The organism is Morganella morganii H1r (genome assembly GCF_000633515.1).
In the GTDB taxonomy this organism is placed as follows: Bacteria; Pseudomonadota; Gammaproteobacteria; order Enterobacterales; family Enterobacteriaceae; genus Morganella; species Morganella morganii_B.
The window spans coordinates 230,687-313,612 of record NZ_AYMP01000014.1; the positions used below are offsets into that span (position 1 = coordinate 230,687).

At 49.1% G+C, this 82,926-nt stretch carries 85 protein-coding genes, 11 tRNA genes and 4 pseudogenes (1 of these 100 running past the window's edge); 59 read left to right on the forward strand and 41 right to left on the reverse strand.

Features of this window, described 5'->3' with window-relative positions:
• Positions 1 to 213: the start of a purine-nucleoside phosphorylase gene (gene deoD / locus U868_RS0108150; RefSeq protein WP_025152875.1), read on the reverse strand. Its footprint begins 495 nt before the window's first position; the window shows 213 of its 708 coding nt (coding positions 1–213); it begins with the start codon at positions 211 to 213; its stop codon lies beyond the left edge, outside the window.
• A 130-nt stretch (positions 214 to 343) separates the two neighbouring features.
• On the opposite strand from deoD, the gene U868_RS0108155 reads away from it, so the two are divergent.
• Positions 344 to 1,612 (forward strand): NupC/NupG family nucleoside CNT transporter, encoded by a 1,269-nt coding sequence (locus tag U868_RS0108155; protein ID WP_025152876.1) that lies wholly within the window; start codon positions 344 to 346, stop codon positions 1,610 to 1,612.
• A gap of 169 nt (positions 1,613 to 1,781) precedes the next feature.
• Here U868_RS0108155 and U868_RS0108160 read toward each other — a convergent pair whose 3' ends face one another.
• From U868_RS0108160 to U868_RS0108175, 3 genes are all read right to left on the reverse strand, one after another.
• Positions 1,782 to 2,789, reverse strand: coding sequence for a hypothetical protein (locus U868_RS0108160; protein ID WP_025152877.1), 1,008 nt, complete (start codon positions 2,787 to 2,789; stop codon positions 1,782 to 1,784).
• A gap of 463 nt (positions 2,790 to 3,252) precedes the next feature.
• Entirely contained in the window at positions 3,253 to 4,521 is a 1,269-nt protein-coding gene (locus U868_RS0108170; RefSeq protein ID WP_025152879.1) for an aromatic amino acid transporter, read from the reverse strand.
• A gap of 134 nt (positions 4,522 to 4,655) precedes the next feature.
• Entirely contained in the window at positions 4,656 to 6,026 is a 1,371-nt protein-coding gene (locus U868_RS0108175) for a tyrosine phenol-lyase (RefSeq protein ID WP_025152880.1), read from the reverse strand.
• 1,294 nt (positions 6,027 to 7,320) lie between these two features.
• On the opposite strand from U868_RS0108175, the gene U868_RS0108190 reads away from it, so the two are divergent.
• Positions 7,321 to 7,396 (forward strand) — tRNA-Thr (locus U868_RS0108190).
• On the opposite strand, the pseudogene U868_RS24475 reads toward U868_RS0108190, so the two are convergent.
• A pseudogene (locus U868_RS24475) lies at positions 7,392 to 7,508 on the reverse strand (tyrosine-type recombinase/integrase); the annotation flags it as partial. The gene U868_RS0108190 and the pseudogene U868_RS24475 overlap by 5 nt on opposite strands.
• Before the next feature lie 501 nt (positions 7,509 to 8,009).
• Here U868_RS24475 and U868_RS24480 point away from each other — a divergent pair.
• Positions 8,010 to 8,168 (forward strand): annotated as a pseudogene (locus tag U868_RS24480) (CatA-like O-acetyltransferase); the annotation flags it as partial.
• 457 nt (positions 8,169 to 8,625) lie between these two features.
• On the opposite strand, the gene U868_RS0108200 reads toward U868_RS24480, so the two are convergent.
• On the reverse strand, positions 8,626 to 9,198 hold the full coding sequence (locus U868_RS0108200) for a helix-turn-helix domain-containing protein (protein WP_025152882.1): 573 nt from the start codon (positions 9,196 to 9,198) through the stop codon (positions 8,626 to 8,628).
• A 93-nt stretch (positions 9,199 to 9,291) separates the two neighbouring features.
• Here U868_RS0108200 and U868_RS0108205 point away from each other — a divergent pair, with 93 nt between their 5' ends.
• The 3 genes from U868_RS0108205 (at position 9,292) to U868_RS0108215 (ending at position 12,284) form a co-directional block, all read left to right on the forward strand.
• Positions 9,292 to 10,467: a benzoate/H(+) symporter BenE family transporter gene (locus U868_RS0108205; RefSeq protein WP_025152883.1), complete on the forward strand. Its 1,176-nt coding sequence runs from the start codon at positions 9,292 to 9,294 to the stop codon at positions 10,465 to 10,467.
• 107 nt (positions 10,468 to 10,574) lie between these two features.
• Complete coding sequence (locus tag U868_RS0108210; protein ID WP_025152884.1) at positions 10,575 to 11,345, forward strand: GNAT family N-acetyltransferase; 771 nt, start codon at positions 10,575 to 10,577, stop codon at positions 11,343 to 11,345.
• A 3-nt stretch (positions 11,346 to 11,348) separates the two neighbouring features.
• Positions 11,349 to 12,284, forward strand: a complete 936-nt coding sequence (locus tag U868_RS0108215; RefSeq protein ID WP_025152885.1) for an alpha/beta fold hydrolase — start codon at positions 11,349 to 11,351, stop codon at positions 12,282 to 12,284.
• 74 nt (positions 12,285 to 12,358) lie between these two features.
• Here U868_RS0108215 and uspF read toward each other — a convergent pair whose 3' ends face one another.
• The 7 genes from uspF to cysZ form a co-directional block, all read right to left on the reverse strand.
• Entirely contained in the window at positions 12,359 to 12,793 is a 435-nt protein-coding gene (uspF, locus tag U868_RS0108220; RefSeq protein ID WP_004240247.1) for a universal stress protein UspF, read from the reverse strand.
• A 132-nt stretch (positions 12,794 to 12,925) separates the two neighbouring features.
• Positions 12,926 to 13,273 (reverse strand): DUF3024 domain-containing protein, encoded by a 348-nt coding sequence (locus U868_RS0108225; RefSeq protein WP_025152886.1) that lies wholly within the window; start codon positions 13,271 to 13,273, stop codon positions 12,926 to 12,928.
• 285 nt (positions 13,274 to 13,558) lie between these two features.
• Positions 13,559 to 14,068 carry a PTS glucose transporter subunit IIA gene (gene crr, locus U868_RS0108230; protein WP_004240252.1) on the reverse strand — a complete coding sequence of 170 codons (510 nt, stop codon included), beginning with the start codon at positions 14,066 to 14,068 and terminating at the stop codon, positions 13,559 to 13,561.
• A 49-nt stretch (positions 14,069 to 14,117) separates the two neighbouring features.
• Positions 14,118 to 15,842: a phosphoenolpyruvate-protein phosphotransferase PtsI gene (gene ptsI / locus U868_RS0108235; protein WP_025152887.1), complete on the reverse strand. Its 1,725-nt coding sequence runs from the start codon at positions 15,840 to 15,842 to the stop codon at positions 14,118 to 14,120.
• 122 nt (positions 15,843 to 15,964) lie between these two features.
• Positions 15,965 to 16,222 (reverse strand): phosphocarrier protein Hpr, encoded by a 258-nt coding sequence (ptsH, locus tag U868_RS0108240; protein WP_004240254.1) that lies wholly within the window; start codon positions 16,220 to 16,222, stop codon positions 15,965 to 15,967.
• Positions 16,223 to 16,498: 276 nt separating this feature from the next.
• Complete coding sequence (gene cysK / locus U868_RS0108245; RefSeq protein WP_004240255.1) at positions 16,499 to 17,455, reverse strand: cysteine synthase A; 957 nt, start codon at positions 17,453 to 17,455, stop codon at positions 16,499 to 16,501.
• A 189-nt stretch (positions 17,456 to 17,644) separates the two neighbouring features.
• Complete coding sequence (gene cysZ / locus U868_RS0108255; protein WP_025152888.1) at positions 17,645 to 18,397, reverse strand: sulfate transporter CysZ; 753 nt, start codon at positions 18,395 to 18,397, stop codon at positions 17,645 to 17,647.
• 234 nt (positions 18,398 to 18,631) lie between these two features.
• Between cysZ and zipA the strand changes: the two genes are divergently transcribed.
• The 3 genes from zipA to U868_RS0108270 all read left to right on the forward strand — a co-directional run bounded on the left by zipA (position 18,632) and on the right by U868_RS0108270 (position 21,999).
• Positions 18,632 to 19,624 (forward strand): cell division protein ZipA, encoded by a 993-nt coding sequence (gene zipA / locus U868_RS0108260; protein WP_025152889.1) that lies wholly within the window; start codon positions 18,632 to 18,634, stop codon positions 19,622 to 19,624.
• Positions 19,625 to 19,696: 72 nt separating this feature from the next.
• A complete protein-coding gene (ligA, locus tag U868_RS0108265) occupies positions 19,697 to 21,718 on the forward strand; it encodes an NAD-dependent DNA ligase LigA (protein WP_025152890.1) in 2,022 nt (673 codons plus the stop codon).
• 59 nt (positions 21,719 to 21,777) lie between these two features.
• Positions 21,778 to 21,999 (forward strand): DUF3820 family protein, encoded by a 222-nt coding sequence (locus tag U868_RS0108270; protein WP_025152891.1) that lies wholly within the window; start codon positions 21,778 to 21,780, stop codon positions 21,997 to 21,999.
• Here U868_RS0108270 and U868_RS0108275 read toward each other — a convergent pair.
• Positions 21,993 to 22,415, reverse strand: a complete 423-nt coding sequence (locus U868_RS0108275) for a MarR family winged helix-turn-helix transcriptional regulator (protein WP_015422864.1) — start codon at positions 22,413 to 22,415, stop codon at positions 21,993 to 21,995. The genes U868_RS0108270 and U868_RS0108275 overlap by 7 nt on opposite strands.
• 123 nt (positions 22,416 to 22,538) lie before the next feature.
• On the opposite strand from U868_RS0108275, the gene U868_RS0108280 reads away from it, so the two are divergent.
• Positions 22,539 to 23,291 (forward strand): SDR family NAD(P)-dependent oxidoreductase, encoded by a 753-nt coding sequence (locus U868_RS0108280; protein WP_025152892.1) that lies wholly within the window; start codon positions 22,539 to 22,541, stop codon positions 23,289 to 23,291.
• A gap of 48 nt (positions 23,292 to 23,339) precedes the next feature.
• Here the strand turns inward: U868_RS0108280 and U868_RS0108285 are convergent.
• The 3 genes from U868_RS0108285 to gltX form a co-directional block, all read right to left on the reverse strand.
• Positions 23,340 to 23,415, reverse strand: a tRNA-Ala gene (locus tag U868_RS0108285).
• Positions 23,416 to 23,456: 41 nt separating this feature from the next.
• A tRNA-Ala gene (locus U868_RS0108290) sits at positions 23,457 to 23,532 on the reverse strand.
• 158 nt (positions 23,533 to 23,690) lie between these two features.
• Complete coding sequence (gene gltX, locus U868_RS0108295; protein ID WP_025152893.1) at positions 23,691 to 25,106, reverse strand: glutamate--tRNA ligase; 1,416 nt, start codon at positions 25,104 to 25,106, stop codon at positions 23,691 to 23,693.
• A gap of 146 nt (positions 25,107 to 25,252) precedes the next feature.
• Between gltX and U868_RS25460 the strand changes: the two genes are divergently transcribed.
• The 7 genes from U868_RS25460 (at position 25,253) to U868_RS0108330 (ending at position 27,299) form a co-directional block, all read left to right on the forward strand.
• The gene (locus U868_RS25460; RefSeq protein WP_162817218.1) at positions 25,253 to 25,402 is read left to right on the forward strand and encodes a hypothetical protein; all 150 of its coding nucleotides are present in this window, start codon (positions 25,253 to 25,255) and stop codon (positions 25,400 to 25,402) included.
• A gap of 40 nt (positions 25,403 to 25,442) precedes the next feature.
• Positions 25,443 to 25,518 (forward strand) — tRNA-Val (locus U868_RS0108305).
• Positions 25,519 to 25,573: 55 nt separating this feature from the next.
• Positions 25,574 to 25,649, forward strand: a tRNA-Val gene (locus U868_RS0108310).
• Between the two features lie 37 nt (positions 25,650 to 25,686).
• Positions 25,687 to 25,762 (forward strand) — tRNA-Val (locus tag U868_RS0108315).
• Positions 25,763 to 25,794: 32 nt separating this feature from the next.
• Positions 25,795 to 25,870 (forward strand) — tRNA-Lys (locus U868_RS0108320).
• Between the two features lie 24 nt (positions 25,871 to 25,894).
• Positions 25,895 to 25,970, forward strand: a tRNA-Lys gene (locus tag U868_RS0108325).
• 225 nt (positions 25,971 to 26,195) lie between these two features.
• On the forward strand, positions 26,196 to 27,299 hold the full coding sequence (locus tag U868_RS0108330) for a hypothetical protein (protein ID WP_025152894.1): 1,104 nt from the start codon (positions 26,196 to 26,198) through the stop codon (positions 27,297 to 27,299).
• A gap of 36 nt (positions 27,300 to 27,335) precedes the next feature.
• Here the strand turns inward: U868_RS0108330 and U868_RS0108335 are convergent, their stop codons facing one another.
• Entirely contained in the window at positions 27,336 to 27,800 is a 465-nt protein-coding gene (locus tag U868_RS0108335) for an HIT family protein (RefSeq protein ID WP_025152895.1), read from the reverse strand.
• Between the two features lie 161 nt (positions 27,801 to 27,961).
• Here U868_RS0108335 and sra point away from each other — a divergent pair, with 161 nt between their 5' ends.
• Positions 27,962 to 28,189 carry a stationary-phase-induced ribosome-associated protein gene (sra, locus tag U868_RS0108340; RefSeq protein ID WP_025152896.1) on the forward strand — a complete coding sequence of 76 codons (228 nt, stop codon included), beginning with the start codon at positions 27,962 to 27,964 and terminating at the stop codon, positions 28,187 to 28,189.
• Positions 28,190 to 28,341: 152 nt separating this feature from the next.
• Entirely contained in the window at positions 28,342 to 28,860 is a 519-nt protein-coding gene (locus tag U868_RS0108345) for a YgjV family protein (protein WP_025152897.1), read from the forward strand.
• Here the strand turns inward: U868_RS0108345 and U868_RS0108350 are convergent.
• Both U868_RS0108350 and U868_RS0108355 read right to left on the reverse strand, forming a co-directional pair.
• Positions 28,853 to 29,107: a hypothetical protein gene (locus U868_RS0108350; protein WP_029990887.1), complete on the reverse strand. Its 255-nt coding sequence runs from the start codon at positions 29,105 to 29,107 to the stop codon at positions 28,853 to 28,855. The two genes, U868_RS0108345 and U868_RS0108350, sit on opposite strands and share 8 nt — an antisense overlap.
• A gap of 65 nt (positions 29,108 to 29,172) precedes the next feature.
• Positions 29,173 to 29,754 carry a DJ-1/PfpI family protein gene (locus U868_RS0108355; RefSeq protein ID WP_025152899.1) on the reverse strand — a complete coding sequence of 194 codons (582 nt, stop codon included), beginning with the start codon at positions 29,752 to 29,754 and terminating at the stop codon, positions 29,173 to 29,175.
• A 240-nt stretch (positions 29,755 to 29,994) separates the two neighbouring features.
• On the opposite strand from U868_RS0108355, the gene U868_RS0108360 reads away from it, so the two are divergent.
• From U868_RS0108360 to efeB, 5 genes are all read left to right on the forward strand, one after another.
• Positions 29,995 to 30,549, forward strand: a complete 555-nt coding sequence (locus tag U868_RS0108360) for an iron transporter (RefSeq protein ID WP_025152900.1) — start codon at positions 29,995 to 29,997, stop codon at positions 30,547 to 30,549.
• Between the two features lie 100 nt (positions 30,550 to 30,649).
• Complete coding sequence (locus tag U868_RS0108365; RefSeq protein ID WP_080694337.1) at positions 30,650 to 30,970, forward strand: cupredoxin domain-containing protein; 321 nt, start codon at positions 30,650 to 30,652, stop codon at positions 30,968 to 30,970.
• A gap of 23 nt (positions 30,971 to 30,993) precedes the next feature.
• A complete protein-coding gene (locus tag U868_RS0108370) occupies positions 30,994 to 31,833 on the forward strand; it encodes an FTR1 family iron permease (protein WP_025152902.1) in 840 nt (279 codons plus the stop codon).
• Positions 31,823 to 32,722, forward strand: coding sequence for an EfeM/EfeO family lipoprotein (locus U868_RS0108375; RefSeq protein ID WP_025152903.1), 900 nt, complete (start codon positions 31,823 to 31,825; stop codon positions 32,720 to 32,722). The genes U868_RS0108370 and U868_RS0108375 overlap by 11 nt, the downstream gene beginning before the upstream one ends.
• Complete coding sequence (efeB, locus tag U868_RS0108380) at positions 32,719 to 34,008, forward strand: iron uptake transporter deferrochelatase/peroxidase subunit (protein WP_025152904.1); 1,290 nt, start codon at positions 32,719 to 32,721, stop codon at positions 34,006 to 34,008. The genes U868_RS0108375 and efeB overlap by 4 nt, the downstream gene beginning before the upstream one ends.
• A 37-nt stretch (positions 34,009 to 34,045) precedes the next feature.
• Here efeB and fabG read toward each other — a convergent pair whose 3' ends face one another.
• Positions 34,046 to 34,801 carry a 3-oxoacyl-ACP reductase FabG gene (fabG, locus tag U868_RS0108385; RefSeq protein WP_025152905.1) on the reverse strand — a complete coding sequence of 252 codons (756 nt, stop codon included), beginning with the start codon at positions 34,799 to 34,801 and terminating at the stop codon, positions 34,046 to 34,048.
• A 1,331-nt stretch (positions 34,802 to 36,132) separates the two neighbouring features.
• Here fabG and tdcB point away from each other — a divergent pair.
• From tdcB to U868_RS0108435, 9 genes are all read left to right on the forward strand, one after another.
• On the forward strand, positions 36,133 to 37,119 hold the full coding sequence (tdcB, locus tag U868_RS0108395) for a bifunctional threonine ammonia-lyase/L-serine ammonia-lyase TdcB (RefSeq protein ID WP_004240287.1): 987 nt from the start codon (positions 36,133 to 36,135) through the stop codon (positions 37,117 to 37,119).
• A gap of 32 nt (positions 37,120 to 37,151) precedes the next feature.
• Positions 37,152 to 38,480, forward strand: a complete 1,329-nt coding sequence (gene tdcC, locus U868_RS0108400; RefSeq protein ID WP_025152906.1) for a threonine/serine transporter TdcC — start codon at positions 37,152 to 37,154, stop codon at positions 38,478 to 38,480.
• Positions 38,481 to 38,627: 147 nt separating this feature from the next.
• On the forward strand, positions 38,628 to 39,248 hold the full coding sequence (locus tag U868_RS0108405) for a nitroreductase family protein (RefSeq protein ID WP_025152907.1): 621 nt from the start codon (positions 38,628 to 38,630) through the stop codon (positions 39,246 to 39,248).
• A 216-nt stretch (positions 39,249 to 39,464) separates the two neighbouring features.
• The gene (locus U868_RS0108410) at positions 39,465 to 40,154 is read left to right on the forward strand and encodes a response regulator (protein WP_025152908.1); all 690 of its coding nucleotides are present in this window, start codon (positions 39,465 to 39,467) and stop codon (positions 40,152 to 40,154) included.
• Between the two features lie 37 nt (positions 40,155 to 40,191).
• On the forward strand, positions 40,192 to 42,039 hold the full coding sequence (uvrC, locus tag U868_RS0108415) for an excinuclease ABC subunit UvrC (protein ID WP_036411600.1): 1,848 nt from the start codon (positions 40,192 to 40,194) through the stop codon (positions 42,037 to 42,039).
• 209 nt (positions 42,040 to 42,248) lie between these two features.
• Positions 42,249 to 42,797, forward strand: coding sequence for a CDP-diacylglycerol--glycerol-3-phosphate 3-phosphatidyltransferase (gene pgsA, locus U868_RS0108420; RefSeq protein ID WP_025152910.1), 549 nt, complete (start codon positions 42,249 to 42,251; stop codon positions 42,795 to 42,797).
• 142 nt (positions 42,798 to 42,939) lie between these two features.
• Positions 42,940 to 43,015 (forward strand) — tRNA-Gly (locus U868_RS0108425).
• 1 nt (position 43,016) lies between these two features.
• Positions 43,017 to 43,090, forward strand: a tRNA-Cys gene (locus tag U868_RS0108430).
• A 6-nt stretch (positions 43,091 to 43,096) separates the two neighbouring features.
• Positions 43,097 to 43,183: transfer RNA gene (locus tag U868_RS0108435), tRNA-Leu, on the forward strand.
• Positions 43,184 to 43,317: 134 nt separating this feature from the next.
• Here the strand turns inward: U868_RS0108435 and U868_RS26260 are convergent.
• A pseudogene (locus U868_RS26260) lies at positions 43,318 to 43,431 on the reverse strand (integrase); the annotation flags it as partial.
• A gap of 155 nt (positions 43,432 to 43,586) precedes the next feature.
• Positions 43,587 to 43,994, reverse strand: coding sequence for a hydroxyisourate hydrolase (gene uraH, locus U868_RS0108445; RefSeq protein ID WP_025152911.1), 408 nt, complete (start codon positions 43,992 to 43,994; stop codon positions 43,587 to 43,589).
• A 290-nt stretch (positions 43,995 to 44,284) separates the two neighbouring features.
• Between uraH and U868_RS26335 the strand changes: the two are divergent.
• Both U868_RS26335 and U868_RS0108450 read left to right on the forward strand, forming a co-directional pair.
• Positions 44,285 to 44,402: pseudogene (locus tag U868_RS26335) on the forward strand (terminase small subunit); the annotation flags it as partial.
• 180 nt (positions 44,403 to 44,582) lie between these two features.
• Positions 44,583 to 45,269, forward strand: coding sequence for an outer membrane protein (locus U868_RS0108450; protein WP_025152912.1), 687 nt, complete (start codon positions 44,583 to 44,585; stop codon positions 45,267 to 45,269).
• Positions 45,270 to 45,771: 502 nt separating this feature from the next.
• Here the strand turns inward: U868_RS0108450 and U868_RS0108455 are convergent.
• Entirely contained in the window at positions 45,772 to 46,296 is a 525-nt protein-coding gene (locus U868_RS0108455; protein ID WP_025152913.1) for a hypothetical protein, read from the reverse strand.
• A gap of 263 nt (positions 46,297 to 46,559) precedes the next feature.
• Between U868_RS0108455 and U868_RS23535 the strand changes: the two genes are divergently transcribed.
• The 7 genes from U868_RS23535 (at position 46,560) to cas6f (ending at position 51,236) form a co-directional block, all read left to right on the forward strand.
• Positions 46,560 to 46,985, forward strand: coding sequence for a hypothetical protein (locus U868_RS23535; protein WP_025152914.1), 426 nt, complete (start codon positions 46,560 to 46,562; stop codon positions 46,983 to 46,985).
• 189 nt (positions 46,986 to 47,174) lie between these two features.
• Entirely contained in the window at positions 47,175 to 47,342 is a 168-nt protein-coding gene (locus tag U868_RS25465; protein WP_162817219.1) for a hypothetical protein, read from the forward strand.
• Positions 47,343 to 47,489: 147 nt separating this feature from the next.
• Positions 47,490 to 47,858 (forward strand): CopM family metallochaperone, encoded by a 369-nt coding sequence (gene copM, locus U868_RS0108470; RefSeq protein ID WP_036411603.1) that lies wholly within the window; start codon positions 47,490 to 47,492, stop codon positions 47,856 to 47,858.
• A gap of 302 nt (positions 47,859 to 48,160) precedes the next feature.
• Positions 48,161 to 48,832 carry a type I-F CRISPR-associated protein Csy1 gene (locus U868_RS0108475; protein WP_240182691.1) on the forward strand — a complete coding sequence of 224 codons (672 nt, stop codon included), beginning with the start codon at positions 48,161 to 48,163 and terminating at the stop codon, positions 48,830 to 48,832.
• Positions 48,822 to 49,643, forward strand: coding sequence for a type I-F CRISPR-associated protein Csy2 (locus U868_RS0108480; protein WP_051583032.1), 822 nt, complete (start codon positions 48,822 to 48,824; stop codon positions 49,641 to 49,643). Before U868_RS0108475 ends, U868_RS0108480 begins: the two co-directional genes overlap by 11 nt.
• A 14-nt stretch (positions 49,644 to 49,657) precedes the next feature.
• On the forward strand, positions 49,658 to 50,674 hold the full coding sequence (csy3, locus tag U868_RS0108485) for a type I-F CRISPR-associated protein Csy3 (protein ID WP_025152918.1): 1,017 nt from the start codon (positions 49,658 to 49,660) through the stop codon (positions 50,672 to 50,674).
• Between the two features lie 4 nt (positions 50,675 to 50,678).
• Positions 50,679 to 51,236, forward strand: a complete 558-nt coding sequence (cas6f, locus tag U868_RS0108490; protein WP_025152919.1) for a type I-F CRISPR-associated endoribonuclease Cas6/Csy4 — start codon at positions 50,679 to 50,681, stop codon at positions 51,234 to 51,236.
• A gap of 100 nt (positions 51,237 to 51,336) precedes the next feature.
• Here the strand turns inward: cas6f and U868_RS25915 are convergent, their stop codons facing one another.
• Complete coding sequence (locus U868_RS25915; RefSeq protein ID WP_240182692.1) at positions 51,337 to 52,824, reverse strand: hypothetical protein; 1,488 nt, start codon at positions 52,822 to 52,824, stop codon at positions 51,337 to 51,339.
• Between the two features lie 440 nt (positions 52,825 to 53,264).
• Here U868_RS25915 and U868_RS0108500 point away from each other — a divergent pair, with 440 nt between their 5' ends.
• The 9 genes from U868_RS0108500 to U868_RS0108540 are packed head-to-tail and all read left to right on the forward strand — an operon-like array spanning position 53,265 to position 63,165.
• Positions 53,265 to 53,984, forward strand: coding sequence for a hypothetical protein (locus U868_RS0108500; protein ID WP_025152920.1), 720 nt, complete (start codon positions 53,265 to 53,267; stop codon positions 53,982 to 53,984).
• Positions 53,962 to 55,515, forward strand: a complete 1,554-nt coding sequence (locus U868_RS0108505; protein ID WP_240182693.1) for a GH3 family domain-containing protein — start codon at positions 53,962 to 53,964, stop codon at positions 55,513 to 55,515. The genes U868_RS0108500 and U868_RS0108505 overlap by 23 nt, the downstream gene beginning before the upstream one ends.
• Positions 55,515 to 56,909, forward strand: a complete 1,395-nt coding sequence (locus U868_RS0108510) for a B12-binding domain-containing radical SAM protein (RefSeq protein WP_029990903.1) — start codon at positions 55,515 to 55,517, stop codon at positions 56,907 to 56,909. The genes U868_RS0108505 and U868_RS0108510 overlap by 1 nt, the downstream gene beginning before the upstream one ends.
• Positions 56,909 to 58,255: a B12-binding domain-containing radical SAM protein gene (locus U868_RS0108515; protein ID WP_025152923.1), complete on the forward strand. Its 1,347-nt coding sequence runs from the start codon at positions 56,909 to 56,911 to the stop codon at positions 58,253 to 58,255. Before U868_RS0108510 ends, U868_RS0108515 begins: the two co-directional genes overlap by 1 nt.
• Positions 58,252 to 59,280 carry a hypothetical protein gene (locus U868_RS0108520; RefSeq protein WP_025152924.1) on the forward strand — a complete coding sequence of 343 codons (1,029 nt, stop codon included), beginning with the start codon at positions 58,252 to 58,254 and terminating at the stop codon, positions 59,278 to 59,280. The genes U868_RS0108515 and U868_RS0108520 overlap by 4 nt, the downstream gene beginning before the upstream one ends.
• The gene (locus U868_RS0108525; RefSeq protein WP_025152925.1) at positions 59,277 to 60,587 is read left to right on the forward strand and encodes a B12-binding domain-containing radical SAM protein; all 1,311 of its coding nucleotides are present in this window, start codon (positions 59,277 to 59,279) and stop codon (positions 60,585 to 60,587) included. Before U868_RS0108520 ends, U868_RS0108525 begins: the two co-directional genes overlap by 4 nt.
• Entirely contained in the window at positions 60,584 to 61,927 is a 1,344-nt protein-coding gene (locus U868_RS0108530; protein WP_025152926.1) for a B12-binding domain-containing radical SAM protein, read from the forward strand. Before U868_RS0108525 ends, U868_RS0108530 begins: the two co-directional genes overlap by 4 nt.
• A 9-nt stretch (positions 61,928 to 61,936) precedes the next feature.
• Positions 61,937 to 62,545 (forward strand): phosphatase PAP2 family protein, encoded by a 609-nt coding sequence (locus U868_RS0108535; RefSeq protein ID WP_025152927.1) that lies wholly within the window; start codon positions 61,937 to 61,939, stop codon positions 62,543 to 62,545.
• Between the two features lie 2 nt (positions 62,546 to 62,547).
• Positions 62,548 to 63,165, forward strand: a complete 618-nt coding sequence (locus U868_RS0108540) for a YybH family protein (protein ID WP_025152928.1) — start codon at positions 62,548 to 62,550, stop codon at positions 63,163 to 63,165.
• Positions 63,166 to 63,343: 178 nt separating this feature from the next.
• Here U868_RS0108540 and U868_RS0108545 read toward each other — a convergent pair whose 3' ends face one another.
• From U868_RS0108545 to ydeE, 6 genes are all read right to left on the reverse strand, one after another.
• The gene (locus tag U868_RS0108545) at positions 63,344 to 64,264 is read right to left on the reverse strand and encodes a fatty acid desaturase family protein (protein ID WP_025152929.1); all 921 of its coding nucleotides are present in this window, start codon (positions 64,262 to 64,264) and stop codon (positions 63,344 to 63,346) included.
• Positions 64,264 to 65,610 (reverse strand): B12-binding domain-containing radical SAM protein, encoded by a 1,347-nt coding sequence (locus U868_RS0108550; RefSeq protein WP_240182694.1) that lies wholly within the window; start codon positions 65,608 to 65,610, stop codon positions 64,264 to 64,266. Before U868_RS0108550 ends, U868_RS0108545 begins: the two co-directional genes overlap by 1 nt.
• Before the next feature lie 82 nt (positions 65,611 to 65,692).
• Positions 65,693 to 66,730 (reverse strand): methyltransferase, encoded by a 1,038-nt coding sequence (locus U868_RS0108555; RefSeq protein ID WP_025152931.1) that lies wholly within the window; start codon positions 66,728 to 66,730, stop codon positions 65,693 to 65,695.
• 320 nt (positions 66,731 to 67,050) lie between these two features.
• Complete coding sequence (locus tag U868_RS0108565; RefSeq protein WP_025152932.1) at positions 67,051 to 68,058, reverse strand: methyltransferase; 1,008 nt, start codon at positions 68,056 to 68,058, stop codon at positions 67,051 to 67,053.
• A gap of 287 nt (positions 68,059 to 68,345) precedes the next feature.
• Positions 68,346 to 69,371: a methyltransferase gene (locus tag U868_RS0108575; protein ID WP_025152933.1), complete on the reverse strand. Its 1,026-nt coding sequence runs from the start codon at positions 69,369 to 69,371 to the stop codon at positions 68,346 to 68,348.
• Between the two features lie 112 nt (positions 69,372 to 69,483).
• Positions 69,484 to 70,662: an efflux MFS transporter YdeE gene (gene ydeE / locus U868_RS0108580; RefSeq protein WP_025152934.1), complete on the reverse strand. Its 1,179-nt coding sequence runs from the start codon at positions 70,660 to 70,662 to the stop codon at positions 69,484 to 69,486.
• Positions 70,663 to 71,091: 429 nt separating this feature from the next.
• On the opposite strand from ydeE, the gene U868_RS0108585 reads away from it, so the two are divergent.
• Positions 71,092 to 71,748 (forward strand): MoaD/ThiS family protein, encoded by a 657-nt coding sequence (locus U868_RS0108585; RefSeq protein ID WP_025152935.1) that lies wholly within the window; start codon positions 71,092 to 71,094, stop codon positions 71,746 to 71,748.
• A gap of 57 nt (positions 71,749 to 71,805) precedes the next feature.
• On the opposite strand, the gene rcnR is transcribed toward U868_RS0108585, so the two are convergent.
• Complete coding sequence (rcnR, locus tag U868_RS0108590) at positions 71,806 to 72,078, reverse strand: Ni(II)/Co(II)-binding transcriptional repressor RcnR (RefSeq protein WP_004238006.1); 273 nt, start codon at positions 72,076 to 72,078, stop codon at positions 71,806 to 71,808.
• Between the two features lie 141 nt (positions 72,079 to 72,219).
• On the opposite strand from rcnR, the gene U868_RS0108595 reads away from it, so the two are divergent.
• From U868_RS0108595 to U868_RS0108605, 3 genes are all read left to right on the forward strand, one after another.
• Positions 72,220 to 73,083, forward strand: coding sequence for a nickel/cobalt efflux transporter (locus U868_RS0108595; RefSeq protein WP_025152936.1), 864 nt, complete (start codon positions 72,220 to 72,222; stop codon positions 73,081 to 73,083).
• A 253-nt stretch (positions 73,084 to 73,336) separates the two neighbouring features.
• Positions 73,337 to 73,549, forward strand: a complete 213-nt coding sequence (gene cspE / locus U868_RS0108600) for a transcription antiterminator/RNA stability regulator CspE (protein WP_004240684.1) — start codon at positions 73,337 to 73,339, stop codon at positions 73,547 to 73,549.
• A gap of 129 nt (positions 73,550 to 73,678) precedes the next feature.
• A complete protein-coding gene (locus U868_RS0108605) occupies positions 73,679 to 74,413 on the forward strand; it encodes a class I SAM-dependent methyltransferase (RefSeq protein WP_025152937.1) in 735 nt (244 codons plus the stop codon).
• Between the two features lie 28 nt (positions 74,414 to 74,441).
• On the opposite strand, the gene U868_RS0108610 is transcribed toward U868_RS0108605, so the two are convergent.
• Both U868_RS0108610 and U868_RS0108615 read right to left on the reverse strand, forming a co-directional pair.
• A complete protein-coding gene (locus U868_RS0108610) occupies positions 74,442 to 74,993 on the reverse strand; it encodes a DedA family protein (protein WP_025152938.1) in 552 nt (183 codons plus the stop codon).
• Between the two features lie 12 nt (positions 74,994 to 75,005).
• A complete protein-coding gene (locus U868_RS0108615) occupies positions 75,006 to 75,683 on the reverse strand; it encodes a DUF1345 domain-containing protein (protein WP_025152939.1) in 678 nt (225 codons plus the stop codon).
• A gap of 125 nt (positions 75,684 to 75,808) precedes the next feature.
• Between U868_RS0108615 and U868_RS0108620 the strand changes: the two genes are divergently transcribed.
• Together U868_RS0108620 and U868_RS0108625 are read left to right on the forward strand one after the other, a co-directional pair.
• The gene (locus U868_RS0108620; RefSeq protein WP_029990909.1) at positions 75,809 to 76,561 is read left to right on the forward strand and encodes a TSUP family transporter; all 753 of its coding nucleotides are present in this window, start codon (positions 75,809 to 75,811) and stop codon (positions 76,559 to 76,561) included.
• A 13-nt stretch (positions 76,562 to 76,574) separates the two neighbouring features.
• A complete protein-coding gene (locus tag U868_RS0108625) occupies positions 76,575 to 77,006 on the forward strand; it encodes a hypothetical protein (RefSeq protein ID WP_025152941.1) in 432 nt (143 codons plus the stop codon).
• Here U868_RS0108625 and U868_RS0108630 read toward each other — a convergent pair.
• On the reverse strand, positions 76,981 to 77,346 hold the full coding sequence (locus tag U868_RS0108630; RefSeq protein ID WP_162817220.1) for a hypothetical protein: 366 nt from the start codon (positions 77,344 to 77,346) through the stop codon (positions 76,981 to 76,983). The genes U868_RS0108625 and U868_RS0108630 overlap by 26 nt on opposite strands.
• A 192-nt stretch (positions 77,347 to 77,538) precedes the next feature.
• Between U868_RS0108630 and U868_RS0108635 the strand changes: the two genes are divergently transcribed.
• Together U868_RS0108635 and U868_RS0108640 are read left to right on the forward strand one after the other, a co-directional pair.
• Complete coding sequence (locus U868_RS0108635; RefSeq protein ID WP_025152943.1) at positions 77,539 to 78,009, forward strand: cold-shock protein; 471 nt, start codon at positions 77,539 to 77,541, stop codon at positions 78,007 to 78,009.
• Positions 78,010 to 78,158: 149 nt separating this feature from the next.
• Complete coding sequence (locus U868_RS0108640; RefSeq protein WP_025152944.1) at positions 78,159 to 78,572, forward strand: SLATT domain-containing protein; 414 nt, start codon at positions 78,159 to 78,161, stop codon at positions 78,570 to 78,572.
• A gap of 236 nt (positions 78,573 to 78,808) precedes the next feature.
• On the opposite strand, the gene U868_RS24490 is transcribed toward U868_RS0108640, so the two are convergent.
• From U868_RS24490 to U868_RS0108665, 6 genes are all read right to left on the reverse strand, one after another.
• A complete protein-coding gene (locus U868_RS24490; protein ID WP_080694335.1) occupies positions 78,809 to 79,846 on the reverse strand; it encodes a DUF4917 family protein in 1,038 nt (345 codons plus the stop codon).
• Between the two features lie 338 nt (positions 79,847 to 80,184).
• Complete coding sequence (locus U868_RS0108650; RefSeq protein WP_025152946.1) at positions 80,185 to 81,357, reverse strand: phage integrase SAM-like domain-containing protein; 1,173 nt, start codon at positions 81,355 to 81,357, stop codon at positions 80,185 to 80,187.
• Position 81,358: 1 nt separating this feature from the next.
• Positions 81,359 to 81,568, reverse strand: a complete 210-nt coding sequence (locus U868_RS25920) for a hypothetical protein (RefSeq protein WP_225310064.1) — start codon at positions 81,566 to 81,568, stop codon at positions 81,359 to 81,361.
• Positions 81,569 to 81,604: 36 nt separating this feature from the next.
• Complete coding sequence (locus tag U868_RS0108655) at positions 81,605 to 82,153, reverse strand: 3'-5' exonuclease (RefSeq protein WP_029990911.1); 549 nt, start codon at positions 82,151 to 82,153, stop codon at positions 81,605 to 81,607.
• 13 nt (positions 82,154 to 82,166) lie between these two features.
• The gene (locus U868_RS0108660) at positions 82,167 to 82,367 is read right to left on the reverse strand and encodes a hypothetical protein (RefSeq protein WP_025152948.1); all 201 of its coding nucleotides are present in this window, start codon (positions 82,365 to 82,367) and stop codon (positions 82,167 to 82,169) included.
• Positions 82,364 to 82,801: a class I SAM-dependent methyltransferase gene (locus U868_RS0108665; protein ID WP_240182699.1), complete on the reverse strand. Its 438-nt coding sequence runs from the start codon at positions 82,799 to 82,801 to the stop codon at positions 82,364 to 82,366. The genes U868_RS0108660 and U868_RS0108665 overlap by 4 nt, the downstream gene beginning before the upstream one ends.
• Positions 82,802 to 82,926: the final 125 nt, after the last annotated feature.

Genomic DNA, 82,926 nt, shown 5'->3' on the forward strand with positions numbered 1-82,926 from the left:
CATTGAGATTGAGGGGATACCCATGCCGTGGGCCATCACTGAAATTCGTTTGCCTTTGTATTCTCCGGTATAACCCAGCATATTGCGGACACTGTTTACTTCCCGTGCCTGCGATAAATAATGTTCAGCAATAAACTTGGCGCGCAGGGGATCTCCGGGCATAATGATGGTTTCTGCGAAATCGTTTGCGCTTGCCTGAATTGCAACTGCCATAAAAGCACTCTCCTCTCAATCAAACCGTGTGAAGGGTCGGTATTTGTTGGTCAGCATGTTAACACGGTTTGGTTTTTATGCCGCCGCTGCCGGCGGATTTTCACTCAGGGTTTTTACCGGATTACACAATATGAATACAGCAATCGGCATTCTCGGGATCGTGGTACTGCTGGGAATCGGTTATTTACTGTCTGAAAACCGCCGCGCGATTAATCTGCGCACGGTGGTACTGGCTTTTACTATTGAACTGGCGCTGGGCGGATTAATTCTCTATTCCCCGGCCGGGCAGCATGTTTTATTTGTGATGGCGGAAGCGGTCACCACGGTGATCAACTTCAATAATGCCGGAACATCCTTTATTTTCGGCGGTCTGGTCTCTGACAAAATGTTTGCGATTTTCGGCAGCGGCGGGTTTGTTATCGCGTTACGGGTATTGCCGATTATTGTCTTTTTCTCTGCGTTGTCAGCGGTACTTTATTATCTGGGGATTATGCAGATCCTCGTGCGCTGGGTCGGCGGGACGTTACAGCGTCTGCTGAAAACCAGCCGTGCGGAATCGATGAACTCAGCGGCCAATATTTTTCTTGGTGTGACAGAAGCCCCTTTGCTGGTTAAACCGTATCTCGGCAGCATGACCCGTTCAGAGCTGTTTGCCGTGTTGTGCGGCGGGCTGGCATCTATCGCCGGTACTATGCTGGTGAGCTATGCTTCGCTGGGAGTGAAAATGGAATACCTGCTGGCGGCCTCCTTTATGGCGGCACCCGGCGGGTTACTGTTTGCCAAACTGATGATCCCGGAAACACAGCAGACGGCTGATGAATCCAACGCCAAACCGGTGCAGGAAAACCGCCCGGCGAATATTATTGATGCGGCGGCGGAAGGGGCAATTAACGGCCTGAATATGGCCCTGGCGGTCGGTGCGATGCTGCTGGCGTTTGTCAGCCTGGTGGCACTGTTAAACGGATTGCTCGGCGGTGTCGGCGGCTGGCTCGGCCTGCCGGATCTGAGCATGGAACTGATCCTCGGCTATCTGCTGTCCCCGCTGGCGTGGCTGATGGGCATTCCGTGGAATGAAGCGCTGACATCCGGTGCGATTATCGGACAGAAAATTGTTATCAACGAATTTTTTGCCTATGCCAACCTGGCGGAATACCTGAAAGGCAATGAAGTCGTGGCGGCGACCGGCCTGCCGATGACAGAGCGGACACAAATCATCCTCTCGTTTGCTCTGTGCGGGTTTGCCAACTTCGGTACCGTGGCGATTGCTATCGGTGGTATCGGCAGTCTGATCCCGGACCGGCGCAAAGAGATTGCCACTCTCGGGATGAAAGCACTGGTCGCCGGGGTGTTATCTAACCTGATGGCGGCTACAATTGCGGGGCTGTTTATCGGCGGCTGAGTAATAAAACCGGGGAGGATCTTCCCGGTTCACTGATAGCGGGAAAAACGAAAAGTCGCGGTGAATACGGTCCCTGTACGCTCAGGCTCGCCATCCATGGCTCGCATGCTTTTCGTTCTTTTACCCGCTATCGCGAACCTCACATATCAGACGATTAACGGGATCAGGATTACTTATAATCCCCCTGCAGATAACGGTAAAAAGAGGGGTTTACCCACACTTTTTCGCTCGTTACCTGCATCCCGCTTTTCGCTTTACGGATATTTTCCGCCTGTTTTTCCGCATTCTCCGGCAGTGCCATCAAATCAGCCTGATAATGACCGCCGGTCACACGGGTTTCGGTCACCACATCATAACCATCCACCGGGACATAACTGCGGTAAAACGGCTGCCACCAGGCGGCGCGGATCAATCCTTTCTGATCAGCGGTATTTTTCCTGGCGTACTGGTCAATCAGGCTCTGAAAGCGGTTGCGTTCCTCAATTGACGGAAATTCCAGGTCGAGATTATATTCACTGGCGATCGCCACTTTTTTGCCGCTTTTCAGCGTGGTAACCGGATAATCCGCTTCACCCCATTCATCCAGATAGAGAAATGCGGATGATTTCGGCGTCAGCTGCACTTTCGGATCAAACCCTTCGCGGCGCAGCAGGTAAATCAGCTGAGCGGCGTGATCGATATCATTATGGCCGTAGCGGATCATCCGTGTTTTATCAAAGCCGGATTCTTCGCGGGTATCCACCAGGTTATAGCCGCTGGTATAGCCTTTATCAATAAAGTTATTCAGGGTTTTCAGCATCTTCGTGTCATTCGGGAACACAGCGGTTTTCCGGGCGGTATGCAGACGCGGCACAATATTTTTATCCGACACATTGCCGAGATAGAGGGTGTGATCCTGCTGCTGTGCATCAACAAAAGCCTGAAGCTTATTACTCTCTGCTGCCGGGGTTTTCAGATCATCTGTTGTCAGCGCGCCGATGGTGATCATCAGCGCGTCGAACCGGTTTCCCTCCGGTTGCTGTGTCAGTGCGGAAATCTGTGCCGGGCTGTAGGTCTCCGCCAGTTCGGTCAGAGAAAGCTTTTCGGCGGCCTGTTGTGAGGTCAGCGCCAGTGCGGGGTGTAAACCACTGAAAAAAAACGCAGACAACAACGTGCCGATAAATAACGATTTTTGCATGATCTATCCTGTAAATGCAGCGAACAAACGATTGCATCACCATAGCACAGAGTTGCATTCGGCGTGATAAAGTGTCGTGATTTTTTTACACCGGACAGTGATGAAAAAATAAGTGCAGAACCTTGCACAGCGGAGCGGGATAAGTAAGATACGCGGTACGTGATAGTCATCACGGTTTTGGAGAGATTATGAAAGCGCTTTACCGTAAGTTTATCAAAAAAATCGATCAGTTTTCCGCTCTTATTCCGATGCGTTTTTTCTGATCCGGCGTTCCCGTCTCTCTCTGCGCGTCATATGAACGGCGCACTGCATCTGAATAAGCAACCGCAGTACCTGCCGGCGGGTAAACAGCGGATGTTGCCAGTGTAACAGGGTGAAATACATGATTTGCCTCCCGGCAGATCAGAGAGAACCGCTGCACAAGCGGCCGGGCATATCTGCCTCCGGCCGCCTGTAACACCTTTTATTTAAATGTCGGCAGCCAGCCGAACACATCCAGAATGACCGTCAGATACACCATCGCACCGCAGATTATTACCAGATTCAGTACCGCGTTGTTACACGGTGAACGGTAAATGGTATCGCCGTCGCTGTAGCGTTTACGGGAGGCTTTTACCAGGAACGGCGGTAAAATCACACTCCAGATGGTAAAGGCCAGACCGGCATAACCGATGGCATAAACGAATCCGTTCGGGAAGAAGAAACACACCACCGCCGGTGGCAGATACGTCACTACCGCTGTTTTGAAACGGCCGGCGCTGTCATTTTTAAAGTTCAGCAGGTCGGCAATATAGTCAAACAGGCCGAGTGTCGCTGCCAGCAGGGAACTGGCCACCGCAAAGTTACCGAAGAATGTCAGGATGACATCCATGGTTTTCCCTGCCATCACCCCGCCGATTGCCTCAACAAACACATCAATGTTCCCGCCTTTGGCAATAATCGGGGAGAAGTTGGCGCGGCTGATGTTGCCCATCGTGACACCCAGCCAGAAGATATACAGCAGTACCGCAAATATTGTCCCGATAATGATTGAACGGGTAATAAAACGGAATTTTGGTTTGCCGTACAATTTCACCAGGCTCGGCACATTACCGTGGAAGCCGAACGAAATAATACAGAACGGCAGTGTCATCAGAACATAAGGCAGATATTTTGTTCCGGGAATTGCCACTGATGCGGAATCCAGCAGATTGGCAATTTCCACGTGTGCAACCAGTCCGGAGAAGGTGGCAAAGAACGCGATAAACTTACCGAAAATTAAAATGGTGGTAATACGTCCGACCCATAATGAGCTGTACCAGACAATCGCGGCCACCAGACAGGCGACAATCACGACTGCGGCTTTTATCGGCAGCGCGACACCGGTATATTTTAATATCGTCTGAGCCAGCACTGCGGATGACCCGGAGATATAGGCATATGTCAGAATATAGAGGACAAACCCGAAGGCGATACCCACGACAATATTCCACTTTTTGCCCAGTAACTCAGTGGTAAAGGTATTAAAACTGGCGCCCGGTTCAAAATGCAGGTTAACTTCAACTAACATCAGACCGGTCAGTAACATCATAATTGCAACTAAAATCAAAATAACAGCGGCACCGGAAAACCAGACACCGGCCATCGCAATCGGTAACGAAAACATACCGCCGCCGACGACAGTTGCTATAACAAGCATGGTTCCGCTGGTCAGTCCGGGTGATTTATTTGTATCGGCACTATGAATACTCATAATAAACGTTTCCTATTAATGATAAATATCACCAACAGCATTCATATTTATCGATTTTATTTGTTCTTTATTGTTATAGGGATACAGAGACAAAAAGGCCTCATTAAAATAATGAGGCCGCTGTCATCAGATAATTACACGTAATCAAAGCGTGCAGTGAAGAAACGTAACTGCTTCGGCTCGTATACGAACTTCAGCCCTTTAATGTCTTCTTTGTGTTTGAACAGCTTGATAATACCGTCAGCAACCAGATCCATGTGTGCATAGGTGTATACACGACGAGGAATAGTCAGACGAACGGTTTCCAGTTTCGGACGGTGATGGTCACCGGTTTCTTTGTTACGGCCTGCGGAGATAATACCGCGCTCCATCGAACGTACACCGGTTTCCATGTAGATGCTGGCTGCCAGGCTCTGTGCCGGGAATTCGTCCTGAGTCAGATGCGGGCAGAAACGGCGTGCATCGAGGAATACTGCGTGGCCGCCGACCGGCTCAACAATCGGTACACCGGCTGCTTTCAGTTTTTCGCCCAGGTAACGAACCTGCTTGACGCGGTGCTCGATATATTCGAACTGCATCGCTTCGCGTAAACCGATAGCCATCGCTTCCATATCACGACCGGCCAGACCGCCGTAAGAAGGCATCCCCTCATAAACCACAACCAGTTCACGTGCGGCAGAGAACATGTCGTCATCGTTCATACACAGGAAACCACCGATGTTCACCAGACAGTCTTTCTTACCACTCATGGTACAACCGTCAGCGTAGCTGAACATTTCGTGAACGATGTCTTTAATGGAGACATCCGCGAAGCCTTCTTCCTGCTCTTTGATGAAGTAGGCGTTTTCCACGCAGCGGGTCGCATCGTAGAACACTTTGATGCCGTGCTTATCACATAACTGGCGGACTTCACGCATATTTGCCATCGAGACCGGCTGACCACCGGCCAGGTTTACGGTTACCGCCAGACAGATATAAGCGATATTTTCCGCGCCTTTCTCAGCAATCAGTTTTTCCAGTTTTTTAATGTCGATGTTGCCTTTGAATTTCACATCCAGGCCCGCATCGTGAGCTTCATCGCGGACGATATCGATGAATGTCGCACCATTTTTTTCCTGGTGATAACGGGTGGTGGTGAAATACATGTTACCTGCAACATACTGACCCGGTTTGATCGCTAATGAAGAGAGTAAGTTCTCTGCACCGCGGCCCTGGTGAGTAGGAACGATGTGTTTAAAGCCGAATAATTCCTGAACAGTTCTTTCCAGATGGAAGAAGTTTTCGCTGCCCGCATATGCTTCGTCACCCATCATCATGCCGGCCCATTGCTTATCGGACATGGCGTTGGTGCCGCTATCGGTCAGTAAATCGACATAAACGTCTTTGGAATTCAACAAGAAAGTGTTGTACCCGGCCTCTTTCATTCTTTTGATACGCTCTTCGCGAGGGATCATGGATACGGTTTCAACACTTTTAATACGATACGGTTCTGCTGGATACATCATGGTAAAATCTCCAATTATTTATAATAATAACTCGATAATTTACACAGGCATTTATCTGTTTATAAATGTCATGCCTTGTGAATGATATAGCATTTGTAAATCCGGTAGTGTTCTTGTCTTAATTCAAATTCGGTTTTTTTATTTCTGTTTTTTCTTTCTCTGCCATCCTTATCGTTTGGCGTGAAATCATCATGCGTGAAAAAAAATGAAAAGGGAATGGGGGGTATTGAAATAAACAGGATCTGTATTAATCACAGGTGTAAACTGGGTGATCTGCATCACTTAAACACTAATAATTTAGTGTATTCAATTATTTATATTTGTTAACGCCTTGTTGTGTATTTATGTGGAATATACATTTAATTCATCGTTAAAACCCGGGGTTAATATGAATAATTCAATACTGTCGGGCAGTTATGCCGCAATGAAAAGTCGCATCATCAGACGGTTTTTTATATAGGTTAAGAAAGCGTAAATAAGAATATAACGTACAAATTTAAATCTATCTTTACAGGAAGAATAAAAAAACGGATGAGAAACACTGCTGCGTTTTAATCAAATCTATGCATCATATACACCTCCCTGGCTGTTTAAATTAAAATAATTTATAAGTTACCATTGTTACAATTACATTTGTTTTTATTGATCATACGGAAAAACATTATGATTTATTGAATCCTTCAACTGAAGACTGGGATAAAAATAAAAATGTGACACAGTCAGAATAAATTTGATGATAAAGATCACATTGATAATGTTACGTTTCATGAATGAAAAGTAAGCGGCAGCAGGGAATAACAAAAATATTTAATTAAAGCAGTGAATTGTTATGCATTCCTATATGTGGTTGTTTGGTGATCATGTTCACGGTTTCGCATTTACAGTCATGTTAGTAAAGCAAAATGCCGTACTTAAATCTTTACACTGACAGCAGGAAAACAGTAACAGGATGTGTGTGATGTACATATCTTGCGGGTATCTTTCTTTGAAATTTAAACCTAAAAAATAAATTAAATTTAAACTTATAAACTGCAATTTTGATAAATATCAGTTTTTATATAGACAAATATAATGATATTCAAATTATTTTCCTGCTGAAGTATTTGTATAGTTTACAAAGGAAGACATGATTTCATGCAGAATAGATAACAGCCCGCTGAAAACATAAAATACCGGATTTGTGCTTCAGATCACGCAAGACAGGGATGAGTACAGAAGAAAAAACAGGCAAACCGGCAGCGATTTCCGGTTTTCAGCTTGAAAACCGTGCCTGGCAGGAGTGTAATAAGGCTGTGCCGGATTAGCTCAGTTGGCAGAGCAGTTCATTCGTAATGAAAAGGTCACCAGTTCGAATCCGGTATCCGGCACCATTTCTATCGACTCCCACCCACCCATTCCCTGTAACTCTGAAAGAAGCACGCCTGACCGGATCAGCCGGCTCGCCCGGGTGTGTCGCAGGTCGCGGAAACAGAAGTCGTCAATTTAATGCAGTTGAGGTCAGGTCACTGATATGAGCCTCCTTTACGGAGGTTTTATTTTTTACTGGTACTTTTATTCAGGATTGATATCGTTTGTTGCCGGAAAACAGCCGGATAGAATGATAAGTTAAATATGGCGGGATAACGTCACATTAAATCAGCGGATACAGGACAAAACATTTTCCGGCGGATTAAATGAAGCGGCATATCAGACGCTGCTGAAAACATTGCAGCACAATCTTGAAGCGGAATATGGTAAATCTTTAATACCGGAAAGCAAAAAAGCAGACGAAGAACATTTCATTTATAAACCGGAAGAAAACGAAATCAGTTTGTTTGTCATGATGCGTGATGCCCGTTTTTATATTTCGCCGGATTACCGTTATTTTCCCAAAGAACATCAGATTTCCCTGAAGAATAATATGCAAAAAATAAAAGAGACCTGCATTAAGCAGCGGGAAGGGCAAAATATTACGGAGTACAGCCCTCGGCATTGTCCTGCCGTTATTTTTCCCCGGTTTTTACGATGGCGAAATTTGAGCAGGAAGGTGACTGCGTATTATTACCTGTTTCTGTATAGGTTCACCATGCGGGCTGTGATGGTTTTCATGCAGCCCGGTTTATTAATACACTTCAGATGATGTGTGATAACATACTGAAATAAGTTAGTTAATCCTGTAATAAGCCACTGTGTCAGGCAGGAATGGTGGTTTTTTTTATATTTTTGCTGTGATCCGTAATCTCGTTTCAGAATGGTTCAGGATCACTGTACGATACTACCCCTGTAGTTTGGTAATACCCTTAATAAGAAAGATGCAGTTAAACCATGTAGCGATAATAATAAATTATGCAGTAGTAACAACACCAGAAGAAACATCATGACAGCATAGAAATATGCCTGACGATGTTTAATTAAACAATAAATAAACCGCCATACATAACAGAAGATAGTATTCTGAATGGCACACTTTTATGTTCAGCATAAACGTACATCCTTGTTATTCCGGGACGGTATATTATAAGTTTAGCTGAGCAGGTATTTATTTTGGTTGTATTATTTTTAATAAAAATCAGACTATCTGTTAAGTCAAAGCGGGGTATATTTTTATACCCTGCTTTTTTTATTTTTCCGCCGGATGCGGATAATGGATCAGGTTATGCAGTGTCACAATGGTCTTGCCGGGATTAGCGTAAGCGTGCGGAATATCGGCATGGAAGCGCAGGGATTCTCCGGCGGAAACTGTGTGCCATTCGTTCCACAGCTGCAGTTGTAATGCCCCTTCCAGCACAATGACATGTTCGATAACCCCGGGTTCATGCGGGCCGGATTCACTGAGTGCCCCCGGCAGCAGGTCAATCTTCAGTAAATCTGTTTTCAGTTCATCATCAAACGGGATCAGCGGTGTGACACGCATCCCTGAGCGGGTCTGTTCAAAGACCGGCAGCGTCGCAAATGAATGAAGCCCGGCCTGCAGCTGTGGCTGTGCACCTTCCAGAAAAACAGAGAAAGCCACATTGAAGCCGGTGGCTATTTTCCACAGTGTGGACACTGTCGGGCTGGACTGCCCGCGTTCAATCTGGCCGAGCATGGCTTTGCTGACGCCGGTCAGTTGTGCTGCCTGGCTGAGACTCAGCCCGCGTTCCGCACGCAGTTGTTTAAAGGTCTCTGCAACAGCGGGTGTGATATCGTGCATAAATTGTCATTATTCCGGGTAAATGTCATTGTCCGTTATAGCATCCGGTGATAGAGTCCGGTCGTCTGCTATAACATCCGATGGTGTGTTCCTATGAGTAAGTTAACATTTTTTCGTGCCTTTTCTCCAGCAATGATGATGACAGGATTGGTCGCGGTGCTGGTCGGTTATGCCAGTTCAGTGGCGATTATTCTGCAGGTGCTGGATGTGGCGGGGCTTGATGCCGCACAAACCGGCGGCTGGCTGATGATGCTGGGGATCGGGATGGGGGTGACAACGATCGGTTTGTCGCTCTGGTATAAAATGCCGGTGCTGACCGCGTGGTCGACGCCGGGGATCGCGCTTTTGGTGACCAGTTTGTCGGGTGTGACCATCAATGAAGCCGTCGGTGTGTTTATTTTTGCCTCCGGGCTGATGTTTCTGTGCGGTGTGACCGGTATTTTTGCGCGGCTGATGAATTATATTCCCCGCGCGCTGGCTTCGGCCATGCTGGCAGGCATTCTGCTGCGGTTCGGGCTGGCGGCGTTCGGTGCGCTGAATACCAGTTTCATGCTGTGTGCCGCGATGATAGCCGCGTATGTGGTGATGCGGCGGATTTTCCCGCTGTACGCCATTATTGCTGCGCTGATCACCGGTATCACAGTGACCGGGCTGTGCGGTGACCTGCATTTTGTCAGGGCCGGTAATGTGTTTGCGCTGCCGGAATTTGTGATGCCGTCATTTACCCTGACGTCCCTGATCAGTGTCGGTATTCCGTTTTTTATCGTGTCGCTGGCCTCGCAGAATGCACCGGGGATAGCGATTTTACAGGCTAACGGTTATCCGCCGCACACCTCTGTGCTGCTGAGCTGCTCGTCGCTGGCGGCTATTCTGCTGGCACCGTGGGGCGGGTTCAGTATCTGCATTGCGGCGATCACCGCCGCGATCTGCATGGCACCGGATGTACATCCGGACCCGGCACGGCGTTATACCGCTGCTGTCTGGGCGGGGATATTTTATCTGCTGGCGGGGATTTTCGGCGGTGCGGTTTTTATGTTGTTCAATGCCTTTCCGGCGGTTCTGATACAGATCCTGGCAGGGCTTGCTTTGCTGACAACGCTGATGAACAGCCTGCATCAGTCACTGGCCGATGAAAAAGGGCGGGATGCGGCGATTATCTGTTTTCTGCTGACGGCATCCGGTATTACGCTGCTGGGTGTCAGTTCGGCTTTCTGGGGATTACTGGCGGGTATTGTGGTGCATCAGATTATGGCAATACGCCGGGGCTGAGTGTCAGGCTCCGGAATACCTTAACATTCTGATAAGGTATATAACGGCTTATATTATAGAGTGGAGATAATAAATCCCGCCGATGCTTATACCATTCCGGAGACACCATGAGTTTACAGAATTACCTCGCAACAGAGCGCCATTTCTGGCGCAGTATCGCGCAGGATGTCATTACTGTCAGTGACCGCGCAGAGTGCTATCTGACACCGCTGCCGGTACCGATCTTTAACTATATTTATCTGCAGGCCGGTGCGGATAACGATGAATTTTCACAGGCACAGCAGCTTTTCACCGCCCGCCATAAGCCACATTGTCTGGTGGCGGAGAAATCTGTCGCAGAAGCACTGCACCCGCAGATTGTGGCGGCGGGTTATGAGGCTGACGGTGAGACCCGTGCTATGCATCTGTGTGTTGAGCAATGGCAGCCGTCTTCTGTTCTTTCTGCCGGATGTGAGATCCGTGAGGTAAATGATCAGCTTTCGCTGTGGGCGGAGCCGCTGGACGCCGCTTTTCCGGCGGGAGAGGATGGTGAAGAAGCGCCGGATTTCAGTATCGTCAGTGACTATATCAGCTATCATCAGCGGGCAATGGCAAACGGTACTGAAATGCACCATGCTGTTCTGTTGTGTCAGGGGAAACCGGTCAGCTGCATCACGCTGTCACTGCCGGAATTCGGCGCACGGATTGATGACCTCGGAACTGTTCCTGCATATCAGGGCAACGGCTACGCCACACTGCTGCTGGATTATGTACTGACACTGTGCCGGAAACGCGGAATCCGCGATTGTTATCTGGAAGCATCCCCTGAAGGGCTGAGCCTGTATCAGAAGCTCGGTTTCCGCACACTGTTTAGTTATCTGTTTTATGTGAAGGGATAAAGAATGCGTAAGGCTGCCGTCTGTGCACTTCTGGGTTGTCAGCTGATGGCTCCTGCAATGGCATCAGAAACACAAAATACCGGGAAAGAGACTGTCCGGACAGAAAACCTTGTCCGCCAGGATGGCAGTGCTGTTCATTACTACCTGTTGCACCGGCAGACGCAACCTGCCCGTAAATTGCTGGTACTAATTCAGGGTTCAGACTGTAACAGTGCCAAAAACAACCGCTTTATGGCGGATACTTTCGGCGGCGCGTTCCCGGATCATGACATTCTGCTGGTGGAGAAATACGGCATTACCGATGCACTGCCTTTTAATGACCGTGATGGCGGGCGGGCAGACTGCCCGGCAGAAACCATGCTCAATGATTCTCTGTCGGTGCGGGTCAGTGACTATGCTGCGGTGCTCGATCACCTGAAAGGGGAGTATGACACCGTGCTGCTGCTGGGCGGCAGCGAAGGGGCGATTGTTGCGGAGCATACTGCGCTGGCATCACCGGTGGTTGACGTGGTGGTTGCTGTTAATGGTGGCGGGCGCTTTTTCCTGGATGATGTCACGGACAGCTTCCGTAATAGTCCTCAGCCTCTTGAGGAGTCACAGTTAGCCGGTTTTCTGGCATTTACCGATGCGGTAAAACGTAATGAAGTGGCAGACGATATGCTGGTCAGCCAGCACGGACCGCGCTGGTGGCGCGAATTTCTGGCGGCGGATGCGCAGCAGGTACTGAACGGGCAGACAAAACCGGTGCTGGTTATTCAGACACTGAATGATACCAATGTCAGTGTCACATCGTTTAAGCAGATGCAGCAAGCGGTGGCGAACCCGGTGGTGACATTCAGAACCTTTGATAATCTGGATCACTATTTTAAAGATACAGACGGAAACCGGCATACCGAACACATTCTGTCAGCTATTCGTGACTGGTATGCCCGGCTGTGATCCTTTGCGGATTGCAGGAAAATAAAAAAACAAACGCCCGGCAGTGCGGGCGTTCAGTCAGGCACTGCCGCGTATCAGCGGACAACCAGAACCGAGGTATGGGCGTAACGCACAACTGCTGCAGCGTTGGAGCCGAGCAGATAGGTGGACATATCCGGGCGGCGTGAGCTGATAACAATCAGGTCGCTTTCCAGCGTATCGGCCAGTTTCAGGATCTGATCTTTCGGTGAGCCGGAAACCACGTGCAGTTCAAACTGCTCTGCAGGCAGATTAAAATCACTGACCATCTTCGCCAGTTGTTCTTTGGCGCTGTCCAGGATCTCATCTTTTTCCGGCAGGGTTGCGGCATAGGCAATACCGAAAGAGGCAAAGTGAGAGAATGACGGGATCACCGCGATAAAGTGAATTTTGGCATTTTCAAATTTGGCTAATGTCTGAATCGTCGGGATCACCTCGCGGGTCAGCCCGGTTTCGGAAATATCGATTGGAACTATAATCGTTTTATACATACACACCTCGCAATCTGAAAGCCGGCAAATAAGTTATCAGTCATAGTAACCTGCGTAATAAGCACTATACGTGAAAACGATCAAAATTCACAAATAAACCCCTTAACGGGGCTTAATTGTGTGATGTGGTGACTAACTGAAAATAAAACGATCGGATTTATCATCCAGAATCTGTTTCAGCAGTGCACTGAGTGTACCGGCCGGGGTGTCGGGATCCGGCTGCCATTTGTTGTTATCCACATAAAAAAGCTGCCAGTTATCATCAGCTTCTGACCAGGTCAGTCTGGCGATATGTTTTTCAATGGTTTGCGGGGTGCCGCACGGGCAGACGAGTTGTTTCTGATAAATCAGTATGTTGTTATTGTCCGTGCGGTACTGAACATCAAACTCATCGGGGATATGACCATTCGGATACAGGCGCTCAGTGAACAGGCGCATGTTCTGCTTTATTTGCTGTGTCTGAACTGAATTAAATTCCATAGCATTACCATTTTGTGACGAACGAAAATGAAAACTTCCCGTTTATCCCGCCTGTGGTTCCGGCGGCTCCGGCCGTATCAGGCAGCACGTTATCTGCGTAAATTGCGGACTGTCACGGGAGATCATGTTAGCGCATTTCACTGAGGTGAGAAATACTTTTCCGGTGATTTCCGGACAACGGGGAAGGGGTAATACAATAAAATTAATCAATCAAAGGAAAACGGGCGAAAAAAAACGGTTTCCGCAGAAACCGTTTTTCAGTGTACAGACTGTGGTGTAACGCTGTTATTTTTTGATTTTGATGACAACCGTTTCGCCGACAGTGACCGGGCCGGTCATTTTAGTCATCTCTTTGATTTCATCCATATTAGAGATAACCACCGGGGTCAGGGTGGATTTGGCTTTCTCTTCGAGAAGCGCCAGATCGAATTCAAGAACCAGGTCGCCTTTTTGTACGCGCTGGCCTTCTTCCGCAATACGTTTGAAGCCTTCACCTTTCAGTTCGACAGTGTCGATCCCGAAGTGAACAAACAGTTCAATCCCGCTGTCCGATTCAATGGAAAACGCGTGATTAGTTTCAAAAATTTTACCGATTGTACCGTCAACAGGGGCAACGATTTTATTCCCTGCCGGTTTGATGGCAATACCATCGCCGACAATTTTCTCTGCGAAAACAACGTCAGGCACATCTTCGATATTCACAATCTCACCAGACAGCGGTGCCACGATGTCAATCGTGCCGCTGTCTTTTTTATCATCCGAAACCAGCGACTTCAGTTTGTCAAACAGACCCATGAATACTCTCCTAAATGTTGATACGGGACCGGGCGTGAATTTGGCTTTCTCAGCACAGGGTTTTTTCTTTGGTGAAGGTTTCCACCAGTGCCATCAGTTCTGTTGCTGTCGGCTGAGCGAGTGCCTGTTCAGCCAGTGCTTTCGCATCTTCATAATGCGTATTGCGGATCAGTTTTTTGATACGCGGGATAGCAATAGAACTCATACTAAATTCATCTAAACCCATGCCCAGCAACAATAACGTTGCACGTTCATCACCCGCCAGCTCACCACACATTCCGGTCCATTTCCCTTCCGCGTGGGAAGCGTCAATGACTTGTTTGATAAGGTTCAGCACCGCAGGAGACATCGGGTTGTAGAGATGGGAAATCAGCTCATTTCCGCGATCCACAGCCAGAGTATACTGCGTCAGGTCGTTGGTTCCAATACTGAAAAAATCGACTTCTTTTGCAATGTGACGTGCATTAATTGCTGCCGCCGGGGTTTCCACCATGATACCAACTTCAATAGTTTCATCAAAAGGTTTCTGTTCATCCCGCAGCTGCTGTTTCATTTCGTCCACTATCTTATTGAGTTCGCGGACTTCTTCGACGGAAATCACCATCGGGAACATGATGCGCAGCTTTCCGAAAACCGAGGCGCGTAAAATTGCGCGCAGCTGGGTATCGAGAATTTCACGGCGATCCAGACAGATACGGATGGCACGCCAGCCGAGGAACGGGTTTTCCTCTTTCGGCAGATTCATATACGGCAGGTCTTTATCACCGCCGATGTCCATGGTGCGGACAATAATGGCTTCATCCGGCATCGCCTGAGCGACTTCTTTGTAAGCGCGGAATTGTTCTTCTTCCGTCGGCAGCGAGTCGCGATCCATAAACAGGAATTCGGTGCGGTATAAACCGACACCTTCCGCACCGTTGCGTTCCGCACCCGGCATATCGCGCACGGTACCGATATTGGCACAGACTTCCACCTGATGACCGTCGAGGGTAATCGCAGGCAGGTCTTTAAGTTTTGCCAGTTCGGCTTTTTCCGCCAGATAGTCATCGCGCACTTCTTTCATGCGCTCAATCTCTTCTTCTGACGGATTGAGATAAATGGTGTTGTTGACCGCATCCAGGATCAGGTAATCATCACTGCTGATATTTTCAGTGGCATTCCCGGTACCGACCACGGCAGGGATTTCCAGCGAACGGGCCATGATGGAGGTGTGGGAGGTCCGGCCGCCGATATCGGTGATAAAACCCAGTACTTTTTTCAGGTTAAGCTGTGCGGTTTCGGACGGTGTCAGGTCTTTGGAGACCAGAATCACTTCATCAGCGATAGCGCTGAGGTCGATAATCGGCATGCCGAGGATATTTTTCAGCAGACGGTTACCGATATCGCGGACATCTGCCGCGCGTTCTTTCAGATACTCATCATCAAGACCTTCCAGGGCGGTGGCCTGTTCTTCAATCACCTGGTTGACCGCGTAATCGGCGGTTTTTTTGCTTTTGATGATGTCAGTGATTTCGTTTTCAAGCTCCTCGTCTTCGAGCAGCATGATATGACCTTCAAAAATTTCGGCTTTTTCGGCACCGAGATTTTTTTCCGCAGTCTCTTTGATGGCATTCAGCTGTGCGGACGCTTTGGCGCGGCCTTCAGTGAAACGCCGGATTTCAGCATCAATCTGCTCAGCAGAAATCGACTTCTGGCTGATAATGATAGGTTCTTCTTTGAGTAACAACGCTTTACCAAAAGCGATACCCGGTGAAACAGAGATTCCTGAAACCATAATAATACCTTTGAGTTTACTGGGGGACGTACAGCAGCGGGCTGCGTGAGCGTACCCGGAAACAGACTATCCCCGGCATGAAACGGCGACCGGGGATCCTGACAGGTGAGGGCGGAAGGAGATTACTCCAGTTCACCCATCAGTTTGACGAGGTGCTCTACCGCTTTCTGCTCATCTTCACCTTCTGCGGCGATAGTCACCACGGTGCCCTGTGTCAGACCCAGAGTCTGTAACTTGAACAGGCTTTTGGCGCTGGCGCTTTTGCCGCCGGAAGTCAGGGTGATGTCAGAAGCGAAGGTTTTGGCTTCTTTGACAAACTGAGCCGCAGGACGGGTGTGCAGGCCGTTAGGAGCAGTAATGGTGACTTCTTGCTGATACATAGCGTTACCTCATGTTTGAAATTTTTTATCGGCGGTTAATATTAAGACATATAACAGTAATCATAGCCGGAGCAAGTAAAATAGCACAACCCGAAGATTCGACATACGTATTTGGTGTCATTATTTTGAGCTGTGAAATAATTACATTTTTAATACTAAACAACCGCACAAAAATCACCCCGCAGAGTGTCAAACTTTGATCCGTTGCACAAAAAAAGCACCCTTTGCGGGTGCTTTCGAGGTCAGGCAGGGCGGGGACTGAATCCGTTCAGTTGATCAGTTTTCGCTGATATCGGCGAACAGTGCCGTACTCAGGTAACGTTCACCGGAAGACGGCAGGATCACCACGATATTTTTACCCTTGAATTTATCTTCTTTCGCGAGACGTTCCGCAGCAATGACCGCTGCACCGGATGAAATACCGGCCAGAATACCTTCGCGCTCCATCAGTTTCCGGGCGGTGGCGAAAGCATCTTCGTTGCTGACCAGCTCGACGCGGTCAATCAGGCTCAGATCCAGGTTGCCGGGGATAAAACCGGCGCCGATACCCTGAATTTTGTGCGGGCCGGGTTTGATCTCTTCCCCGGCCAGCGCCTGGGTGATCACCGGGGAGCCTTCCGGCTCGACAGCCACGATAGTGACGTCTTTTTTCCCTTTGATATTTTTCAGGTAACGGGCGATACCGGTAATGGTACCGCCGGTGCCGACACCGGCAACCACGACATCCACATTGCCGTCAGTGTCTTCCCAGATTTCCGGGCCGGTGGTTTTTTCGTGGATCGCCGGGTTGGCAGGGTTGCTGAATTGTTGTAATACAATATAACGGGACGGATCAGACGCGCTGATTTCATCAGCTTTTTCAATCGCGCCTTTCATGCCTTTAGCACCCTCGGTCAGTACCAGGTTGGCACCCAGGGCTTTGAGCAGTTTACGGCGTTCGATACTCATGGTATCCGGCATGGTCAGGGTGAGTTTGTAACCACGGGCGGCAGCAACATACGCCAGTGCAATCCCGGTGTTACCGCTGGTCGGTTCCACCAGTTCCACACCCGGTTTCAGGATGCCGCGCTTTTCCGCATCCCAGATCATATTGGCACCGATACGGCATTTGACGCTGAAACTCGGGTTGCGGGATTCCACTTTTGCCAGGATATTGCCGTGACCAAAATGTTTGAGGCGCACCAGCGGTGTGTGACCAATGGTTAGCGAGTTATCTTCATATATCTTACTCATCGGTTTTCCTTATAGGGTTATTCATAATCGGACTAAATATAAAACCACATTACCCGCTGACCGGCGGAAAGGAAATACATAATCGGCATATCCTTATAACCGGACAGACGATCCATAGCGAAAAGGTATAAGGCGCAGGAAAACAGCAGGGCGGAGTGATAACCGCCCTGCACGGAAGGGAGCGGCGGATCAGTCGCGGACAAACTGTGCGCGGTAGCGATCCACCCACAGCGCGGTGGCACCGCAGACTGCCGCAGGCATAATGAACAGGTTCACAAACGGGATCATGGTCAGCACACTGACCAGCGAACCGAACTGGAGATTGGTCATATTATCGCGGCGCAGGGTGTTTTTCATTTCCGGAAAACTGACCTTGTGATTATCAAACGGGAAATCCCCGTACTGCACAGACATCATCCAGGCACCGAAAATAAACCAGAGCACCGGCGCGAGTGTCTGCCCGATCCCCGGAATAAAAAACAGGATCAGCAGAATAACGGCACGCGGGATGTAATAGAGCAGCTTAACCATCTCCCGTTTCAGAATACGCGGGATATCTTTTATCAGATCTGCCCAGCCCTGATCCGGCGCGGGACGCCCGGTGAGTTCCGCTTCCAGTTTTTCTGACAGCCAGCCGTTAAACGGTGAGGCAATAATATTGGCGAGCGTGCTGAAAAAATAGGTGAAGATCAGCAGCACGGAGATAACCGCCACCGGCCAGATAAAATAATCCAGCCATTGCAGCCAGCCCGGTACTTTGTCCATCAGCCAGGCTATCCACCCGCTGAACTGACTGAACAACCACCAGAGCGCACCGCCCATCACCACGATATTGGCCAGCAGCGGCAGAATCACGAAGGCCCGGAGACCCGGACGCATCATCAGCCGCCATCCTTGTGCAACATATGAAAAACCGCTGAGCGGCCTGACAGGATTTGTCATACTTCCTATTCACTCCTATGATTGTAAAACGTTATACTATCAGACTGAACTATTGAATTGTTCGGTCACAAATGAAATGTCAGGATGAAAAATCAGTCAAAAAGAGCAATTCAATGATCTTTATTGCAAGAAATACGTGCAGGGACTTGAACTTAACATCATTGACAAATACTCTTGTAATCAAACGATAGTATTTTGCCATGGTGGCCTTTAATTTAAACAACAGAGATAGCACTGATGCAAGATTTGCGTCTGATATTAATCGTTGTGGGTGCGGTAGCAATCATCGCATTGTTACTCCACGGACTGTGGACGAGCCGTAAAGAGCGTTCTTCCCTGTTTCGCGCGCGCCCCATGAAGCGTCGAAAATACGAGTCACAGGACGAAGCTGCTGATGACATGTCAGAGGCGCACGGCGGTCGTCATTCTGCTGCATTACCGGACGATCCGGCTCCGCAGATCTCTCCGTATTCAGAAGCGCAGAATGAGCAGGATCCGTTATTATCTGCCGGCAGAATGTATCCGGCACCGGAGCAGGAAGAACCGCCTGTGATACCGAAAGCGCAGAGCCCGCGCCGTCAGCCGGTAAAAGCCCCGGAAGCCGAGCCGCAAATCGGATTATTTGATGCCCTTGAGCAGGAAGCCCCGGCACCACAGGCAGGGGTAACCCCGGCGCCGGAAGTGATGACAACTGCTGCCGTGATAACGGCGGCTGAAACAGATACGCCTCATGAGGAACAACCGGCAGCTGAACCGGAGCCGGTTGCGGTGCAGGAAGATGCGCCGCACAGCAGTACAGAAAACAATGAACTGGTTCTGGCACTGTTTGTGTCTGCCCATCCGGGGCAGGTGATCGCGGGTGATATTCTGCGCACTGCTGTTGAACAGGCCGGGTTCCGCTTCGGGGCGATGAACATTTATCACCGCCATGTCGATCCGGCAGGCAGTGGTCCGGTATTATTCAGTCTGGCCAATATGGTGAATCCGGGCACGTTTGTGCCGGAGCAGATGGAAGAGATCGAAACCCCGGGCGTGGCCATGTTTATGATGGTGCCGTCTTACGGTGACGCCGGTCAGAATTTCAAACTGATGTTACAGGCCGCTCAGCGTATTGCCTCTGATGTCGGCGGCGTGGTACTGGATGAGGAGCGCAAAATGCTGACACCGCAGAAAATTGAGGTGTACAAGGCGCGTATCCGCAAAGTTCTTGTTGCCAAGCAGAACTGAGACCCGCAAATCGCACAAAAACCCCCGCAATGACGGGGGTTTTTTTCAGGTATAAACAGATTGCAGATCACTATGATGCCAAAAAATAACGAAAACGACATTGAACAGCTGCGCGCCACGCTGCGCCACCATGAATACTGTTATCACGTGCTGGATAACCCTGAGGTGCCGGATGCGGAATATGACCGCCTGATGCAGCGTCTGAAAGCGCTGGAAGCGGAGCATCCGGAACTTATCACACCTGACTCCCCGACACAGCGGGTCGGGGCATCACCACTGAGTGCGTTTGAACAGGTACGGCATGAAATTCCGATGCTATCACTGGATAACGTGTTTGATGAGGAAAGCTATCTCGCCTTTGACAAACGTGTGCGTGACCGCCTGAAAGACACGCAGGATCTGACATTCTGCTGTGAGCTGAAGCTCGATGGCCTGGCGGTCAGCCTGCTGTATGAAAACGGCAGTCTGGTGCAGGCGGCGACCCGGGGGGACGGCACCACCGGCGAGAATATTACCGCCAATGTGCGGACAATCCGTGCTATTCCGCTGAAACTGCGCGGGGAAAATATTCCGCAGCGTATTGAGATCCGCGGCGAAGTCTTTATGCCGCAGAAAGGCTTCGAGGCCATGAATGAGGAAGCGCGCCGTACCGGAGGCAAAGTGTTTGCCAACCCGCGCAATGCTGCGGCAGGCTCACTGCGCCAGCTGGATCCGTCGGTGACAGCCAAACGTCCGCTGACCTTCTTCTGTTACGGCGTGGGCGTGCTGGAAGGCGGCATACTGCCGGGCAGTCACTATGATCGCCTGCAACAATTTAAAGCCTGGGGCCTGCCGGTCAGTGACCGTGTGATGCGCTGCACCGGCAGTCAGGCAGTGCTGGATTTCTATCATAATGTGGAAGAGAGCCGCCCTGTGCTTGGTTTTGATATTGATGGTGTGGTAATCAAAGTGGATTCTATTGCACAGCAGGAGGCACTGGGGTTCGTATCCCGCGCCCCGCGCTGGGCAACGGCCTTTAAATTCCCGGCCCAGGAACAAATGACGGTTGTCCGTGATGTGGAATTTCAGGTCGGCCGTACCGGTGCGATTACCCCGGTTGCCCGTCTGGAGCCGGTGCTGGTGGCCGGTGTGACGGTCAGTAATGCCACACTGCATAATGCGGATGAAATCAGCCGCCTTGGCCTGAAAATCGGCGATACGGTGGTTATCCGCCGCGCCGGGGACGTGATCCCGCAGGTGGTGGGGGTCGTTGAGTCTGAGCGTCCGGCGGACGCACGGGATATTGAGTTTCCGCTCAGTTGCCCGGTGTGCGGGTCAGATATCGAGCGGGTGGAAGGTGAGGCTGTTGCCCGGTGTACCGGTGGTCTGATTTGCGGCGCGCAGCGTAAAGAAGCACTCAAACACTTTGTCTCCCGCCGCGCCATGGACGTGGACGGACTGGGGGACAAAATTATCGACCAGCTGGTGGATGCGGAATATGTGAAAACGCCGGCCGATCTGTGGCGGTTGACCCCCGGTAAGCTGACCGGGCTGGATCGCATGGGGCCAAAATCGGCACAGAAACTGACCGATGCACTGGCCGCATCAAAACAGACCACTTTTGCCCGTTTTCTGTACGCCCTGGGGATCCGTGAAGTCGGTGAAGCCACCGCTGCCAACCTGGCAGAGCATTTCGGCACCCTGGAGGCTTTGCAGCAGGCAGATACAGAGGCACTGAAAGCGGTTCCTGATGTGGGGGAGGTTGTGGCGAAACATGTGGTCAATTTCTTCCGCGAGCAGCACAACCGGGAGGTTATCACTGATCTGACCGGGGATGCCGGTATCAGCTGGCCGGACGTGGTGGCGGTGGATGCATCGGTACTGGATAATCCGTTTGCCGGTAAAGTGGTTGTGCTGACCGGATCACTGCAGATCCTGACCCGTGATGAGGCGAAAGATCGTCTGATGGCACTGGGGGCGAAAGTCACCGGCAGTGTTTCGAAGAAAACCGATCTGGTGGTTGCCGGGGAAGCCGCAGGTTCCAAGCTTGTCAAAGCGGAAGAGCTGGGCATTAAAGTGATCAATGAAGATGAATTTATTGCGCTGCTGAACTGACAGACCGGCTGAAAAACGGTCTTCTGCAGAAGACCGTTTCAGTCACATCAGGAGAGATGATGGAGAAAGAAGATTTAGTGGCTGTCGCCAACACGGCTATGCCATTTGGCAAATACAAAGGTTGCCGTTTAATTGACCTTCCCGAGGAATACCTGCTCTGGTTTGCCCGTAAAGACAGTTTCCCGGAAGGGCGCCTGGGTCAGCTGATGCAGATCACCCTTGCGATTAAAACCGAAGGCTTAAGTGGCCTGATAAAACCGCTTAAACGTCCTGCTCACTGATCCCGGGTCAGTGCATCGATGACTTTCCGGCTCAGTATACGAAACTGGCGCTGTTCATCGTCATCAAGACTTGCAAATACTTTTTCTGCATTGCGGGTGCGTCCTGTTGCCGCGCGGGACAGAAACTCTTCACCTTCGGGGGTCAGCTGAGTTACCAGTTCCCGTTTATCGGTCTCCGACTGATACTGGGAAACAAACTGGTGCTTTTTCAGCGCCCGTAATGATTTTGAGACATTCTGGCGCGAAATCCCGAGTTTCTGGCTTAAATCCGACGGGGTTAAATCCCCCTGAAGGCGCAACATTTCCATTACGTCATATTGTGCCCATGTCACCTTTTCAGGTGAGCAGATGGTCCGTTGCGCTACCAATGTACACTGTAACAATGACAGTGTATTTTCCAGTTCCTTGAATGACATAACACCTCCCTTTTATCCTCACCCTTAGTTTAGCTGAAAGGCAAAATCAGGAAAAGGATGTTGATTAACAAAAGTTAATCAATTAAGCTTTTGGTTAACTAAAGTTAATTAAAAGGTGATATGATGACTGACTTTCATCAGAAGATTATTCTGGTTACCGGTGCTTCAACCGGAGTTGGTGAAGGAATTGCCCGTGAATTACTGAAAAGAGGAGCTAAAGTTGCGATTACCGGGCGAAATCCGGAACATCTGCAAAAGGCAATAAATGAGTGGGATCCTACGGGGGATAGCGTGCTGGCAATTGAAGCAGATGTACGTAAATTGATCGATTGCAGGCGGATGGTGAGTACGGTGTCAGATAAATTTGGTGCTTTGCACGGGCTGGTGAACAATGCCGGGATCACCGGGCCGCACGGCGTGAAGATTGCGGATTACGATGCGGAGGCCTGGCAGGATGTGATGGATACGGATGTGACCGGCACATTCCTCGGGATGAAATTCGGCATTCCGGCCATTATCAAAAGTGGCGGCGGAGCGGTAGTGAATTTATCAGCCTGTAACGGGGTAACCGGTATTGCGGGAATTGCGCCTTATACCGCTGCCAAGCACGCGGTACTCGGACTGACACGGGCGGCGGCACTGGAATATGCAGAGCAGGGGGTGAGGATTAACGCGGTCGGTCCGGGCTATGTGGCAACACCGGATATTCTGGCGTTACCGCAGGATGTGCAGACCATGATGGCGGAGAGTCACCCGATGAAACGGATGGCAACACGGGAAGAGGTGGCAAAAATGGTGGCGTTTCTGTTATCGGATGACAGTCGTTTTTGTACCGGCGGGTTTTATCCGGTGGATGGCGGGTATACCGCGCAGTGACAGGAAAGCAGAAACGAAAAACCCCGGTCAGAGACCGGGGTTTGAATTTGGTGGAGCTAAGGGGGATCGAACCCCTGACCTCTTGCATGCCATGCAAGCGCTCTCCCAGCTGAGCTATAGCCCCGGAAAACCGGATGTCACGGTATTTATCAGTCACCAACGATTTGGTGGAGCTAAGGGGTATCGAACCCCTGACCTCTTGCATGCCATGCAAGCGCTCTCCCAGCTGAGCTATAGCCCCGATAAAATCGACCGGACGCGCAGCATAATAGGCAAGGTTCCCTGAGCTGTCAACGGGTTAATATGAAATTCGTGTGCGACCGGTGAAAAAGCCGTCAATTCAGTAAAATGACAAAAAATACCCGGCACAAGGCCGGGTATTGAGATTGCAGATAGTGTTTACTGCGCTTCGCGCTCAGCAATAAAGGCCAGCGCCATATCGATACGCGCCAGAGAGCGGGACTGACCAATCGCATGTACGGTCACATCCAGGCCCGGAGACTGACCGGCACCGGTCACGGCAACACGTAACGGCATACCGACTTTACCCATCCCGATGTCGAGTTCATCAGCCGTTGCCTGAATGGCTTCGTGTACGGCTTCCGGTGTCCAGGTGGTCAGGGCGGCCAGTTTGGCTTTAACCACTTCCAGCGGCTGACGGGCAACCGGACGCAGATGTTTTTTCGCGGCATCGGCATCGAAGCTGTCAAAATCTTCATAGAAGTAACGGCAGGTTTCCGCCATTTCTTTCAGTGTTTTGCAGCGCTCGCCCAGCAGGCGGACCAGATCTGCCAGTTCCGGCCCGTTGCGGGTATCGATCCCGGCATTTTCAATATGCCACTGCAGGTAAACGGCCACTTCTTCCGCCGGCATACTGTTAATATAGTGGTGGTTGAGCCACTGTAATTTTTCAGTATTGAATGCACTGGCAGATTTGCTGACGGCTTCCAGGGTGAACAGCTCCGTCATTTCTTCAATGCTGAAGATTTCCTGATCGCCGTGAGACCAGCCCAGACGCACCAGGTAGTTCAGCAGCGCCTGAGGCAGATAGCCGTCATCACGGTACTGCATTACACCTACCGCACCATGGCGTTTGGATAATTTTTTGCCGTCATCGCCGTTGATCATGGAGACGTGGGCGTATTCCGGCACCGGTGCGCCGAGCGCTTTCAGAATGTTGATCTGGCGCGGTGTGTTGTTGATATGATCTTCACCACGGATAACGTGGGTAATTTCCATATCCCAGTCATCGACAACCACACAGAAGTTATAGGTCGGTGAACCATCAGTACGGCGGATGATTAAGTCATCCAGTTCCTGGTTGCTGAATTCAATCGGCCCGCGGATTTTGTCATCAAAAACAACCGAGCCTTCCTGCGGGTTACGGAAACGCACCACATGCGGTTCGTCCGCAGTATGGTTATGGGCATGATCGCGGCAGCAGCCGTCATAACGCGGCTTCTCATTATTTGCCATCTGTTTTTCACGCAGGGCTTCCAGGCGTTCTTTGGAACAGTAGCAGCGGTAAGCGGTACCGTTTTCAATCATGGTGTCTATCACCTGATTGTAGCGGTCAAAGCGTTTGGTCTGGTAATACGGGCCTTCATCCCAGCTGAGATTTAACCAGTTCATCCCGTCCATAATGGCGTCGATAGCTTCCTGAGTTGAGCGTTCAAGATCGGTATCTTCTATACGCAGGACAAATTCACCGTGGTTGTGACGGCTGTACAGCCAGGAGTACAGAGCGGTACGTGCGCCGCCCACATGCAGGTAGCCGGTAGGGCTGGGTGCGAAACGGGTTTTTACTTTACTCATTGGAATGCCTTTCATAACGTCTGCGCCAGACGTAGTGGATGAAGAAATACGATGCGGGATATTTTAGCACTGAGACATAATTCCTCAATGAAAAGGGGAAAAGAAGGCCGAAAAAGTCATTTTTCCCGCGTTAAAAGGAAAAACACATGACAAAACAGGACGTTTTTGCAGCAATGAATCTGACGGCGATCACGATTTATCCGATTTCTGCTTACATACTGCGCGCGGATGGCGATAATCAGAACAGGGTGACTAAAATTACAACGAACGATCATTTTCTTTCGAAAAAGCGTTGACTCAAACGCGCAGATCCCTATAATGCACCTCCATCACGATGGGCGATTAGCTCAGTTGGTAGAGCATCTCCCTTACAAGGAGGGGGTCACTGGTTCGAGCCCGGTATCGCCCACCATTCTTTTTAAGAATGAACGTTGTGATAGTGAAGTAAAGCAGTAAATGTTATGAATGGGCGATTAGCTCAGTTGGTAGAGCATCTCCCTTACAAGGAGGGGGTCACTGGTTCGAGCCCGGTATCGCCCACCATTCATAATAATGATGTAAGTTGCAGTCATCCTGAAGTGGGCGATTAGCTCAGTTGGTAGAGCATCTCCCTTACAAGGAGGGGGTCACTGGTTCGAGCCCGGTATCGCCCACCACTTCACATGATTCTCCCGCATCACTCAGGTATGGGTCGTTAGCTCAGTTGGTAGAGCAGTTGACTTTTAATCAATTGGTCACAGGTTCGAATCCTGTACGACCCACCATTCCTGAAATTCAATCCCGAAGATGGGTCGTTAGCTCAGTTGGTAGAGCAGTTGACTTTTAATCAATTGGTCACAGGTTCGAATCCTGTACGACCCACCATCTTTCTTATCTCCCCTGTAGTTTATCTTCCTGTTTCCCGGTACATTCAATCTGATTTCTGTGATCGGCTTCATGCTGTTCCATTAAAGTTTTTAACCGGTCTGCCGTTATTCCCCTGTATCAGTCACGATTTTTTGTGATCTCTCTTTTTAAAACAAACACTGACGTCGTTTCGGAGTCCGGAGCGGCATATCTGTATTTCTTTCAGCATGGAGTTCTGTTCCGATGTCGTGGCCTGTTCCTGAATTTCCGGTTAAACGTGATGCACCGGGCGCCAAAATTACGCTGTGGCTGGGGTTGCTGTTCGTCGTTCTGGCCCTTATCTTTTTTCTCGATTTCTGTATTTTAAAACTCCCGCTGACGGAAGTGCTGATTTTTATCTATCTGCCGTACATTCTTATCTGGATGTGTCTGTTCACTTACGCTATGCACCGCCATGAGCAGACGCGGATCGCCTGTCAGAGCTGGAATGCCTCCATTACTTTCAAACGCAATGAGTGGATCAACTGGTGCCAGCGCAAACTGATGGTGACCGGGGTTTCATTGCTGATGCCGAAAAGTGTCAGACAGGTTTATACCTCAGAGCGGAAACAACGGACAGAAGAAGATAAACAGCTGCTTGCCGGTTATGACCATTCTGTCGAAGCGGTTTTTACCGCACTGGCAAAAGATTTGGATCAGCAGCATGAAGGTTATCAGTCAAAACTGAAAACCGTGTACGTCATCACCCCGAATCCGCTGCAAGATACGGAAATTGAACGTAATGTAACGAAAATCTGGGGCTGCGTGACGGAATTTATTCAGACACCGGAAGATATCGGTCATCTGTTTGATGAGGAAGACAACAGCGCCATGTGGCTGCTGGTCGGGCTGAATATCTGGCAGGCGGGGCAAATTCCTGCATATCATGAAATGGCAAGTGCTGTTCTGCTGACATCCTGCTACTACTTTGAGCGCAATACCTTTCCGTTTAACGGCAGCCTGTCACGCTTTATGCCGATCAATGAAATGCAGTTATCTGCCGATCTGCTGATGCTGGAAAAAATGAACCTGCTGGATAAAGAGGAAGAAAAATCCTTCTGGCTGATGCGGGAAAATGAACTGGCGCAGGATGTGATTTATCAGTACTGCAATAAAGCGCAGCGCCGTACTTTCCTGAAAAATAATATTTATATTGCGGATAATCAGGTCAGCGCCGACAGAGAAGCGGTTTTTGTGATGGCAATGATGCTGATAAAAGCGATGGAGACCCTCAGTCCGCAGTGTCTGCTGATGATGGACAGCGACGGCCTCGGGTATGCTACTGTGGTCGGGTGCGAAGTCCGCTGACACAACATTCCGGTGGTGAGATACCACCGGAATCATTTACTTTTCCTGACCTGTGCGGATAGCCGCAGCCAGTTCAGCCAGTTTTTTATCCTCTGCCCGCTCACAGTCGTGGGATGACAAAAATCCCGGATACTGCGTGTAAAACGCGGGTTGTTTATGCTCTATCGGCCGCCATTCTGTCATATCCGCAGTGCCGTGCATCGGGCTGAGTTTACTGTGGATATGATCCACGCCGTAACCCTCGAAAAACATGCCGCAGCGTGCGACATCCGGAAATGCCTTTTCCAGCACTTTTGCGGCCTTTTTGGTCGCCAGCACCAGACCGGTCAGAACATCATCTTCCAGATCAAACGCATAGCTCGGATAATGCGCTTTCGGGATCACCACCGTAAAGCCGTCGGTATTGGGAAAAATCGACAAAAATGCCAGATAATGCTCATCTTCCCAGATCTTATGACAGGGGGCTTTCCCCGCCGCGATATCACAAAAAATACACGCCATTTATCAGACTCTCCCGGTCAGTGAACAGGTCATACCCAACATACAGGATAGGGCACCGAAATGCTATTATGCGGGCGGTAAATCAGCTACTTAGAGGAAACTTTATTATTTTCAGTAAGTTGCTATAATGGATGAACGTTCACAACAATGAGGAGTTTATTATGCGAACTAACAGAGCGGCGAGACGTTTGTTAGGAATGCCCTATACATTCAGTAAAGGGAAATCAAAAATTAACATCTTTATTGCAGCCACCGCAGATGAAAACGCGGATAACATCCCGCCGGCGCTGAAGTCAAAAAGCAAAATCTGTGTGATTCAGGACGACAATAAAAAAACCCGGACCTATCACAAAATCGAGACACATTATCCGGGCTATATGGCATGCTGATACCACTGCACATGTGATGACGGCATGATGCAATAAGAAAAGGGGCTGCGGCCTCTTTTTTAATGTGCAATAACTCGCAACCTGAACAAATTCTGTTTATGCTGACAGCACAACAATTAAAACCATTCAGCATGTGATGACGGCAGGGGATGATGGACTATTTGTATTATGCGGGGCAGGGGCTCGGTATTGTTGCGTTTATTATCGGGACAACGGTTTTTGTCCCGCGCAATGAGCGGAAGCTCAAAATCCGGTTATCAATTTACACCGCCATTATGGCATCCCACTTTTTTCTGCTTGGTGCATATCCCGCCGGGATCAGTGCCACGCTCAACAGCATCCGGACGTATGTATCCATCAGTCACCGCCAGCGTTGGGTGCTGTGGTTATTTGTCTCGCTGACGCTGATTCTGGCTGTCCCGAATATCCGTACCTGGCAGGAAGTGCTGCCGGTAACGGGCACCCTGATGAGCACGTTTGCATTTTTTCTGCTGACGGGATTGCGTATGCGGTATGTAATCTGGTGTTCAACGGCGTGCTGGGTGGTGTATAACGCCTGGCTGGGAACGGTCGGCGGCACACTGATTGAATCGACGTTTCTGGTGATCAACGGCTGGGCAATTTTCCGTTTCCGGCGTCTGATAAAACAGGGAATTAATCCGTTCAGTTAAGCGGTTCCGGCTGCTCATCCGGGGGAAGGGTGTTTTCCGGATTACCGGGGCTGTTGTCATCACCGGAGCCGGTTTCGCGCATTACCTCGTTACACATAAAGTAGAGGTTCGGACGGCGTTTGGCGATATATTTCAGGCGGTGTTCGCACTCATGTTTGGTATAGATATCTTCCGTGACCGGCAGTGCCTCACAGGCATCGTCGCCGCAGGTACTCACCAGTAGCACAAATCCGATAGTTTCTAACATAAACATCCGCCGGTTTTATTTCAGAGGCGCCATTATGTCGTAAATGGTTGCCTGTCGTCCAGTTTTTATACGGCGAAGGGATCATCACCGGCATCATTATGCCACCGGTATTCAATGTGTTGTGCGATCTCTTGTGCTGCGGCTTCACCATGGCGATCAGCAATAAATGCAAGCGCCATATCTGTGCCTGCCGATACACCGGAAGAGGTATAAAAACGGTCGTCCGTACACCAGCGTGCTTTTTTCACCCAATTTACCTGTGCAGGCAGAGAGGTTACCCACTGCCAGGCGCGTTTATTGGATGTCGCCCGTCTGCCGTCAAGTACGCCGGTCGCCGCCAGCAGGGCCGAACCGGTACAGACAGAAAGGCACCATTGTGCGTGTTGTGCCGCGGTACGCAACGCTGCGAGCATACCTTCATTACTGACCAGCCGCCGTGTGCCCTGACCTCCCGGCACCAGCATCAGTGCGGTTTTCTCCGGCTCAAATACAGTTGTTATTATCTGTGCTCCCTGTGAACTGGTGATCACACCACCGCTGAGGGAACAGTAATTCAGTGTGTAATGCGGGGAACGGCCGAAAATCTCAGCGGGGCCGAACACATCCAGGGTTTCAAAATCATCGAACAATATAATATCGGCTTGCATCAGTGTGATCTCATTTGCGAAAGGCTGTTTAAGATGTAACGCATCAGCGGAAATTATACAACAACGGATATTTTCTGCCGGACATTGCTTTTGCAGATGTATTTCGTGGCTGAATCCGGGTTGAAATGTAACCGTTTCATTGAAAAATGTGGCGGTAAGCGATAACTTTTACTTGAATGAAGTAAATGGTAATGATTATTATTGTCAGTACCATTTGCGTAAAGACAATGAGGAATCAGCATGCGTATCGGGATGAGTGTGGCAGCAGCATTACTGGGTGTGGTATCAACCTCGGCCCTGGCACTGGAGTATCCGCTCGGACAGCCTGTTATCAAAAACGGTATGGAGATTCAGGGGGTGTATCTGCAGCCGATCACCATGGCAGTGGAAGGCAAACATGAAATGCATCACCTGGCGGCAGACAAATCAGATATCCATCTGGAAGCGGATATCCATGCCGTTGAGGAAAACCCGAACGGTTTCGCGGAAGGGGACTGGATTCCGTATCTGAAAGTGGATTACAAAGTCACCAAACTGGATGATCCGAAGAAAGCTCAGTCCGGCACCTTTATGGCGATGGTTGCCAGCGATGGCCCGCACTACGGTGAAAACCTGAAGCTGGATGGCTACGGCAAATACCGTGTCGAATACCGTATCTCTCCGCCGAGCATGAATGACAGCGTGGCTTTCGGTCGTCATATTGATAAAGAAACCGGTGTTGCCCCGTGGTTTGAGCCGTTTGATGTCTCCTGGGACTTCGAGTATGCCGGTACCGGCCGCAAAGGCAGTTACTGAGTTTATTATTTAAGGAAAACAGCAGGCCGGGTGACACCGTCCTGCTGTCCGGACACCGGACGTCACTATCCCGCAGAGGTCACTCATGAAATCCTTTGTTATGGCACTGTGTTTATCGGTGCTTTCACTGATATCACTACCTGCCGGTGCGGCAGAAAAATTCACTGTCGAACTGGAAATGAATAACGGCGAACTGACACCGCCGGTACTGAAGGTACCCGCGAAAACGCCGATCCGCATTAAAATCTCCAATACCGGTACCGAACCGGTCGAATTTGAAAGCACCCAGCTGCGCAAAGAGAAAGTGCTGGCGCCGGGAGCCTCTTCCGTGGTGGTGATTGCACCGCTCAAACCCGGAAAATATACCTTTTTTGATGATTTTCATCTGTCGCATCCGGCCGGTGAAATCATCGCGGAATAAGTGTCAGTTCACAGGAATTAATTATGGGACAGGTTCTTTTTGTCGTCTGGCGGGAAAGCTTTGAAGCTCTGCTGGTGGTCGGCATCATTTATGCGTGGATAAAACAGCACCCGGATGCAGCCGCAGGACGCCGCTATCTCTGGGGAGGGGTGGCACTGGGTGTCGCGCTGTCACTGTTTCTCGCTCTGCTTATCTATGGTGTATTTAATGTGCTGGATGACAGCGGTCAGACGTACTTTATGATCGGTATGTCGCTGTTCGCATCGGTATTGATCGTGCAAATGGTGTACTGGATGCAGCAGCACAGTGCATCACTCAAATCCGGCATTGAGCAGGAGATGAATGACAGCGCCCGGCAGCACTCCTGGTGGGGGGCACTGTTTATTGTCGCGATTGCGATAGCCCGTGAAGGCAGTGAAATTGTGGTGTTCCTCTCCGGTATTGTGATGGGGCTGAATGCGGACACCATGTGGTCATTTACCGGTGAGGTTGTGGCTGGTATCGCCGTGGCAGCACTGACTCTGTGGCTGTTTATGTTCACGTACCGGAAAATTGCCTGGAAATGGTTTTTCCGCATCACCGGTATTGTGCTGTTGTTCCTGGCCTGTTCGCTGCTGCTTAAGGGAACGGAAGAAATCGTCAACCTGCTGACCGAGCATGATATTGAACTGAATGACTTCCTTATCTACCCGCTGTGGGATACCACAAACTGGCTGGATGACACCGGTACCACCGGCAGCTTCCTGGCCAGCCTGTTCGGCTATCGCGCCCAGCCTATCGGCCTGAGTGTCATTACTTTCGTAGTGTACTGGCTGGTGATTATCGCGTTATTCTGCCGCAGAGGAAAAAAACATGCGGATTAACCGGACAGCCTTACTGGTACTGACATCACTGCTGCTCAGCGCTCCCGGGTATGCGGAAAAATACCGTGCCGGTAATCCGGATACCGGCAGTGATGTGGTGATCGCCAAAGGGGATATTCCGTCACCGGAAATATTTCGTCCGGTTGTGGCGGATTACATGACGATGATGGGGAAACAGACGGCAGCGGCTGAATATCAGCTGTTGCTGTTACAAAAAGCACTGGCTGCCGGGGATATGGCAGCCGCACGGCAGGCTTATATTCAGGCACATTATGATTATGAAGTTATCCGTGCAGCAGTGGTGGTTTTCGGTCATGCCGACAGAGTGATTAACCCTCACGCAGGGTATTTTCTCAGCCGTGAGCAGGATCCGAAATTTACCGGGTTTCACCGCATCGAATATGCGCTCTTTGCACAAAATGATCCCGCAGCCGCTCAGGCGGTCGCCGCCGATTTGCTGCGCAATATTAATGACCTGAAACAACGGATCGCCGTGGAAACCCTCCCTGCGGCAAAACTGGTGCAGTCTGCGGATGACAGTATTGAGCTGATTCTCAGCACGAAACTGGGCGGTGATGAAAACCGTTACAGCCGTTCAGATCTGTCAGATATCGCTGCCAATATTGAGGGCGCACGGCGCATTGTCAGCGGGCTGGCGCCGTTATTATCCGCAAAAACCAATGAGACACTCAGAAAACAGTTTACCGGGCCGGATGCGGTTATGGCCCGTTACCGGGATACCCGGGGGCAGTATGCAGAATATGAAAAACTGACAGCGGAAGACAAACAACAACTGTATGCCGATCTGACTCTGCTGGCGGAATCACTGGCACAACTGCGTGCAGAACTGAAAATAGATGTGTATTACAAATACCGGAATGAACCATGAAAGATGGCAAAGTGAAACTGACTGAGACAGAAGAGTCTGTCAGCCTCAGCAAACGAAATACCCTGAAATGGCTGGGGGCAGGGAGTGTCCTGTTATCCGGCGGGTTACCGGCCTTTTCTGCCGTTGCGGCACCGGCGGCGTGTGATAACAGCGCGCGGCTGCGGGAAATTCCCTTCCTGGGTAAACATCAGGCCGGGGTTATCACGCCGGAGCAGAAAGAAGCCATTTTTCTGTCACTGAACCTGACGGTGAAAACACTGGACGAGGTTGAGGATGTTTTCCGGCAGCTGACCGGCTGTATTGCGGAACTGACCCGCAACCGGCAGGCAGCGGCACCGGGCGATGACAGAATGCCGCCTGCGGAATCCGGTATCCTTGGTACGGCACTGACGGCGGATGCACTGACAGTGACGGTCTCTCTCGGCCATTCCCTGTTTGATGAGCGCTTTGGTTTATCTCCCCTGAAGCCGCAAAAATTTACTGCTATGACGGCGTTCCCGAATGACCGGCTTGATCCGGCCTGGTGCGGCGGGGATATCCTGCTGCAGTTTTGTGCCAACAGCCGTGAAACGGTGATTTATGCATTGCGTGAAGTATTGCGCCACCTCTCAGGCCGGGTGGCGCCATTGTGGAAAATTGACGGTTTTCTGCCCGCACGGGATATTGAATGCCGCACAACACCGGTTAACCTGTTTGGTTTTAAAGACGGTACCGGCAATGCCGATGCCGGTGATGATGCCCTGATGAACGATCTTATCTGGATCACCGGCCGGGAGCCCGCCTGGGCGGAGAATGGCAGTTATCAGGCAGTACGTCTTATCCGTTTTGAACTGGAATTCTGGGACCGGACACCGCTGGAAGATCAGGAAAATGATTTTGGCCGTCACAAAGGCAGCGGTGCGCCGATGGGGAAAGTGCATGAGCACGACGACCCGGACTTTAAGCAGGATCCGCACGGTGACCGGGTTTTATTTGATTCCCACATGCGCCGCGCAGAACCCCGCTCCACAGAGAGGCACGTTGCCAAACTGCGCCGCCGCAGTTACAGCTACTCGCTGGGGCTCACTCCGTCAGGACAGCTGGATATGGGGCTGGTATTTATCTCCTTCCAGAAAGACCTGAAAAAAGGCTTTATTGATACACAGAAACGGCTGAACGGCGAACCGCTTGAGCGTTACATCAAACCATTTGGCGGCGGATATTATCTGGTATTGCCGGGCATTACCTCAGAGAAAAGCTATCTGGGCGAGACACTGATTGCTGCCGCGAGGGAGCAGGGCAGATAAGAGGATACCGGGTGGTATCCTCACCTGTGCTGTTTTATCAGAGCAGCGCTTCCGGGGATTCCGGTAAAATCTGGCCGCCGTCAATAATGATAGTCTGTCCGGTGATGTATTTAGCTTCATCAGAGGCAAGGAACGCCGCAGCATAACCGATATCTTCAGGCTCACCGAGCGTGTGTGCCGGAATAGTGGCGCGCATCTGGTCCAGATACGTTTCGCCCTGTGCTTTCAGTCCTTCAGTCAGGATATTGCCCGGCTGGACTGCGTTAATCGTGATCCCGAGGCGGGCATATTCCAGCGCGGCACTGCGCATAAAGCCGAGCTGCGCGGCTTTGCTTGCGCCGTAATGGCTCCAGCCCGGAAATCCGGTGACCGGGCCGGTAATGGAAGAGGTGATCACAATCCGGCCATATTTTTGTTCTTCCATCACAGCCAGCGCGGCCTGAACCAGGAAAAACATTCCCTTCACATTCACCTTCTGCATGGTATCCCAGTCCTGCTCCGTCATGGATTTGATGGCGCATTGCGGAAAAATACCGGTATTTGAGCAGAGGATATCCAGACGACCATACTTTTCTCTGACCTTACTGACGACAGCACGGCACTGAGACTGAGAGGTCACATCCAGTACCATAAAGTCTGTTCCCAGCTCTGCAGCGGTCGCGCTGCCGGTTTTTTCATCAATATCGGCGATAATAATGGTGGCACCGCCCTTTTTCAGCGCAGTAACGATGCCGCGCCCGATCCCTTTGGCGCCGCCGGAAACTACCGCAATTTTACCTGTCAAGTCGAACATATGCATTCTCCTGTTTACCGGGGTTAACACTTAAGTCGTAAATCATTACACCATGACTGTCCCGGAATACAATGGTAAAGCCGCCATGATTGATGAAGTATGAGGACAGTCACACCGGTTAGTTTGAGTCACATGCGCAGTGTGTTGTAACAGATAATTGTACTGATACCGCAGAAAACCATTCTTATGACTGAATCGGTTTTAGAAAAATAACATTTTCTTCGGTTTTAATGCGGACCGGCACAGGGTTTGTCATCGGACTGGTTATTATTACAGTAAACGAAACTGACTGATTTTGATGTTATTTAAAGAATTAATCACTAATACGATACCTGTAGTTGGCTTATGTTGATATTAGAGGCTATACCCACAGTCAAAAACCGGCTATTTCCGTCCCGGGTAAAATAAAAGAAAGAAAAACAGGTTATAAAAAAACAGGCAGGTATCATTTTTTGATTATTAAAAAATGCATTTAATAAATTTATATTTTCTGCGGTTTAATTTTGGTTTAAAGATGACGGATAAATAAAGTTTTCACAAATTAGATATATATTTAATTAATCGCCTGGTTAAAAAAAATACAGATTCCGGCCAAAAAAACAGCCATTTAGCTGTTTCCTAAAGTGAACACTTTTTCGGGCTGTCAGGCAAAAAAACGTTACGATTTATGTCATGCAAATGTAACACCCCGGCTATAAATGGGAATCATTAACATATAAATAAATGATTTGGTGATTTTTTATCCTGATCTGGTCCGGGTAAGTATTCGGCGATAATGCATACAGACTAACCGGACATGTTACGATCTGCCGTAAATCAGGCGTGTACCGGATGATATTTAGTCAAATTCATAATAAACAAATAGATATGATTTTTTTGGTGATTTGTATCACATCACATTTTCAGGATTGTTAAAAAAATCAGGATATTTTGCTGTGAGATGGGGCCTTAGTAAGATTAATTTTTGTCAAAATACATGTGCTTTTTTACGTGTCCGGATCATTCATATGTCTTTTTATGCAGTTATTTTTTTACAAAAACACAACACAAACAACAAAAAACGGAAAACAGATCGCCATGTGCAACGTGGGAGTAAATTAATTGCGTTTATTTAACAAATCAATAACATTAAGTCATTTTCATTTAACTTGAAATGAAATATAAAACATTAAAAAAGACAGAAAAGCGAAAGAAGTTTGGATTGGATCACACGTTGAGAAAGTTTTTCGGGAATATTTTAAAAATATGATTTGAAATACAGTTGTTTTTAAATTTGTCGGTATAGTTAGACTCAATTTTAATATATATAAAAAGATAGGACGAGGTTTGTCATGATTACATACGATCTTCCGGTAACCATTAAAGATATCATTGATGCACAAAAAACCATCAGAGGACATGTCTACAAAACGGGTATGCCGAAGTCCAACTATTTAAGTGAAAAGTGCAACGGTACAATCCACTTAAAATTTGAAAACATGCAGCGCACAGGTTCATTCAAACTCCGTGGGGCATTTAACAAGTTAAGTTCGCTGACACCAGAGGAAAGAGCACAGGGCATCGTTGCCTGCTCAGCCGGTAACCATGCTCAGGGCGTTTCTTTATCCTGCGCTATGTTAGGTATCAACGGCAAAGTTGTTATGCCTACCGGGGCACCAAAATCCAAAATTGCAGCAACCTCCGATTACTCAGCGGAAGTTGTTCTGCACGGTAATAACTTCAATGACACCATTGCTAAAGCAAGAGAAATCATTGAGCAGGAAGGCCGTATCTTTATCCCGCCATACGATGATGAAAAAGTGATCGCAGGCCAGGGGACTATTGGTCTGGAAATCCTTGAAGATCTGTACGATGTCGATAACGTTATCGTTCCAATCGGCGGCGGCGGTCTGATTGCCGGTGTTGCGGTGGCTCTGAAATCCATCAACCCGACTATTAATGTGATCGGTGTCCAATCTGAAAACGTTCATGGTATGGAAGCATCATATCGTGCTGGTAAAATCACGACCCATCGTGATGCCGGTACTGTGGCAGATGGTTGTGATGTTTCGACGCCGGGCAGTATCACGTATGACATCGTGAAAGAGCTGGTGACAGACATCATTCTGGTAACAGAAGAAGAAATCCGCGAAAGCATGATTGCGTTAATTCAGCGCAACAAAGTAGTGACCGAAGGTGCCGGTGCACTGGCGTCTGCTGCGATTCTGAGCGGAAAACTGAAAAAATATATTGAACATAAGAAGACAGTCAGCATCATTTCCGGCGGGAACATTGACCTGACTCGTATCTCTGAAATTATTGGTACCCACGAAAAATAATATTTGCATAGTCTTTTAAAAGGAAAAGCAACATGAGTACTGACAAAACCCAGATTCCGGCTGAGTATAAAAGCTGGCGTAAATCGGACACGACCTGGACACTCGGTCTGTTCGGTACTGCTATAGGTGCAGGGGTACTATTCTTCCCGATTCGTGCCGGTTACGGTGGTTTGATCCCGATTCTGATCATGCTGGTTCTGGCATATCCGATTGCGTTCTTATGTCACCGTGCATTAGCCCGTTTATGTCTGTCAGGCAGCAATCCGTCAGGCGATATCACAGAAACTGTTGAAGAACACTTTGGTAAAGGCGGTGGTGTTGTCATCACGTTCCTGTACTTCTTCGCAATCTGTCCGCTGCTGTGGATCTACGGCGTAACTATTACCAATACCTTTATGGCATTCTGGGAACAGCAGCTGGGTCTGATGCCGCTGAACCGTGGTGTGGTTGCTCTGGTTCTGCTGTTAGCCATGGCTATCATTATTTACTTCGGTAAAGACCTGATGGTCCGCGTCATGAGCTACCTGGTGTTCCCGTTCATTGCCAGCCTGGTGCTGTTATCTCTGGCTCTGATCCCTTACTGGAACTCATCGGTATTTGACACTGTGAATGCAGACAGCTTCCAGCTGTTCGGACACAGCGGTATCCTGGTAACCGTATGGCTGGGTATTTCCATCATGGTGTTCTCTTTCAACTTCTCACCAATCGTCTCTTCTTTCGTGGTATCAAAACGTGAAGAGTATGAAGCGGCGTGCGGTAAAGATTTCACCGAGCAGAAAGTGAACAAAATCATCTCCCGTGCCGGTTTACTGATGGTGGGTGTGGTTATGTTCTTCGCATTCAGCTGCCTGTTCGCGCTGTCTCCGGCTAACATGGCTGAAGCGAAAGAGATGAACATCCCTGTTCTGACTTACCTGGCTTACCACTTCAACAACGTGGGCGGTGCTAACGGTACTCTGGCCTCTATCCTGGTCTGGGCTGCACCAATCATCGCACTGGTTGCCATCTTCAAATCTTTCTTCGGTCACTATCTGGGGACTCTGGAAGGTATGAACGGCCTGTTACTGAAATTTGCTTTCGGTGGCGACAAAAACAAAGTCAGCATTGGTAAACTGAACCTGATCTCCATGGTCTTCATCATGGGTTCCACCTGGGTTATCGCGTATCTCGATCCGAACATCCTGGATCTGATCGAAGCAATGGGTGCACCAATCATCGCATCTCTGCTGTGCTTACTGCCAATGTATGCGGTTAACCGTGTACCGGCTCTGAGCAAATACAAAGGTCAGGCATCTAACTACTTCGTTACCATCATCGGTCTGCTGACCATCGGTAACATCGTATTCAAACTGATCGTGTAATTTTACTGACAGTTAATGACTGAAAACCTGCACTCACCGGAGTGCAGGTTTTTTTTTGCGACGTCATCTTCTCCCCGCATCCGGGATAAAATTCATGCTATGGTAAAGACATCATCCGTATAATAAATGGAATAAACAGGAGCTTGTATGAATGTTATTGATGCTGTACGCCAGCGCAGAGCAACCAAGAAGTTTGATCCTGATTTTGTGATCCCGCTGAATGAAAAAAAAGCCTTGTTGTCACTGGCGATGGAAAATGCCCCGAGTGCCTTTAATCTTCAGCACTGGCGTCCGCTGCTGGTGGAAGATCCGGCACAACGCCGCAACATCCGCAAAGTGGGCTGGGATCAGCCGCAGATGACGGATGCTTCCATGCTGGTGATTTTATGTGGCGATATCGCGGCCTGGAGTTCCCGCACCCGTGAAATCTGGCATGATGCGGATCCGCTGGTGCGGGATTTTATGGTCAGTGCGGTTGATAACTACTATCGCGGTAAACCGGAAACCCAGCGTGATGAAATTATGCGCAGTGCCGGTATTTTTGCCCAGACCCTGATGCTGCTGGCAAAAGAGCAGGGATATGACAGCTGTCCGATGGACGGATTTGATTTTAATGCGGTGGCTGAAGTCATTGACCTGCCGGAAAACTATGAAATCTGCCTGATGGTGGCGATTGGTAAATCCGCAGGTGAGCCTTATCCGCGTACCGGTAAACTGCCTTTTGACCAGCTGGTCAGCATTGATCGTTTTCACCCTGACATGCCGTAACATTATCTGTCTGTCTCCGGCTGCTGTCTCCCGGCAGCCATCTTCTTCTATCCCTTCTGTTTCTGTTGAATCATCACTGAAATCAATTTTTAATAACGAAATATATTTATAATATTCAGTCTCTTATCTAAAAAACATCATCTTTATTAAATAACGGTTTAACTGGTGCTTGTATAATTTCGGTAAATTTATTGAAAATTCAGAAAGGAGTTCTGTGTGATTTCAGTATTAGTGGCAAATACGAATGAATTTTACCGTGCAGGGATTGGTGCCATTATCACGGCAACACAAGGTATGAAAATAGCAGGAGAGGTCAGGGACAGTGCCACTGCGGTGCGCTGGTGCCGTGATAATCATGCTGATGTGGCGCTGATTGATATCGGCTTTCCGGTGATGAGTGGCCTGGATGCCGCAAAAAAAATTACCCGCTATACCTCAGAAACCAAAGTGGTCATCCTGACAGATGAACACAGCCTGATTTCACCGTATAAAGTGATGAACAGTGGTGCAGCGGGATATTTGTATCAGAACAGTGACAGTGAGGATTTACTGCACGCCATCCGGATTATCAGCCGGGGCCAGCGTTATGTGGCACCGGATATCGCCCAGCAGACCATTCTTGACACCCGCCTGCATGCACATGACAGCAACCCGCTGGATAAACTGAGCCACCAGGAGCGTCAGGTGATGGTCATGATAGCGCAGGGCATTAAAGTCACACAAATTGCTGACAAAATGTGTCTCAGCAGCAAGACGGTGAACAGTTATCGATATAGAATATTTAATAAGCTGAATATTGATGGTGATATTAAACTCACCCATCTGGCACTGCGCTACGGGCTGATCCATATTGACAGCGTGGTGCCATTCGTACCTGCGGAGGGCAGCAGGCGCGATACACGATGACTGAATTAACGCCGAAAACAGAGAGTTTGTATTCCGTATGGAAAAACCGGTTGTGACTGAATTTGATGCGAAAGCATTCTTAAAAACTGTAACCAGCCAGCCCGGAGTGTACCGGATGTATGATGCTGAAGGTACAGTGATTTATGTCGGGAAAGCCAAAGATCTGAAAAAACGGCTTTCCAGCTATTTCCGTACGCAGGTTTCGGGGAAAAAAACCGAGCAGCTGGTTAAAAACATTGCTCAGATAGATGTCACAGTGACGCATACGGAAACGGAGGCGTTACTGCTGGAACATACCTATATCAAAAAATATCAGCCGCGTTACAACGTGTTGTTGCGTGATGATAAATCCTATCCCTATATCTATCTGAGCAGCAATGACAAGCATCCGCGGCTGGCTGTTCACCGCGGGGCCAAACACGCCAAAGGGGAATACTTCGGGCCGTTTCCGAACGCTTATGCTGTGCGTGAAACGCTGGCGCTGATGCAAAAATTGTTCCCCGTCCGTCAGTGTGAGGACAGCGTCTACCGCAACCGCTCCCGCCCGTGTCTGCAGTACCAGATTGGCCGCTGTCTGGGGCCGTGTGTCAAAGGGCTGGTGAGTGATGAGGATTACGACAGAGAAGTGAACCTGGTCCGCCTGTTTCTGGAAGGTAAAGATCAGCAGGTGCTGACAGAACTGGTGGAAAAAATGGAGCAGGCCAGTCAGGCGCTGCGTTTTGAGGAAGCTGCCCGCCTGCGGGATCAGATTCAGGCTGTTCGCGCTGTTACTGAAAAACAGTTTGTCACCGGATCCGGTGATGACCTGGATGTTGCCGGTGTTTATTTTGATGCCGGTCTGGCCTGTATTCATGTCCTGTTTATCCGCAACGGACGGGTACAGGGAAGCCGCAGTTACTTCCCGAAAGTCCCGGCCGGTACGGAACCGGATGAAATTGTACAAACCTTTATCGGCCAGTTCTATCTCCAGGGCAGTGAGAACCGCTCATTACCGGATGATATCCTGCTGGATTTCCCGTTACCGGAAAAAGAGATTATGGAGGAAACGCTGTCTCAGTTTGCCGGACGGCGGATCCTGATTCAGCCAAAACCGCGCGGTGACCGCGCCCGTTATCTGAAGCTGGCACACACCAATGCCGTTACCGCGCTGATGACAAAACGGGCGCAGCAATCCACTATTGCGACACGTATGAAAGCCCTGTCAGAACTGACCGGCATTGAAGCCATTAACCGCATGGAATGTTTTGATATCAGCCATACCATGGGTGACCAGACAGTGGCTTCCTGTGTGGTTTTTGACAGCAACGGGCCGGTGAAATCGGAATACCGCCGTTACAATATCACCGGTATCACACCGGGGGATGACTATGCGGCGATGGATCAGGTACTGCACCGCCGTTACGGCAAACATATCGGTGACGAAAAAATCCCCGATATTATTTTTATCGACGGGGGCAAAGGTCAGCTCGGTAAAGCGATTGAAGCCTTTGCCGGCCTGGATGTGGACTGGGATAAAAACAGACCAAAACTGATCGGGGTAGCGAAGGGCAGTGACCGTAAAGCGGGGCTGGAAACCCTCTTTTTTGCTGCCTCGGGGGAAGGGATGGCATTGCCGCCGGACTCACCGGCGCTGCATGTGATCCAGCATATCCGTGATGAATCTCACAATCATGCGATCACCGGCCACCGGCAGCGCAGGGCAAAAGTCAAAAACACCAGTGCGCTGGAATCGATAGAGGGCATCGGGCCGAAACGGCGGCAAATGCTGCTCAAATACATGGGCGGGTTACAGCCGCTGCGTAACGCCAGTATTGATGAAATCGCCAAAGTCCCGACTATCTCGTATGCACTGGCGGAAAAAATTTATCATGCGCTTAAGCATTAATAAACAGGGCTTATCGGTATGGCAAACGAGAGAATTTTTTCAATAACAGCGGTGAGTTATCCGTAACTGTGGTAGTATGGTGTTATCCGGTAGGATTGCGCAGAACCTGAAAATCACGCAACGTGCCCCGGAATCAGCGGGGCGGTAATATTGTGCCGGCAGATGCGCAAGCGGCTTTTTCATCTGACTTATAAAATAATGGCTCCGTTATGCGATTAAATATCCCTACATGGCTGACTCTGTTTCGCGTTATCCTGATACCGTTCTTTGTCCTTGCCTTCTATTTACCGTTCAGTTGGGCACCGGTTGTCAGCGCCGCTATTTTTGTCATTGCTGCGATGACAGACTGGTTTGATGGTTTCCTTGCCCGCCGTCTGAAGCAAACCACCCGTTTCGGGGCCTTTCTGGATCCTGTCGCGGATAAAGTGATGGTGGCGACTGCACTGGTACTGGTAACAGAGGATTATGCGAGCTGGTGGATAACACTGCCTGCCATCACAATGATTGCCCGTGAAATTATTATCTCATCACTGCGTGAATGGATGGCGGAGCTGGGCAAACGTAACAGCGTTGCCGTTTCCTGGATGGGTAAAGTCAAAACCACGGCACAAATGGTGGCGCTGGTGGGGCTCATCTGGAAGCCGAATGACCTGACGGAAATTGCAGCTTTCATCCTTTTCTACATTGCAATGATCCTGACTTTCTGGTCCATGTTCCAATATTTACGCGCGGCATGGGCGGATTTGAGTGAAGCCTGATCGATATGCTGTAAAAAACAGCGAACGATCATTTTTCATGAATTAAGCGGTTGACTCACAGCGTGAAATCAGTAGAATGCAACGCATCCGAACGACACAGCGGTTTACGAAAACAAATAAGTAAATCAGTAAGTTCAGAGATGCGGGAATAGCTCAGTTGGTAGAGCACGACCTTGCCAAGGTCGGGGTCGCGAGTTCGAGTCTCGTTTCCCGCTCCAGGGCGCGTTGGCAGAGTGGCCATGCAGCGGATTGCAAATCCGTGTACCTCGGTTCGACTCCGGGACGCGCCTCCATATTCAGCCCAGATGGTGAAATCGGTAGACACAAGGGATTTAAAATCCCTCGGCCGCAAGGCTGTGCGGGTTCAAGTCCCGCTCTGGGCACCATATAGAAATTCATTGATTTTTCAGTGAGTTAGCGTTAAAAGAGAGCGACCTTTACGGTCGCTTTTTTTGTGCTTTAAATCACATTTCAGAATATCCGTTCAGAATATAAATTTTATATATTGAATGAATATTCATCATTTCTGATTACCCACCACCGGAACAACCTGAATTTTCCTGTCATATCTGGCTGTCTGAGTAATGCTTTTGTGCCCGGATATTGTCTGTTTCTCCTGCAGCGTTCCTTTCATTGTCATGAAATACATGACTAACTGTAATCATGATAAGCGGGCAATACGAGAGACAGAACAGCGGTCCATTGCTAAATAGTCATAGCGGTTATAACAAATTAGCCCGGTAAAAATGCCGGGCGGGTAAAATTACTTATCAATAAGTAAGTTGTATATTAACTCCCACGATAGGTAGAGTATCCATATTGGCTTAATAATAGTGGTATATGATAATGCTGGCTTGTATCCTCTATGTTGAACTCAACGGGAATTTCAGGAAAAAAGCTATTTAAATTGTGACTGTTAAAATACTCACCGGTTTTAAATGTAACCCGGTATATTCCTTTTTCTTCATTGATATTGTCTGGCCAGAGTTTTTTTATTCTGCCGTCATTGTTCGTCTTTGCAGTGTTCAAAACATGCCAGCGTTCGCCTTGTTTTTGCTCCAGTACTACGTTGACGTTGCTTGCCGGAGTCCCTGATTGTTGATTCAGTATATGCACACTTAAAAGGTCAGAAGCAAAACCTGTAACTGGTAAAATTAATGAAGAGTATAAAAAGACTGATAATATATTTTTTTTCATTAAATATTCCTATTGTATTTGCGATGTTCACCGGGATTATAATATTGTTGTTGGCTATATATCCTTACAAAAGGATTACAATTTTGTCATACTGAATATCAGCGGCTATAACTAATAAAATGATTAATATGGGTTTATATGTTATTACCGGTGAAAAAATATACTGCAGAACTAAAATAATCCATCACAAAGCCAGCTGCGCAGAGTGCGCAAAAAACCGCGCAAAATAAAGTGTACACTGCGCAGAAAAAAGAATGCCAAATGAACCTGTGCGCAATAGCAATATACCGGATATGCAGGCACGGTTTGTTACTGAGTATCTTACCGATCTGAACCGGACAGCTGCATATAAAAGAGCAGGGGGAAAAAGGTGAGGGGTATAACGCCTGCGTAAGCGCGGGTCAGTTATAGTCCGCTACCGTACGGATGAGTTTTTAGGAATTGTGAACCAACGATGCGGAAAACCCGGCAATAATCAGCTTCCCGCAGAATTATCCGAATATGCTCTCACGATTATCCGGAAGCATTTACTTATGTTTATATTTTGCGATAATTCCGGACAGGATGCTAACATAAAGGAACTATAACATGAGTAAATTAAATCTATTAGTAATAGGGTTAATGTTTGGATGCACAACAGGAAGTGCTTTAGCATCAACCAGTAATGAAGGTTATTATGGTGCAGCGAGACTTTCTAAGGTATGGCAAAAAGCAGACAGCATGGATACCAGCAGCAGGCCTGGTATTGGTCAGTTTGTCTCTGGTGATGATAAGGATGATTTCTATAATGCATCACTTGCTGCGGGTTATCAGTATGGTAATGGCTGGAGGACAGAAGCTGAGTATACGTTTAATAAAAAAGCAGAGTACACCAGTGGTTCAACGGCTTTTCCGGCTAGTTTTAATCACCATAAAACAGAATCACAGCGTTTGATGTTAAATGCTTACCGTGACTATGAAATTTATCAGGGAATTTCTGTTTATGGCACTGTAGGTATCGGTATTGCAAAAGTGAAATCATCAGGATGGCAAGGGAATACTACACGCCAATATGCCGGCAATACCGATACTAATTTGGCGTATTCTCTTGGTGCAGGTTTCAGTTATGAGCCTATCGACAAACTTAATTTTGACTTAGGTTACCGTTACATCGATTCAGGAAAAACTGAGAGTGGCATGAACCGTTTTGCAAATGCCCGGGGCTTACAAGACGAACAAATGAAAGCGCACCTTAAATCACAAGAAATTACATTTGGCATCAGATATTTATTTTGATATTTTTATCGTGTTTACCTCATCGGTTATGTCATAGGAATAGCTAACTTTTGTTAGCTATTCCTGATTACCGCTGCCGGATCCATATTTAACGTTGACCATTCCATTCAACGGTCTGCCTGTAAACAATCAGACCTAAAATGTCCTGTCGCATACCAATAAAAATATTATTTTTAATAACACTTCTATAAATATGGACATGTCTGTTTTGCAGGATTCGGTGGTATTTTAAACCTGCAATAACAAGTGAAATCAGGTTTACGCAAAAAGTACACTGAACCCGTCAAAAGCAATACTCATTCCGGGCAATATGCCCGCTTATTTTGTCACTTATTTGTTATCAGAAAACCGGAAGCAGCTTCGGAGTGATGCTTCTAAAGCAGCCGCGAGAAAAAAGCGTTTGAGATGATAAAAAACGGGTACAGACAAGAAATTGTTCCCGGATTCTGTAATGCCGGCGATAAGGTCAGAAAATTATAACCGGCAGAGTATGACCGTTGTGTTATGGCTCAGATTGTAATATCCGGCACCGGAATATTGCGGGGGCATGTATTTTCTGAAATGCTTCGAGACACGTAATTTTTTCAGTCAGGTTCTTTTTTTCATCACGGGATAATAAATTAACAGAATTATCTGTGATCAATGCGGAATGATAATAACGAAGGGCTGTTTGTAAATCTCTGCCGGAAAGTGTACAACCACCGGGGTTATTTTTACTGTCTGTCAGCATCATAAGATTTGCATCGGTGTAATTAATGATCATTTGCGGTGACGGATAACGAAGCAAATTCTCAGAAAAGAATTTGATTGCGGATGTGTAATTTTTATTGTGCATAGCATCAAATGCCAAATCGTTAAACTCTGAAAATAACGGATTATCCGGCGTAATTTTTGCTTGCCTGAGGCTGGAAATTACCAATTCTGTATTCACTGCATCCGGTGGGGAACGCAGTACAGCCGGACCGGTATCAGCGGAAGCAGAAAGGAATATGCTCCACAGAAATAACACCGAAAATAACGGTTTCATTATGTAAAAATAGCCTTTTATTGATTATCTCTTCTTAAGATTAATCAATTAGTGATCTTATGTAAATATTTGGTCAGCAAATGAAGTAATATTATTATTCTTCTGTTAATTATACCGAAAAAAAAGAAATAGCCAAATAAAAAGATGGAAATGAAAATATTATGCGTCTGATTTTGGTCGGTCATGGTTGTATTAATAATATATAATGCACGATGGTGTTTATATTGAAAAACGGAATAACAATACAAAGCCAGAGGTGCCAGATGGATAATACATCACCGGATAATGCCCAGATCCGTGAGTTTGTGGCTCGCTTAAAAACAGTGACCGGCTCACGGTTTTTCCACTATCTGAATGATAAACAGGTTAAAACCACGTGTCTGATGTGCGGGTATAATGGCAGGCAGGTTATAGATGAAACAAACTATACAACAGCGCAGGACAGGCTGGATAACAAACCTCCGCATACGTTCGTCACATTTTATTACCACACTCCGGGAATTCCGGCAGACAGTATAAACCATTATTATTATCGTCTTATCTGCGATAACTGTGGTTTTGTTACTCAGCACAGTGCCAGATATGTCATAAACTGGCTGGATGAAGAAGCACGCCGGAAACAACATCTGACGGATGCTGAATGGGTTAATGTGCCGGAACAGACTATTGCAGAACCGGACGGAAAATAATCGCACATATCATACCGGGCGATAACGTCCGGTTTGTTCTTTTCTGTATTCCTTCGACTGTGTTTTTAATCATCATCTTCTTGCTCTGCCATCAGAATATTGTGATTTTTAAGAACTTTACTTTACCTTAACGGCAAGGTTCAATGTCATACGCAGAATTACCTGCGGGAAAAGGTGAGCGGAGGGGATATGGAAGATGGTTTAATGGTTATTGCAGGACTGGCGCTTATTGCCGCTGCAGCCGGTTTGGTAAAGCCTTCTCTGGTGGGTATGAAGAGCCGCATTGGTGCAGTATTGGGTTATCTTGTTATCTTTATTATTTTTTTAGTACCCGCGTTAATACTGATGCCGGACTGATGAAATAATATCTGAATTGTTCAGATATTGTGGAGAGAATTTTATTAAATGTAAATAGGGTAAAGTTATTCTTCATTGCATTGACCTTTCCCTTGGGGCAACCTTTATGATTGATTCCATCAACCAAATACAAAAAAGGAATTAATCATGAAAAAAAAACTTGTTATCACTGCTCTGTTATCCGGCATTATGACATTCGGGGCAGCGGCAAATCCGGTATTATTAAGTGGTGATATGCATGCGGTTACCACGCCAGTACAGAAAGAACTGGGTGATTCTATGATGCGTATGCATGATGATATGGCAAAAACATTGTCTGAGCAAAATGCGGATATTGCTTTTGCTGAAGGTATGATTGCTCATCATAAAGGGGCCGTTGAAATGGCGCAGATTGAGCTGAAATACGGTTCAGATCCTGAGATGCGTAAGTTAGCTCAGGAAATTATTGATGCTCAGGGGCCGGAAATAAAGCAGATGCAGGATTGGCTTAAAAATAATAAGCCGGCAAAGAAATAAATATTTAATAATAATGGCGGCATCTCTTTTCAGATATGCCGTTTTTGTGTCACTGCCTTTAATTTTATTTATTAAATTCCATTCAGATCGCAAAAAAATATCACGGTGCTTAAAAAAACACAACTCCGGTAGACAATACTCTTTTAAGAGCATATTAAATATCCCGTCAGCTGATGAAAATTAATTCAGTGCCATACTAAACCCTCTGCATTATTATCAGGTTAAATTATTTAAGAAAAGGATATTCTATGCCGGATCCGGAGATTATTGCATTTTTTACAAAACTTCAGATGTCAAAAAAAATGACTGATTTTTCCCGTCTGCAATGGTTGTCAGATGCTGCAGGTCGCGCGAAACAACTGTCGCTGACGACACATCCTTTTGCTTTTGCACATCCGGAAGCCCGCAAAAATCGTGATGGCAAAGTGAGTGCGGTGCTGGCGGAGGTCAAAAAGAAAAATGATGGCTTTCTGCGGTCCGGTAATGTGGTTGTTCCGCCTGATGCTGAAGGTAATGCGGCTGCACTGGAAATATATACGTTCCTGATGCTGAAAATGCAGGATGGAAAAACATTACTGACACATTTGTGTGAAGAAAGTGAACTGGCAAAGAAAATTTTCAGCGGAAAAGATTACCGGGAACTGCGTGCCGGTTTTTTGCAGATATTTTCCGAGAGCGGAATACCGGTAACACACGCAAAAATAAAACAGGTTTTTTTTCCTGTACCGGATAAAGAATGTAAAGCGGGTTATCATTTACTGTCAGTACTGACGCCGTCGGGATTATTATCTGAACTGTACCGCCGGTTTGGTATACCCGGTGTATTCTCAGGTCAGTCTGTTGTTATTCATATCGGCGGATCTAAACCGCAAAATATCTCTGCACTTAATATGCGTAATAAAGGAAAAGCCTGTTTGTTGTTATCAGTCCCTCCGGGAACGGTCAGTGCCGGAGAACGTTACCGTGGCCATTAATTATCTGCTGCTGAAAAATATCCTTATCCGGAATGCCAATGCGTTATCCGGTGCATTGATAGTTGGTTTTCCGGCTGTCACGGCCTGGCTTGGATTTGTTCATGCGCTTGAGCGAAAAGTGAAAAAATGCGGATTTTCGTCAGTCAGGTTTAATTATGCCGGTATTATTTGTCACCACTGTCATCTGCAACTGTATGCAGAGCCCGGTGAAATGGTGTATTCCGTACTGAACAGCCGGAAACCACCGGATAAAAAAGGCAGAAATCCATCGCTGACTGAGGAGGCATATTGTCATCTCAATGTGTCACTGATTATTTGCGGTGAAAATATAAAAGATAAAAATACGGAAGTTATCACTGCAATACCGGAGGCAATAAACATGCTGAAGATTGCCGGGGGGGATATTACTGATTCAGGCAGACAGGAGACAGGCATCTTTCCGGATAACAAACAGAGTTGGTGTGAATTACGGCAACGTATTGCACCGGGGTACGTATTACTGGAGCGGCGGGATGTCATGATAAATGCTATGAAAAGCGGAATGGATGCAATGGCGGTATTACTGAAATATACCGCTGTTCCCGGTACGATGCTGATCCCGGTCGTCACCGGATATCAGGGGCTTTCTCCGCCGGGAACAGTGAAAAATGCCAGGGCAGAAGGTATACCTCACCGTTTTGCGGAAAGTGTTATTACATTGGGGGAATTCCGGCCGGTGGATAAATTACGCCATCCTTCGGATATGTTGTGGGGTTATCACTATTTACCTGACGAGGATCTTTATTTGTGTCAGCAGGGAAATCACCATTAAATAAAAAAGAAAAAATGACCGGGTACAGAAATATACCGTCAGTTTTATCCTTTTCGAAAAAACTGATCCCTTCTGACGGTATTTTTTCCGGCGCATCACAGCATCCGGATTCACCGGTTACTCCGCTGAATATACAGGTAAGAACGATCCGGGGAACATTTGCGTTCCGCCGGAAAAACCGGGAAGCAGATGAAAAAACGTCCGGACAAAAAATTCATAATCCTAATATTCAGTATATGGATTACTGCATGCTGGGAGCGGAACAGAATGTGCTCATATTTCGGTTCTCACTGAAAATCACCGGCGGGCTGAAATATCCGGCTGCCTGCAATAATGAAACCTTTCGGCAGCGCTATCAGGCAGTAATGACGGATTATCTGGAAAGAAAACAGTGCCGTGAGCCTGCAAGGCGGTATGCACATAATATTGCCGGTGGCCGTTTTTTGTGGCGGAACCGGGTTGGCGCAGAGCAGATTGATGTGGTTGTGGATAATCTCAGTGCGAAAAAAAAACAGCAGTGGGTATTTGATGCGCGGAAGTACAGCCTGCGTCATTTTGATCAGACGGATAATATCGTCAGTGATCTCGGGAAACATATTGCCGCCGCACTGAGCGGTGATGATGGCGCGTTATTGCTGGCCATTACCGCCAGAATGATAACCGGAAAGGGACAGGAGGTTTATCCGAGCTGTGAATTTGTGGTCAACAAAAGAAAGAGCGGAAAAAGCCGGATACTCTGCAATGTTGATGGTATTGCGGGGATGCATTCACAAAAAATCGGCAATGCTTTGCGCTCGGTGGATACCTGGTATCCGGCTTTTTCTGAACCATCCGCAGGAGCGGGAGCGATTGCTGCCGATCCCTTTGGCGCAGTCACACATCTGGGGGCGGTATTCCGGCCGCCGGGGTCAGGGCAGGATTTTTATACGCTCTTTGAAAAATGGGTCGGCGGGGAGAAACTCACTGAACATGAAGAAAGTTATATCGTGGCAGTGTTAATTCGTGGCGGTGTTTTCGGCGGCGTGGGGTAAACAGATGCGATTTTATCAGACAATCAGGATCCTGCCCGATGCACTGATATCGGCTGTATTTCTCCGCCAGCAAATCTGGCGGCAACTTCATCTGATACTGGCAGAGAATAAAACCGGTGAAAACGACAGTGCGGTGGCTGTTGCGTTTCCGGATTATTGCCGGGAGCAGCAAACAGCCGGAAATCGTCTGCGTCTGCTGGCCGGGGATTATTCTGCTCTGGAGTCGCTGGCAGTTGCTGTGCGGTTGTCTCCTTTTTATCCGTACATCCGGTTAAGCCCTATTTTACCCGTGCCGGAAAAAACGCAGCCGGTCAGCTATGTCCGTCAGCATATCAAAGGGGTACGCCGTTTTCAGACTGCGGGGGCCGGGCGATTATTTATTCCGGAAACACTGCCGTTTATCTGGACTCAATCTTTGTCAGGCGGCAGACATCACAGGCCATTTCCTTTTTTTATCCGGAAACTTGTACCGGGAACGGCTGCAGAGGGGCGGTTTACCTGTTACGGACTGAGTCAGAAAAAATCAGAAGATGGGAGAATTGCAACAGTACCTCATTTTTGAGGCCATTTACTGCCACAGCGGCAGCTGAGAAATAATTATGATAAAAAAATAATGCACTGCCGGAAATGCCCCTGTGCTTCAGCAGACAGGGGCGGGCAGCTTACTGTACCGGAGGAAAGCCGGCCGGTGCCGGCGTGGAAATGTGTGAACCGGGATCAACGGAAAAATGTATGTCGGAGGAAAAACGCTTTTTCGGTGCCAGTTCCCATATCACCCGCACCGGAAACTCACCGTATTCTGTAGGGGTACCGTGCAGATTACCGGTTTTGTCGTTAAAACTAAGACCGATATTGCGCTGGAAATAAATACCGAGGATAGTGACCTCCCGTCCGTCATCCAGTGTTGCGGTGACCGGTGAACTGAATGGTTCAAGCAACCGGGCGCGGGCGATGTTGACCCGGATTCCCGGTTGCCCGGAAGGTGGCGGCATTGTTGCAGGAGTCTTATTTTCATGAGAGGTGTTTTGTGTAACAGCGTCTTCTTCCGCAGACTCCCGGACGGGTGCCGCTGTTGCCTGTGGCGGAATGTTCTCTTTCCCCGCAGCAAACAGCGCCGTCAGCCCCCAGGGCTTCTGTTCTGCAGATTCCGCCTGTAACGGAGCGGGGATTGTATCTGCACTGAATGACCAGCTGTTATCCTGCAGGGTATCACGGGTTGATCCGGCAGGTGTGTCTGTGGTCAGCGGGGCGGCAACAATGTTATCGCCTGCTGCAATTTCTGCCGGTTCCGGGAGTTCTCCGATTACCGGCGTATCAGTGTCATCGGTATCCAGGTCGTCAAACAGCCAGTTGCCGTCTTTCAGCGGATCACTGAGGGCAGCAGGTTCCGGAAACAGGGATTTATCACTGAATACAGAGGCGGTCAGTGCAGTATTGTCTGCGGCTGCCGGTGTAACGGATGCTGCTGCCGCAGGTTCGTTGTATACAAAGGTGAACTCTGCGGATTCATCATCAGAAGGTGGTGAAAACTGATTTATTATCACCGGTTCAGCATATGCCGGGGCAGATTCTGTGGTGCCGTTGTCAGCCGGTGGTATCACAGGGTCTGCTGGCGCAGCCTCGTTGCAGACAAAAGTCAACTCTGCCGAATGATCCTCAGCAGATAAATGTTGTGTTTCAGTCGCTGCGGGCTCATCCGGAAGAAAAGCATGCTGACCAAATATTGCGGATAAACGGTCAATTTCTGCAGAAGCCTGTTCTTCTGTAACCGTGGTGTTATCCGTGATAACCGGCCCTTCAGGTGCAGACGGAACAATGAGGAGGTCCGGTTCAGCAGCAGGCGGGAATGCGGTCTGAGCTGTGTCCGGCTGTGAGACAGGCATATCCGCCGGCGCAGAAAGTGTGCTGTCAGCGAGCGCACTGCCCATCATCATCTGCGGATTATTGCGTTCATGTTCAGCGCTGGCAGCTGCCAGTGCGGCGGAGACTTCACGGTATTTTACGTCAATCAGGCTGCTGAGGACGAGCAGGGCTGCGCGGATGGTTTCATCATCACACAAGGCCGTGATTTCTGCGCTGCGGACAGGGTGTCCGGCCTGTTCAGCCAGCATGGCACAAATTGTCCGCTTCTGATCGGAGGTTATTTCCATTAACGTTTCCCTTTGTGACTCACTGATTGTCACGGTTTTTAGAACGGAACTACGGGGGCTTCCGCTCCGGCACCGGTTACAGGCCGGGAGTGTTCCCTGAACAGCGGAATGCCGGGAAATTGTTCACTGATGATACTGCGAAATCCGGCTGCTGAAATATGGGGGAAGTCTGATTGACGCAGAATGACGCATAATAAAATAATGACAATCTTATTAATCCGAAATTATCATTATTTTATAAATAAGAAGAATTATCCCGGATACTCCGGCGGCCAGCGCCGGCAGGAAAAGGTGCGTAAACGGCATATGCAATGTTTTTTCATGATATTAAACAAAGATTCAGGCATCGCTGATTGTTTCTGAAATGAAGGTCGCTAAGATAGGCATTCCACTTAAGGAAAAGCGGCAGTGCGGGTAAATTTACCGGAGGAGACGGCGGAATGTCGTATCGCGCATTTTTTCAGCCTGTAAAAACCCTGACACAGGCGCAGCGTCAGGAAATGGCCTCACTCTATTTTATGTATTACACCGGCAGTGACGGCGCACAGTTTTTATCAGATCTCGATCATAAACAGGAAGTTCTGTTTCTGATGTCAGGGGATGAAATGGCCGGGTTCAGTACCCTGCAATTTTACCCGTTCCGCGGACACCGGATTGTCTATTCCGGCGACACAATTGTGCATCCCGCCCACTGGAAGCAGCAAACGCTGCACGGTGCCTGGCTGCGGCGTATTGCGCTTTTGCGCAGTGAATGCCCCGGCGAACGGGTGTTCTGGTTTCTGCTGGTGAAAGGCGTGCGCACTTACCGGTACATGAGCACACTCGCGCAGACCTTTTATCCGCACTGGAGCGGCAATGTCAAAGAGCCGGAACTGGCACGGCTGGTGGCGGAACTGGCAAAAGATAAATTCGGTTCACTCTATAACCCGGTGCGCGGTGTGGTGGAATGCCCGTCGGCATTTGGCTATCTGAACCGCACAATGGCTACGGTTACTGACGCGCAGCGCAGTAAGCCGGACGTTGCCTTTTTCCTGCATAAAAATCCGCATTATGTCTGCGGCCATGAACTGGTCTGCCTGTGTGAGATTTCGCCTGATAATGTGGCAAAACGTTATCAGTCACTCTTTGAAGAGCCTGATGTTGAGTTCTGCTATGGATAATGCCTGGCAGCATTTCCGTTCCGGGATGCCGTCTGTTCCTCCGCAGGGCACGCTGCGTGAGAGACAGTCCCGCTGGTTAGCCGCCTGTCTGGCGGCGAATGCGGCGTGTGAATACGGGCGGCAGTATCATTTTTCCGCTGTAAAATCCGTGACGGATTATCAGCGGAATGTCCCTCTGACAACCTATTCTGAGTTAAGCCCCTTTATCACCCGTATGACGACCGGGGGAAAAAACCTGCTGTGCAGTGCGCCGGTTCCGGCATTTGAGCTGACCGGCGGCAGTCACAGCGGCGGCAAACTGCTGCCTTATACTGCTGCCGGGTTAACCGATTTTCGTCTCGCCGTTACCGGCTGGTTGCGGGATGTGACCCGCCGTTTTGATCTGACTACCGGCCATGTTTACTGGGCGCTCAGCCCGGCAGTGACACGAACGACAAAAACGCCCTGTGGTATCCCGGTCGGCGGTGGTGATGCGCTTTATCTGGGGACTGATAATCTGGCGGCGTTCAGTGAATTATCGGCTGTGCCGCTGACACTGGCACAGGTTGAGGATGCGGCAGTCTGGCAGTTACTGACCCTGATTTATCTGTTGCAGTGCCCGGATTTACGTCTGATATCCGTCTGGAGCCCGGTATTTTTATTTCCGCTGCTTACGGCTCTTGATACCCGGCAGGCTGAGATTTCCGCACTGCTGCGCGACGGCGGGGACATTGCCGGGCATTCTCTGAAGGCTGACCCGGCGGCGCTGGTGCGTTACCGGCGTTATCTGCAGGAGCAGAATACCGCGCTGTTATGGCCGCAGCTGGCGCTGATCAGCTGCTGGGATCAGGCGGCGTCCGCCTCACCGGCACAGGCGCTGATGATGCGCTTTCCCGGCGTGACGCTTCAGGGCAAAGGGTTGCTGTCCACCGAGGCGGTAATCACGGTTCCGTCTAACATCGGTGACCCGCAGCTGAGTGCAGACAGTAATTTTTATGAATTCCGCCGGGATAACGGGCAGATATATTTAGCGGATGAATTGCTGCCCGGTGAAACATACAGTGTGATTGTCACCACCAACAGCGGGCTGTACCGCTATCAGACCGATGATCGGGTGTTGTGTACCGGCCACACGCCGGAAGGGCTGCCGCAGCTGCGTTTTTGCGGGCGTGACGGAATATGCAGTGATTTGGTCGGCGAAAAGCTGACCGATCCGTTCGTTTGTGCCGGTTTACCGCCATCGCAGGATTTTGCCGTGCTGGCAGCGGATGAGCAGGGCTATGTGCTGCTGCTCAGCGATACCTGCACTGAGACACAGGCACAGGCATATTGTGAGGACACTGAACGCTATCTGTGTACCAATCCGCAGTATCACTACGCCCGTCGTATCGGACAACTGAAACCGCTGACATTCTTCCGCCTGCATCAGCCGGCGGAGCACTATTTTCACCGGCAGCTGCAACGGGGAAAACGGCTGGGAGAAATTAAAATCCCGGCCTTGCTGACCTCGCCTGACTGGCGTGCCATGTTTGAGATCAGGGAGTTTCCGTGATGATACAGACTGTTTATACGCCGCAACGGCCGCTGGATCTGGTGCTGCTTTCGCCGAAAGGGCCGCTGTACCGCAAACGGGGCGGAATTTTCAAACGTTCGCTGCGTTATCAGCCGCTGACGCTGACCACCCTTTCCGCACTGGTGCCGAAATCCCTGCCGGTTAATATCCGTCTGATCGATGAAAGTATTGAGGAACTGCCGGAGGGTTTCACCGCTGACCTGGTTGCAATGACGGTGATCACCGGGAACGCGCCGCGTGCTTATGAACTGGCGGCGCAGATGCGGGCGAAAAATATCCCCGTCGTGCTTGGCGGACCGCATGTCACACTGCTGCCACAGGAGGCACTGCAGCACGCTGATACGGTCTGCACCGGCTATTCCGAACAGAGCTGGCCACAGCTTATCCGCGATTTTATGGCGGGTAATATGCAGCGCGAATACTGCCAGGGGGCAGATTTTACCCTTGATATTCCGGATTTGCCGTTTCCGGAACGTGAGCGGTTTGATGCGAAACACTTTCTTACCCAGGGCGTTTTTGAGGCGACACGCTCCTGTGCGCACAACTGTGAGTTTTGTGTCGCGCCGAGTGCCTGGGGGCGCAAGCAATTTCAGCATCCGGTGGAGTGGGTGGTTGAGGATATCCGCCGTTATGTGGCGCGTACCGGCAAACGGAAAGTGATTTTTGTCGATCTGAATCTGGTGTCAGATATCGGTTATGCCAAACGGCTGTTTACCGCGCTGATCCCGCTGAATATTCAGTGGTTCGGTTTATCCACTGTGCTGATAGCCCACAACCACGAATTGATGGAGCTGATGGCCCGCAGCGGTTGTAAAGGGCTGCTGCTGGGGCTGGAAACGGTCAGTGACGGCAGCCTGAAAGATGCCGGGAAGAAGTTTAACGGTTCGGTGGATTATAAAGAACTGATTGGTGATCTGCACCGGCTGGGGATTGCGATTCAGGGCTGTTTTGTGTTTGGTCTGGATCACGATACCACTGATGTGTTTGACCGCACGGTGGAGCTGGCTATCGACGCCGGCATTGATTTGCCGCGTTTCTCCGTGCTGACACCGTTTCCGGGCACGCCGCTGTTTAAGCGCCTTGAGGAAGAACAACGGATTTTAACCACGGACTGGTCACTGTATGACGCACAACATGTGGTGTTCCGTCCGGCGCTGATGAGTGCGCGTGAACTTGAGCTGGGGCACGAACGTGCCTGGAAAAAAGTGTACCGTTACCGCAGTATCGCGAAACGGCTGTGGCAGGCGCGTAACTTTAAACCGCTGGCGCTGACGGCAAACCTGGGTTACCGCTTCTATGCGCATCATCTGCATCAGTATTACACCTGTGACTGGCCGGTTGAACACCGTCCGGCGAAGTCGGGCAGCCACTGATGCGCCTGACTTTTATTCATCCGGCGATCGGTCACCGGCGCGGCGAAACCTATCTGCGATCGTGGCAGATGGAGCCGCTGCCGGTCGCGGCACTGAAAGGGCTGACACCGGCGGATATTGACACACGGTTTTATGACGATCGCCTTGAGCTGATCCCGTTTGATGAACCGGCAGATCTGATCTCAATTTCAGTCGAAACCTACACGGCAAAGCGCGCTTACCAGATAGCCAGTGAATACAGAAAGCGTGGTGTGCCGGTACTGATGGGCGGATTCCATGCCACGCTGATGCCGGAGGAAGTAAAACGCTTTGCGGACGTCATTATCACCGGAGAGGCGGAATCTGTCTGGGAAACCATGATTGATGATTTACGCCACGGTACACTGCAGCGGGAATATCACGGAACACAAACCGATCTGCGCAGTATCCGTGTTGACCGCAGCCTGTTTGCGGGAAAACGTTATCTGCCGATAGGGCTGGTGGAAACCGGGCGCGGCTGTCGTTTTCACTGTGAGTTCTGCGCAGTACAGTCGTTCTATCAGCAGCGTTACCGGCGGCGCGATCCGGATCATGTACTGCGGGAGCTGGCGGGTCTCAAAGGGACAAAAAATCTGTTTTTCTTTGTGGATGATAATTTCGCAGGCAGTCTGCGGGAAAGCCGTGAATTTCTGCCTGCACTGGCGAACGCCGGGATCCGCTGGGTGACCCAGATGAGTATTGATGCCGCGCATGATGAGGGATTTGTCCGCGCATTGTCACAGGCAGGCTGCCGGGGGGTGCTGATTGGTTTTGAATCCCTGAATGAAGCCAATCTCCGGCAGATGAAAAAAGGCTTTAACACCATGAAGGGCGGCTACAGTCAGGCACTGGCAAATCTGCGCCGCCATCATATTGCCGTTTACGGCACATTTGTGTTCGGCTATGACCACGATACGCCGGACTCATTCGGTGAGGCGGTGGCTTACGCCCGCGAACAGAGCATGTATATCGCGGCATTTAACCATATGACGCCGTTTCCGGGAACGCCGCTTTATGCGCGGCTGGCGCAGGAAAATCGTCTGCGCTTTGAGCACTGGTGGCTCGATGATAACTACCGCTACAACGAACTGCCGTTCAGTCCGGCACAGTTGTCGCCGGAGGCAGTAACGCAGGGGTGCCTCTCAGCAAGGAAGGCATTTTACAGTTCACGTTCAATTCTTCAGCGCAGCTGGCGTAACCGGGGCGATTTCTTTATGTTTCGCAACTATTTCCCGATTAACTGGCTGCATCACCGTGAAATCAGCTGCCGCAACGGCTATCCGCTCGGTGATGAGAATTGGCAGGGTAAATTAGCAGAGGTTAAATGATAGAGGTTATTGATGCGACAACGGAGCATATCGCGGATTTACTCAGGCTCCTTGAAGAGAATACCATGCAGGGTGACTGGGAACTGGTGATGACCCGGCGGCCCGGTTATTTTTCCCCGAAAGATGATTTCGGTGAGATTTATCCGGCACTGGCAAGGGACGGTGATACTCTGGTCGGTATGTGCCAGCTGAGTATACAGACCGGCCGGGTTAACGGCGAAGAAGCGCAGATGGGCTATCTCGGCAGCCTGCGTATTGTACCGAAATACCGCAATCACCTGAAAGTGTTACAGGCCGGATTTTCTTATCTGCGTCAGCTGCCGACACCGGATCACTGTTACACCAGCATTGCAGAAAATAATTTACTGGCCCGGCGCCTGCTGGAGCGGGGCGTGGAAGGGCTGCCGCTCTACCGGCCGCTGAGCAGCATGAGCACACTGGCGATCAGCAAAAGCAGAGGTAAAAACCGCGGATTGTGGAAAGTGGTGCCGCCGGAAGATTACACGGATGTGATCCGCTTCTTTGCTGAAGAATCCGTGTCCCGTCAGCTGGCACCGGCGCTGAATCTGAAAGCCATGCAGCAGACCGGCATCACGGTGCTCGGCAGCTATCAGAACGGGCAGCTGGTGGCCTGCGGCATGCTCTGGGATCAGCGGTCATTCAAACAGGTGATTGTGGCTGGTTACTCCGGCAAAATGAAGATGCTGCGCCCGCTTTACAACGCCTTTGCCGGGATGACCCGGCGACCGCAGATGCCGGTGGCGGGAGACGTGGTTCCGCAGAGTTTCCTGTCATTCCTGGCCTGTACTGACGATACCAAACTGCCGGATTTGATTGAGGAAGCGTTACTGCATTGCACTACGCCGATTATGACTGTCGGGCTGCCGTCCGGGCATATTTGCACCAATGATGTGATTAAACGCACCGGGGCATCGGTTTACCGTACCCGGATTTACGGCGTCGATCTGACCGCCGCGCCTCAGTGGGACGGCCGCATTGTCTGGCCGGAGATAGCACTGCTGTGAATATCGTGCTTATCTACCCGAACATGGGGGATTACCGCACGAAAGATGCCATGACACCGCTGGCGATCGGCATTCTTGCTGCGCTGTCGCCGGGGCACCGGGTGACATTTTATGATGACCGGCTGGATAACATCCCGGAATCACTGCCGGATGCGGATCTGATTGCCATTTCGGTGGAAACGTTCACTGCGCGGCGCAGTTATCAGCTGGCTGACCGGTTCCGCAACCAGGGTAAAACCGTGGTGATGGGCGGTTGTCATGTCACCTTTATGCCGGATGAAGCACTGCAGCATGCGGACAGCGTGTTGCTCGGTGATGCGGAAGGGGCGTGGGAACAGATGCTGGCGGATTGTGAACAGAATGCACTGAAGCCCCGTTACCGGGGCGCGCATGACCGCCCGCTTGCCGGTTACCGTATTGACCGGACTGTTTTTGAGGGCAAGCGCTACGCACCGGTGTCACTGGTGCAGTTCTCGCGCGGCTGCCGGTTTGCCTGTGATTTTTGCTCTATCCGCGCATTTTACCCGGAAGGTGTGCGTACCCGGCCGGTGGATGAAATGCGGGATGAAATTTTATCGCTGCCTGCAAAGCGGTTTCTGATTTTTGTGGATGACAATCTCTTTGCCGGTAAACGGGTGCTGAATGAACTGCTGGCGATGCTCACACCGCTGAAACGCCGCTGGGGATGCCAGATAAGTATCGATATCGCCCGTAATGAGGAGATGCTGGATAAACTGGCCGCTGCCGGTTGCTGCTTTGTGCTGATCGGGTTTGAAAGCCTGAATGAAACCACGCTGAAGCGGATGGGAAAATCCCGCAGTCATACGGCAGCGGATTATGCTGCGGTGCTGGCGGCGCTGTACCGGCGTGGTATCTGTGTTTACGGTACTTTTATTTTCGGCTACGACGAAGACACGCCGGAGACACTCCGCAGCACACTGGCGTTTGCGGAGAGTAACAAACTGGCGATTGCCAATTTCAACCTGCTGATCCCGACTCCCGGTACCGCGCTGTACGCCCGACTCGGGGCAGAAGGGCGGCTGATTTATCCGGCCTGGTGGCTCGATCCGGATTTCCGTTACGGCGAACCGGCTTTTCGTCCGGGCGGGATGAGTATTGCGGAGCTGGCTGCCGGGTGTTTTTATGTCCGTACCCGTTTTTACCGTTATACGTCCATTATCCGGCGACTGTGCCGTGCCGGCAGCCGGCGCGGCTGGCGCACGTTGCTGGTCGCCTGGCTTTATAATATCGCCTCGCACCGCGACATCGCCCGCAAGCAGGGAATACACCCGGGAGAAAAAGGGTGAAACTGATACTGATTAAACCGAATATCGGTCGTCAGGAGCACAGCCTGTATGCGGATGAGGGGCGGATGGAGCCGCTGATGCTCGGTGTGCTCGCCGGTCTGACGCCGCCGGATGTGGAAGTGGTGCTGTATGACGACCGGATGGAAGCGATTCCTTATGATGAACCGGCGGATCTGGTCGCGATCACGGTGGAAACCTTTACCGCCCGCCGCGCCTATGAGATTGCGGCGGAATACCGGGCCCGTGATGTGCGGGTGCTGATGGGGGGTATCCACGCCACACTGTTACCGGAGGAAGTAGCGCAGCATTGCGACAGCCTTTTTACCGGTGACGCGGAAACCCGCTGGACAGAGATGATCCGCGATGCGGAGAAAGGCCGCCTGAAGCCGCGCTATGATGCCCCGGCCGGGGTCGGTCAGGTCGATCATAACCGGTGCGGCTGTCTGCCGCGCCGGGATATCTTCCGGGGTAAAGGGTATCTGCCGATCAGCCTGATGCAGTTTACCCGCGGCTGCCGCTTCGCCTGCCGCTTCTGTGCGGTCAGCCGTTATTTCGGGCGGCAGCACTATATACGCCGGATCGATGAAGTGGTGCGGGAGATTGAAACACAGAAACCGAAGTTTATCTTTTTTGTTGATGACAACATTGCATCGGATCACCGCAGGCTGAGTGAGCTGTGCAGTGCGCTGATCCCGCTGAATGTTCACTGGATAAGCCAGGCAAGCCTGGATATGACCCGCAACCGCCGTCTGATGTCGCTGTTACAGCAGAGCGGCTGCTGGGGCAATGTGATGGGATTTGAATCCATCAACCCGGACAGCCTGCGGGATGCGCGAAAATCGCCGAATATGCGGATATTTTCACAGTATCGTGAGGAAATTTCGGTATTACGGGATTTCGGGTTGCAGACCTGGGCGGCGTTTACCCTGGGGTATGACCACGATACGGCAGAAACTGTGGAAGATACCGTGGCATTCGCCCTGAAAAATCGTTTTGCTTTCGCCGCCTATAACATTCTGATGCCGTACCCGAACACACCGCTGTATCAGCAGCTGGCGCAGGAAAACCGCCTGCTGTTTGACGGGAAATGGTGGCTGCATCCGGAATACCGCTTTAATCAGGCAGCCTTTCAGCCTGCCAATATGAGCCCGGAAACCCTGACTGAACTGTGTCACGCCGCACGCAGCCGTTTTAACAGTGTGCCGTCGATTATCCGCCGTTTTTCTGATTTGCGGTTGACGCTGCAATCGGTATCGCGCATGGCAACATTCTGGCGTTATACCCTGTTATTCCGCAAAGAGGTGCATAAAAAACACCGGATGCGTTTTGGTTTAAAATAAGGGGGATGAATGAATACCGAGCCGGATCCTTTTTCCCGCCGGGTGATCAGTTATCTGCTGTGGTGTATTCCGGTCAGCGTGGTGTTTTTCACGGTTTACCCGCTGATGAATGCGTATACTGCCGGGCGCGAAAGCCTGTATGCCCTGTGGTTTCCGGCTGAACTTCACATCCCGTTTGTGCCCGGTTTTATCTGGGTGTACTGCTCGTTTTACCTGATTATTCTGATGCCGGTTTTGTTTCTGCCGCGCCGGGAGCACCGGCAGCTGGCACTTACCTTTATAGTGATGACATTACTGGGCGGCGTGATCTTTTTTCTGTTTCCGGCGCAGCTCGGCTTTGTGCGGCAGGTGCCGGAATCCCCGCTGTATCAGACAATGTACACGACACTGTTTGCACTGGATCACCCGCATAATCTGGTGCCGTCCCTGCATGTGGCCTGGTCGTGTGCAGCGGTGCTGGCCATTATCCGCCATACCGGACGCGGGCTGACGCTGTTGTTTCTGTTGTGGCTGGCGCTGATTGTGCTGTCTGTGCTGCTGGTTCATCAGCACCATGTGGCGGATGTGGTCACCGGGCTGCTGTTGGCGGTAACGGTTTCATATATGATGAGGAAATAGTGATGAAAAGGATAATTATCAGTGCGTTAATGATATTCAGTTTTTCGGTTTTCGCGCAGCCGGGTGAAGAGGACAGTGCTATCCACGATGAACTCCGGCAGGTGATCGGTACCGTGGAAAATGCTATCAACAGCGGTAATTATGACAAAATGCTGCCGGTGATGAGTGAGAATCTGCGTGCCACGCCCATCACCCAGGAGTTTATCTCCGGCAAAGCAGCAATAAAACCGTATTTTGAATCCTGGTTCGGGCCGGACAAATTCCTGAAAAAACTGAACATCAGTTTTAACGCTGATGTGGTGACAGAATTATCCCCGGATAAAACCTGGGGTGTCGCCTACGGTAAAGGGATGGAAAAATATCAGCTCAGTGACGGTCGTACCTACGATTTTCCGACCCGCTGGACAGCAACGGTTGCGCTTGAGGACGGTGCCTGGAAAATCCGCACCATTCATATCGGCACCGATTTCACGGATAACCCGCTGCTGAATGAAACCCGCAATGCCTTACAGGGCATGATGTACGGGGCGGGGGGGCTGGTGATTGGCCTGCTGGCCGGTATTGTGCTGTTCCGCCGGAGAAGTGCGGTAAAACCGGAAATGACAACAGATAAAAAATAAAACCGGCGTTTCTTTGCGGAACCGGAGGCGGCTGATAACGGGCAAAACGAAAAGACGCTGTAAATACATCCCTGTAAGCTCAGCCGCGCCATCCATGGCACGGATGCTTTTCGTTATTCTGCCCGTTATCACCGTTGTACTTAACCGGCAGATTGATTAATAAAATAATGAAAATAGTTTATTCTTTCGGCGGAAACAGAAAATCCAGATCCGCCGCCGCTCCCATCTGCGGTGCAGGGCGCACACCATAGCGCCACATGGTGAAATAGACACGCCAGAAGGTCGGGCGCGGCTGGTCATCCACCAGCGACGGCAGTTTATACCACGGTGCCTGCGGGTGCTGGTGGTGTGCGAGATGACAATGATAATTCAGTGCCAGCCAGCGGGAGACCGGCAGCACTTTCAGGTTCCACGCGCCGTTCATCACATCGCGGCGGCTCCAGGCGTGATCCGCATATTGCAGAGCTGACCAGTGCAGTGCAAAGGCCCACAGACAGAGCAGATAACCTGCCACACTCAAATCCAGCCCCTTAAACAGCAGTGCCTGCCAGAGAAATGCACCGAGCAGTTCACACCAGATGGTCAGCGGCGGCAGTTTTGCCAGCTCCGGCACCTGCGACCCGAAGCCCAGCGCCGGGGCGATTTTGGTGACAAACACCCGTGAACGGTACACTCCCGGCGCAATAAACCAGATCAGATTGCCGAGCAGTACGCAAAAATAGTACAACCCGAGCAGATTACCGCCGTACATCCAGATATTACGCAGCCAGCGCGGCTGATCTGGCAGGTAATAATCATACAGTTCTTTATCTGTCCGGTTGTTTTTGTGGTGATTCAGGTGTGCGCGGCGTTGCAGGGTAAAGGAAGTCGGAAATGCCCATGCGGCAATAATCCCGATGGCGCGGTTACCGGCGGCAGAACGGGCGGCCACGCCGTGTACCGCTTCATGCAGAATGGCAAACGGCATGTTGTTGATCAGCATAAAACCAATCAGGGCAGGCAGCGCATAATACCAGGCGAGATGGCTCACTCCCCATAAACAGGCCGCTGCGGCAGTCATCGAAAAAATCAGCAGCATACTGTTGAGTAAAAGACGCATCAGTCTGTTTTCCTTGTGTTATTCGTCACTATCTCCGGGTTGAACAGACCGGTTTTTTCGTGGCGCAACCGGCGGGCATACAACCGGAAGCCGAGATTGGCCGCCAGGCGGATAAAGCGGCTGCCCGGGCGGTGCAATACCCGGCGCAGAATGGCCGGGAGACGGTATGTTTCCCGCCAGGCCTCGTGCAATAAGGATTGCAGGGTTTCCGGTGACATATTTTGCGGCTGAAAAACCACATGTTCATTGTCATACAGGCTGAGGTCTTGTGTGATTAAGCGGCCGTTTTCCGCCATCCGCTGCCACAGGCGTGTGCCCGGCAGCGGGGTGAGAACGGAAAAACGCACCAGATCGAGCCCGAGAGAGGGGATCTGCTGTATCGTATCGCGGATGCTCTCCGGGGTGTCTTCATCAAACCCGAGCACAAAACAGCCGAGTGCGGCAATCCGGTTATCGCGCAGCCGCCTGATCTGACGGCGGTATTCGCTGACCTGGTTACAATTCTTGCCGGTGGCCGTCATGGTCTGCTGACTGAGGTTTTCCAGCCCGATAAGCAGCCCTTCACAGCCGCTGTCACACAGGGCCCGGAAAACCTCGTCGTCATCGGTCACATTGAGTGTCGCCAGTCCCGACCAGCGGATTTTCAGCGGGATCAGTGCCCGGAACAGTTCCAGACTGTATTGCCGGTCAGCGTACAGATTAGGGTCGAGGAATATCCAGCGCTGTCTGCCGCTCTGTTTTATCTCGTCAATCACCTCCGCCACCGGACGTGCAGTGCCTTTGCGTCCCCACTGATGCTGTACAGAGCAAAATTCACAGGCGAGCGGACAGCCCCGGTCAGCAATAATAGTGGCGATATTCATATAGGCGCGGGGCGGAAGCAGATCACGGCGCGGCACCGGCATCGGCAGAAAGCCGCGCTCAGGGCGGTGCTGATAACGCGGCTGCGGCTGCCCGTCAGCCATATCCTGCAGAAATTGCGGCCAGATGAATTCACCGGCACCTATTAGCACGGTATCAGCATGCTGCGCAGCTTCATCCGGCTGCAGGGTGACGTGCGCACCGCCCATTGCGGTTCTTGCACCGCGTTCGCGCCAGTAACGGCAAAGCGCATAGGCGCGGGGGGAAGAGGAGGCAGTGGCGGTAATGACCACCAGATCAAAATCGCCGGCGGTGACCGGCGGGGAAACCCCTTCATCACAGAGGGTCAGTTCTGCATTCAGATGCGGGGGAACCAGGGCGGCAAGGGTGATAAGGGTCAGCGGGGCGTAACTGATCGCCACGGAAAACGCGCTTTTCCGGTAGCGGTAAGTCCTGTCAAACGGCAAAATCAATAATATTCTCACCGGTGCTTCCTGCTCCGCAGATGACATAAGGACTTTTACAATGACACAGTACGCCCGGGGACGCACTGTGCCGGATCAAAGATCAGGCCGCAACCACTTCAAGTACAGAGATATAGCATTCTGTCGGGATGAGGCGGTTTATTTTCAGTCCCGCTTCAGCCAGCAGAGCCCCAAACTCCGGTATTGTCCGTTCACCGCCGCCGGGCAGGATAGCCATACAGAGGATCCCCATACCGTAATGCGCCGCCGGATTGGTTTCCGGATGCACAACGGATTCGATGATCAGCAGTTTGCTGTCCGGTTTCATGGCGTTGCGGCAGTTTTTCAGTACGGCGAGGGCGTTGGTATCATCCTGGTTAAAAATAACTTTTTTCAGCAGATACATATCCGCCTGCGGCACGGATTTAAAGAAATCACCGCCGTCGAGCGACCAGCGGGAATCGTCACCCAGCTGAGACAGGTATTTGTCCGACACCACATGCGGGCTGTCAAACAGGGTGGCGGTCAGTGTCGGGTCACTGCGCAAAATCCGCAGCAGCAGCGAGCCTTCCCCGCCGCCGATATCGGCAATATGGCACGATGACGGAAAGTCATAAGCGCGGGTGACAAAATAGTTTTCCATCTCCGACAGAGCGGACATCCCGGACGGAAAATTATAGCTGTCATCACGGTTGGGTTTGGTGGCCTGATATTCATAGAAGGTTTTACCGAACAGTTTTTTGAAGTTCAGTTCGCCGCGGACTGATTCATTAAGCTGACCAATGGTTGACCAGTAAGTATTGTCTGTCAGTGTCAGAACCGCATCCCGCTGTGAGCAGGGGTGATCGCGGCGGAGAAACTCCGCATCAGGAGAAAGCCGGTAACCATCATCATCCGTACCGGTAAAAATACCGTTCAGTGCCAGCATCCGCAGAATGCGGCGCAGATTATCCGGATCTGAGCCGGTACGCTCTGCCAGTGTGGTGACAGAGAGCGGGCCGCCAGCCAGATGGTCGGCAATATTCAGTTCTGCCGCAACCCGCAAACAGCCGGGCAGTGCCAGCCCCAGGGTAGCGTTCAGGATACGGATGACGGATTGCTCTTCTGCCGGACTCATCAAATCAGGTTCAGTATAAGACATAGCGGTAACTCCTTTCAGACATGAAATAACAGGGCTGGTCAGAGTGCCTGCTGCGGTATATGGCACTCTGTATGTTTAATAAAATTAAACAATACAGGGAGGGTAGCCCGGTATCAGAAAATTACCGCATAGAAATCTGAAGTATTATTAATTAATGATAAGTGAGTCAAGTATTCAGCGGTGAATAAGCCTGTTTCAGCTGATCTTCAGGCCGCGCATTATACATAACCAGGCGCAGGCGGAAACACCAATCAGCAGCTGACATAAGGACTTTTACAATGGCACAGTACGCCCGGGGACGCACTGTGCCGGCTCAAAGATCAGGCCGCAACGACTTCCAGGATGGAAACATAGCAACCTGTCGGGATCAGTTTATTTATTTTCAGTCCGGCTTTTGCCAGCAATGTTTCAAATTCAGGAATGGTTCGTTCACCTGCTTCAGGGAAAGCAGTCAGGCAGAGGATATCCATCGCATAACGGGAATCTGTTTTATCAACCGGGTAGATAACCGGTTCAATAATAAGAAGCTTACTGTCTTCGCGCATAGATTCACGGCAGTTTTTCAGTATGACAAGTGCACGTTCATCCCGCCAGTCCTGCATGATGTTTTTCAGTATATAAATATCAGCTTCCGGCAGTGTGCCGAACAGGTCACCAGAGACTGCCTGCCAGCGTGAATTATCATTCAGGTCACCCAAACGGCTCTGCTGCAGTACATGTTCCCGATCAAGCAGGATACCGTGAAGTGACGGGTTTGCCCGCAGGATACGCAGCAGTAATCCGCCCAGTCCGCCGGCGATATCTATCACACGGCTGTTTTCCGGGAACTTATAGGTATTCACAACAAAATGGTTTTCAATTTCAGACAATGCGGACATTCCGGACGGGAAGTTGTAATCGCTTCGTGTATTTTTTTCCCAGTACTCATAGAAGGATTCACCATAATAACTCTCAAAAGGCGGATTGCCCTGAATGGCATCTGTAACCTGACCAACCGGTTTCCATAATGTTTCATCCGTCAGCATAAGAATAGTGTGGCGTTGGGAGTAAGGATGATCTGATTTGAGAAATTCTGCTTCAGAATTTATGGCGTAATTATGATCATCAACAGCACTGAAAATACCATTCGCAACCAGCATCCGTAATACTTTATGCAGTAATGCAGAATGTGTTTTTGTCTGTTCAGACAACCAATCAACAGAACGGGGCCCTTCTGCAATAAGGTCAGCAAGATACAGTTGCGCGGCGGTACGCAAACATCCGGGCAGAGTAAAACTCATTGCGAGATCCATTATACGCAGTGCTGTTGTCTCTTCATCATGCGTCATTGATACATCTTTTTGACATAAAAAAACCTCATTAATTAAATTAAATTAAATTAAATAATAAGGTAAAGGATAGCGTAGTGGCAGAAAATTACCGCATAGAAATCTGAAGTATTATTAATTAATGATAAGTGAGTCAAGTATTCAGCGGTGAATAAGCCTGTTTCGGCTGATCTTCAGGCCGCGCATCATACATAACCAGGCGCAGGCGGAAACACCAATCAGCAGCTGACATAAGGACTTTTACAATGGCACAGTACGCCCGGGGACGCACTGTGCCGGCTCAAAGATCAGGCCGCAACGGCTTCCAGGATGGAAACATAGCAACCTGTCGGGATCAGTTTATTTATTTTCAGTCCGGCTTTTGCCAGCAATGTTTCAAATTCAGGGATGGTTCGTTCACCTGCTTCAGGGAAAGCAGTCAGGCAGATAATATCCATCGCATAACGGGAGTCCGGTTTATCAGCCGGATAGATAATTGACTCAATGATAAGAAGTTTACTGTCATTCCGCATAGACTTCCGGCAGTTTTTCAGTATGTCGAGCGCGCATTCATCCCGCCAGTTATGGAGAATATGTTTCAGAATATAAATATCTGCTTCCGGTATGTTACCGAACAGATCACCGGCAACTGTCTGCCAGCGGCGGTCATCATTCAGTTCCGGTAATCGGTTTTGCGGCAGAATATGTTCATGATCAAACAGGATACCGTGAAGCGAAGAGTTTGCCCGTAAAATACGCAGCAGCAACCCGCCGAGCCCTCCGGCTATATCGATTACCCGGCTGTTTTCAGGAAACTCGTAGGTCGCCATAACAAAATGGTTTTCCACTTCAGATAACGCCGACATGCCGGACGGGAAGTTGTAATCGCTTCGTGTATTTTTTTCCCAGTACTCATAGAATGATTCACCATAATAACTCTCAAAAGGCGGATTGCCCTGAATGGCATCTGTAACCTGACCAACCGGTTTCCATAATGTTTCATCCGTCAGCATAAGGATAGTGTGGCGTTGGGAGTAAGGATGATCTGATTTGAGAAATTCTGCTTCAGCATTTATGGCATAATTATGATCATCAACAGCACTGAAAATACCATTAGCAACCAGCATCCGTAATACTTTATGCAGTAATGCAGAATGTGTTTTTGTCTGTTCAGACAGCCAATCAACAGAACGGGGACCTTCTGCAAGAAGGTCAGCAAGATGCAGTTGCGCGGCAGTACGCAAACATCCGGGCAGAGTAAAACTCATTGCGAGATCCATTATACGGAGTACTGTTGTTTCTTCCTCAGACGTTATTGGTGTATTTTCTGACATATAATCCCCCCATGGTTAGTTAAATAAAATTAAACACTGAGAGGGAGGATAAAGGAGTTGCAGAAAATCACCGTATCAAAGTTGGAAACATTATTAACTAATAATATTTGAATCAATTAATTAATTTATTCCTGCTTATCCGCAGACCGTGCATCATACATAACCAGGCACAGGCGGAAACACCAATCAGCAGCAGCCACAGGGTATTTGGCGGAAAATAGGTCAGCACACCGCCGGTCATCATCGGGTTAAAGGCACCGCCGAGCCAGCCGAGGGATTGGGCGGAAAAGTAGCTGGATTTCATGCCGTCCGGCGCAATGTTGTCGATCAGCATATATTCACCCGGTGCATAAATGAGTTCACCGAGAGTAAAGACAAATGCGGCAATTCCCCAGAACACAAGATTACTGCCTGACATCATAAATCCGGCCAGTCCGGCCATAAAAAAGAGTGTGCCGAGTGTCATCAGCTTTTGCAGATTGTCTGTGCTGATCCGGCGGCCGACCATATATTGCAGTGAAACCACTACGGCGGCATTGACCGGCAGCACCACACCAATTACTTTTTCTGCCAGCGTGGTATCTGCCACCGTCAGGACATACTGGGAAATACAGGCGGAAAATGAACCGAACACCAGTGATCCGAGAAAGGCGGATAATGTAAACCAGAGCAGAGCTTTATCATGCAGCATGACAGAAGGCTGCCAGGCGGTACTGTTGCTGCCGGAAGCGGAAGGCGGCACGCTGCGGACAAAACGCTGAATAAAGAATATCGGGAATGAGGCAGTACAGGCCGCCAGCCAGAACGGCAGATCCGCACTGTACATCAGCAGCCCGGTACCGATCGGCGGCCCGACGGTCCAGCCCATATTGACGAAGGTGTAGTTCAGGGAAAAGACTTTGGTTTTGCGCGCCGGTGGCAGCGTATCAGCAAAATAGGCTTTCAGTACCGTGGCAAAAACCGAGTAGGCGCAGTTAATCAGTGAAAAGAAGACAACAACCAGCGCGATATTGTGAGTCAGCGGAATGGCAATGAATCCGGCGATATAAACCACAATTGCTATCAGCATATAGCGCTTTTTATCAAATTTATCAGCAATAATACCGAAACCGAGACTGAACAGCACACCGGTTGTCAGCGCGACGGTCAGTGCCACTCCGACCTGATCCACCGCCATATCATACTGACGGCTGAGGTAAATCGCCATAAACGGGATGGTGGCACCCCGCCCGATAGTAATTAAGAATGAGGAAGCGAGCAGAGCAATAGTGGAACGGGTGGCGGCTTGCATGGTGACATTCCCGGTATTTTTATTTTAATATTCACGTAATCAATATCATGCAAACCAGGCGCTGTACAGCGCCTTCCGATCACGGCAGCACGACGTGAGCATCAGTGTCCATCAGTCATGCAGGCAGGAATACGCCGCTGACAATAATCGATGATGAGGCCGGGACCGGCTGTTTTCTCCACCCGGCTGAAACCTTGTCGCAGGGAATTAAACAACGTAAAGGATTAATCCTAATTAATAATACGACTGTTTGTTGTCAGCTATTATTTGGTATCTGTAACAGCAGTGTTTTTATATTGTCAGACAACATAGTCAGAATTGTCATTGGTAGCCGACAAATGTTATCACTGTATTTATTTAAAACAAAAATAAAAAGCCGGTTTTTATAGCATTAATATCAGGCATTGTTATTTTTATAAGGGTATGTCAATGAATAATTTTGATGAAATATCCGGGCAATACTGCAGCTTTAAGTCCCCTCTCAATGAGGGCGAATTTTTTGCCATACAGGCCGGATTCGTCATGCCGGAAGGTGTGAAGCCAGTGATTGATGGCTCTGCCGGATTGTGCATCGGTTACCTGTATGGTATGGGTGATATCTATCATATATATGATATTAATGGGTATTCTCAGGGGGTATGCACACTTGCGCCGGAATCAGCATTATCTGAACCACTGGATTTACTGCTGGTCAGCGGTATAGTGGCGGAACCGGACGGACGAATATCGCTGCTGATGCGTTATGGTTCAACCCGGTCTGTCAGCAGCGGCAGCACATTACGGGATATGCCGGTTATTCAGGCACTGAAAAGCAGCATTATTCAGCACAATACAAAAAAAATCAGATATTCGCCACTGGCGGTCCGTGCTATGGCAGAGCGTAATCGTTATGTGCCGGCTTATATTCTGGACAGGGCAGTTAAGAAGGGCCGGCGGGTTAAATTAACCCCGGCGGTCTGCGGAGGCGATTTATTAACCTGTTTGCTGAAAATAAAAAAATACAGTCATAACGGGCAGTGTCAGGATATAACGCTGAGTGTTATTTTTGATGGCGACAGGACAATAATAAAAGAATTTAACTATTAATTTTAACGTAAGTTATCTGCGGTGATGCAAATAAAACATCACCCTTATTTTTTCAGATTATTTAATATAGGAATCCAGTACCTTCAGGACAATATCCAGATCACCCTGACGTTTTTCCTCATCTTCCTCATGAACCACATGTTCAATCAGATGGCCTTTAATCACTTCCCGCATCAGTCCGTTTACCGCCCCCCGGATAGCGGCAATTTGTTGCAGCACAGCGGAGCACTCATGCGGTTCATCAAGCATTTTTTTCAGTGAGTTGACCTGCCCCTGAATTTTACTGGCGCGGTTCTGAAGTTTCTGTCTGTCCCTGATGGTATGTGACATGGCAACCCCGTGAAATAAGGTGAAAAGAAAGTGACGGCAAAATAGTAGCATCTTCGTGATACAAAGAGGTAGTGTAATTATACTGGGGGGGAGTATACTGATGTCATTCTTTCTTCATTCTGAAAACAGGATCCGCACACCATGACTGATTTTGCCTCTTTATTGCAGCAGGGGAACGCCTGGTTCTTTATCCCGGGGGCGATAGCTCTGGGAGCACTGCACGGTCTGGAGCCGGGCCACTCAAAAACCATGATGGCAGCTTTTATTATCGCGGTGAAAGGGACGGTCAGACAGGCGGTGATGCTGGGACTGGCAGCAACGTTATCGCATACCCTGATTGTCTGGCTGATTGCCCTCGGCGGGATGTACATCAGTGCCCGGTTTACGCCGGAGGCTGTGGAGCCGTGGTTACAGATGGTGTCGGCGGTGATTATTCTGACAACCGCATTCTGGATGTTTATGCGGACATATCGCGGCGAAAAAAACTGGCTGACAGAAATGCAGCAGGAAAGCCATACACACGGTGATCATCATGAGCATGATCATCACCACAGCCATGATCACGACCCTCATCATTATCATGCAGAGCATCACCATGATCATCAGGACCATCATGGTGGCGAATATCAGGATGCGCATGCCAGAGCGCATGCCCATGAAATCAAAACCCGGTTTACAGGCGGTAAAGCCACCAACAGCCAGGTTCTGCTGTTCGGCCTGACCGGCGGATTAATTCCGTGTCCGGCGGCGATTACCGTTCTGCTGATTTGTCTGCAACTGAAAGCCTTTACCCTCGGGGCAACCATGGTGCTCAGTTTCAGTATCGGACTGGCACTGACACTGGTTACTGTTGGTGTGGTGACGGCAGTGGGGCTGCGTCAGGTCAGCCGCCGTTGGCAGGGGCTCGGCGATATCGCCAAAAAAGCGCCGTATTTTTCGGCGGCACTGATAGCGCTGGTCGGGCTTTATATGGGCATCCACGGCTATATGGGGCTGGCAGACTGATGCCTTTGGCGGGTGTGGTATTTTAAGGTAAATCAAAAAGAGCTTGCCGGATAACAAAATATATGGCTTAATATCGGCATTGGTTTGGAAGTACAGACCTATTTATGTCAGTCCGATTTTAAGTTGTTCTCCGTCAAGCGTTATCCAAGATACCACTTCATAGCGAATTCCTTCTGATAGTTCCCATAAGTAAAAACGTAATCAAACCGCTTATATGCCTTATGGCAACAAAATCAATTTAAAGGAAATTCATATGTCCGCGACAATTACCGGTACTGTAAAATGGTTTAACGATGATAAAGGTTTTGGCTTTATCACTCCTGCTGACGGCAGCAAAGACGTGTTCGTTCACTTTTCTGCAATCCAGAGCGACAGCTTCAAATCTCTGGCAGAAGGCCAGCAGGTTTCTTTCACCATCGAAAATGGTATGAAAGGCCCGGCTGCAGCTAACGTGGTTGCTCTGTAATCACCGCTGTCAGTAACAGATTTTAAAAACCTCACTCCGGTGAGGTTTTTTTTTATGCCTGTAAAACAGAATCGTGGCGGAAACCGGTAAACTATGGATATAATTTGCGCATTATTTAAGGAGTAAGTTATGTCTCAGAATATTTATGATAATCCGGATTTTTTTGCCGGTTATGCCACACTGCCCCGCTCAGCACAAGGGCTGGACGGCGCGCCGGAGTGGGCCGCCATGCAGGCATTGCTGCCGCCTCTGGCCGGAAAATCAGTGATCGACCTGGGTTGCGGGTATGGCTGGTTCTGCCGCCGGGCAAAAGAGCAGGGTGCTGCCCGGGTGACCGGTTTTGATCTGTCAGAGAAAATGCTGGCGAAAGCCGTATCGATGACCGCAGATCCGGATATTACCTGGCTGCGTGCCGATCTTGAGACACTGCAGCTACCGGCAGCACAAAGCGATGTGATTTACAGCTCGCTGGCACTGCACTATATACGTGATATTCCGGCACTCTTTGCCACACTGTTTCAGGCACTGGTTCCGGGCGGCAGCCTGGTTTTCTCCGCAGAACACCCGATCTACACGGCTCCTGTCATTCAGAACTGGTGTACGGACAGTGCGGGCAATAAGGCCTGGCCGGTCAATCAGTATCAGCAGGAAGGCATCAGGATCAGCAACTGGTTTGCTGATGGCGTGGAAAAGCAGCACCGGAAATTATCCACCTGGATAAATGCGCTGATCACAGCCGGTTTTGAAATTACCGCCATCGATGAGTGGGGGCCGTCAGCGGCACAGATTGCCGCCAATCCGGCACTGGATGAAGAAAAAGAACGTCCGATGATCTTTCTGCTCAGCGCCCGCAAGCCGGAATAATAGCTGACGGGCGGATTTGCTCCGCAGTTTACAGCGTTAATTTATGCTTTCTTATCAGCACAAACAGACCGGCAACCGCCGCGATGATAAGGAACCAGGCAAGATAAGTATGCAGCGGCAGGGCAAGGATTGCCGTGCTGACAAAATACCCCGCAGATACAATAACGCTTCCCCATATTGCCCCGCCGAGAATATTCAGTACAAAAAATTTCAGCGGATTAATACCGGCGGCGCCGATAATAACAGGGCCGATAGTTCTTAATCCGTAAGCGAAACGTATTCCGATAATAATCAGGCTTTCACGGCGGTGAATAATCTGCTGCAGGCGGGCTATTTTATCAGTATGTTTATGAATACGGGGCAGGATCCGGTTTCCGGCAAAATAACCGGTAAAAAACAGAATATTGTCACTGATAATTCCGCCGAGGGCGGCCACCAGCATCACTTTCGGGTAGGATAATAACTGATGGTGTGCGGCAATGCCGGATAAAAATGCAGCGGTTTCCCCTTCGATCATGGTGCCGAAGAAGGTTGCCCAATAGCCGTATTCTGCAATCCACTGTGTCAGTAATGCTTCCATCAGCCACTCCGTTTAAAATAAACCGGCAGAAATATTAATGCATAATCCCAGTATCGCCATATTAAAAATAAAAGAGACGACGGATTGCATTAATACGGCGCGGCGCATCGGGGAGGACGCAATTTCCACATCGGCAGTCTGCGAGGCGACGGCAATCGTAAATGAAAAATACATAAAATCAGAGTAACCGGGTTCCGCCGGTCTGTCAGGAAATAACAGCCATGGTTTTTCCTGTTGCGGGTTGGTGTAATAAAGGTGCGCATAGTGCATGGTAAATCCGGCCGGTAATAACAGCCAGGAGGACACTAATGTGGATGCGGTCAGAATATACTGGAAAGCTTTATCATTACCGGTCAGATTACCATGCCCGCCGAGGGCAAAAAAGAGCACCAGTAAACTGACACAACACCCGGCCAGCAGGAAAAACATCACCATGCGGGCGCTTTCATCCTCAATTTTAGTCAGCTTACGGATATCTTTTACTTTCTTATTAATGATCCGCTCAAAAAGACACAGCAGGTATACCCAGGAGAAGGCATTCCAGCTGAGGATCAGGCACATCAGTGTACTCTGTCCGGGCAACAGGGCAAAAAAAGTCACAAACGCGACCAGCAGGGAGATAATAAAACGCGGACGCGAGTGAAAAGCGTGCCGGAAAATATGCGTAATGCGAATACCATAGCGCAACATACCAGTATCCTGTTCAGAAAAATGACATTTTATTATACCAAATATCCGGCAGCAGGGGCGGTATCACTTTTTCGGATGTGTACTTTTTATATACTGATTACCTCTGCCATTTAAAGTGTCTTTCCATGAGCATAACATTTCTTATTGTCATGTTTTTTGTCGCCGTGGCCGCCGGATTTATCAACGTGGTATCAGGCGGCGGTGGTTTTTTGTCGATTACCGCGCTGCTGATTTCCGGGTTACCGCCTGCTAACGCACTGGCAACAAATAAGATGCAGGCACTGGGCAGTTCATTAACATCCGGTATCTATTTTTTGCGTCAGGGACGAATTGATTTAAAAAATAATAAATGGGTTTTTATCGCGACATTTTTCGGTGCCGCATCCGGCACGATTTTTGTGCAGTTTATTGATCCGACTTTTCTGAAAAAATTACTGCCGGGATTAATTATCGGTGTCACGCTGTACTTTATTTTTGCGCCTGACATCACTAAATCCAAAGAAAAACAGCGTGTTTCCTTTTTTCTGTTTTCATTTATCTGCGGCGGCGGTGTCGGATTCTATGACGGATTTTTGGGTGCCGGCGCCGGGACATTTTATACCATCAGTTATATGCTGCTGTTAGGATACCGGATCGATAAAGCGCAGATTCATTCTAATTTTCTGAACCTGGCTTCCAATACCTCGTCGGTTATCTTTTTTATCGCGGGCGGTAAAATGATGTGGTCGCTGGGATTACTGATGTTTGCCGGACAGGCAATAGGTGCGCGGCTGGGCGCCGGTGTTGTACTGAGTTCCGGGCTGAAAGTAATAAAACCGATGATTATCCTGGTCTCTGCCGGGATCAGCACCAAAATGTTATTTGATATGTATTTTTAACAGGGACAGGACAATGTTGAATAAAGCTATTTTCAAAGCAGGGATGTTATTTTTTTCTCTTTCTTTTTTCTGTGCCGCGCAGACAGATACAGCCGCAGAGACAAAATCACCGGAAGAATACGACGCACTTCAGGCGATGATCATTAAAAATGAGAGTCAGTTACTGCCGATCCGGTTTGACCCTTTCACCCTTCTGACTGAGGTCACCCGGGAGAATAACGTGATTATCCTGAATTATCAGGTTAGCGGTCTGCCGCCGGAATTGTTCAGAGAAGAACAGGCGATAAATAAAATGCAGGGCATCCTGACAGCAAAATATTGTCAGGACTCGGCGATCATGCGGTTATGGCAGCTGGCATTTCCCGCCGGGCTGCAGCATAACTATTTTTCGGACGGTACCCGGGTGATGCAGATAAATATCAAACCATCAGATTGCGGGGTGTAAATTTGTCATTGTGCTTTTCTGTATCACTGTAGAATTTAATAATCATTCTGCGGTTATAACGGGGAGGAGCCGGCGGGCATCTTACTTTCCGCAAAATACGCACAGCATCCCGGGCATTACATCTTTCATCACAGGTATTTTTCGTTATTTTTACCGGATAGGCTCTTCCCGTGGTGTCTGTCCGGTAAATAAGATGAATTTCACCGTTGCCGGGCTGCCCGGCGATATCTTCAGGTGTTAACTGCCCGCTGTATTTACACTGTCCGATAGCCGTAATATCAATTTTTGCCTGTGCGGCAGACATCGTTATTAAAAGCAAAAGCAGGGAATATCTCAGCAAAATGATCTCCGTCAGCGGGTGATATAATCGTGACTACCGGAACATATTGCCATAATCTGTTCTTTTATCCACTGGTCCCGGAGTGTTGCACGATAACGCCTTAATCCAAAGGCATGGTCTGCACGGGCATTGTGTTTTATACTGCGCGCTGTAATGACTCAGTAACAGATGATTAAGCAGGTGGTAACGGCGATGAACGGAACAATCACAACATGGTTTGAAGATAAAGGCTTTGGGTTTATCAAAGATGAGAATGGGGATAACCGTTATTTTCACGTGGTTAAGGTCGCCAATCCTGACCTGATTAAGAAAAATGCTGCCGTGACCTTTGAACCCGGTACGAATAACAAAGGGCTGTCAGCCTACGCGGTAAAAGTGGTGCCGGAAAGTAAATACATTTTCATCGCCGGTGAGCGTATTAAACTGACTGCTATCAAATCTTTTGTGGTCTACAGCGAAGAAGAAGCGAATACCGGGATTGATAAAGAGAATGTGGTGCTGTCTGTCGGTGTGCTGATGAACAACATCAAACCAAAATCCGCCGGCCCGGCCGAAATGCGTACACTCAGAAAACTCGCGATTACCACACAGCACGGAAGTACTCTGATCTTCTCTGAAGATGAAATCGATATTGATGAAACGGTGAAAATGCTTAAGGTGTGATGGTAACGGGGGATGGCCGCCATCCCCTGTAAAAAATGAATATGGACGGACCATCGGCAGATATTTCCTGATTTATTCTGGAGAAAAATAAATAACACGATATAATCGTTGAAATTATATTATGTTTCAGTGTAACCAGTGAAATTACTATGCTAAAAGATAGTATTAAATTTGATCCGGAAAAAACAGAAAAATTGCTTCAGGACTGGAAAGAGAAACTGGAAAATGCACAAAAAGGGCATTACAGCCAGTGTGAACGTCTTGGTACTATTAATACACGTATCGGAGTCGCACTGATATTGTCATCAACTATTGTGACTGGCTTTATATTTTACAGTTCATCTAAATTTGCCAAAGATTCTGATGTTTTTACACTTGTCTATGGAGTTCTCAGCATTATAGTCGCGGCTATTCCCGGGATTGTCTCGTTTTCCCGTTTCAGTGATCGTGCAACAGAACACCGTATCACCGCCGGTAATTATGGCAAGCTGAGACGAAAACTGGAATCAATAGCCACCATCAGCAGTGATGAATATCATACGATAATTTTAAACATAAACTGAAAACTCTCAGAATTGAGTGGGAATATGTTGCTTCTCTGGCACCACTGACGCCAAAAAATTTTATCGGCCATCCGGAAAAACCATCCCAAACGGATAAAAAGATACCAATGATCTCTGAGTGTGGTAGTATTTTATCAAATCCATATGTAAGTATTCCTGCGATAGGGATAGTTATTTTTTTGCTACTACAATTACTACCATAGTATTTTAAATAGTTATTAGTAATTCTTTATATACTATGAGATCCAGCACCCCGGGCTGTCACTGTGGAAAAAATCGATCGTGCATTTTTTGCTGTCAAATATACTGTGTATAGTTCCGATGACATGCCCGCAGTAGGCCAGATCATTATTGTATACCGATACGGCGATATTTCTCATACCTTCAACTGAATGGTCGCGATATAACGCCATTTGTTTCAGAAGATGCATATCCTGTTCACCCATTGACCAGCCGTAAATAACTAAATTAGGACCAAGATGAGGTAATACCTCTCTGTAAACGACGCTCAGATAGTGACTGTTGTTGATACTTCTCTTTTTTTGTTCTTTTGTGCCTTCACAAACAAATAAAGGGATGCAACGTTCCTGATCCCACGCCCCAGCAATTTGACTCAGTAAGTCGTTCGATTCTTCGCAGTATATTTTAGCTTCAGACTCATTAAGCTTACGGGATAATGCCAGATTTCCGTGGGGGTAAAATGCCAGTGTAACAGAGCTTTCATTACGGATAGGAACAGAAAGTTTTTTCCAGTCAGAATAAAAACCGTCACGGGTAAAACAGTCTTTTATGTTATGCCGGTCACTGAGCATTTTTCCATACATTATTATCCAATATAATATTAAGTCATAATTTAATGAAATTACCTTCCGGAATTTTTTAGAAAAATGAAAGGCATTATACAGATAAGGTTCGGCGTCTTGATAAGAAGGATGAATTGCCCGTACTATTTCGATTAAACGGTCTTTCAGGTGTGTATAGATGCGATGTGTTGAATTGTCGGTAATGTTTAGTGCATGATTAACATGGTTGGATTGCCAGAGTAACCGGAGTACTAATTCAAAATCAGAGGTATCAAATGCTGAAAATAATCGCTCTATTTCTTCATGCAATAATTCGTTAGAACGGGCAAACTCGATGATAGACCTGTAATTAAAATTTGTACTAAATGCAATGCTGGCACCATTCCCCAGCAGTAATGAACTTTTTCCTGTGTATTTTTCCTCAATATCACGCCAGTCATGGATTGTTATTTCATTTACGGCACCAGGCATATCATCCCCATATATTTAATCTACAGCATTAAGCTATTTTATGAATTAATAACATATAACAGATTATATGACCAATAGATTAGATCAGACTTGTGTCTGGTTGTTTGACTGACACAAAAAAACCAACCCTAACAGGTTGGTTTTCTTATAAAAAGACTGGTCGGCATGACAGGATTTGAACCTGCGACCCCCGACACCCCATGTCCCCGTTTATGCTTCGCATAATCCCATGATATATATAGACTAATAGTGATTTTACTGTATTTACAAACAGTGCTTTATTGTCAATATTTGCTATATACGAATCATAGACTTACGGTTCGTTTTACCACCCTTATTTATGCAATTTCACAGTGTGGAACTTCAATCCAATCGACATGGTTTTCGGTATAAATCTTTGTTGATTCTGCGTCACTGTGTGCCATCCTCGCCTGCGGATCAAAGCCACGCTGTTTAAACATAAATGCGGCCAGCGCTCTGATCTCATGAAAAGTTGGTCTTTCATCTGCTTCAAGGTGTGCGCCAACTCCCACTTTATCTCTGACTTTTGAGAATCCCCGACTGACATAATCGGGTGCCACCTGTGTGGGGTGGTTTACATACTGGCTTATTTTGTTTGGTAACCGATCAGGAACGCGGTGAACAATGTACGGACTGGCAACATTGTCGCGGCTGTTATCAATAATTTCTTTTATGACTTTACCGATAGGTATTGCCACGTGGGCGGCTTCCTTGTGTTGTACCTTCTGCCGGTGAATGTACAGCATCCCGAAAATCCCGTTTCTTTCCTCAGGGAACCAGACGCACCCGCAGGTATTTTCCTTCGGTTCCTTAATATTATATTTTATGCGGGACACTTCGAGCCGAGCCTGTGTTGTCTGAAGAGCCAGGTCCATAGCAGTACGCAGCCAGGGTTCGGCAGCTGCTCTGATTTTCAGGAAATCATCATACGACAATCGCCGCCGGCGTTTACTGTCGACACGCTTCATTTTTTTTCGTTCTGCCGGGTTATCCAGCATCAGCGATTCATCCATTGCGTAACTGAAAATCTTCTTCAAAAATCCGACTTTCCGGTTCTGAACGTTTGCTGATGCGTCAGCATGGTATTCAGCGATAAATCCGTTCACATGCTCCAGGGTGATCTCGGCAGACGGGATATCTTTAAAAAATTCTTTCACACGTTCGGCATCTTTTATCCAGTCAGACAGGGTGCTTTTAGATGGTTGTTCGTCACGAATAATCCGCTCGAACAGCCGCTCAAAATGTTCAGCGAGTGGTAGTGATTCCCCATTAACACCGCCAGAGTCAGTGATCAGCGAGGTAACGCTGGTTGCACGTTCCTGACGCATAATATTGTTGTATTCACGGGCAACGGCTATAGCTTTTGCCTTGTCAGTACCAACACTTTTACGAACACCGTTTACAAGTATGAAGCGGTAACATTTTGCTGATTTATCATAGTAAAGGAAATCCGGCAGATGCCGGAATTCCCGCTTGCGAGGTCGTGCCATATTATGAAGCCTTAATCAGATCGCTTACGCATGAGGAAACCTCAGACTCAACCCCCCATCGTTCAGATGAATGAACAAGAATAGTTCCGTCAACAATTCGGCCTTTCAGCGATCCGATTTCTATCCAGCGCCGGACGGTTCTGTTATCGGGTATTGATCCTGTCTCAAATTCTCTTTTTGCCCACGCGCTGGCTTTCATAAGTTTTCCGATAGCCATAGTTTTCTCTCCACACATCGCCGTATACGATTAGAAGTTTTTTAATAAATGCAGGTGGATTGCGACCACGTAATTCACCTGGTGCAATGCATCATCTAGTGCATTGTGTGCTTCACCAACAAACGGGAAATCTTTTTTCGGGTCGATGCCGGCATTGCGACCAAGTTCGACAATGGTGCGTACATCCCGGTCATTCCAGTACCTCCAGAATGGATTTATCTCACAGTTTTCGTAAGCTGATCGCAGGATCACATTATCGAAATTACTTCCGTTACCCCATACCTGCACACGTTCTTCACAAAACTCAAAGGTAAACGAATTAAGTCTGGTCAGGGCAACAGGCAGATCAATCATTTTCATGGCGTTAGTAATTTCACCCCTGGCATTCTCACTCTGACCCAGCCACCACAGCACGGTATCAGCGTCGATACTTCCGCCCAATCCGGCACTACTACACAGATCGACCACCTCATAAAAAAGCGCATCATCGGTTACACCGGAAACCATGTCGAACGGAACTGCAGCAATAGCCACAATGGCGGAATCTGGTTTGTTACCCATAGTTTCAAGGTCAATCATCAGGTGTTTGAATTTATTCACTATCCTTATCCCCTTGTAATTTATTTAATTCATAGTCATATGAGTGAAGAACCATAATGCACTGGCGTAATGCTTCTTTAGCGTTGTTCTCGACAGTGTTCGTCAGACTCATCATTTTAGACCCGTGCCTTTCTTCCATCACTTGCAGCGTGTAAGTCAGGCGGGCGGCTATATCCGGAACAGATTCACTCATAGCGGATCCTTATAGAATACCATCCAGTGCGTTTTATCGTTCTTACCGACACGCTGCACAATGGTAGGTTTATATTCAGTCAGCTCAAGAATCTGACTCGCCCAGATCTGTGTTTCATTCCACTTAAAAATTAAACTGCCGTGTGGCCGCAACACCCTGAATGCTTCTCTGAAACCGGCAGCAAGGTCAGAACGCCATGAGTGCTTATCCAGTGAGCCGTATTTTTTAAACATCCAACTATTTTTACCAACCCGAACGAGGTGGGGCGGATCAAACAGTACCTGGTAAAATGTTTCATCCGGGAACGGCAGGTTTTTAAAGTCAGCAATGATATCCGGTGTAATTTCCAGCAGGCGGCCATCACATAGAGTATGTTCTTCCTTTCTGATATCACTGAACAACACACGCGGATCTTGCTTATCGTGCATAAACATCCGGCTGCCGCAGCACATATCGAGGATGGGCTTCATGGTGTTACCCGCCTGAATTCGATAACCCAAACCCACGGGTTTTTATACCAGGCATCAACTCCGTTAATAGAATTCCAGAGTGTTACGAA

What these genes read in the sequence shown, in the direction of transcription:
- U868_RS0108615 (WP_025152939.1), bottom strand. Translation starts at nt 75,683, where the DNA reads ATGTTGCGCTATGGTATTCGCATTACGCATATTTTCCGGCACGCTTTT.
- U868_RS0108660 (WP_025152948.1), bottom strand. Translation starts at nt 82,367, where the DNA reads ATGAGTGAATCTGTTCCGGATATAGCCGCCCGCCTGACTTACACGCTG.
- U868_RS0108200 (WP_025152882.1), bottom strand. Translation starts at nt 9,198, where the DNA reads ATGCACGATATCACACCCGCTGTTGCAGAGACCTTTAAACAACTGCGT.
- rcnR (WP_004238006.1), bottom strand. Translation starts at nt 72,078, where the DNA reads ATGTCACATACCATCAGGGACAGACAGAAACTTCAGAACCGCGCCAGT.
- ptsH (WP_004240254.1), bottom strand. Translation starts at nt 16,222, where the DNA reads ATGTATCAGCAAGAAGTCACCATTACTGCTCCTAACGGCCTGCACACC.
- U868_RS25465 (WP_162817219.1), top strand. Translation starts at nt 47,175, where the DNA reads ATGGAAGATGGTTTAATGGTTATTGCAGGACTGGCGCTTATTGCCGCT.
- ptsI (WP_025152887.1), bottom strand. Translation starts at nt 15,842, where the DNA reads ATGGTTTCAGGAATCTCTGTTTCACCGGGTATCGCTTTTGGTAAAGCG.
- U868_RS0108665 (WP_240182699.1), bottom strand. Translation starts at nt 82,801, where the DNA reads ATGTTTATGCACGATAAGCAAGATCCGCGTGTGTTGTTCAGTGATATC.
- U868_RS0108575 (WP_025152933.1), bottom strand. Translation starts at nt 69,371, where the DNA reads ATGTCAGAAAATACACCAATAACGTCTGAGGAAGAAACAACAGTACTC.
- U868_RS0108620 (WP_029990909.1), top strand. Translation starts at nt 75,809, where the DNA reads ATGAGCATAACATTTCTTATTGTCATGTTTTTTGTCGCCGTGGCCGCC.
- U868_RS0108280 (WP_025152892.1), top strand. Translation starts at nt 22,539, where the DNA reads ATGACTGACTTTCATCAGAAGATTATTCTGGTTACCGGTGCTTCAACC.
- U868_RS0108555 (WP_025152931.1), bottom strand. Translation starts at nt 66,730, where the DNA reads ATGTCTTATACTGAACCTGATTTGATGAGTCCGGCAGAAGAGCAATCC.
- U868_RS0108210 (WP_025152884.1), top strand. Translation starts at nt 10,575, where the DNA reads ATGAGTTTACAGAATTACCTCGCAACAGAGCGCCATTTCTGGCGCAGT.
- U868_RS0108160 (WP_025152877.1), bottom strand. Translation starts at nt 2,789, where the DNA reads ATGCAAAAATCGTTATTTATCGGCACGTTGTTGTCTGCGTTTTTTTTC.
- U868_RS25915 (WP_240182692.1), bottom strand. Translation starts at nt 52,824, where the DNA reads ATGGAAATAACCTCCGATCAGAAGCGGACAATTTGTGCCATGCTGGCT.
- U868_RS0108275 (WP_015422864.1), bottom strand. Translation starts at nt 22,415, where the DNA reads ATGTCATTCAAGGAACTGGAAAATACACTGTCATTGTTACAGTGTACA.
- U868_RS0108650 (WP_025152946.1), bottom strand. Translation starts at nt 81,357, where the DNA reads ATGGCACGACCTCGCAAGCGGGAATTCCGGCATCTGCCGGATTTCCTT.
- U868_RS0108585 (WP_025152935.1), top strand. Translation starts at nt 71,092, where the DNA reads ATGAATAATTTTGATGAAATATCCGGGCAATACTGCAGCTTTAAGTCC.
- U868_RS0108405 (WP_025152907.1), top strand. Translation starts at nt 38,628, where the DNA reads ATGAATGTTATTGATGCTGTACGCCAGCGCAGAGCAACCAAGAAGTTT.
- cas6f (WP_025152919.1), top strand. Translation starts at nt 50,679, where the DNA reads ATGCGATTTTATCAGACAATCAGGATCCTGCCCGATGCACTGATATCG.
- U868_RS0108515 (WP_025152923.1), top strand. Translation starts at nt 56,909, where the DNA reads ATGCGCCTGACTTTTATTCATCCGGCGATCGGTCACCGGCGCGGCGAA.
- U868_RS0108365 (WP_080694337.1), top strand. Translation starts at nt 30,650, where the DNA reads ATGGCACTGTGTTTATCGGTGCTTTCACTGATATCACTACCTGCCGGT.
- pgsA (WP_025152910.1), top strand. Translation starts at nt 42,249, where the DNA reads ATGCGATTAAATATCCCTACATGGCTGACTCTGTTTCGCGTTATCCTG.
- U868_RS0108535 (WP_025152927.1), top strand. Translation starts at nt 61,937, where the DNA reads ATGAATACCGAGCCGGATCCTTTTTCCCGCCGGGTGATCAGTTATCTG.
- uspF (WP_004240247.1), bottom strand. Translation starts at nt 12,793, where the DNA reads ATGTATAAAACGATTATAGTTCCAATCGATATTTCCGAAACCGGGCTG.
- U868_RS25460 (WP_162817218.1), top strand. Translation starts at nt 25,253, where the DNA reads ATGACAAAACAGGACGTTTTTGCAGCAATGAATCTGACGGCGATCACG.
- U868_RS0108540 (WP_025152928.1), top strand. Translation starts at nt 62,548, where the DNA reads ATGAAAAGGATAATTATCAGTGCGTTAATGATATTCAGTTTTTCGGTT.
- U868_RS0108640 (WP_025152944.1), top strand. Translation starts at nt 78,159, where the DNA reads ATGCTAAAAGATAGTATTAAATTTGATCCGGAAAAAACAGAAAAATTG.
- gltX (WP_025152893.1), bottom strand. Translation starts at nt 25,106, where the DNA reads ATGAGTAAAGTAAAAACCCGTTTCGCACCCAGCCCTACCGGCTACCTG.
- ydeE (WP_025152934.1), bottom strand. Translation starts at nt 70,662, where the DNA reads ATGCAAGCCGCCACCCGTTCCACTATTGCTCTGCTCGCTTCCTCATTC.
- uraH (WP_025152911.1), bottom strand. Translation starts at nt 43,994, where the DNA reads ATGAAAAAAAATATATTATCAGTCTTTTTATACTCTTCATTAATTTTA.
- sra (WP_025152896.1), top strand. Translation starts at nt 27,962, where the DNA reads ATGCGAACTAACAGAGCGGCGAGACGTTTGTTAGGAATGCCCTATACA.
- cspE (WP_004240684.1), top strand. Translation starts at nt 73,337, where the DNA reads ATGTCCGCGACAATTACCGGTACTGTAAAATGGTTTAACGATGATAAA.
- ligA (WP_025152890.1), top strand. Translation starts at nt 19,697, where the DNA reads ATGATGCCAAAAAATAACGAAAACGACATTGAACAGCTGCGCGCCACG.
- U868_RS0108500 (WP_025152920.1), top strand. Translation starts at nt 53,265, where the DNA reads ATGTCGTATCGCGCATTTTTTCAGCCTGTAAAAACCCTGACACAGGCG.
- U868_RS0108635 (WP_025152943.1), top strand. Translation starts at nt 77,539, where the DNA reads ATGAACGGAACAATCACAACATGGTTTGAAGATAAAGGCTTTGGGTTT.
- fabG (WP_025152905.1), bottom strand. Translation starts at nt 34,801, where the DNA reads ATGTTCGACTTGACAGGTAAAATTGCGGTAGTTTCCGGCGGCGCCAAA.
- U868_RS0108330 (WP_025152894.1), top strand. Translation starts at nt 26,196, where the DNA reads ATGTCGTGGCCTGTTCCTGAATTTCCGGTTAAACGTGATGCACCGGGC.
- U868_RS0108370 (WP_025152902.1), top strand. Translation starts at nt 30,994, where the DNA reads ATGGGACAGGTTCTTTTTGTCGTCTGGCGGGAAAGCTTTGAAGCTCTG.
- U868_RS0108170 (WP_025152879.1), bottom strand. Translation starts at nt 4,521, where the DNA reads ATGAGTATTCATAGTGCCGATACAAATAAATCACCCGGACTGACCAGC.
- U868_RS0108475 (WP_240182691.1), top strand. Translation starts at nt 48,161, where the DNA reads ATGACTGATTTTTCCCGTCTGCAATGGTTGTCAGATGCTGCAGGTCGC.
- U868_RS0108215 (WP_025152885.1), top strand. Translation starts at nt 11,349, where the DNA reads ATGCGTAAGGCTGCCGTCTGTGCACTTCTGGGTTGTCAGCTGATGGCT.
- U868_RS0108450 (WP_025152912.1), top strand. Translation starts at nt 44,583, where the DNA reads ATGAGTAAATTAAATCTATTAGTAATAGGGTTAATGTTTGGATGCACA.
- tdcC (WP_025152906.1), top strand. Translation starts at nt 37,152, where the DNA reads ATGAGTACTGACAAAACCCAGATTCCGGCTGAGTATAAAAGCTGGCGT.
- U868_RS0108610 (WP_025152938.1), bottom strand. Translation starts at nt 74,993, where the DNA reads ATGGAAGCATTACTGACACAGTGGATTGCAGAATACGGCTATTGGGCA.
- U868_RS0108350 (WP_029990887.1), bottom strand. Translation starts at nt 29,107, where the DNA reads ATGTTAGAAACTATCGGATTTGTGCTACTGGTGAGTACCTGCGGCGAC.
- U868_RS0108155 (WP_025152876.1), top strand. Translation starts at nt 344, where the DNA reads ATGAATACAGCAATCGGCATTCTCGGGATCGTGGTACTGCTGGGAATC.
- U868_RS0108545 (WP_025152929.1), bottom strand. Translation starts at nt 64,264, where the DNA reads ATGCGTCTTTTACTCAACAGTATGCTGCTGATTTTTTCGATGACTGCC.
- U868_RS0108355 (WP_025152899.1), bottom strand. Translation starts at nt 29,754, where the DNA reads ATGCAAGCCGATATTATATTGTTCGATGATTTTGAAACCCTGGATGTG.
- U868_RS0108510 (WP_029990903.1), top strand. Translation starts at nt 55,515, where the DNA reads ATGATACAGACTGTTTATACGCCGCAACGGCCGCTGGATCTGGTGCTG.
- U868_RS0108175 (WP_025152880.1), bottom strand. Translation starts at nt 6,026, where the DNA reads ATGATGTATCCAGCAGAACCGTATCGTATTAAAAGTGTTGAAACCGTA.
- U868_RS0108335 (WP_025152895.1), bottom strand. Translation starts at nt 27,800, where the DNA reads ATGGCGTGTATTTTTTGTGATATCGCGGCGGGGAAAGCCCCCTGTCAT.
- U868_RS0108520 (WP_025152924.1), top strand. Translation starts at nt 58,252, where the DNA reads ATGATAGAGGTTATTGATGCGACAACGGAGCATATCGCGGATTTACTC.
- U868_RS0108375 (WP_025152903.1), top strand. Translation starts at nt 31,823, where the DNA reads ATGCGGATTAACCGGACAGCCTTACTGGTACTGACATCACTGCTGCTC.
- U868_RS0108565 (WP_025152932.1), bottom strand. Translation starts at nt 68,058, where the DNA reads ATGACGCATGATGAAGAGACAACAGCACTGCGTATAATGGATCTCGCA.
- crr (WP_004240252.1), bottom strand. Translation starts at nt 14,068, where the DNA reads ATGGGTCTGTTTGACAAACTGAAGTCGCTGGTTTCGGATGATAAAAAA.
- U868_RS0108225 (WP_025152886.1), bottom strand. Translation starts at nt 13,273, where the DNA reads ATGGAATTTAATTCAGTTCAGACACAGCAAATAAAGCAGAACATGCGC.
- U868_RS0108360 (WP_025152900.1), top strand. Translation starts at nt 29,995, where the DNA reads ATGCGTATCGGGATGAGTGTGGCAGCAGCATTACTGGGTGTGGTATCA.
- U868_RS24490 (WP_080694335.1), bottom strand. Translation starts at nt 79,846, where the DNA reads ATGCCTGGTGCCGTAAATGAAATAACAATCCATGACTGGCGTGATATT.
- tdcB (WP_004240287.1), top strand. Translation starts at nt 36,133, where the DNA reads ATGATTACATACGATCTTCCGGTAACCATTAAAGATATCATTGATGCA.
- copM (WP_036411603.1), top strand. Translation starts at nt 47,490, where the DNA reads ATGAAAAAAAAACTTGTTATCACTGCTCTGTTATCCGGCATTATGACA.
- U868_RS0108595 (WP_025152936.1), top strand. Translation starts at nt 72,220, where the DNA reads ATGACTGATTTTGCCTCTTTATTGCAGCAGGGGAACGCCTGGTTCTTT.
- U868_RS0108455 (WP_025152913.1), bottom strand. Translation starts at nt 46,296, where the DNA reads ATGAAACCGTTATTTTCGGTGTTATTTCTGTGGAGCATATTCCTTTCT.
- U868_RS0108605 (WP_025152937.1), top strand. Translation starts at nt 73,679, where the DNA reads ATGTCTCAGAATATTTATGATAATCCGGATTTTTTTGCCGGTTATGCC.
- uvrC (WP_036411600.1), top strand. Translation starts at nt 40,192, where the DNA reads ATGGAAAAACCGGTTGTGACTGAATTTGATGCGAAAGCATTCTTAAAA.
- U868_RS23535 (WP_025152914.1), top strand. Translation starts at nt 46,560, where the DNA reads ATGGATAATACATCACCGGATAATGCCCAGATCCGTGAGTTTGTGGCT.
- efeB (WP_025152904.1), top strand. Translation starts at nt 32,719, where the DNA reads ATGAAAGATGGCAAAGTGAAACTGACTGAGACAGAAGAGTCTGTCAGC.
- U868_RS0108270 (WP_025152891.1), top strand. Translation starts at nt 21,778, where the DNA reads ATGGAGAAAGAAGATTTAGTGGCTGTCGCCAACACGGCTATGCCATTT.
- cysK (WP_004240255.1), bottom strand. Translation starts at nt 17,455, where the DNA reads ATGAGTAAGATATATGAAGATAACTCGCTAACCATTGGTCACACACCG.
- U868_RS0108345 (WP_025152897.1), top strand. Translation starts at nt 28,342, where the DNA reads ATGGACTATTTGTATTATGCGGGGCAGGGGCTCGGTATTGTTGCGTTT.
- cysZ (WP_025152888.1), bottom strand. Translation starts at nt 18,397, where the DNA reads ATGACAAATCCTGTCAGGCCGCTCAGCGGTTTTTCATATGTTGCACAA.
- U868_RS0108625 (WP_025152941.1), top strand. Translation starts at nt 76,575, where the DNA reads ATGTTGAATAAAGCTATTTTCAAAGCAGGGATGTTATTTTTTTCTCTT.
- U868_RS0108505 (WP_240182693.1), top strand. Translation starts at nt 53,962, where the DNA reads ATGTTGAGTTCTGCTATGGATAATGCCTGGCAGCATTTCCGTTCCGGG.
- csy3 (WP_025152918.1), top strand. Translation starts at nt 49,658, where the DNA reads ATGACCGGGTACAGAAATATACCGTCAGTTTTATCCTTTTCGAAAAAA.
- U868_RS0108205 (WP_025152883.1), top strand. Translation starts at nt 9,292, where the DNA reads ATGAGTAAGTTAACATTTTTTCGTGCCTTTTCTCCAGCAATGATGATG.
- U868_RS0108655 (WP_029990911.1), bottom strand. Translation starts at nt 82,153, where the DNA reads ATGATTGACCTTGAAACTATGGGTAACAAACCAGATTCCGCCATTGTG.